A 115343-nucleotide genomic window follows, 5' to 3' on the forward strand; every position below is an offset into this window, starting at 1 on the left:
TTGCGGTGCACAAACATCTCCCCCGGGCCCGTGCCCGTGATGCCCGAAGCCGGCACCCGCGAGTCGGAGCAGCCGATGAACAGGTACCTGGGCTGCTGCCCGTTGGCCAGGCGCTGGAAAAACTGCGGGTCTTCGGCATTCTTACTCGCCACCCACTGGCGATTGTTCGCCAATATCCCTTGAATGCCGGAAGAGTCTGTTTGAGCAGATGCAAGCGAAGCTGCCATAGATAGGGTAAAACCAGAAGGCTAAAAAGTGAAAAGCGCGGAAAGGTAGCGGCCAGGGTCTAATGGCCGCCCACAGAAACGGTCCGGATGAGGGCTATGCCCCGGGCCGGGGCGGCCTGCCGGAATGCCTCGATGGCCTCCAGCACGTCTTGGTCAATAACGTTGGAGCGCGCCATCGAGTAGCACGCGGCTGCCGGCGGGTAGTGGGTCGAGGGTCGTTACGATGCTGGCTTTATTGAGAAACGAGATGTGCTCGGGCAGGGGCAGCAGGTCGGCATCGGGGCCAGCGGTTTCATCGCGCCGCAGGTAAGAGCCCGCTCATGCTCACAGCCGAGCCGCTGAGCACACTCACGAGCAGCCCACCCACGATGCCGGTCTCCATACCCGCGAGCAGTAGCGCGCCTGAGGCTAGCGAAATACCCAGGCACAGCGGCCGCGCTACCAAAAATCCCACGAGCCCCGCCCGGGCGTCTTGGCCAATAGCGCTTAAAGAGGGTGGCGTGGGGGTAGGGTAGGCTGTGGGCAAGCGCATCCAACCGGTCAGACGGCTGGAGGCCATCCGACCGATTTACGTCAGTTCAGCGTTTTTACAACGCACTTAAAAGAAATATTAACTAGCCCATCGCTGGCCATTCGAGCCACACCTCGGTGCCCCGGTCAGGCTCGCTTACCACGCGTACCAAGCCGCCGTGCAAAGCCATAATCTGAGCCGTGAGCGGCAGTCCAATGCCGTGGCCCGGCAGCGCCCGCACCGCCGCGGCCCGGAAAAATGGTACAAACACCTGCTCCAAATCGGCTGGGCTGAGGCCGGGGCCGTAGTCTTGTACTAGCAGGCGCAGCCGGCCTTTGTCAGTGGGCAGCAGGCTAGCCAGTACCGGCCGGGCGGCGCCAGCCGAATATTTGCAGGCATTGTCGAGCACGTTGAGAATGGCAGCCAGCAGCAGAGCCTCGTTGCCCCGCACGGCGGGCGCGGGCTCGTCGCTCAGCTCCACATCGACGCGGCAGGTAGGGTAGCGGCGCAGCAATTGTTCATGAGCCTGTAGCAGCAGCTCATCTACCTGCACCTGCGTCATAGGCACCTGCGAGGGGTCGCCGCTAGCCCGCGCTATTTGCAGCAGGCCATTGGTGAGGCCATTAAGCTGGCGCGCCGCATCGAGGGTGCTTTGCAGCGTGCGGCGGTAGTCGGCGGTGGGGCGCTCGGTGGGCAGCAGCGCTACTTCGAGCTCGCCAATGAGGGCCGTAAGCGGCGTGCGTAGCTCATGCGAGGCATCACGCACAAAGGTGCGCTGGCCCGCAAATGCCGATTCGAGCCGGTCGAGCAGGCGGTTGAAGCGCTGGGCCAGGTGGCCTAGCTCGTCGGCCGGGCCCGTAGCCTGGGTCAGGCGCCGGCTCAGGTCGGTGGCCGTGATGCCATCGACCTCGCCCACCATGCGCCGCAGCGGGTGCAGGGCCTGCCCGGCCAGCAGCCAGCCGCCCACGCTCATCACGGCGGCGGCGGCTACCAGGCCCACTATCAGCACCTGGCGCAGGCCAGCGAGCTGGCTGCGGCCTTCCTCATCGACCGAGGCGGCCACCACCACCAGCGGGCCTAGCCGCACATCCTGGTAAAGCAGGCCCACCGTTTCGTGGTAGTGGGCCTCGGGCTCAAGCACGGCCCGGCCCAGCTGACGTACTTCGGCCAGCCAGGCGGCCGGAATAGGCTGGGTCGGCGGGCGTTGGCCCTCCCGAAACACGAGCTGGCCACTAGGGTCATATACCCGGCCTTCCTCGGCGGGCAGCGTGCGGTAGAGCTGCCGCAGATACAAGCGGTACGAAGCCTGGTGGCTCGAATCGGCCCGGGCCTGGCCGTCGGCGTAGGCGTGGCCCACCACTAGGGCCCGTCTGAAGAGGCTCTGGGTAAATTCTTCCCGCCGCGCCCGCTGCGTCACGAAGTAGATAGCCAGCGCAAACAGCACCAGCGTAATCACCAGAATGGCCCCAAACTGGGCCGCCAGCCGCAGGCGTATAGACATTGACTAACAGATGGTTATTACTCATTGATGCGCAACGCATAGCCCATGCCTACCAGGGTATGGATGAGCTTAGGGTCGAAGCCTTTATCAAGTTTCTTGCGCAAGAAATTGATGTACACATCAATAACGTTCGAGCCGGTATCGAAGCTTAAATCCCAGACGTACTCCAGCAAATCGGCGCGGCTCACTACGTGGCCCTGGCGGCGCAGCAGGTATTCGAGCAGGGCAAATTCGCGGGCCGTGAGCGTGATGGGCTGGCCCGCGCGCTCGACGCGCTTGGTGCTAGGGTCGAGGCTGAGGTCGGCCAGGCGCAGCACGGCGCCCGGGGCCGGCGCCTCGGTGCGGCGGCGCACCAGCGCCCGGATGCGGGCTAGCAACTCGCTGAAAGCAAATGGTTTAACGAGGTAGTCGTCGGCCCCGGCGTCGAGGCCACGAATTTTATCATCCGTTTCGCCCAGCGCCGTCAGCATCAGAATGGGCACGCCCGGGTCGTGGGCGCGCACCTGGCGGCACACCTCCAGCCCGCTGAGGCCGGGCAGCATCTGGTCCAGTATCAGGCAGTCATACTGCGTGCTTTGGGCGCGGCGCAGGCCTAGCAGGCCATCGGCGGCCAGGTCTACGGTGTAGTCCTGCTCCGTAAGGCCCTTGTGCAGGAAGGCGGCCACGGAAGGCTCATCTTCAACAAGAAGAATTTTCATGCCCGCAAAGAAACTGCCGAGCGGCTGAGCAAGGGGCGGGCCATGAATGACTCAGCCGCAACACTACTGGCGCCGCAAAAGCCAGACGTGAGGCTAGCGGACCAGTAAGGGGAGGAGCGGCGCCGGTTTTCAGTGCATGGGTGCCCGGGCGCTATTTTTGAGGATTGTTTCTGCGAAGTCTTATGTATCGTCGGCTTTTTCCTGTTTTGGCCTTGCTGCTGGCTGGCTGCCACAGCACGCCCACCGAGCGGCCCGATACCCTCGTGGACCTGGCTACCGTGCACACCGGCCCGCGCGTGCAGGCCGATGAGCTCGACGGCGCCATTCAGCAACAGCCCGATAATACCAACCTGCTGGCCCGCCGCGCCAGCCTGCGGCTGGCCGCCGGGCAGCCCGTAGCCGCTCTGCACGATGTCGAAGCCGCCCTGCAAGTCGACGACCAGGATGGCGAGCTGTACTTTTTGCAGGCCCGAGCCTTGCGGGCCCTCGGCCGTCTCAAGGAGGCCCTAGCCGCTGCCCGCCGCGCCGCCGATGCGGGTTTCAACTCGCCGGAGCTGCCGCTGCTCGAAGGCGAAACCCACCTCGCCGCCCGCCAGTACGAAGCTGCCCTGGAAAGCCTCGACCGCACCCTGCGCCTCGACCCCGACCAGCCCGCCGCGCTTTTTTACAAAGGGCTAGCCTACGCCGCCACCGCCGATACGGCTCAGGCCTTCGACTACCTGCAGGCCGCCCGTGCCCGCGACCCGCGCCAGCCCGAGATTCTGCACCAGCTGGCCTTTCTGCTCAACGCCTATCGCGTGCCCGAGGAGGCGGCCCACTACGCCCGCCAGGGCCTGCACCTCGACTCGGCCTCGGGGGCCCTCCACTACGACTATGGCCGCCAGCTGGAGCTGCAAGGCCGCCCCGATAGCGCGCTGTACTACTATCGCCGCGCCCTGGCTCTCGATACCACCCAGTATCGGGCCGATTACCGGCTGGCCCTGGCTGCCAGTGCTCACGGCCAGCGGCCGGCTGCGCTTATTCCGCACTTGCAGCGGGCGCTGCGCCGCAACCCGCGCCTGCCTGGCGCCCGTGCCTTGCTGGCGGAGGCCCTCGAAGGCCAGCACCGCCTCCCCGAAGCCCTGCGCCAATACCGCATGCTGGTGCTGGAAAATCCTACTAATCAGCACTGGACCTACAAGGTCTGGAAAACCAACGAGCTGGTGCAGGCCTCGCTGCCCGATAGTCTGCGCACTGGGCCACGGGTATATTACCGGCGGCCGGCCGCCAACCCCGTCAGCCGGCCGCAGCCCGTGGCGCCGTTAGCCCCGCTGCCCATACGCTAGGCCCGCTTGGGGGCCGCAGTTGCCCCGGGCCGTGAGGGTAGCATTGCTCGCGCCCCTTGGTGTAACTTGCGCCTGCTTTGCGCTCACCGCAGGCAGTAGTTTATGCTCCACATTACCCTCCCCGACGGCTCCGTCCGCCAGGTCGAAGCCGGCTCGACGGGCTACGACCTCGCCGCCAGCATCAGTGAAGGCCTGGCCCGCAATGCCTTGGCCGTAAAAGTAAACGGCGAAATCCGCGACCTGCACCGCCCCCTCACTGCGGATGCGACCCTTGAAATCCTCACCTGGAACGATGCCGGCGGCAAGCAGGCCTACTGGCACTCCTCGGCCCACCTCATGGCCGAAGCCCTCGAAGCGCTGTATCCCGGCGTGAAGCTGGCCATTGGCCCGGCCATCGAAAATGGCTTCTACTACGACGTGGACCTGGGCGAAGGCCGCACCATTTCGAGCGACGATTTCCCGGCCATAGAGAAGAAGATGCTCGAACTGGCCAAGAACAAAAGCAAGTTCGAGCGCCGCGAAGTGCCAAAGGCCGAAGCGGTTGCCTACTTCACCGACAAGCAGGACCCCTACAAGCTGGAACTGATTGACGGCCTCGAAGACGGCAACATCACATTCTACACCCAAGGCAATTTTACTGACCTCTGCCGCGGGCCGCACATCCCCGACACTGGCCCTATCAAAGCGGCCAAAATCATGAACGTGGCCGGCGCCTACTGGCGCGGCGATGAGAAAAACAAGCAGCTCACGCGCCTCTACGGCATCACCTTCCCCAAGGCCAAAGACCTCACCGAGTACCTCGAAAAGCTGGAGGAAGCCAAGCGCCGCGACCACCGCAAGCTGGGCAAGGAGCTGGAGCTATTCGCCTTCTCTGAGAAGGTGGGCGCCGGCCTGCCGCTGTGGCTGCCCAAGGGCACCACGCTGCGCGAGCGCTTAGAGCAATTCCTGCGTAAGGCGCAGGTGAAGGCTGGCTATCAGCCAGTTGTGACGCCCCATATTGGTGCCAAGGAGCTGTACGTAACCAGCGGTCACTACGAGAAGTACGGTGCCGACTCGTTTCAGCCTATTAAGACCCCTAACCCCGGCGAGGAGTTCTTCCTCAAGCCAATGAACTGCCCGCACCACTGCGAAATCTACCGCACCAAGCCCCGCAGCTACCGCGACCTGCCGGTGCGCTTGGCCGAGTTCGGCACCGTGTATCGCTACGAGCAGTCGGGCGAGCTGCACGGCCTCACCCGCGTACGCGGCTTCACGCAGGACGATGCGCACATCTTCTGCCGCCCCGACCAGGTGAAGGAGGAGTTTCAGAAAGTGATTGACCTCGTACTCTACGTGTTCAAGGCGCTCGGCTTCACCGACTTCACCGCCCAGATTTCGCTACGCGACCCGGAAAACAAGACGAAATATATCGGCACCGACGAAAACTGGGCCCTGGCCGAAAGCGCCATCCAGGAATCGACGGCTGAGAAGGGGTTAGCCACCGTTACGGAGCTAGGTGAGGCAGCCTTCTACGGCCCCAAGCTCGACTTTATGGTGCGCGACGCGCTAGGCCGCCGTTGGCAGTTAGGCACCATCCAAGTCGACTACAACCTGCCCGAGCGCTTCGACCTCGAATATGTGACGCCCGAGAACACCCGCGCCCGTCCGGTGATGATTCACCGGGCGCCGTTTGGCTCCTTGGAGCGCTTCGTAGCAGTGCTCATCGAGCACACGGCCGGCAATTTCCCGCTCTGGCTCTCGCCCGAGCAGTTTATCGTGCTGCCCATCTCCGATAAGTTTGCCGACTACGCCCACGAAGTCAAAGCCAAGCTCGAAGCTGCTGAGCTACGCGGTACCGTCGATGTGCGCGACGAGCGCATTGGCCGCAAAATCCGCGACGCCGAAATCGCTAAAACCCCTTACCTGCTGATTGTAGGCGAGAAAGAAGCGCAGGATGGCCTAGTGAGCGTGCGCCGCCACGGCGAAGGTGACATCGGGTCTATGCCCATCGACGCTTTTGTGAAAAGCGTTAATAGCCAAATTGCGGAAGCAATGGGCTAGGGGTAATCAGGCTAGCTGATAAATTGAGGAGTAGTCGAACGTATCGGCTACTCCTTTTTTTAGGTATTATTTTGATTTACCGGTAAAAAGTCGGATATTTGCCCCCCGAACGCTCGGCCAATAAGCTAGTCGTTCGCCTTAAAAACTTTCCGCGCCACACTTTAGCAGGAGGACTTTCGCCATAGCTACCCCGAATCGTCGGTACGTGCCCCGCCAACAGGTGGAGGAGCCGTTCAAAATCAACCAGAAAATCACCGCTCGCGAGGTTCGCCTCGTGGGGGATAACGTCGAACAAGGAGTTTACTCCATCGACCAGGCCCGTAAAATGGCCCAGGACCAGAATCTGGACCTGGTGGAGATTTCGCCTACGGCCGTGCCGCCCGTGTGCCGCGTCATCGACTACTCGAAATTCAAGTACGAGCAGAAGAAGAAAACCCGCGAGCTAAAGGCCAAGCAAACCAAGGTTGTCCTTAAGGAAATCCGTTTCGGTCCTAATACCGACGACCACGATTTCGATTTCAAGCTCAAGCACGCGCAGGAGTTTTTGAAAGAAGGCGCCAAAATCAAGGCTTACGTGCACTTCGTGGGCCGTAGCATCGTCTTTAAGGAGCGTGGCGAGATTTTGCTGCTCAAGTTTGCCCAGGCCCTCGAAGAGCTGGCCAAAGTAGAGCAGCTGCCCAAACTTGAAGGCAAGCGTATGTTCCTCTACCTCGCCCCTAAGGCGGCCGTAGTGGCCAAAGCTGCTCCCAAGCCCACTGCTCCAGGCGAAAAAGCACCGAAAGCTCCCAAAGAGGCTAAGCCTACCGAAGAGCCTGCTGCTACCGAATAGCTTCACCCCGTTTGTTGATGGCTGCCGCTGCCGGATGAGTATCCCGTTCAGCGTCAGTACCTAACAATCAATAATCAATCACAACCCATGCCCAAAGTAAAAACCAAGTCGGGTGCCAAAAAGCGTTTCAAGCTGACCGGCACCGGCAAAGTAAAGCGCAAGCACGCCTTCAAGTCGCACATCCTGACCAAGAAGAGCACTAAGCGCAAGCGCGCCCTCACCCACGCTGGCCTCGTTAGCTCGGCCGATATGAACCGGGTGAACCAGATGCTGAATATCTAAACCATCACCAGGCTTCCGGCTGAAGCTTCGGTAAATCATCGAGCGCCGGCTGCCAAAAACAACTTAGGTTATGCCAAGAAGTGTAAACCACGTGGCCTCGCGCCACCGCCGCAAGAAGGTAATGCGCCTTGCCAAAGGCTACTATGGCCGGCGCAAGAATGTGTGGACCGTTGCGAAGAACGCCGTAGAAAAGGGCTTGCTCTATGCCTACCGCGACCGCAAGGTGAAGAAGCGCGAGTTCCGCGCGCTCTGGATTCAGCGTATTAACGCCGGTGCCCGTGAGCACGGTCTGTCTTACTCGCAGTTGATGGGCGGCCTCAAAAAGGCTGGTATCGAACTCAACCGCAAGGTGCTCGCTGACCTCGCCCTGAACCATCCCGCTGCTTTTGCGGGCATCGTTGAGAAAGTGAAGTAATGCGGGCTGGGCTGCTTCGCTAGCCCTGGCCTTTCGACTGACTCTGAAAAGCGCTTGCCCCCGATAGTGGAGGCAAGCGCTTTGTCATTTCCAACCCAACAGTCAGCACGCTTTTGGCCAGTTCCTAACCAGCCGCCAGGTAGGCGGCTGCCGCTAGTACAAAAGCAAAGCGCCGCCCCGAGTAACTCGGAACGGCGCTGGCCGAAAGTAGCGGGGACGAGAGTTGAACTCGTGACCTCAGGGTTATGAATCCTGTGCTCTAACCAACTGAGCTACCCCGCCAGTTGGTGATTTGGGAGTGCAAAGGTACTGAGAAATTCTTTGCTTGCAAGCCTTGATTTAAAAAATACTCGTTTTCCTGCCCGCAGAGCCACTTTTAGTGGGTGGTGACGGGCGCCTTTCTTTCTGCTTATGGCTATGCCCGCCGCTAGCGCCAAGCGTCGCTTCGAGATGGAATACTCGATAAACGCCTCACCCAAAATACTTTTTCCCTACATCGCCTCGGCTTCGGGCCTCTCGCAGTGGTTTTGCGACGACGTACGCCTCGACCCCGACCATCGCCTCAACATGGTGTGGGACAAGCAAAGTCATTTTGCCGAAATAGTGGCCCAGCGGCCTGGCCGAAGCATCCGCTACGTGTTTTTAGACGAGCAGAAGCGCCCGCAGCAGGATGCCAATTACCTCGACTTTACCCTGGAACTGTCGCGCATCACGGATGAGGTATTTTTGCGGGTAACTGACTACTCCGACCATGCCGACACGCAGGAGCAGCAGGAGATTTGGGAAGGCCTCGTGGGCAAGCTGCGCGACCAGGTAGGGGGCTAGCATCCTCTGGCGCTAGCTCGCACTAGAAGCGACCGGCCCGCGTTAGCGTTGAATTCAGGCTGCCCACCTGCGCATATACTCGCCGTTGTGAAAAAACTAGATAAGCTGATTCTGAAGGCCTTTGCAGGGCCGTTCCTACTCACGTTTGCCGTGGTGGAGTTTATTCTGCTCACGCATACGCTGCTGAAATATCTGGACGATATTGTAGGTAAGGACCTTGGTACAGGCGTGCTCTTGCAGCTGCTGTTCTTTTTCAGCATCCTCATCGTGCCCATTTCGCTGCCACTGGCCGTGCTGTTGTCGTCGTTGATGACCTACGGCAACCTTGGCGAGCACCATGAGCTAACGGCTATTAAGGCCTCGGGTATTGCACTCACGCGCATCCTGCGGCCGGTATGGCTGGTGAGCATGGGGCTAGCTATTACGGCCTTCTGGTTTAATGAGCGCATCGTACCCAAAGCCAACCTGAAAGCTTATAGCTTGCTCTGGGATGTGCGCCAAAAAAAGCTGGCTCTTGATATCCGGCCGGGCGTTTTCTATAATGGCATCCCTGGCTATACCATCAAGGTGGATAAGAAGGTAGGGCCGGAGAAAGATATCCTGATGGGCGTCATGATTTATGACCACACCCAAAAGTCGGGCAATGCCACCGTGATGCTCGCCGACTCGGGCCGCATGTTTACGCGCTTTGGCGGGCAGTACCTGGGGTTTGAGCTATTTCGCGGCCATACGTACGTAGAGCAGCCCGACGCCCAGAATCGCTCGGCGGCGTCCTTTATCAGGGAGGGCTTTAAGCGCAACGTGATAACATTCTCGCTAGCCTCCTTTAACCTCGACCGTACTAAGCAGGAATTGTTTCAGCAGAACCGCATGATGCTGAACATTCCGCAGCTGCACCACAGCGTCGATTCTATCCAGCGCATTCTGGCGCGCGAGCGCAAGTTGCTCCCCGCCCGCCTAGGCGGCTATTACACCTACTTGCGCCTTGATACGATGGGCCGGGCCCAAAATCGTAAATTGGCGCACTTGCAGGTATCGCCAGCGCGGCTAACCCCGCTCTCGGCTTCGCAGGTCGAGCAAGCGCTGAGCCGCGCCCATAACGTGCAGTCGTTTGTAACATCCTCTTCGCAGCATCTGTATGAGGTGGCGCGCGACTCGGCCGAGTTTCGCATCGAGGTCTATCGCAAGTACACGCAGTCGGTAGCGGTGCTGCTCATGTTTCTGATTGGGGCACCGCTAGGGGCCATTATCAAGAAGGGTGGGCTAGGGGTGCCAATTCTGGTTTCTATTCTGTTTTTCATCATTTTCTACGTTTTCGATACCATGGGCTCGAAGTATGGGCGTGACTTCGTGCTGCCGGTAGGTGTGGGCATGTGGCTATCGAATAGCATCCTGTTTCCGTTTGGCATCTTCTTTTTATACCAAGCTTACAACGATTCGGGTCTACTGGAAATGGATTTCTGGCGGCGCCTGGCCCAGCGCCTGCCGCGCTTTCCACGCCTGCGGCAGCTAGCCACCCCAATAACCGAATAGGGCTTGGAACCCTGAGAAAAATGGCGTACCTTTGCGCCCGCCCCGAGGTGCGGGGTACGCATTTCTCTTATTTCTCATATCTAAGACGGGTTCTCCCTATCTGCCGATGAAACTCTCGACCGAGGCCAAGCAGGCCATCTTCGAAAAAAACAGCCTTCAGAAAGTTACCACCGACACCGGTTCGGCCGAGTCGCAAATTGCGCTGTTCACGCACCGCATCCAGCACCTCACGGAGCACCTGAAGACCAATAAGAAAGACCACAGCACCCGCCTGGGCTTGCTGAAACTGGTAGGTAAGCGTCGCCGCATGCTGGATTACCTCCAGCACCGCGAAATCAACCGCTACCGTGCGATTATCAAGGAGTTGGGCATCCGCAAGTAAGCCCAACTGCTAAGAGTAGGGAGCCTTCCAGCGAGGGTTCCCTACTCTTTTTTTTGCCCATTGTCTGCTTTGCTTTGGACATGAGACGGTAGCCCCGACGCCCGCGCCGAATGGGTCGGTGCAGGCTGCTACCGCAGCGGAATATCCGCTTTGCTGCTCATGTCTGGTGTCTATTGTCTCTAGTCCAATTCTGTCCAATGCCCGCTCCCCACGCGATTACTAAAACCCTGGCGCTGCCCGACGGCCGCCAGATTTCTATTGAAACCGGCAAGCTGGCCAAATTTACTGACGGTGCTGTTGTAGTGCGCCTCGGCGACACGATGCTGCTAGCCACCGTAGTATCAGCCCCTAGCCAGCGCGAAGGTGTTGACTTTCTGCCGCTCTCAGTTGACTATCAGGAGAAATTCGGCTCGGCCGGTAAAATTCCCGGCTCGTTTCAGCGTCGCGAAGGCCGTTTGAGCGACTATGAAATCCTCATTTGCCGCCTCGTAGACCGCATTCTGCGGCCCATGTTCCCGAAGGACTACCACTACGAGGTGCAGGTAATGATTAACCTCATCTCGGCCGACAAGGAGGTGCAGCCGGATGCGCTGGCCGCCCTGGCTGCCTCGGCAGCGCTGGCTATTTCGGACATTCCGTTTGCCGGCCCGATTTCGGAAGTGCGCGTGGCCCGTATCGATGGCCAATTCCAGATTAACCCCAAAACCAGCGACTTGGCTCGCGCCGACATGGACCTCATTGTGGGTGCCACGGCCGACTCGGTAGCCATGGTGGAAGGTGAAATGCACGAAGTAAGCGAGGAAGAGATGGTTGCGGCCATCGCTTTCGCTCACGAGGCTATTAAGGCTCAAGTGCAGCTTCAGAAGGACCTAGCTGAGGCTGTTGGCCGTACGGCTGACTCGCCTACTCGCGAATATCCGAAGTATGAGGAAAACGACGAACTGAAAAAGCGCGTTCACGAAGCCGTATACCAAGGTGCCTACGACGTGGCCCGCAGCGGCAACACCAGCAAAGCCGGCCGTAAGGAAGGCTTCTCGCAGGTAAAGAAGGCGTTTTTGGAGCAGCTCGTGGCCGAACAGCCCGAGTTGGATATGAAGCAGTTTAGCCGCTATTACAGCTCAGCTGAAAAGAAAGCCATCCGCGACATGATGGTGAAGGAGCGTGTGCGCCTCGACGGCCGCCAGCTTACCGAAATCCGCCCTATCTGGTCGGAAATCAACTATCTGCCCGGCGCCCACGGCTCGGCTATCTTCACCCGTGGCGAAACCCAGAGCCTGACCACGGCCACGCTCGGCACCAAGCTCGATGAGCAAATCATCGACCAGCCGTTGACCAAGGGATTCAGCCGCTTTATGCTGCACTATAACTTCCCCGGTTTCTCGACCGGTGAGGTGAAGCCCAACCGCGGGGCTGGTCGCCGCGAAATCGGCCACGGCAACCTGGCCGCCCGCTCGCTGAAGCGCGTGCTGCCGCCCGAAGACGAGAACCCCTATACCATTCGCATCGTGTCGGACATTCTGGAGTCGAACGGCTCTAGCTCGATGGCTACCGTATGCGCGGGCTCGCTAGCCCTCATGGATGCCGGCGTGAAGGTGCGTGCCGCCGTAGCCGGTATTGCTATGGGCCTCGTGCAAGACAAGGAAACCGGTGAGTACGCCGTGCTTTCGGACATCTTGGGCGATGAGGACCACCTCGGCGATATGGACTTTAAAGTGACGGGCACGGAGAAAGGCATTTGCGCCTGCCAGATGGACATTAAAATCCAGGGCTTGAGCAATGAAATCCTGACTGCCGCGCTGCACCAGGCCCGCGAAGGCCGCCTGCACATCCTGCGTGAGATGGCTAAGACCATCGCTGCGCCAGCTCCCGAGCTGAAAGCGCACACGCCGCGCTCGCACAAGATGCTGATTGACAAGGAGTTTATCGGCGCCGTAATCGGGCCAGGTGGCAAAGTAATTCAGCAGATTCAGAAGGACACCAACGCCACGGTGATTATCGAGGAGAAGGACGAGAAGGGTCACGTAAGCATCTACGCCTCTAACCAGACGGATATGCAGGGCGCTATCGACCGCATCCGGGCTATCGCGGCGCAGCCCGAAGTGGGCGAAACCTACAAAGGCAAAGTGCGCAGCATTCAGCCCTACGGCGCGTTCGTGGAGATTATGCCGGGTAAAGATGGCCTGCTGCACATTTCGGAGGTGACCCATGAGCGCATTGCGTCGCTCGAAGGAGTACTCGAAGTAGGCCAGGAAATCGACGTGAAGCTGGTAGATATCGACAAGAAAACCGGTAAGTACCGCCTCTCGCGCAAAGCACTGCTCGAAAAGCAGGCGTAATTTTTGCGCAACCCTGCACGCAAGCCAGCCGGTGATTTTTAATCCTGTTGGCTGGCTCCCGTGCAGGGTTGCCAAATGGCCGAAAAGAACTTTAGCGCGTATAGCCTTGTTGTTTTCGGTCGTATTAGCAGCACAACTGCTAGCCTATTATCTTCCGAATAACTTCTTTAGAACTACCTAGTTAGCGCCGTTACCGATGAGACAGCTAAAAATCAGCAAGCAGATTACTAACCGCGAAAGCCAGTCGCTGGATAAATATCTCCAGGAGATTGGCAAAGTGGACCTGCTGACGCCCGACGAGGAGGTGACGCTGGCGCAGCGCATCCGCGATGGCGACCAGAAAGCGCTCGAAAAATTGACTAAAGCCAACCTGCGCTTCGTTGTGTCGGTGGCTAAACAATATCAGAACCAAGGCCTTAGCCTGGGCGACCTCATCAATGAGGGCAACCTGGGCCTTATCAAAGCGGCTAAGCGTTTTGACGAAACCCGTGGTTTTAAATTTATCTCCTACGCCGTATGGTGGATTCGCCAGAGCATTCTGCAGGCCCTGGCCGAGCAGAGCCGCATTGTGCGCTTGCCCCTGAATCGGGTAGGCTCGCTGAATAAAATCAGCAAGTCGTTCTCGGAGCTGGAGCAAAAATTTGAGCGCGAGCCCTCGCCTGAAGAAATTGCTGAGGTGCTGGAGCTTACGACCTCGGAAGTAGTTGATACGCTCAAGATTTCGGGCCGCCACGTATCGGTTGACGCACCGTTTGTGCAAGGCGAAGAAAACCGTTTGCTCGACGTGCTCGAAAACGAAGACGAGGAAACCCCTGATTCGGGCCTGATGAACGACTCGCTGCGCAAAGAAGTGCAACGGGCGCTCTCAACCCTGACCAAGCGCGAGGCCGATGTGATTACGCTTTATTTCGGCTTGAATGGCGAAGCTGCCCTCACTTTGGAGGAAATTGGCGAGAAGTTTAACCTGACCCGCGAGCGGGTGCGTCAGATAAAGGAGAAAGCTATTCGCCGCCTGCGTCACACGTCGCGTTCGAAGGCGCTGAAGCCGTATTTGGGCTAATTTTACTTAAATTTGCTGGCTGAAAACCCCGACCGTGAGGTTGGGGTTTTTTGTAGGGTAAGCTTGTGCTTGCTCTACTTCAACTATTCGCTGTTACGAAAAGGTAAGCTTGCGCTTATCCTACACATGGAACACATTCATTGCCTGATTATCGGGTCGGGTCCGGCTGGTTATACGGCTGCTATTTATGCCGCGCGGGCGGGCTTAAAACCGGTAATGTACATGGGCTTACAGCCCGGCGGTCAGTTAACTATCACCAACGATGTAGAAAACTTTCCGGGTTATCCTGATGGGGTAATGGGCCCGGAAATGATGGAAGACCTGAAAAAGCAGGCCGAACGATTTGGCACTGACATCCGGTATGGTATCGCTACGAAAGTAGATTTTTCGGGCCATCCTCATAAAGTGACAGTTGACGAAATAACTGAGCTGACGGCCGACGCCGTCATTATCGCTACCGGCGCTTCGGCCAAGTGGCTAGGGCTCCCTTCGGAGGCGCGTCTCAATGGCTCGGGTGTATCGGCCTGCGCGGTGTGCGACGGCTTTTTCTACCGCGGCAAGGAAGTCGCCATTGTAGGTGCCGGCGACACGGCGGCCGAGGAAGCTAACTATCTCGCCAACCTGTGCTCTAAAGTATATATGCTGGTGCGCAAGGACGCTATGCGCGCTTCCAAGATTATGCAGCAGCGCGTGCTGGCTAACCCCAAGATTGAGGTGCTGTTTGACACGGCTACTGATGAGATTCTGGGCGAGCATGCCGTAGAAGGCGTGCGGGTGAAGAACCTGGTGACGCACGAAACCCGCGAGATTCCCGTTCATGGGTTCTTCGTGGCGATTGGCCACGAGCCGAACTCCAAGATTTTCCAGGATTATCTGCACCACGACGAGCAGGGCTACCTCAAAACCTTGCCTGGCACCGCCAAAACCAACGTGGATGGCGTGTTTGCCTGCGGCGACGTGCAGGACTTTACCTACCGCCAGGCCGTAACGGCCGCTGGCTCGGGCTGCATGGCCGCCCTCGATGCGGAGCGCTACCTGGCTGGCCTGCAGCAGGGCTAGCGAGCCGGTTTGCAGCCAGTGACGCAGGTTCGGCGACCTTGTTTTTGCTAACGTTCGGCAGTGGTTTGTGAAGCAAGCCACTGCCGTCATTTTTGGCTCCGTTGACTTTTCCCAAATTCCTTTTTCGTTTGCCCGCGTTGTGGCTGCTGCTAGCCTGCTGGCTAGGGGTGGGGACGCCCGTGCAGGCACAGCGCCGCAAAAAAACGCCCGCTCCCAAAGCCAAGGCAGGCTCCCCGCGCAACCGTGACTTCTTCCGCATACGCACGCCTAAGATGCGCTATGTGAAGCCGGATACAACCACTATTATCGAAACGGAGGACCTGCCCGACGACCGCTCCGACGCCGCCAAATCAATATTTAATCCGGCCCGTAAGCTCAGCATTGTGAGTGAGGATACAACCACGCTCAATGAGGGCGGGCAGGAGATTGTGGAGATGTCGGACGAGGTGCTTATCGACTCCTCGTGGGTGAAAGTAGCGGGCTACTACGCCATCTGGGACACGCACAACATCAACCCCTATCGGGTAGATGGCCGGCGCATTCGCGACACGCTCACCCTGCATTTAGTAGACCCGGCCCGGCAGCATTTTGCCAAAATGCCGCTCTCCACTACGCCTATCACTTCAGGCTTTACCTTTCGGTGGGGGCGCTGGCACTTTGGCGTAGACCTCGACCTGGATACCGGCGACTCGGTGCGGGCAGCCTTCGACGGGGTTATCCGCATCAGCAAGTGGGACGGTGGCGGCTATGGCAACTACCTGCTGGTGCGCCACTACAACGGTTTGGAAACCCTCTATGGGCACTTAAGCAAGCCGCTGGTGCCAGTGGGCACCTTCGTGAAGGCTGGGCAGGTAATTGGGCTAGGAGGCAGTACGGGGCGCAGCACGGGCTCGCACCTGCACTTTGAAGTGCGCTACGAAGGCAATCCAATAAACCCTACCTACGTGTACGACTTCCCCGACTACAAGCTGCGGGGCGAGACGTTTACGATAACCTCGGCGCTGTTTAATTACTATAGCCGGGCGCTGCACCGGGGCAGCCGGAGCCGGGGCGAGCCTACGGCTGCGCGCCAAGTGGCGACGCATAAAATCCGACAGGGCGATACGCTTTCGGAGATTGCTGACCGCTATGGCGTGCGCGTTAGTACGCTCAAACGTTTGAACCCTAGCCTGCATGGCAAGTTGCAGCCGGGTAAAAAGCTTCGGGTTAAATAATTCTGCACTACTGTGATGAAGCTTGATATTCTGGCCCTAGGGGCCCACCCCGATGATGTAGAGATGTCGTGCTCGGGCACGTTGCTGGCTGCGGTAGCAGCGGGCAAGAAGGTAGGTATCGTTGATTTTACCCGTGGTGAGCTAGGCACGCGCGGCACCCCCGAAACCCGGGCAGCTGAGTCAGAAGCGGCCAGCAAGATTTTGCAGCTCAGCGTGCGCGAAAATCTAGGCTTGCCCGATGGTTTTTTTAAGAACGACCGTGAGCATCAGCTGCCGCTTATTGCGGCCATCCGGCGCTACCAGCCCGAGATTGTGCTCTGCAACGCCATCGCCGACCGCCACCCCGACCACGGCCGCGGCGCGCAGCTCGCTACCGACGCCTGCTTTTTGAGTGGCCTGCGCATGATAGAAACGCTAGGGGAGGATGGCCAGCCGCAGGCGGCCTGGCGCCCCAAGCACGTGTATCACTACATCCAGGACCGCCAGATTCCGGCCGATTTTGTGGTGGATATTACACCTTATTGGCAGGGTAAATGGGCTAGTATCAACGCCTATAGTACGCAGTTTTTCAATAAAAATGCCGACCCTGCGGCCCCGCAGACCTACCTCTCGGGCCAGACGTTTTCGCACTTCATGGAAGCGCGAGCCCGCGAGTTTGGCCATTTGATAGGCGTGGAGTTTGGGGAAGGCTACACCGTGCAACGGCCAATTGGCATCAAGGAATTGGGTGATTTAATTTAGACAAGACTTCTGCAATCAAAAAGGCCGTCATGCTTAGCATGACGGCCTTTTTACTTATATTTTTTCCGTGGCTAGCTCGGCCTGTACGCTCGCCACCGGCACGGGGTCCTGGGCTTGCACGGGCTCGTCGCGCTGCAAGTGGTGGGTAGCCGAGGCGGGCTTGACGGTGAGGGGTACTTTTTCGAGGGCCACATCGCTAGTGTCGAGGCCGAAAAGCTGCTGGTCAGAAATCGCGAAGCGGTTAATGAAAAAGTAGCCGTTTAGGATAATCCTTTCCTTGAGGCTGAGGTCGTTATCGTAGCTCAACACCTTTTCGAGCACTACAAAGCGGAAGTCGCCTGGCATGTGGTAGCGGGCCAGCGAGTCGTAGCGCGAGGTGATGTCAATTTCGCCGCGCTCGCCCATTTGTTCCAGCACCCGGCGAAACAGTAGGTTGAGCCTCGGCTGCACCCGAAATCCCAGCCGGAAGTTGATTTTATACGCCACGCCGGACACCAGCTCCTCCACCGCGTAGCGGGTCGAGTAGGGGTCGGTGGCAATGCTCATATTGATAAACCAGTAGCGGTCGGCACGCTTGGGCTGCTTGCGCAGGATAGAATACAGAATCTCGTTTTCCAGCTCGCCGGCTTTCTTGCTGTGCGTGAGGTACACGAGGTTGCTGGCATACTTGCTCACCGACTCATCCTGGCTCAGCTCCTGCAAGGTGGGCTTGGTGCTCGCCACGGGCAGTAGGCTTAGCAGGCTGTTCTTGATTTCGCGGCCGCGATAGCCCACGTACATCATCGAAATCAAGCCCCACTCAAAAACCAGAATGCCTAATCGGTTGAGGAGCTTGGTGATATTGGCGATAAGAAAGGAGAACTCGACGGTGAGGAACACCAGCATGATGAGGCCCACCACGGGCAGTGCCCAGTGCTTCACGCCGCGCAGGTACTGCATCAGAAGCAGGCTGGTCATGAGCATGGCCACCGTAATGCTGAAGCCGTAGGCGGCCGTCATGGCCTCCGAGGTTTTGAACCACAGCTGCACGCATACGCAGCCAAACCACAGCAGCCAGTTGATGCTGGGCACGTAAATCTGCCCGCGCTGGTCGGTGGGGAACAGCACCCGCACCTTGGGCCAGAAGCGCAGGCTAACGGCCTCGGAGATAAGCGTGTAAGAACCCGAAATGAGCGCCTGCGAAGCAATGATGGTAGCCATTGTAGCTAGCACAATGAGCGGCACGATACCCCACTTGGGGGCAATCATGAAAAACGGGTTCTGGTTAGAGGCTAGCGTGTGGCCTACGTGGCCCATCGTCCAGGCGGCCTGGCCCAGGTAGTTGAGTACCAGCGCACTCTTCACGAAAATCCAGGACGTGCGGATGTTTTTGCGACCGCAGTGGCCGAGGTCCGAGTACAGCGCCTCGGCCCCGGTGGTGCACAGAAAAACGGCCCCTAGCAGCCAAAAACCCTTCGGGTACTCGGTGAGCAGCCGGATGGCGTACATCGGGTTGAGAGCGGCCAGCACGCCGGGGTAGTGCAGAATCTGGGCTAGCCCCAGCGCCGCGATGGCCGAAAACCAGAGCAGCATAATGGGCCCAAATGCCGCGCCCACCACCTTGGTGCCGAACTGCTGAAACGTGAACAACATCGTGATAATGACAATGACGATGAGGACAATGGTCTCCGTATTGAGCGCCGGGTACAGAATTTTCAGGCCCTCGATGGCCGACGAAACCGAGATGGGGGGCGTAATAATACCATCGGCCAGCAGCGTGCCCGCGCCAATAATGGCCGGGAAAAGCAGCCAGTGCCCCCGGCTCTTCACCAGCGAAAAAAGCGAAAAAATGCCGCCTTCGCCGTGGTTATCAGCCTCCAGGGTAAGCAGAATGTATTTGATGGTGGTTTGGAGCGTGAGCGTCCAGAATACGGCCGATACGCCGCCGTACACCAGCAGCTCGCTCACTGGGCGGTCGCCGATGATGGTTTGGAACACGTAAAGTGGCGAGGTGCCAATATCGCCGAAAATGATGCCGAGCGTGACCAGCAGCCCTGCTGCCGACACGCGGCGCAGGTGGATGTTGTCTTCGGTGGCTAGGGCCGGGGAGGAGGACATGGTGTACTGATTAGTGGTTAATTGTCAATGATTAATGCGCTGCTGGGTGGTGCGTGGGGCTAGGCCACGGGCAGCGTGAAGTAGAAAGTGCTGCCCGCGCCCACGGTGCTTTCCACGCCCAGCTCGCCGCCCTGGCTGGTGATGAACTCGCGCGAGATGCTGAGGCCCAGGCCGGTGCCGGGTGCATCGGCGAGGCTATCGGGGCTAGGGGCGGGGCCCTGGGCAAAGCGCTCGAAAATGCGCTGCTGATACTCAGGCGCGATACCGGGGCCGTGGTCTTGCACCTGCACGCGCACGGCGCGCTGGTCTGGCGTAGGGGCGGCGCTCAGCTCAATGTGGCCCTGTTCGGGCGAGTAGCGCACGGCATTCACAAGTAGGTTGAGCAGCACCCAGGCCGTTTTCTCGTGGTCGGCCCGAATGGCGGGCAAGTCGGCGGGCAGCTGGGTATCGAGGGTGAGGTGGCGGGCACGGAGCTGCAATTGCAGCGGCGTAGCGGCGGCGGCTACGAGGTCGGCCACGGCTAGCGGGCGCGGGGCTAGGGCAATGCCCTGGCCTACGTCGAGGCGGGCCACGGTCAGCAATTCGCCCACGAGGCGCAGCAGGCGCTGGGTTTCTTCTTTAATAGTGGCTACTATCTCCTGCTGCTCGGCGTTGAGGTCGCCCACGAGCGGGTTGTGCAAGAGCTTGAGATTGAAGTTGATGCTGGAAAGTGGCGTCTTTAGCTCGTGGGATACAGTGGCCAAGAAGTCCGACTTCGTTTGGTCGAGCTGGCGGAAGGCCGACACGTTGCGCAGGGCTAGCACCGTGCCCACGGCTTCCATCTGGTCGCGCGCCTCGTTGAAGGCCACGGCCTCGTGCACCGACAGCTGGTAGTGCGCCGTGACCTCGTCGGCCCCCACCACTGCCAGCGGTTGCGGGCCGGCCGGGCGCTGGCCTACCGGCAGTAGCGCCGGGGCCAGCAGCTGCGCAAACACCGGATTTTTTTGGGCTAGCTCAGTGGCTGGACGGCTCAGAATTTTACTTTCTGACAGCCCGAGCAGGGTGCAAGCGGCCGGGTTGGCCACGATGATGCGGCGGCTAGGGTCGAGCAGAAACACGGGCTCGTCGAGCGTGTGTACAAGGCCGCTGGTGCGGTTGCGCTCGGTCACCACATCGGCCAGGCTGTGGCTGCGAATGTCCTGCACATGCACCAGCAGCCGATTGAAGGCCGCTGTGACCGAGCCTACCTCGTCGGTGCTCTCGATGGGCACGGTGGCCGCGAAGTTGGTGCGCGTGGCGTGGTCGAGGCTAGCGGCCAGCTTGCGCAAGCCGCCCACGGCCGCCTGCGGTACACTTCCCACCAGCATCAGCCCCACCAGCGCGCTCAGCACGCTGAAGAGTAGTAGATAACTTTTGGCCTGTGCCGCGGCGTGCATGGCCTGGCCGTTTTTGCGGGTGAGGGCCGCCACGTTGAGCGCCACCATGCGGTGCGTGAGGCGGCGCAGTTGCGCCTGCGTAGTGGCTGGTGCGGCGCCAGGGTAGCTAGCCAGCACTAGGGTGAGGCTATCGACGAGCACGCGCTCGCCAGGCTCGGTTACGTTGCTGGCTTCGCGGGCCAGCAGGGTACGCAGGCGGCCCAGTGCGGGTGCGTCGGCGGGGTTAGCGGCTAGCCCATCGAGGGCCTGCAGCATACCCTGGCCCAGCTGCACCGAATAAAAATTCTCCTGGAGCACCGCCCGGTTGGCCCGGTCGAGGCGGCCCAGCGTGGCGTAGGCATAGAAGCCGATGCCGAGCAGCAGCCCCAGCATTGCCAGAAAGCCCAGGGTAATTTTGGTGTGTAAGCGCATGGCGACGGCCGGCGGGCCGCGCTAGTGCGGGGCCGACGTACCAAGGCTAGCGAAAGGTGGGCCTGGCTGAGGAAAGGGAGTATTTATTTTAGGTATCGGATTGATAGTGAGGGCTATTTTTGTAAGAAATTCTTCGGCTTGGTAAGGTGGGCTAGCTACGAGTGGGTCATTTTGACCCGATAGCTAGGGCAAAAAAGCTTGCCTCACTCGTTTGTTCTTGCGAGCACAGCGAAGCCAGGACAAACGAGTATATGCTGCTCACTTCCGACCCAGACCGTATTCCTCAATCTTGCGGTAAAGTGTCTTCACCCCGATGCCGAGGTGGCGGGCGGCCTCCATTTTGTTGCCGCTGGTTTCGCGCAGTACCTGGCCGATGTGGCGGGCCTCCACGGCGCGCAGGCTGCGGTCGCTAGGGTCGGCGGGGGTAGGGGCGGGCAGGTGCTGAAACTCGGGCGGCAGGTCGTCGAGGGTTAAGGGCTGGTTGTCGAAGGCCAGGATGGCGGCACGTTCGAGCACGTTTTTGAGCTCGCGCACATTGCCCGGCCACGGGTAGCGGGCTAGCCGGGCCAGCGCCTCGGGCTCGAAGCCAGGCAGGCGCTTGCGCAGCTTGGCGGCGAATACTTGCAGGAAGTGCCGGGCGAGGGGGGCCACGTCGTCGGGCCGGGCACTGAGGGGCGGCACCGCCAGCTCAAATACCGAGAGGCGGTAATAGAGGTCGGGCCGGAAATGCCCCTCGGCGGCTTCCTGGCGCAGGTTGCGGTTGGTAGCGGCCACGAGGCGCACGTTCACCTTGGTGGGCTTGGTGTCGCCGAGCTTGGTAAACTCCTGGGTTTCGAGCACCCGCAAAAACTTGGCCTGCACGGCCAGGTCCAGCTCGCCGATTTCATCCAGGAACAGCGTGCCGCCGTTCGCCTCCTCCAACAGGCCTTTCTTATTAGCCAGTGCCCCGGTGAAGGCGCCTCTCTTATAGCCAAACAGCTCCGATTCCAATAAATCCTTGGGAAAGGCGCTGCAATTGACGGCCACAAACGGCTTGCCCCGGCGCGGGCTAGCCTGGTGAATAGCCTGCGCAAACAGTTCCTTGCCCGCGCCGGTAGGGCCTTCGAGCAGCACGGTGCTAGCGGTAGGGGCGACGCGCTCGGCTAGGGTCTTGGCTTTGGTAAGGGCCGCCGAGTGCCCAATCATAGCGTCGAAGGTGTACTGCTGGCCTACTTGCTTTTCGAGCTCGGCCACGCGGCGGCGCAGCTGGGCTTTCTCCACGGCGCGGGCTACTACTACCACGAGCTGGTCGTCAGAATCGCCCTTGGTGAGGTAGTCGAAGGCGCCCTGCTTCATGGCCTGCACGCCATCGGGCACGGTGCCGTAGGCGGTGAGCAGGATGATTTCGGCTAGGGGGGCGGCGGCCTGGTAGCGCGGCAGCAGGGCTACGCCGTTGCCATCGGGCAGCTTCACATCGGAGAGAATGACCAAGATATCAGCGGCGTGCTCGGCCAGGGTTTGCATGCCGCGGCGGGCGTCGGGGGCTTGCAGCACCGCGTAGCCTTCCAGCTCCAGCACCCGGGCCAGCACCTGGCGCAGGCGGTTTTCGTCGTCGATAAGCAGGAGCGTAGGCTGGGGCATGGCGCAAAGGTCAGCTGCAGAAAGAACAACTAGGAGGGAGGCATCGAAATCGGCTGGTATGGCGAGCAAAGTGAGCGCCTCCGAACGACCCTAGCGCGCATCGCTCGGGGGCGCTTCGAGCGGCCGGCAGGAGCTTCCCAACAAGTGAAAGGAACGAAAGGGAAATTTTTCCGTTTAGTAAAGAAAATTTTCCCATCTTTGTTGAATGTTGGCCCGCTTGTATTGGGCTAGTCCAGTTCCCTTGCGTATGCTTGCCGCTCCTGCTTATCCGCCCAGCGCCATTCCGGCGGCCCTAGCCAGCCTGGCCACGGTCGTCACCGACTCTTTTGCCCTAGTAATGGAGGCCCGCACCGGCGTGCCGGCCAAGGCCGCTTTTGCCGTAGCTACCCTGCTGCAGCTAAGCGTAGACGAGCTGGCCGACTTGCTGCACACCACTACCAAAACCCTGCGCACCTACCGCGACGCCAACAAGCGCCTGGCCCCGGCCGCCAGCGAGCAAGTGCTGAAATTGCTGGCCCTGGCCCGGCAGGGCGGCGAGGTATTTGGCGATGCAGGGGCCTTTCGGCGCTGGTTGGGCAAGCCGGCCTTTGGCCTCGATAACCAGGCTCCGCTAGCCCTGCTCCAAACGAGTGGCGGCATCGACCTGGTAGCCGAGGAGGTGAGTCGCATTGCCTACGGCGACTTCGCCTAGCCCCGCTCCGCGTGGAAATCTACCGCATTTGCCTGGCCAGGTATGCCGGCGAGCTGGTGGCCTCCGGCAACGCCGGGCGCTGGAATCTGCGGGGGCAGTTCGTGATTTATGCCGCTGGCAGCCGCGCCCTGGCCTGCCTCGAAAACGTAGTGCATCGCAGTGGCGAGGGCTTAAATAGCCTCTTCAAAGTCATTCGTATTACCGTGCCCGACGACCTGGCCGTGGAAGAACTGACCCTGGCCCAGCTGCCGGCCGACTGGCAGCCCACCAGCGCCTACGCCCGCTGCCAGCCGCTGGGCGCCGACTGGTACCGCCGCCAGCAGGCGGCCGTGCTGCGGGTACCCTCGTCCATCATTGCCCACGAGCACAACTACGTGCTGAACACCCGCCACCCCGACTTTGCGAGAATCAGCATTATAGGGTGGGAGAATTTCGCCTTTGACCCCCGCATAAAAGCCCAGGAGCCAGGTTAAAAGTGGGGCTGGTGGGGCTATAGCTGCGCGCTAGCCCCGCAAAAATGCAGTACCTTAGTAGCCTCCCATCGCTTTCCCTTTTCTCGATTATATGGCGCTAGCCCCCACTGCTTATACCCCGACGGCCGAGCCGGTGTCGCACCACGTGCGCGCCCGCCAGCTGCTGCGGGCTCACCCCGAGGTGAAGCGCCTCATGACCCGCAACGCCAACACCGCCCTCATCACGGCGGGCTGCGTGGCGGTGCAGGTACTGGCCACCTACCTGCTGCACGGCCACACCTGGTACTGGTCGCTACTGGCAGCCTATGTGCTAGGGGCTTTCGTGTGCCACACGCTGTTTGTGATAGTGCACGAGGCTACGCATAATCTGGTATTTAAAGGCCAGTGGGCCAATGCCGCCGTAGGTATTGCGGCCAACCTACCAATGGTGATTCCGACGGCCATGAGCTTTCGCAAGTATCATCTTAAGCACCATTCGGCCCTTGGCGACTTCGACCACGATGCCGACCTACCCGACCACTACGAGGCCAAGCTGATTCGGCACTACGCCGTAGGTAAGGCTATCTGGCTATTTTTCTTCCCGGTATTTCAGGTAGTGCGCACCTTCCGCTGCCGCAGCGTGGTGCCGTTTGATAAGTATATCGCCGCCAACTGGATAGCCCAGATTGCCTTCAATGTGGGCATGTACCTGTGGCTAGGCCCAGCGGCCTTTCTGTACCTGTTCTTCAGCTTCTGGTTTTCGGTGAGCCTGCACCCGGTGGGCGCTCGCTGGATTCAGGAGCACTACCTCGTGCTCAGCCCCGACCAGGAAACGACTTCCTACTACGGCCGCCTCAACTCGGTGCACCTCAATATCGGTTACCACAACGAGCACCACGACCTCCCCGGCGTGCCCTGGAACAAATTGCCCGAGCTGCGCAAGCTGGCGCCCGAGTTCTACGAGCCCCTGCTGCACCACACCAGCTACACCAAGGTGCTGCTGCGCTTCCTTTTCGACCAGGAGCTCTCGCTCTATTCGCGCCTGGTGCGCGGCGAGAGCGCCAGCAGCGCCGTACCGATGGCCAGGTAGCCTGCGCATAACTTAGGCACGAAATCCCCAGCTGGCCCGCCGCGCCAGCTGGGGATTTGGCTTTTTATGCCAAGTAGCTACACCTGAGGTTGAGGTAGAAATATAACTTCTTTTTAGACGGTTAACACAATCGTTAATGTATGAGGGGGCCAGCAGACAGAAGCTGCATTTTTTTCAAGGTCTAAAAAATGGCCCCATGCTATCCGAAATCGATTGCAAGGCCATAGTTTGGCCTGCTAAGCTACTTTTTGAAAAGTTTTATTTTTGTTAATTCTCAGAAAAGCCCTTATTATTGTTGCGTTGATTCAACATGCCATCCCGCCGGTCGGCTACCAGCTTACGATACAGACCACGCGGCGGCATTTTTTTTAATCAACTTACACAATCGATTGTGTATTCAGCTTTTCTTTTTAAATTCACTTTCCCACCCAATCCTTCTCACCTATGAGAAAGTCAGTACCTAAGATGCGGCGGCTCGTGCTGCCCGCCGCGCTCAGCTGCCTGCCGCTGCAGCCCTTGCTGGCCCACGCTTCTGCCCCGGCCGAGCTACTGAAAACCACCCCGGCCGCCGGCCCCGTTACCGGCCGCATCGTGGACGAGAAAGGCCAAGGCCTGCCCGGCGTCAACGTGCTGGTGAAGGGCACCAACGTAGGCACCGCCACCAACGCCGACGGCCGCTACACCATCGAGGCCCCGGCCGGCGCTACGCTGATATTCTCTTACATCGGCTATGCCAGCCAGGAGGTAGTGGTGGGCGACCGCACCACTGTCGATGTAGCGCTGGCCCCCGACAGCCGCTCGCTGAGCGACGTAGTGGTGGTCGGCTACCTAGCCGAAGACCGCCAGAATGTGACCAGCGCCGTATCGGCGCTTGACGTGAAGGAAGCGACCAAAACGCCGGTAGCTACGGCCGTGCAGGCTATTCAGGGTCGCGTGGCGGGCGTGCAGATTCAGGGCTCGGGCGGGCCTGGTGATACGCCAGTGATTACGGTGCGCGGGCCGGGTAGCGCAGGTTTTGCCGGCAGCAGCCCGCTTTACGTGATTGATGGGCTCTGGACCGACAATATCCGCGACCTGAACCCCAACGACATTGCCACGCTCAACGTGCTGAAAGATGCCTCCTCGACGGCTATCTACGGCTCACGCGGGGCCAACGGCGTTATTCAGATTACCACCAAGCGCGGCAAGGCGGGCGTGCCCACCATTAGCCTTAATGCCTACACGGGCATCGACCAGCTCTCTAAGCGCTACAACCTGACCAACGCCAGCCAGTGGGCCGACCGCGCCGTGCAGGCCTACGCTAACGCGAAAATCGACCCACTTGCGGCAGGCCAGAATAGCCTGGCTGGTGCCGTGAAGGGACCGGGTGGCGCCTTTAACCCTAATGTAGATACCGACTGGCAGAAGGAGTTTTTTCGCACTGGCCGCACCGAAGACTATAACCTGAGCCTGTCGGGGGGCACAGCCGATGGCAAGTATGCCAGCAACTACCTCGTGTCGGGCGAGTACTTTCACCAGCAGGGCATCGTGCGCGGCCCCGACTTTAAGCGCTACAGCTTGCGCCTGAACTCGGGCCTGACCAAGGGGCGCTTCCGCTTCCAGGAAAATGCCCAGTTCACGCACCTCGGCACGACACTGCTCAACGGGGCGCCATTTATCGACGTGCTGCTGTTCCTGCCCAGCATTCCGGTGTACGACCCGAACAACTCGGGTGGCTTCGGCAAAGGCGATATTATACAGAATACCTTCGCCACTAACCCAGTAGGAGCCCAGACGCTGCTCACCCGCACGCAGTCGGACAACCGCCTAGCCGGCAACTTCACGGTGGATTACTCCATCTTCGATTTTCTGACCTACCGGCTGAACCTGGCTATGGATGGGCACAGTTACAACAATGCCGATGCGCAGCGCGCCGGTATCCTGCGCCAGAATACACCCATCAATACCACGTCGCTGAGCGAGTACCAGGGCTACGACGTGTTTCTGATGGCTGAAAACACGCTGAACTTCAACAAGAGCTTCGGCGACCACCACGTGAACGCGCTGGTGGGCTACTCGGAGCAGGATACCAAGTATCACAACACCTTTGCCCAGGCGCAGGGCTACTCGGCACTGCCACAGTACTACTTTGTGCTCGACGCGGGCACCACGCCGGGCGGGGCCTCGGTAGGGGGCACCGACGGCGAAATCACCCGTCAGTCATTTTTCGGACAAGCCACCTACGACTACAAAAACCGCTACCTGGTGTCGGGCAGCTTCCGGCGCGACGGCTCGTCGCGCTTCGCGCCGCAAAACCGCTGGGGCAACTTTGGCGGGGGTTCGCTAGGCTACCGCCTCAGCGAGGAGGAATTCTTTAAAACTGCACTGCCCCAGATTAATAACCTAAAACTACGGGCTAGCTATGGTCTCATCGGCAACGAAGCACTAGCTGGGAATTATTACGGAGCGTATTTGCCGTATCCAAGCGTAGCGCAGAGCGTGAACTACGTGCTGGGCACCAACCAGGCATTCGTCAACGGGGCCACTCAGATTACGCTTAGCAGCCCCGATATCCGGTGGGAAGAGCGTCGCACGAAGGATGCCGGCCTGGACATCGCCCTGCTTGATAACCGCCTAAGCTTGTCGGCCGACTACTACATCGCCGAAACCCGCTATGCTTTGGCGCCGGTGCAGTTGCCTGTTTACCTGGGCAACTTCGGCGGAGCTGTGTTCCGAAACGCGGGCAATCTCGAAAACCGCGGCTTTGAGCTAGCCCTGGGCTACCATGAAAACCGAAAAGCCTTTACGTATGGGGCTGACCTGACAGTGACCACGCTCCGCAACCGCGTAACGGCCTTGCCTAACGCCGGCCAGCAGATACCGGATGGCTCGGGTCTTACCATCGAAACGGTCGGCCAGCCCCTGGGAGCTTTCTACCTGATTCCAATGGCGGGCATCTTCCAGTCGAAAGACGAGGTGAACGCCTACAAGAGCGCCGATGGCAAAGTCATCCAGCCTTATGCCTCGGCTGGGGACGTGAAATACGCCGATACTAACGGCGACGGAGTTATCGACTCGAAAGACCGGGTATTTGTGGGCTCGCCCTACCCCAAGGTGCAATACGGCCTGAACCTGACGGCTGCTTACAAAGGCTTCGACGTGTCGGTGTTCTGGCAGGGCGTCACGGGCAACCAGATTTTCAACAACGCCAAGTTTGCCCTGGAACGCTATGATGGCCCCAACAACTACGAGGCCGACGTGCAGCCCTGGACGCCCGACAACCACTCGAACAGCGTGCCGCGCCTGCTGCAAGGCGGCAGCACCGACCCCAACCTGGCCCAGTCGGCCGCCCAAAACTCGCTCTACTACACCACGCGCTGGCTCGAAGACGGTGCTTACCTGCGCCTCAAAAACGTGCAGCTAGGGTACACATTTGGCAAAAACCTGCTGGGCTGGGCCCCGGCCATTGGCAGCCTGCGGGTGTACGTGACGGGCCGGAACCTGGTAACCTTCACCAAGTACTCGGGCTTCGACCCCGAAAACACTGGCACCGGCTACTTTGGCCGCGGAATCGACAACAGCGCCTATCCCAACGTGCGCACCCTCACGGCCGGCGTGCAGGCCACCTTCTAAATGATTAATGATTAATGGTTGAGTGCTAATGACCAGCTACAACTGCTGTTATAAAGCACATTAACCATTAATCACTAGCCATTAATCATTGAAAAACTCTACTTTTTATGAAATCCCACAAAATAGCTACCCTGTTGTTGGCCGGTGGCCTGCTAGCCACGGCCACCAGCTGCCAGAAGGACCTGCTGGATAAAACCAACCCAAATACGCTCTCTACGGCTCAGTTCTGGCTCACGGCTGACGATGCCAATAAGGGGGTCATTGCCTGCTACTCGGGCGTGCAACAGTATGCCTGTTACGGCCACTCGTGGCAGTTTATCACGGCTCGCTCCGATGAGTCGTACAGCCAGAGCCCCTTCGTGGAGCTGGCTATTTTCACGCGTTTCATCCAGGCCAATAACAACTTCTTCATTTCTTCCTTCGCCTGGAACGATTACTACCGCACCATCTTCCGCACCAACCAAGCAATTACCCACATCCCGGACATCAACATGGACGGCGCCCTGAAGGCGCGCCTGCTGGCCGAAACGCGTTTTATTCGGGCCTTGATGTACTTCGACCTGGATTCGTTTTTCGGCAATGTGCCGCTGATTGTCACCGAATCGACGGCCGATACCCGTGCCCCGCAGGCCACCCCGGCCCAGGTAGAGGCCCAGGTGATTGCCGACCTGCAAGCCGCCATTCCAGACCTGCCGCTGAGCTACGGCTCGGCCGACAAGGGACGCGTGACCAAGGGCGCCGCCCAGGCCCTGCTGGCCAAGATGTACATGCAGCAGCATAAGTACACCGAGGCTTCGGCGCTGTTTACGACCATCATCAACTCGAACCAGTATTCGCTGGTGCCGAACTACCTCGACAACTTCACCGAAACCAACGAGAACAACAGCGAGTCGCTGTTTGAAGTGCAGTACTCGGGGGCAGTGCTCGACGTGGGCCAGGGCCAGGACAATTCGCGCTCATCAGAAGGCTACGACCGGCCCAACTTCTTTGGACCACCTATCTACTCGTTTGCCGACGTGCAGCCCCGCCAGTGGCTCACGGCGGCCTACACCGACTCGACGGTGGCCTTGGTGCCCGGCACCAAGAAGCACGCCATCGACCCACGCCGTGATATCTCCATCATCAGCGTCCTCAACCCAGACCGTTTCTACGGCAAAACCTTCGCCGAGCTGGGCTACAACCCTAGCCAGCAGTACTGGCGCAAGTACCTGAACGACCGCACCCGTACTACGCCCGAGAACTTCACTTCGGGCATCAACTTCCGGGTTATTCGCTACGCCGATGTGCTGCTGCTACAGGCCGAGGCCCTAAACGAACTGGGCCAAACCGCCCAGGCCGTGCCACTTGTGAACCAGGTGCGCGCCCGCGTAGGGCTAGCCCCCATCTCGGCGGCCAACTACGACCAGGCCAGCCTGCGCCTCTACATGCGCGATGAGCGCGCCCGCGAGCTGGCCGGCGAAGGCCAGCGCTGGTTCGACATCAACCGTTGGGGGCTGCTCGACAACCAGGCCGGCCTGAACTACCTCATCGCCAAAGACCCTGATTTCAACAACTTCGTGCTAGGCAAGTCGAAGCTGCTGCCCATTCCGCAGAACGACATCGACATCGACCCTAATATCAAGCAAAACCCAGGCTACTAGCCTAGTGCACGCCGGCCGCTGCCAGCCCTGCCAGGGGCTAGCAGCGGCCTAATGTGTTTTAGTACTCTTCCTTTCCCACCCGGTATGTTCACATTTTTACTGCTGCGCGCCCGGCGTATCGTCCTGCTCGCGTCGGTGCTGGTGGCCTGGCTAGCCGTGCCGGCCTGGGCGCTGCAAGGCGCGCTCGGCATTCATGACCCCTCCACGATTGTCAAGAGCGGCAATACGTACTGGGTATTTGGTACCGGCGACGGCATTGCCTGCAAGTACTCGACCGACCTCATCAACTGGACTGATGCTAAATCGGTGTATACCAAAACGGCGTATCCGGGCTGGATAAACGGTAAGGTGCCGGGCTTCGCGGGTACGTTCTGGGCGCCCGAGTGCAAGTTCATGAATGGCAAGTACTACCTGTACTACTCGTGCTCCACGTTTGGCTCGCAGGTGTCGACCATCGGGCTCACGACCAACGTGACCCTGGACCCCACCGACCCCAACTATAAGTGGGTAGACCAGGGCGAGGTGATTTCGAGCTCTAATATGAACGGCGGGCCCAATGCCATCGACCCGGCCCTGTTTACCGATGCCAGCAACAACCTCTGGCTCACCTACGGCTCGTACTTCGGCGGCATTCGCATCACGCAGCTCGACGCCGCCACGGGCAAGCCCCTCACTACCAGTACGCAGTATGCCGTGGCCAACGGCGGGGTAGAGGCATCTTACGTAGCCTACAACAACGGCTACTACTACCTGTTCGTGAACCGGGGCTCGTGCTGCCAGGGCGCCGCCAGCACCTACTACATTCAGGTGGGGCGCTCGGCTAGCCCCACCGGGCCCTACCTCGACCAGACTGGACAAGACCTGAACGCCAACGGCGGCACCACGCTGCTGAGCAGCGCCGGCCGCTACATCGGGCCGGGGCACACTGGCATCCTGACGGAAAACGGCGTTACCTACTTCAGCCACCACTACTACGACGGCTACGACAACGGCGCCCCCAAGCTGGGCCTGGCGCAGCTGACCTGGGGCAGCACCGGCTGGCCCACCGTGAGCCGCGACTGGGTGTCCGCCGGCCGCTACGTGGTTAAAAACCAGAACAGCAACTTGGTGTGGGACGCCTGGGGCTGCACCGGCGCGTCGGGCCAGCAGGTGGCGCAGGGCACGCCCTCGGGCCTGGCCTGCCAGCAGTGGGACTTTACGCGCCTGGGCAATGGCTACTATAAAATCACGAATGCCCTCGGGGGGCTAGCCCTAGATGTTATCGGCTGCCTGCCCGACGCGGGCACCAAGCTTCAGCTGTTTGCCTCTAATGGCCTCGCGTGCCAGCAGTACGTCATTGAGCGGGCTAGCAACGGCGACTATATCTTCACCTCGGCCACCGGCAATAATGTGGTAGAAGTGCCCAACTGCTCGACCACGCCCGGCCAGCAGCTGGGCCTGTGGTACTACAATGGCTTTGGCTGCCAGCGCTGGGCCCTTGCGGCGCCCGGCGCGCCGCTGGCCGCCGCGGCCGCCCAGCGGCTGAGCGGCGTCACGATTTATCCGGTGCCGGCTGCGGCGGGCAATTTTACCATCGCGCTCGACCAGGGGGCTGGCGGGCCTACCGTGGTTGAGGTGTTCAACCTGCTGGGGCAGGCCGTGTACCGGCACGAGTTTGGCCCGCAGCAAAGCCGGCTGGCCGTGGCGGCCGGGCTGCCCGCCGGCAGCTACCTGGTGCGCGTGCGCCGCGAGGCAGCGCTGTTTACGCAAAAAGTGAGCGTGTATTAAGCGGCATTCCATTCTTACTCAGGGCCCCGCGCCTTTTGTGCGGGGCTAGGGAAGCGCCAGATTGGCGCCCCTGTTTTAGCAGCATTAGTTATGCAAAACGCGTTCAACACCCTCGACCTTGGGGTGTTCCTCTTCTATATCATCGGCGTTTCGGCCTACGGCTACTACGTGTACCGCAGCAAGCAGAAGGCCCAGATGAGCACAAAAGACTACTTCCTGGCCGAGGGCTCCCTCACGTGGTGGGCCATCGGAGCCAGCATGATAGCCTCCAACATCTCGGCCGAGCAGTTCATTGGCATGAGCGGCAACGGCTTCCAGGTGGGCGTGGCCGTGGCGGCTTACGAGTGGGTGGCGGCCATCGTGCTCATCATCGTGGCGGTGTTCTTCATGCCGATTTACCTGAAGCAGAAGATTTACACCATGCCTCAGTTTCTGGAGCAGCGCTACAACTCGGCGCTGAGCCTGATAATGAGTATTTTCTGGCTATTTCTCTATGTGCTGGTCAATCTTACCTCGATTCTCTACCTTGGGGCGCTGGCCATCAGTAGCCTGGTAGGAGGGGGCGAGGCCTTCCACCTCATTATGGTGGCCCTGGCGGTATTTGCGCTCCTCATTACGCTGGGCGGTATGAAGGTGGTGGGCTACACCGACGTCATTCAGGTGACCGTGCTCATTATTGGGGGCCTAGCCACTACCTATCTGGCTCTCAAGCTGGTAAGTGAGAAGTTTGGCCTGGGCCACGATGCCATCGCGGGCTTCAACGCCATGATGAAGGATGCGGGCAACCACTTCCACATGATATTCCCCAAGCCCACGGCCGCCACGCCCCAGGTCGATATCAACAAGTACCTCATGGTGCCGGGCATCGCCATGTACGCGGCCGGGCAGTGGATAGTAAACCTCAACTACTGGGGTTGTAATCAATACATTACGCAGCGCGCGCTAGGGGCTGACCTCAAGACGGCCCGCACGGGCATCCTGTTTGCGGGTATGCTGAAGCTCATCATGCCCGTGATTGTGATGCTGCCGGGCATCGCGGCCTACGTGCTGCACAAAAACGGCAGCCTCCAGCCGCAGATGTCGCCGGGCGGCGTCTTCAACTCCGACAACGCCTATTCGGCCATCCTCACCTTTTTGCCCAATGGCTTGAAAGGCTTGTCGCTGGCCGCGCTCACGGCGGCCATTGTGGCCTCGCTGGCCGGCAAGGTCAACTCGATTTCGACCATCTTCACCCTCGACATCTACAAGCGCTACCTCAAGCCCGAAAGCGACGAGAAGCAGCTGGTGTGGGTGGGCCGCCTCACGGTGTTTGCCGCCATGGTGCTCGCCATCCTGCTGACCTGGAAGGACTTGCTGGGTATCGGCGGCGAAGGCGGGTTTACCTACATTCAGAAGTACACGGGCTTTATCTCGCCCGGTATTGTGGCGGTGTTCCTGCTAGGGCTCTTCTGGAAGCGCACCACGGCGCCAGCGGCCATCGCGGGCATTTTGTCGGGCTTCATCTTATCGGTGTTCTTCAACAACTACGCGCCCACTGTGCTAGGGCACGAAACCATCCTCTACACCGCCTTCCCCAATGGCAAGGGCGGCTATGAGATTCCTTTCCTCATCTGCATGGGCCTGTCGTTCGCCTTCACCTTTGTGCTGATGGTGGTGATGAGCCTGGCCGGTCCGGCCATCAACCCCAAGGCCATTCCGGTCGAGCCGGGGCAGTTTAAAGTAGCCCCCAGCACGCTGGCGCTCATCGTGATTACGCTGCTGCTCATCATGGCGCTGTACGTCAAATTTTGGTAATTATTCTCTGTTTTTTAGTTGCTTTTATGCGTAGTATTTCCCGTTTTCCGGCCCTGGCCACTGGCCTCACGCTGCTGGGCACCCTAGCGGCCAGCGCGCAGTCGGCGGCCCCGGCCAGCCTCACCGTGCAGGTGAACAAGCCCGGCGCGGCCGTCAATAAGAACATGTATGGCCTGTTTTTCGAGGACATCAACTTCGCGGCCGACGGCGGGCTGTACCCCGAGCTGGTCAAGAACAAGTCGTTTGAAATCAACCCCGGCCTCATTGGCTGGAAGGCGCTAGGGGGTGGTTTTAACCTCGATGCCTACGCCGTGCGCAACGAGCAAGGCATCAGTCAGAACAACACCCATTACCTGCGCCTGACCACTCGCAACGGCGGCACCGGCGAGGCGGGCATCGAGAACGAAGGCTTTCGGGGAATGGGCGTGAAAGCGGGCGAAGGTTATAACCTTTCCTTCTACGCCCGGCGCGGCGCCGGCAGCATTGCCGGCCTCACGGCCGTGCTGGTGGGGGAGAAGGGCGAGGTGCTGGCCCAGGCGCCGATAATGCTCAACGGCGAGGGCTGGCAGAAGTACACGTCCGTGCTCAAGCCCAACGCTACGCACAACAAAGCGCACCTCAAGCTGGTGGTAAATGGCCAGGGCACGGTGGATTTGGACGTGGTGTCGCTCTTCCCGCAAGACACCTGGAACAAGCGCCCCAACGGCCTGCGCACCGACCTGGTGCAGCTGCTCAAAGACATGAAGCCGGGCTTCCTGCGCTTCCCCGGCGGCTGCATCGTGGAGGGCCGCACCCTCTCGGAGCGCTACCAGTGGAAGGAAACCATCGGCGACGTGGCGAGCCGCCAGCCGCTTATCAACCGCTGGAACATGGAGTTCAAGCACCGCTCGACGCCCGATTACTACCAGTCGTTCGGTCTGGGCTTCTTCGAGTATTTCCAGCTGTCGGAAGACATTGGGGCTGAGCCGCTGCCCATCCTCAACGTGGGCATGGCCTGCCAGTTCAACTCGGGCGAGCTAGCCCCCATGGGCACCGCCAGCGCCACCAAAGGTGGCCCCAATGCGCCCACCGCCAACACCGGCGACCCGTCGCTGGATATTTTTATTCAGGACGCCCTCGACCTGGTCGAGTTTGCCAATGGCCCGGCCAGCTCGCCCTGGGGCGCCAAGCGCGTGGCTATGGGCCACCCGGCACCCTTCAACCTCAAGATGATAGGCATCGGCAACGAGCAGTGGGGCCCGCAGTACCTGGAGCGCTACGAGCCCTTTGCCAAGGCGGTAAAGGCCAAGTACCCCACTATTCAAATCGTGAGCAGCGCGGGCCCTAGCCCCGATGGCGAGCTGTTTGACAAAGCCAGCAAGCGCCTCGGCGAGCTCAAGGCTGAGTATGTCGATGAGCATTACTACGCCCTGCCGCAGTGGTTCCGGGAGCACGCCGACCGCTACGACAAGTATGCCCGCACCGGCCCCAAAATCTTCGCCGGCGAGTACGCCGCCCAAAGTGTAGCCATCGGTAGTCCCGAGAATAAAAACACCTGGGACTGCGCCATTTCGGAGGCGGCCTTCATGACCGGCCTGGAGCGTAACGCCGATGTGGTGGGCATGGCCAGCTACGCCCCGCTCTTTGCCAACGTGGACGCCTGGCAATGGACGCCCGACATGATTTGGTTTGATAACCTGAACTCGTACGGCTCGCCGAGCTACTACGTGCAGAAACTATACGCCCTCAACAAGGGCACCAAAGTGCTGCCCGTAACCATGCCCGATGGCGCCAAAAACGGCACCGACAACCTTTTCGCCAGCGCCGTGGCCGACGAGCCGGCCGGCGACGTGGTAGTGAAGCTGGTGAACTACTCCAGCAGCCCGCGCCCCGTCAGCATTAACCTGGCTGGCGCCAAAGGCCTGGCCAAAACCGGCCGCGCCCAGGTAATGGCCAGCGCCGACCTGCAAACCCAGAACAGCCTGGCCGAGCCTAAAAAGCTAGCTCCCCAGGAATCGACTTTCGCTGTGAAAGGCAGCACGCTCAGCTACACGCTAGCCCCCAATTCCTTCACGGTGCTGCGGGTAGCGGGTAAGAAGTAGGAGAGAAGCCTCCGCCCTCGACAAGTTAGACCGTCATGCTTCGGCAAGCGCAGCATGACGGTCTTTTTGGTTTGTCAATTCGAGTATAATCCACTGCCTTTCTGAGCTATGAGCAATTTTACCCATTCTTTGCCCAGGTCACTGCGTGCCTGGGCTAGTCGCTTGCTTTGGCTGGTGCTGACTGTCTTTTCGGGCCACGCGGCGCTAGCCCTGCAAGGCGCCACCGGCGCGCACGACCCCTCCACGATGGTGAAGCGCAACGGCGTGTACCACATCTGGACTACCGGCGACCAGATTTACCACATGACCTCGACCGACCTCATCAACTGGCAGCCCGCCGCTACGGTGTTTGCGGCCGGCACGTGGCCGGGCTGGGTGGGCACTTACGTGCCGGGCTTCAAGGGCAATTTCTGGGCGCCCGAGTGCGTGTTCATGAACGGCCAATACTACCTATACTACTCGTGCTCGCTGGGCGGGCGCGAGTCGGCCATTGGGCTGGCCACCAGCCCCGACCTCACGACCTGGACCGACCAGGGCATGGTGGTCTATTCGGACCAGACTTCGCCCTGGGGCAGCATCGACCCGGCCGTCTTTACCGATGCGCAGGGCAAGGTGTGGATGGCCTTTGGCTCGCACCTGAGCGGCAACTGGCTCGTGCAGCTCGACCCCACCACGGGCAAGCGCCTGGATACCAACATCAAAAACATAGCTGGCGCTAGTCCGTGGTGCGAAAACGAGGCTTCGTACGTGATGCAGCATGGCGGCTACTACTACCTGTTTTATAACAAAGGCATCTGCTGCGCGGGCGTTACGAGCACCTACTACGTGCAGATGGGCCGCTCGGCTAGCCCCACCGGCCCGTTTCTGGACAAGAATGGCGTGGACCTGCTGCAAGGCGGTGGCTCCGATTTTCTGACTGCCAAGGACAACTACATCGGCCCCGGCCAAGTGGGCCTGTTCGTAGAAAATGGCGTTAATTACTTGACCTACCACTACTACGACCGCAGCCACAACGGCGCCCCCACCCTGGCCATCGCCAATCTGAGCTGGGATGCGGCCGGCTGGCCCGTGGCTACCCAGGACTGGCTGCCTGCTGGCACCTACGCCCTCACCAACCAAGGCAGCGGCAAGGCCTGGGCCGCCGGCAATTGCACCACGGCCGCCGGCCAGGCACTGGTGCAAAGCACCGCCACCGGCCAGCCCTGCCAGCAGTGGAAACTCGTGCCCCAGGGCAGCGGCCTATATAAAATCACCAATGTGCTAAGCAACCTCAACGCCGACCAGACTGGTTGCGTCGAAGACGCGGGCACCAAGCTGGGCCTGCAAGCCAGCTCGGCGCTCAACTGCCAGCAGTTTCGCGTAGAGCGGGCCGCCGATGGCACCTATGTGCTAGCCGCTTTTTACGGCAACCGGGTGGTGGAAGTGCCCAATGCCTCGTCGGCCGATGGCCAGCAGCTGGGCCTGTGGGATTACAACGGCTGCACCTGCCAGCACTGGGTTATACAGGCGCCGGGCGTGGTCACGGCCGTGCGCTCGGCCTTGGCTGCCCAGGTGCAGCTATTCCCGAACCCAACGCGGGGCGGCAGCTTCACGGTGCAGCTGCCCGCGGGTACCCGCGCCACCCTCACCGTGGCCGACCTGAATGGCCGGCTGGTGTACCGCCGTGAGCTGACTGGCGGTGGCCCCGGCGAAGTGCCTGCGGGCCTGGGCGCCGGCACCTACGTGGTGCAGGTAGCCACGGCAACCGAGGTAGCCACCCGCAAGCTGGTAGTGCTATAGAAAGAAAGTAGGGGCTATAAACACGTCAGGCTGCGCATCGCGCAGCCTGACGTGTTTAGCAGTATGGCAGTTGGCTGCATCGGCTAGGCCGCTTCTCGCGGTATAGCCGGTAGGAGGGGGCTAGCACAGCGTTTGGTAGCGGCAACGCAGACTGGTCGGCCAGCAGTTGTTTAATCAGTCTTCGTTATTTCGTTATTTAGTTGAGCCGCTTGGGGTGCCGTTGCCGCCCGTGCTGCCGCCTGAGCCCGTGACAGTGCCGCCGCCCGAGCCGCTCATGGTGCCCGTGCTGGAGGTGCCAGCGGCGTTGCTGCTGTTGTTGCTCGCGTTGCCGGCCTCCATCGTGTTGGCCTCCATAGTGTTACTGGAGTCGGCGCTGGTAGTATTGCTGTTGGCTGAAGCGGCTGTATTACCCGTGCCCACAGCAGTGTCTTGCTTACTACTGCACGAGGCGAGTAGTGTGCCGGACAGGGCCAGGCCTAGCAAAGCGAGTCGAAATGATGAGTTGTGCATCGAACTGGGAGCGAATGAAAAAAGAAAAACAGATACAGCCAGTTATACGCCGGCTAGCCTGACAGCAGCGGTGCGAATACTACGTATTTTTCAGATAAAAATACCGATGTCAGCTACGCGCCGTGGCCTCGCCCGCGCTACCTGGCCAAGCTGAGCTGCCCCAATGGCGCCGAGCGCGGGCCGCCGTGCAAAGCAACAAGCTTGGTAAGCGTCCCATCGCAGGCCGCTACGCCTAGCTGATGCTCGGGCCCGCGAAAACTGCTGATTTAGGTAAGCGTTAACGCGTATTTGTGCCCTGCGTATTTTCTGCAACCGGCGGCGAAGCCGGAACTGGCGCTGCCTGTATAAGGTGCTAGCACAAAAGTAGATGCGCTGCGGGCTGCGCCGTGGGCTAAGGCCACTGTGGGCCACGTGCGTGGCTAACGTGCCGGCCGGGGGCGGCGTATGTAAGCCGGCTGCCAATGGGCCGCCACCTTCTTTCCCACCCTTCCTACCTCCTTATGTTCGACAAACTGGAAACCCTCGACGACCTGTTTGAGATGCAGCTCAAAGACTTATACAGTGCTGAAAGCCAGCTGGTAAAAGCCTTGCCCCTGATGGCCGAGAAAGCGAAAGACGGCCGCCTGCGCGCTGGCTTCACCAGGCACCTACACGAAACCAAAAAACAGGTGGAGCGGCTCGAAAAAATCGGTCAGTCGCTGGGTGTTGACCTAGGGGGCCACACCTGCAAAGCCATGGCCGGTCTGATTGCCGAAGGCCAGGAAACGATGTCGGAGCGCGCCACCGACGAGGTGATGGACGCTGCCCTCATTGCGGCAGCCCAGCGCATCGAGCACTACGAGATTTCGGGCTACGGCACGGCCGCTCACTTTGCCGAGCGCCTCGGCAATACCCAGGCCGCCGAGCTGCTGCGCCAAACCCTCGACGAAGAGCAGTTTACCGATACCAAGCTCAACGACCTGGCCAAGAACTATCTAAACCAGAAAGCGATGTAGGGATTGGACTCCCTGTAAGCAATTGGCCGCCTGCTTCCTATCAGAAACCGGCTTCTGCTCGCTGTCCCTTTCCTGCTGTGCTGGCCCTACGGGGCAATAATATTAGTAGCTACGAAAATGCCCGCCCCCAGCGGGCATTTTCAGTTGAGCCCGGTCTGGACCCGCGCGTCCGTTTACCTATGAAACCTGGATTTTCTGCTTCTGCGGCGGCCTTGGTTAAGCAGCGACTAGCCTCGCTGCGGCACCTCGATTTGCGGCAGCATTCCATCGACGAGCTGGTGGCGCGCGTGCGCGAGTTGCTCGAAGGCCAGCCGCTGCGCTGCCTCACCCTGGCCCCCGGCCGGCTGCTCTACCGCGGCATTTTGTGCGAGGCGTTGCCCGAGCGGCTGGCCGATGTCTCTTACCCGCCGGCCGAGGCCGTGCGCCACGACCAGCGGGCTAACCGCGCCGGAATGCCCATGTTTTATTGCAGCGCTACCTGGCATCCACCATTTTTTGAGGCCCACGTGCAGCCCGGCGATGGCATCGTCATCAGCCGCTGGCAAACGCGGCAGCCGCTACGCATTCTCAGCTTTGGCTACGCCGATACCTGTGCCGACGACCCGCACTCGGACCGCGAAAAGGCCCTGCACTATGCCCTAGCCCAGCTGCCGGCCGAAACGCGCGACCTCGCCACGTTCCTCACCAGCACCTTTACCAAGACCGTGGACGACGACAACCGCCACCACTACCGCCTTTCCATTGCTGTGGCTGAGGCCTGCCAGCTGGGCCAGGCGTTTGATGGCCTGCTATACCCGTCGGCGGCTATGGCCTCGCCGGCCCACAACCTGGCCCTGCACCCTAGCTGCCTCGATGCCGGCAAGCTCACGCTTGATTACGTGGAACACCTGCGGGTGCACCACGTCTCACCCGATACCGACGTGCTCGACGTGCGCTCGCTGGATATAGCCCCGAGCGCCGGACCCGACGGGCGCCTGCACTGGCTAGGCCGCCCCGGCAACTGGGTGCTGCGCGAGGGCAGTACCGCTACCGACTGCTGGCTGCAAAACGGCGAGTGGTGGTGCGCCTAGCCAGCGGTGCGCTAGCCTGCCTCTGCGTAGAAACCCCGAGCGAAGGGTGGCGAATTACCGGCAAAAATCCGTCTTTTTTTCGTCGCTGTGCCGCGTTGACTGCCGTTATAAGCTTGTCCGTTATTAGTTGACTTACCATGAATCCCACCCTCACGTATGCCGACGAGGCCGTAGGGGCCGCCCCGGCCGCCCACTCGTTTGCAGTGCGGCGCTCGCAGGAGATGCCCTCGTACTACGAGCTAGCGCTCGAAGATGACCAGGGCGACTTTGCCCACTGGGTTATCCCGCTGCCTCCCCAACAGCTGGCTAAGCGCCCGGTATTGCTGTGGCAGCTGGCCGACTCGCCTATGCTCGCCTCGCTGACCTGCCTCGAAACTGGGGCCCTGCGCCTGGCCTCGACGCTGCCGGGTTGCACCCCCACGCTCCGCTCCGAGCTGGCCGAAGGTGTGCTCCGGCTCCGGTTCGACGGCCGGCTGCTGCGCGGCTATTACCGCTTGCAGTGCCTACCTACGGGCTGCGGGCAGCTTTGGCAACTTACTCCCATTGGCAACCAATGAGCCCTTACGCACTCGTCATTCACGGCGGCGCCGTCACGATGAAGCCCGGCGAGCTAAGCCCCGAAGAAGAAGCCACGCAGCGCGAGGGCCTAACCGAGGCCCTGCAAGCTGGTTGGGAAATCCTGCACCGCGGCGGTTCCGCCCTCGATGCTGTCGAGGCGGTGGTGCGCTGCCTCGAAGACAATGAGCACTTCAACGCTGGCCGCGGCAGTGGCCTTACCCAGCAGGGCGAGGTAAATATGGATGCCGCCATCATGGATGGCCGCACCCTCAAGGCAGGCGCCGTGAGCGCCGTGCCCTACGTGCAGAACCCCATTACCCTGGCCCGCGCCGTGATGGAGGCCAGCCCGCACGTGTGCCTCTCCGAGCTCGGCGCCCTGGAGCTAGCCCTCGAAAAAGGCCTGCCGGTGAAGCCACCCAGCTATTTCATCACCGAGAAGACCCGCCAGCAGTGGCTAGATATTGTGCAGAAAGAAGGCAAAATGGCCATGCATGATACGGTAGGGGCCGTGGCCCTCGACCAGGCCGGCAACGTGGCCGTGGCTACCAGCACCGGCGGCATCGAGGGCCAGCTGAAGGGCCGCGTGGGCGACAGCCCCGTATTGGGCGGCGGCACCTACGCCAGCAACGATTCGTGTGCCGTGTCGTGCACCGGCGATGGAGAAGTAATCATGCGCGGTGCACTAGCCCACGAAGTCTATGCCCTAGTGAAGTACAAAGGCCTGCCGCTGGCCAAAGCCTGCCAAGCCGCCTTGCAGCTGCGCGACGACGAGCTGAAGGGCGATAAAGGCATGATAGCCATTGACCCTCAAGGTAATATTGCCTTAGAATTCAACTCTAACTTTATGCGCCGCGCCTACCGCATAGGCGATGGCGAGCCCGTGGTAGCCATGTGGAAAGATGAGTAGCGATGTTACCGCCGTCCCATAGGGGTCTCGTGAGGTGCCCTACCATAATTTTTTTGAATAAGAGCCGCCGCTGGCAGGCCTGATTTCCCTTGGTGGTGCCGTACAATTGCATATCTAGCCAGCAGCACCTTGGTTTCCATCCTTTTCCTTTATGCCCCATTTATTTCCGACTCCTAAAGGCAAGCTCCTTGCCATCGGCGGCCACGAACAACGCGAAAAAGAGGGCCCCGACAGCGAGCAGTCGCCGGAGTTCATCCTGCAGCGTTTCGTAGACGAGCTGCATAAGAAAGATACCATCGTCGTCATTCCGACCGCTTCGGAAGAGCCCGATGAAGCCGCTCAAGACTACGTAAAAGTATTTACTATCCTAGGTATCAAGCACGTGGAGGTGCTCAACGTGCAAAGCCGCGAGCAAGCCAACAGCGCCGACGCGCTGGAAGTGCTGAACCGGGCCGATGGCGTGATGCTCACGGGCGGCGACCAGCTGCGGCTCACGGCCATCCTGGGCGGCACGCTGCTGCTCGAGCGCCTCACCGAGCGCTACCTGCGCGAGCCCATTGTGGTAGCGGGCACCAGCGCCGGGGCGGCGGCCATGAGCACGCCCATGATTTACCAGGGCCGCAACGACGCGGGCTTCCTGAAAGACGAAATTCATATCACGACCGGCCTGCAACTGCTGCGCGACGTAGCCATCGACACGCACTTTATTGCTAGGGGCCGCATAGTGCGCATGGCCCAAATTATTGCCACCAACCCCGGCTGCCTGGGCCTGGGTCTGGAAGAAGACACGGCCGTGCTCGTGACCAAAGGCAGCGAGCTCGAAGTGATAGGCAACGGCATGGTGGTGCTGCTCGATGGCCACGAGTGCAGCAACAACACCATTTACCAGGTGCAGCCGGGCGAGGTATTTTCCATCCGCGACCTGCGCTTGCACCTCCTGGCCAAAGGGCAGCACTTTTCGTTGCCCGGCTTTGCCTCCAACAAGCCACCACTCGAAAAGCTGGAAAAGCCGGACTAGCCCCTCTGCAATACCCCAAAACACAAACCCCGACGTGGCAGTTGCCGCGTCGGGGTTTGTGTTTTGGTAATGAGGCTAACCTAGGCTAGCGCATGATTTTACCTTGGTTGTCCCAGTGGCTCGATTTCACTTCGAGGCTGCCCGGCTGGCGCTTGATGGTGCGCGTGTAGCGCTCGCCGGCAATGAGGCCGTCGGGCCGGCGCTTGCCAAAAAACAGCAGTACCGGCTCGCCGTGCTCGTTGGTAACGAAGGTGATATCGTAGCCCTTAAACACATCGTTGATAGTGGTTTTGGGCTCGTAGGTTTTGCTTAACTTTTTATCTAGCTCAGGATGTAATGGCATGGGAAAGGGTAGGTTGAGGTAGTAGTTAGTGTGTAAAGACGCGTCTTTACGCCTCTGTCTGCTACGAAGCTGCAGGCAGAAACTAGTCCACCAGCACAGCCGGGGGGCTAGCCGATTGCAGCAGTTGCTCGTCGGTGAGGTAGCGTTGCAGCCCACTCTCGATGCTCGGCAGCAAAATGCCCTGCTGGCTGCGCAGCGCGCTGAAGCCGGGGCGCACAGCCGCCCAGCCAAACGAGGCCGCCGGGCGGGGCACGATGCCCGCCGTATCGAGGCCAGCGGCGCACACGGCCTGGCGGGCCAGCTCGGCCCAGGTGCAGGTGCCGTGGTTGGTGAGGTGCCAGATGCCGCGCTCTTCGTCGAGCAGCAGGTCGAGGGCGGTGTTGACGAGGTCGGGCACGTAGGTGGGCGAGATGAGCAGGTCGTCGGCAGCCGCGAAGGGCTGCCCGGCGCGAGCCGCCGCCAGGGCGTGGTGCACAAAATTGTGCGAGTCCCAGGCCCCGAAGAAGGCGCTGGTGCGCACCACCAAGGCCGATGGCAGGTGGGCTAGCACGGCCTGCTCAGCTTGCAGCTTGCTGTGGCCGTACACGTTGAGGGGTCGGGCGCGGTCGGTTTCGAGGTAGGCCTGGGCCTGCTGCCCATCAAAAACCAGGTCGGACGAAAAGGTGAGCAGTTGGATGCCGTGCGTGGCGCACGCCTGGGCTAGCAGCGCCGGGCCCACCGCGTTTTCGCGGTAGCAGCGGGCGGTGTCGGCCTCCGCATCATCGACGCGCACGTAGCCGGCGGCATTCACCACGGCCCAGGGCTGGTAGCGTTCTAAAGCCTGGGCAATGGCGTCGGCGTCGGCAATGTCGAGCTCGTCGCGGCCAAGGCACACCGCCGCTAGCCCCCTGATGTGGCATACCTTCCGAAAAGCTCGGCCCAGCGTGCCTGTGCGGCCCGTAATGAGCAACGACTGAGCGGTAGGGGCGGTGGGCGCTTGGCTAGCTAGTGAATTCGTTTTTAAGCTCATAGGGAAAGAATTAAGCCGGCGCGAAGAAGCGCGTGGGGCGCTGCCACCAGCCGGGCCCGTGTAGCACCGGGTGGTGATAATGGCCGTGGCGCGCCAGCTGTTGTACCATCTTGCTAAGGGCCGTAGGGCGGGGCTGGCTGCCGCGCACGTCAAAGACCCCACTTTCGTAGGAGGCCCCGTCCTGGGTGAGCAGGTTGTCCCAGTCGTAGGCCCCTAGCAGCGACCACACGGTGAGGCCGCGTATATCTACGCCATTGGTACGCAGGTTGTTGGTAACTTCCCAGGCTTGGTGCAGCCAGCGCATCTGCTCCTCGCGGGTGCAGCCCAGGTGCGACTCCGTAACGGCCAGCGGGCGGCGGTAGCGCGTCCAGGCCTGGCGCAGCACGCCCGCCAGGCCTACCGGCGCGGCATCGGGGGCGCGCACGGCCTCCACATCTACGTAGGCGGGGCGGCCCGACGAGGCAGGCCGGCAGCCCCGGCCGGGGAGGTCGCTCAATCGGTCGTCGAGAAACCGCTCGCTGGTGGCGTAGTAGTTGATACCCAGAATGTCAGGTGGCAGCGGGTCATATTGCAGCGCCAGCAGCTCGGCGGTGCCCAGGCCGTTGCGGCGCAGGTAGGTCCACAGCGGGTGGTGGCGTGTCACGGCCCCACTCAGCAAATCGAAAGTGAGCCAGCGCCGGTGATTCTCAAACGTGGCCTGGCCCGCTAGGGCCGGCGTGGCGTGGGCGTGGCCCAGGTCTTCGGTTTGCACGAGCTGCGCGGCCGGGTTCACGCGCCGAATGGCTTGCATGGCCAGCTTCGTGGCGAGTACTTGATTGTAGAGCAGACGCACAAATACCTCATCGGTGGTGCCGTGCGGATACCACAAGCCATAGAGCCCGCTGAAGCGAGCCGTCGTAAGCGGCTCATTCACGGGGGTATAGTAGCGAACCCAGGGGTAGCGCTCGGCCACCAGGCCGGCGTAGCGGGCCAGCCCCGGGGCAAAGTCGGGGTCGCTGAGGTTGGTGTAGCGGGGGCCGCTGCCGTGGTGTACCAGGCCCACAATGGGCTCGATGCCCAGCGCTTGTAGGCGGGGTAGGCGCTCGTCGGGCCAGTTCCAATCTGGGCGGTCGAGGCTGTCGGGAGCTACGTGCTCCCATAGCACCGGGTAGCGCAGGGTGCGCAGGCCCAGCTCCGCGAAGCGGTCGAGGTCCGACACGCGGTGGCGGTGCCCGCTGCGCGTGAGCTGGTCCGAATAGCTGTCGCCGACCCGCCGGCAGGTGCATTCGACACCGCCCCATAGTTCAACATTGTTCATGAGTCAGGCATTGGTGAAACAAAACCCGCCAGGGCTAGGTGTTGAGCACCTCGCCGCCGTTGGGGTGAATGGCCTGGCCTGTGATGTAGGACGCATCTTCCGAGGCCAGAAACACGTAGGCCGGCGCCACCTCCGAGGGCTGGCCGGGGCGCTTCATGGTAGTGTCTTGGCCAAACTTGGCCACTTTATCGGGCGGGAAGCTGGCCGGGATGAGCGGCGTCCAGATGGGACCGGGCGCCACGGTATTGGCCCTGATTTTCTTCTCGGCCAGCTGCTGCGCAATCGAGCGGATGTAGGCCGTGATGGCGCCCTTGGTGGCCGAATAATCGACCAGCTGCTGATTGCCCCGGTAGGCGTTAATAGACGACGTGGCAATGATGCTGTCGCCCTCGTGCAGGTGCGGCACAGCGGCTTTCACCACCCGCACCAGGGCAAAGAAATTGACCTGGAACGTGTCCTCAAACTGCTCATTGGGCAGCTCGGCCACGTTGGTGCTGGTAAACTGCTCGGCGGCGTTGCTTACCACAACGTTGAGTTGCCCCAGCTCCTTAACCGTTTGCTCGACAATGCGCTCGCAAAAGCGGGCGTCGCGCAGGTCGCCGGGCAGCAGCAGGCAGCGCCCGCCCTCTTGCTGCACCAGGCGCTCGGTCTCGTTGGCATCGGTTTGCTCTTCGGGCAAGTATGAAATGGCCACGGCGGCGCCCTCGCGGGCAAAGTGCACGGCTACGGCCCGGCCAATGCCCGAGTCGCCGCCCGTAATGAGGGCCACCTTGCCTTCGAGCTTGCCGCTGCCGCGGTAGTTGGGCCGAATGTATTCCGGCGCAGGCGTCATTTCGGTTTCGAAGCCCGGCTGGTGGGCTTGCTGCTGCGGGGGCAGCGAGGTAGGGTTGGTTTCCATAAAAGACAGGCAGAAAGAAAAGCCTGTCGGGTTGTACGGCTATTTTTTAGGGGCTAGCGGGGTGGTTTATACGGTTTTTCCAGTCCGTATAAACCACCCCGCTCCGTAGTGCCTAACCTGGCAAAAGGCCACCGACGTAGCCCGGCCGTGCTAGTGCAGCCAGCTTTGGCTCATGGCAGCTTTGATAAGCGCGGCGGTGTTTTTGGTGCCGGTTTTTTCCATGATGTTCTGGCGGTGCGTTTCCACGGTGCGGGGGCTGGTGAAAAGCTTTTCGGCAATCTGGGCGGTGGTCATGCCCTCGGCCACCAGCCGGAGCACTTCGTGCTCGCGGGCCGAGAGGCCGCCGGTGGGCTTGGCGGCGGGCTCGGCGGTGCCGGCCAGCACCTTCTCTAGCATAGCTAGCCCCAGCTCGGAGCACAGAAAGCGGCGGCCGGCCGCCACGGCGCGCACGGCCACCAGTATCTCATCGCGGCCCGTATTCTTGAGCACGTAGCCGCGCGCCCCGGCGGCCAGCACCTGCCCGATGGCGCGCTCATTGTCGGCCATTGACAACACGAGCACCCGCACGTCCGGATACTCGGCCTGTAGCCGCTGGGTGGTGGCTAGCCCGTCGAGCCCCGGCATGTGCAGGTCGAGCAGCACCACGTCGCAGGGCGTAGTGGGCAGCTGAGCCAGCAATTGCTCGCCGTTTTCAGCTTCGCCCACTACTTCTAAGCCCTCTTCGTGCTGGAAGAGCGCACGCAGACCGTGGCGCAGCACGGTGTGGTCATCAACGAGAAACAGGCGTATCATGGGCCGGAAAAGCTTGGAGAGGAATACGGATGCGTACGTAAGCCCCGCCAGTAGGGGCTGAACCAATTTCCAGTTTGCCCCCGAGCAGGGCCACCCGGTCGCGGATGCTGCGCAGGCCCAGGCCGGCGCTTTGGGCCACGCCCGGCGCAAAGCCCGGGCCATTGTCTTCGGCCCGGAGCAGCACCCAGCCGGGCATGGTTTCCAGCTCCAGGCTGGCCTCGGTGGCGCCGCGGGCGTGCTTGGCGATGTTTTGAGCCAACTCCTGCGCCATGCGGTAGAGCGCCATTTGCAGGGATGGGGCTAGCGGCGCGGCGTCGTCATCGAGCAGCACGTGGCTGCGCAGGCGCAGGGGCGGCGTGCTCATTTTGTGGCTGATATCCTGGAGGGCTGCGGCCAGGCCAAACTCTTTCAATGTCATGGGCACCAGCTCGTGCGAGAGGGCGCGGGTTTGGCGAATGGCCTCGCTCAGCAGCTCGTCGGCCTCGCGGCGGGCCGCTGCTAGGGTCGGGGCGGTGCCCAGCAGCGGGGCGTGCAGCCGGTCGAAGCGCAGCTTGGTGGCATACAAAATCTGGCCAATGCCATTGTGCAGGCTCTCGGCCATGCGCTTGCGCTCGGTTTCCTGGGCGGCCTGCACGGCCTCAAACAGCGCCTGCTGCTGCGTAAGGCGCAGGCGCAGGTTGTCGGTTTCGAGGCGCTGCAGCTCGCTGATGTCCAGGTCGACGCCCAGTACCCTTACCGGCTGGCTAGCCTCGTCGCGGAGCACTACGGCCTTGATGCGCAAGGTTTTAACCTGACCATTTATGCGCAGGCGCAGGGTGGCCTCAAAGCTGCCGCTGCCCGTGGTGAGCCAGCTCAGCATCTGCTCGGCCCGGAGGCGGTCTTCTTCTACCACAAACCGGGTGTAGGCAGCGGCCTCCACGGGCTGGCCCACGGGCAGGTCAAAAAGCCGGTACATGCCATCCGACCACCGGATTTGCTGCGTGAGCAGGTCATAGTCCCAGCTGCCCAGCCCCGCCACGGCCTCGGCCTGCTCGAGTAAGTGCAGGTTGCGGGTGCGTTCCTGGTCGGCAATTTTGCGCTCCGTAATGTCGAGGTTGGTAGCTACCAAGCCGTCACCCATCTTCACAAACTGGCACGCAAACCACTTGTTAAAACCTTCGTATTCATAGAAATACTCCATGCTCTGGGGCTCGCCGGTGGCCAGCGCCCGCAGCATCAGGTCGAAGATGCCCACCTGCCGGATGCCGGGATATTCCTGGGCGTAGAGCTTGCCCACCAGGTCGGTGCGCCCAGTTTGGCGCTCCAATTCTTTGTTTACCAGGGCGAGGCGGAAGTCCTGCACCTGCCCGGCATCGTCGCGCACGGCATTGAGCACCGACATCGAGATAAGGCTGGTATCGAGCACCGATTGCAGCAGGTCGCGGCTGGCTTGCAGCTCCTGGGTGCGGCGGGCCACGCGCTGCTCGAGCCGTGTGCTGAGCTTAGCCAGCTGCTGCTGGGCCGCTACCTGCTCGGTCACGTCCCAATGCACACCCCGCAGGCGGGTGCTGTTAGTGGCTGGGTCGGGCGAGCCCTGGCCGCGCTCCTCTATCCAGCGCACCTGCCCATCGCGAGGTCGCACAATGCGGTAGCGGCTGTGGTAGTCCTGGGCCAGTCGCCCGGCCTGCTCAAACAGCGCCTGGTGGCGAGTGCGGTCGTCGGGGTGCAGCAGCTCAAAGACCTCGTCGCTGGTCGAGCTAGTGGTGCCGGGCAGCAGGCCCAGCACTTCCTCCGACATGGGCGACAGGCCGAGGCGGTTGCCCACCGAGGTCCACTCGAAGCTACCCATCTGACCGGCTTGCAGGGCTAGCTGCAAGCGCTCCTCGCTTAGGCGCAGGGCTTCTTCAGCTTGTTTGCGAGCGGTGAGGTCGTAGCTCACTGCCAGCACACCGTCTACCCCGCCGGCCGCATCGCGCAGGGGCACCCCGCGGGTCAGGAAGTGGTGCCCACTCTGCTCATGCTCGTGCACAAATGCCTGGCCGGCCAGCCCGCCCTCGTACATAATCCGATACGTGGGCCACTGCTCGGGCGGAGCCAGGTCGCGCACGTGCCGGTCCTGAAAGGCGGCCGGTGCCAGACCTATTTGGCGCAGGGCCTCGCCCTCGGCCAGCTGGTAGCGCAGGTCGCGGCCCACAATGAACACGGCCGCGCCCGGCAGGTTGGAAATAAGGGCCCGCTGACGCTGCTCGCTGGCGCGCAGGGCCTCTTCGGTGCGGGCGCGCTCTACGGCGGCCCAGGTGCGCTCGGCTACTTCGGTGGCTAGGGCCGCCTCGGCGGCGGTCCACTCGCGGGGCTCCCTATGCGCCAGCACCAGCACGCCCACCGGCTGCTTGTTCTTGATGACTGGAACGTCGAGGTAGGCAATCAGTTGGAGCTGCAGGCAGAGCTGACGCATGCCTTCATCCACAGAGGCATCGTGGCGCACATCGCGCACGCTAAACGCCTGGCCGGCTTGCAGCACCGCTTTCAGCAATATAAAGTCAGTGACTGAGTAGCTGCCGGCCACCGAGGGCAGCCCCTCGGCGGCCGCGTCGCGCCGAATAACGGCCTCGTCGTTTATCAGTTCGCAATAGTAGCAGCGGTCGGTCCCAAAGTACTCGCGGGTCATGTGCGTCACGGCCTCTTGGATGGCCACTGGGTCGGCCAGGGGGCCTAGCGCATCGGCCAGCCGCAGGCGGAAGGTATCGGCTTCGGCGGCGCGGCGCAGCTGCGCCTCCGTCTGCTTGCGGGCGGTGATGTCGTTGAAGAGCACGGCTACCTGGTGGTCGGCCGGCGCCCCCACCCGGAAGGCGTGCACATCGAACCAGCGGCCCAATTGCGGCACATGGTGTTCCACGCGCACGGTGTTACCGGTGCGCGCTACCTGGCCGTAGGTTTCAAACCAGAAGGTATCCAGGTCGGGCATCACCTCGCGCACGTATTTGCCCAGCGTGTCGGCCGGCATGCCCGACTGCTGCGCAAATACAGGGTTCACTTCCAAATACTTAAAATCAACAGCGTGCTCCCCGCTTTCGTCAAACAGGATTTGGAGCAAGCAGAAGCCCTGATTCATGGTGTAAAACAGGGCGTGGTACTTGTCGGTGGCGTGCTGGGTCAGCACATCGCGCAGGCGCAGGGCCTCGGCCTGGCTCTGCCGCAGCTCGGTAATGTCGCGGGCAATGCTGAGCACCGTATCAAGCTCGCCGTTGCGCAGCTCGGGCACGAGGCGCGCATAATAGTAGGCCGTGCCGCGTGGCGTCGGCAACGCATGATAGTGCTCTTGCGGCTGGCCCGTGGCAAACGCCCGCTGCAAGGCCGCCATGTAGGGGCCGGCCACGTCGGCGGGCACGTGCATCTGGTCGAATGTGCGGCCTAGCAGCGCCGACAGCGGCTGGCCGGTTTCGGTGGCAAAAGCGGCGTTGGCGTAGCGCAGGCGCAGGTCGGTGCCCCAGCGGGTCAGCACATCGGGCGTATTCGTGGCCAGGGTTTGGTACTGCTGCTCGCGCCGCTTCTGCGGGGTAATATCCTGCCCATACAGCACCCAGCCCGCCGGGTGAGCGGTAGCGGAAAGGGTAATCCAGCGCGCTTGCTGCGGAAGCCAGACTTCGCGCGGTGCCACCTGGTCGGGTTCGAGCAGCTGTAGTAGCGTTTCACGCACCTCGGGCAGCAGCTCGGCCTGGGCCAGAGGATGGCCCAGCAGCGCGGCAGGCGGCACGCCGCACCAGTGGGCCGCCTGGTGGTTGATGCGCCGCACCACGCCTTGCGCATCCACTACCAGCACACCCCAGGGTAGGGCGTCGAGCAGCTCGTCGGCGGCAAGCAGGGCTCCCAACGAAGCGGCGGCTGGCTGAGCGTTGAGGGCGGTTTCCATGCAGAGGTAAGTCAGGTAAGGGCCGCAAAAGTATGCCTACGCAAGTATCGCGTGAAGGGTGTGGACCGCGCGCGGGGCCTAGCCGTAGCGCGGCAGCCGGTTGGCTACAGCAGAGCCGCTGCGTCGTCGAGCGTGGGCACAATGAACAGCTCGGCGCCCGTGCCGGCCAAGGTGCGCCGCAGCGTGCGCTCTACGGCGGCCGGTACCTGGCACAGCACCAGGCGCGCCCGGCGCCGGTGCAGGCGCTGCTGGCAGGCCCACAGCAGCCAGGCAGCCGTAGCCGACAAGGCATCAAGCAGGCGGCAATCGACCCACACGGCGGGCTTGCCGCTGCGGCAGGCGTGGGCCAGGTGTGCCGCCAGCTCGGTTTCGGCCGTGGCGGCTGCGCTAGAACTCAGTGCTAGCAGGTAGCACGTCGGAAATGCTTCTTGATAAATAATCATAGCGGCAGGCATAAAACGCGCAGAGAAATAATTTCATAAAGTTCGGGACGGCTAACTGCTTTATTGCCCGCATTTTCCCTGAAACTAGCAGGAGAAAATACGGACTTTGCTCGGCAGCCGCGGGGCCCTGGTAGCGCAGGGGCTAGCGCCGGCGGCTAGCGGCGCGGCTCGTAGGTTTGCCCGCTGCGAGGCGGGCGAGGCCAGCCACGCGTGCCCCCGGGCCGTATGGTACCGTTATGAGGGCCTGGTTTGCTCTTTTTCCTGTATGCCTGCTTTCACGCCCACGCCTGCCGCTAGCCTGCCCGCTCATTTTTTGCCGGCCCTGCTGGAGACATCCCTCTCGGGCGTGCTGTATCTGACGCCCCGGCCCGACGCGGCCGGTGAGGTAGTCGATTTTGAGCTCACCTACCTCAACCCCGCTGCCCAGCGCTTGCTGGCCCTGCCCACGCCTCCCGGCGGCCAACTGCGGCAGCAGCTGCCGCAGCTGGCCGCCGGCTTGCTGGCGTTTTACCGGGGCGAGGGGCCGGGCGAGTTTGGGTGGGCTGCCCCGGCCGGGCACTCCCCGGGCCCGGGCCGGCTAGCCGCCCGGCGGGTAGGCGAGGGGCTGCTGGTGAGCCTTAGCGGTCCGCCCAAACCCGACGAGCTGCCCGCCGGGCGGCTGGGCGAGCAGCACCCGCCCGCCTATGCCGAGGTCATTCGGCAGCGGGCCCAGCTTTACCACCTGCTAGAGCAGGCCCTGGCCATAATCTGCATCCTGGATGGCCCCGAGCACGTGTTTGAGTTCGTTAACCCGCCCTGCCAGGCGCTGGTGGGCGGGCGCCCTCTGCTGGGGCGGCCCATTGCCGAGGCCCTGCCCGAGCTGGCTGGCCAGCCCTACTTCGACTTGCTCAACCACGTGTACCGCACGGGCGAAGCCTACTCGGCCACCGAGCGGCTCGGGCAGCTCGACGGCCGGGCAGGGCTGGAAAAGCGCTATTACAACTTCATTTGCCAGGCCCGCCGCAACGCGCGCGGCGAGGTCGATGGCGTGTTTGTATTTGCCTACGATGTAAGCGCGCAGGTGGCGACGCGCCAGCTGGTGGAGCAGCAAAATGCCGAGCTGGAGCGGCGCGTGCACGACCGCACCCAGGCAGCCGAGCAGGCCCAGCGCACCGCCGAAGAGCAGCGACAGCAGCTGAAGCAGCTCTTTATGCAGGCGCCCGCCGCCATTTGCGTGCTAGGGGGGGCAGAACTGATATTTGAGCTGGTGAATCCGCTTTGCCAGCGGGCGTTTCCGGGGCGGGAACTGCTGGGCCGGCCGCTGCTGGAGGCCCTGCCCGAGCTGCGCGCCACCCCGCTGGCCAGCACCCTGGCTAGGGTATATGCCACCGGTGAAGCCTTCCTAGGCCAGGAAGTACCCCTGCGCCTGGCCGGCACCGAGCGCGACCCCTCCGAACCCACCTACTGGGCCCTGACCTTCCAGGCCCGGCGCAACGGAGACGGACGCATCGATGGCCTGCTGGTATTTGCCTATGAGGTAACGGCCCAGGTGAGGGCGCGCCAGGCGCAGCAAGCCGTGCAGGAGCACACCCAGGCCCTGGCCGACGAGCTGCAGCGCACCAACGAGCAGCTGCGCAAGGCCAATGCCGACCTCGACAATTTTGTGCACATGGCCTCGCACGACCTCAAAGCCCCCATCACCAATATTGAGGGCCTGCTGCACAGCCTGCACCAGGAGCTGCGCCTGCCCGCGGCGGAAGCCGACACGGCCATCGTGCTGCGCCTGATGCAGGATTCGGTGCGGCGCTTTCAGCGCACCATTCACTACCTAGCCGACATGAGCAAGTGGCAACAGGCCGCCACCGAGCCCGCCCGGGCCGTGCCGCTGGCCGAGCTGGTAGCGAGCGTGCGCCTCGACATGGCCCCGCTACTGCAGCTGAGCGGGGGCCACATTGAGCTGGCCCCGGACAGTTGCGCCACCATCACGTTTCCCGAAAAGCAGCTGCGCAGCATTGTGTTCAACCTGCTCAGCAACGCGCTCAAGTATCGCTCGCCCGAGCGCCCGCCCCACGTGCGGGTGCGCTGCACCAACGACACCGGCACCGAGGTGGTGCTGGAAGTAAGTGATAATGGCCTGGGGCTCAACCCGGCGCAGCAGGCCCAGATTTTTGGCATGTTTCAGCGCCAGCACGACCACGTAGAGGGCTCGGGCGTGGGGCTTTACCTCGTCAAGAAGGTGATTGATAGTGCTGGCGGTAGGGTAGAAGTAAGCAGCCAGCCCGGGGTGGGCTCCGTTTTTCGCATCGTGCTTCCCCAGTAATAGCCCTTGCGGCTGTGCAACCGTGGCGGCGGGTGGGCGTACTACTCATAAACTAATGGCCGACCTGCCTCTGGTGCTGCTCGTGGATGACGATGAAGCGGCGCGCTACCTCCACCAGCGCCTCCTGCGCCCCTACTTAGCCAACATCGAGCTGGCCGTTGCCGAAAATGGCCAGGAAGCCCTGCACCAGCTGCTGGCCCGCCCCGACGATGCCACCCCGGCCCTGGTGCTGCTCGACCTCAACATGCCTTTCATGGGCGGGTTGGCGTTTTTAGAAGTGTACAGCCACTGGCCGCCCGCCCAGCAGCAGCGCACGGCGGTGGTGGTGCTCTCGTCGTCGGTGATGGCCACCGAGCGCCAGCGTACCCAGGAGCTAGGGGCCGGCTTCGAAGCCAAGCCGCTCACGGCCCCGGTAGTGGGCCGGCTGCTGCTGCAGCACCTGGGCGTGGCGCTGCCCACGGGGTAGCCCGGGCCGGCCTCCTCACTCCCTGCAACCGAGAGCTGCCAATCAGCATCTTTGTGTATTCTTAAGCCTAGCAAGCATGCAATCGCTTACCGCTATTCTGCTGGTCGATGACGACCCATCCACCAATTATCTAAACGAAGCGGCGCTTTATCCGCTGCAGCTGACCACTACCTACCTCACGGCCCACAACGGCCAGGAAGCCCTGGACCTGCTGGCCGCCCAGTCGGCCACGCCCGAAGAGCCGGTGCTAGTGCTGCTCGACATGGCCATGCCCGTGCTCAATGGCATGGGGTTTTTGCAGGCTTTTCAGGCGCTGCCCGCCAGCGTGCGGGCCGCTACCATTATTGTGGTGGTGGCCGTCAGCATGTCGTCGGCCGACCTGGGGCAGCTCGAAAAATATTCCGTGGCCGGCCTGGTCAGCAAGCCGCTGACGCCGGATAAGCTCATGGCCATTCTGCGCCTGCACTTCAGGGCTGTAAAGCAGGGCTAGCGGCCTGCCCGCGAAGCCCGGCGATACCTTGTCGCGCGGGCAGGGCCGGCAAGCCGCTAGCCCTGCTTTAGCGGCGGCCCTTGCGGATGGCCTCGATGGCCCGCACGCGGCCTTCTTTTAAGTCGACCAGGGGCGCCGAGTAGCTGGCGGTGCCGTATTCGGGCACCCATTTTTTGATGTAGGCAAAATCGGGGTCATACTGCTTTTGCTGGCTCACGGGACTATATACCCGAAACCAGGGCGCGGCCACGGCGCCGGTGCCGGCCATCCACTGCCAGTTGCCCACGTTGTTGCTCATGTCATAGTCGAGCAGCTTCTCCGAGAAGTAATGTTCGCCGAGCGTCCAGTCTATAAACAGGTGCTTGACCAGAAAGCCCGCCGCCACGATGCGTGCCCGGTTGTGGATGTAGCCCGTTTGGTTGAGCTGTCGCATTCCGGCATCGACCAGAGGCACGCCGGTGCGGCCCTCGCACCAGGCCTGGTACTCGGCCGGGGCGTGGCGGTAGGGCAGGTGGCGCATCTTGGGGTCGTAGGCCTCGGTGGCGGTGTGGGGAAAATGCCAGAGCAGCATCATAAAGAAATCGCGCCAGATTATCTCATTCAGCAGCTTCTTATTCAGCTCATTGGCCTGCTTCAGCACGGCCCGGATGCTGACCGTGCCAAAGCGCAGGTGCACCGACAGGCGCGTGGTGCCGTGCTCCAGGGCCGGCGTGTCGCGGGTCTGGTCGTAGTGGCGCACCACCTCGGCGGGCGGCAGCCCGGCGGGCCCCGTGTACTGCTCGTGGCGCCCGAAGCCCAGGTCCTTGAGCGTTGGCCGGCCGGCGTCGCCGGGGTGGGGGCTAGCCAGATTTTCCTTTTTGAACAGCCGCGTCGAGGGGTGGGCCTTAAAGTCCTGCTCGGGCTGGAGCCGGGCCTGCCAGGCGTTGGAATACGCCCCAAATACCTTGTGGGGCTTGCCGTTTTTAGTCAGCACCTCGTCCTTGGCAAAAATAACCTGGTCCTTAAAGGTCTGAAAATCTACACCGTGCTGCCCGAGTAGCCGGGCCACGGCCGCGTCGCGCTCGGTGGCGTAGGGCTCGTAGTCCTCGTTGGTGTACACGGCCGCCAGGTCGTAGTCGTGCAGCAGCTGCTTAAACGCGTTCAGCACGGTGTCGTGCCGGGCCAGCAGGCCGCCCCCTGCCTCGCGGGCCTCATGGGCCAGGCGCTCTACCTGGTCGAAGAGGAAGGTGAGGCGGGCATCGTCGGGCGGCAGCTTGTCCAGTATGGTTTTGTCGTAGAGGAAGAACGGCAGCACTGGCTCGTCGCGCTGCAGCGCCGCCGCCAGCCCCGCGTTGTCGTCGAAGCGCAGGTCGCGCCGGTGCCAGAAGATGGTGATTTTCATGTTTTCCCTTACGCAATACACTGCAGCTAGATACCGCCAGGCCCTACGGCCAGGGCCAGCGCACCAAGATTTGGGTGCCGAGCCCGGGGGCCGACTCCATCCGCACCACGCCGCGCAGCACGGCGGCGTAGCGGTGCAGCGTCATCAGGCCTAGGCCCTGGCGCACGGTGGCCGGGTCAAAGCCGCAGCCATTGTCTTCGATGCGCACCACCAGGCCCTCGGGCAGGGCATCGACCTCCACGGTGGCCTCGGTGGCCTGCGCGTGCAGGGCCACGTTGTGCGCCAGGCCCTGCACCAGCCGGTACACGGCTTGCTGCAGCACGGCGGGCACGGCCGGGCCCTCGGCCAGCTCTACGTGGCAGTGCCAGCGCAGGGCGGGGCTAGCCAGCTGCTGGCAAATGGTATCGAGCGCCACTTGTAAGCCAAAGTCGGCCAGCAAGGTGGGGGTAAGCTGGTAGGAGATAGCACGCACCTGCCGCACGGCCTCGGCCAGCAGGTCGGTGGCGCGCTGGCGGGCGGGCTCGGCGGCAGCTGCTCGAGCTGTAGCTTGGTGGCGTACAGCAGCTGCCCTAGCCCGTTGTAGAGGCTTTCGGCAATGCGGCGGCGCTCTTCTTCCTGGCCCTCGAGCACGGCTGCCAGCTGCTGCTGCTGCTGGGCCTGCTTGCGGTCCGTCGAGTTGTAGAAGAGCACGCCCAAGAGCAGCGGCTCGGCCTCATCGAGCGGAAAGGCATATGCCTCAAACCATTCGCCCACCCGCGATGAAAACAGTTCGAAGCGCTCGGGCTGCCGGGTCTGCACCACGCGTTGGTAGCGTATAAACCATTCTTCTTCCATGTGCACCCCTAGCTGGCGCATCGACACGTCGCGGCTAAGCTGCGCGGCCGGCAGGCCGGTGAGGTGTATAAAGGCGGGGTTGACTTCGAGCCAGCGCACGTCGGTGGGGGTGGTGGCCGTAGCCGGCAGCAACTGCGCAATGCCGAAGCCCTGCGTCATGGTTTCAAACAGCTTGCGGTACCGGGTCAGCACTTCGCGCTGGGCGGCGGCGCTCTCCTTACGAGCCGTAATGTCGGTAGCTACTCCAAACCACTCGCGCAGGCTCCCGGCAGCATCAAGCACCGGCACAGCGCGCGAGTACGTCCAGCCCACCGAGCCATCGACCCGCACCACACGGTGCTCGAGGGTAAAGGGCCGGGCCGTAGCCACGGCCGCCTGCACGGCGGCGGCCACCCGCACTTGGTCATCGGGCGGAATGTAGCGCGCCAGCCAGTCGGCGCTAGGGTAGGTGGTATCGGCCAGAAAGGTTTTGCCTTGCAGCGCCAGCACCTGCCGCCCGTCGGGGCTCATGCGGTACACCGTGTCGGCCATGGTCGTAATAAACAGCCGCGCCGTATCCTCGGGGAGCCAGGCGGTGGGCGCGGCGGGTAGCAGCAGCGTTACCAGGTGGCTGCCGGCCGCCCCGGCCGGCAGCACCTGCCAGGCTTCGTGGGGTGGGCCGGCCGCCGGCTCCGCAGGCAGCCATCGGGCCGGCTCGCCAGTGCGGGCTACCTGCGCGGCTACCTGCTGCCACGCCGGCATTGGTCCGCCCAGGCACTGATGCCAGGTGTGCCCCTCTACAAGGGCTAGCCCGGCGTGCTGACGATAGGCCGTATTGGCGGCCAGAAAGCGAAAGTCGACGGCATCTCCCGTGGCATCAAAAAGCACCTGGCCCAGGCAGCAGGGCTGCGGCAGCTGGTACACGAGGGCACGGTAAGGGTCTAGGAGGCCTGATGGCAAGCGGCTGCTCGCTCCAGAAACGAAATGCGTGTCAGCAGCCGATGGAATAGACATACAAGAAGCAGAACGAAGTAACTGCGTCCACTTGAATTTTCTGTGAAAGATACACCGCTAGCCTAAGCAGTAAGAAGCCGATTTTAGCAAGCTGTTCGGCTAGCTAGCGCACGCAGCGCCCATTCTTCCTCCCTAGACGCGGTAGGCCCGCGAGCTGGTTCCGCCGACGGGATGGCCGGCTTGTTTTTTGGCAGGCCGCCCCGCTGCCAGGCTTATCCAGCGATAGGATAATAATAAATTCCTGGGGGAGCGAGCAACAGAAGAGTTTGTTTAATAGATTTGCACAAACGATTGTGTAAAACAAAAGCCTTATTCGTCCTAGCTACTTCGGTTAAGCTTGCTTTCTCCTGAAAAATTCTCTTCTAACGCTGCCACGCTATGCTATTTGCCCCGCCCGGCTAATAGTCCACCTGTGGCCTTGACTGCCAACGCTTTAGCCTGTCAAGCTTGTTTCAGGGCTGCACGTTAAGAATGTCGGAAACCAGGCGGCGGGCAAGAATAGCTGCCTGCACCAGTCGACGGTGGGGCTAGGGGCTGCCGGGCAGCTGGTAGGGACTAGCCGAGGCCAGTATGCCACGATAGGGGCATATTTACGCAAAAAGTGCGTGTATTTTACTCTTTCCCTTTCTTCCCATGCCTACTTCCCTGCGCTTTAGCGTACTTGCTACCGGCTTCAGCGGTGCCCTGCTGCTAGCCGCTTGCTCCTCCAACCCTTCCTCTTCCACTACCCAGGACGCGGCCACCACTACTACGGCTCCGGCCGATTCGGCTGCTACTGGCGCTAGCGCCTCCGCCATGCCTACTTCCGCTTCATTCGGCAAAACTGCCGACGGCCAGGAAATTCAGCTCTTTACGCTCACCAATACCCACGGCCTCAAGGCCAGCATCAGCACCTACGGCGGCACGCTCACCAGCCTGCTCGTGCCCGATAAGACCGGCAGGCTCAGCGACGTCATCCTCGGATTTGACAACGTGAGCGGCTACCTCAGCCCGGAGTTTAAGAAGTCGAATCCCTACTTCGGCGCGCTCATTGGGCGCTACGGCAACCGCATCGCCAAGGGCAAGTTCACCGTCGACGGCAAGCAGTACCAGGTGGGCATCAACAACAACGGCAACTCGCTGCACGGCGGCAACGTGGGTTTCAACCAGAAAATCTGGACCGCCAAGCCCGGCACCACCGCCGCTGGCGAAACGCTCACGCTGACGTACCTGAGCAAAGATGGCGAGGAGGGCTACCCCGGTAATCTGAACGTGACGGTGGTGTACACCCTCACCCACGACAACGCCCTCAAGATTGACTACACGGCCACTACCGACAAGGCTACGCCCGTCAACCTCACCAACCACGCCTACTTCAACCTGGCCCTGGGCCAGAGCAAGGACGTGCTGGCCCACCAGGTAACCATCCCGGCCGACCGCTACACGGTGGTCGATGCCAGCCTCATCCCGACCGGCGAGCTGCGCCCGGTGAAGGGCACGCCCTTCGATTTCACCAGCCCTCACGCCATTGGCGAGCGCATTGCGCAGGTGCCCGGCGGCTACGACCACAACTGGGTGCTTAATCAAGCCACCGGCCAGCACTCGGCGGCCACCGTGTACGAGCCCACCACCGGCCGCACCATGGAGGTAACCACCGACGAGCCCGGCGTGCAGTTCTACACCGGCAATTTCCTCGATGGCACCTTGAAAGGAAAGGGCGGGATTGTTTACGGCAAGCACGCGGGCTTTTGCCTCGAAACCCAGCACTTCCCCGACTCGCCCAACCAGCCCAAGTTTCCGAGCACCATCCTGAAGCCGGGCGAGACCTACCACACCACCACCAGCTACACGTTCGGGGTGCGCAAATAATTCTTTGATGGGGGAGGTGTGGAGAATGTGGCGGTGAGAAAAGCTGAACCCAGTATTCTGGTAGTGAGTCGCTTGGCTACCCAGCTTGCTTGTTCTGCGCTCATCGGCCCTCATTTTCTGCATTCTTCACATTTTCACCTCTTTACATTATTTAGTTACTGCTATGTCTGTTGCTGCTACTGAAACAGCTGATACGCCGGCCTACGTCATCGGCCTCGATTACGGCACCGATTCGGTACGGGCGCTGCTCGTAGATGCGCGCACCGGCGCCGAAATCGCGCAAGCCGTGCACTACTACCCCCGCTGGAAGCAGGGCCAGTACTGTAACCCCGCCAAAAACCAGTTTCGCCAGCATCCCCTCGACCACCTCGAGGGCCTTGAAGCTACCGTGCGTGAAGTGGCCGCCCAAGTGCCCGCCGCGCAAATCCTGGGCCTTGCCATCGACACCACCGGCAGCACGCCGGGCCCGGTGAATGAGCAGGGCCAGCTGCTGGGCCAGCTGCCCGAGTTTGCCGACAATCCCAACGCACTGTTCATCCTCTGGAAAGACCACACGGCCCTGGCCGAAGCCGCCGAAATCAACCACAAAGCGCGCACCTGGGGCGGCGAAGACTACACCAAGTACGAGGGCGGTATCTACTCCTCGGAGTGGTTTTGGGCCAAAATCATGCACACCGTGCGTGAAGACGAGGCCGTGGCCCAGGCCGCCTATTCGTGGATGGAACACTGCGACTGGCTCACGCTGACGCTCACCGGCCAGCCGCTGGCCACTTTCAAGCGCAGCCGCTGCGCCGCCGGCCACAAGGCGCTGTGGCACGCGAGCTGGGGCGGCCTGCCCCCCGAGGAGTTCCTGACGTACCTCGACCCTAAGCTGGCTGGTTTGCGCAATCGATTGTTCGCAGAAACTTACACGGCTGACGAGGTAGCCGGGCATCTTTCCGAAGAGTGGGCCAGCCGCCTGGGCCTGACTACCAACACGGTAATCGCGGTGGGCTCGTTCGACGCCCACGCCGGCGCCGTGGCTGGCGAAATCGAGTCCTATTCGATGGTGAAGGTGATGGGTACCAGCACCTGCGACATTGTGGTGGCTCCCACGGCCGAAGTGGGCGACCACCTGGTAGCCGGCATCTGCGGGCAGGTCGATGGCTCCGTGATTCCGGGCATGCTGGGCTTGGAGGCCGGGCAGTCGGCTTTTGGCGACCTGCTGGCCTGGTTCCGCCAGATGCTGGAGTGGCCGCTAGGGGCCGTGCAGTCGAAAACCCTGACGCCGGAGCAGCAAGCCGCCTTCCGTCAGGAAGTGAGCGACAGCCTCATCGTGCAGCTGTCCAAAGCTGCCGCCGAAGTAAACCCCACCGAAAGCCACGTGCTGGCCCTCGACTGGGTCAACGGCCGCCGCACCCCCGACGCCAACCAGGCTCTGAAAGGCGCCCTAATGAACCTGACCATGGGCACCTCGGCCCCGCAGGTATTCCGGGCCCTGGTCGAGGCCATCTGCTACGGCTCGAAGCAGATTGTGGAGCGCTTCGAGCGCGAAGGCATTCCGATTAAGCAGGTAATTGGCATAGGCGGCGTGGCTAAAAAGTCCGCATTTGTCATGCAGACGCTGGCCGATGTGCTCGACCGGCCCATCAAAATTGCCGTGTCGGAGCAGGCGCCGGCCCTCGGGGCGGCCATGTACGCCGCCGTGGCCGCCGGCCTCTATCCCGACGTGCTGAGCGCCCAAAAGGCGCTGGGCAGCGGCTTTGCCGAAACCTACACCCCTAGCCCCGCGAGCGTGGCCGACTATGCTGCGCGCTACGCGCAGTATCAGGCGCTGGGCAAGTTCGTGGAAAGCGTCACGGCCAGCCACTCGGAAGAGCCGGTAATGGAACCCGAAACCCCCGCCATCACCACCGCCTAAATGAGCCAGTACCAAGACCTAAAGCAAGCCTGCTACGAGGCCAATATGCAGCTGCCGGCCCTCGGGCTGGTGCTCTTCACCTTCGGAAACGCCAGCGTGGTAGACCGTGAAAAGAGCGTGTTCGCCATCAAGCCCAGCGGCGTGCCCTATGCTACGCTGAAGCCGGAAGACATCGTAATTGTAGACTTCGACAACAACATCGTCGAGGGCAGCAAGCGGCCTAGCAGCGACACCAAAACCCACGCGCTGCTCTTCAGGCAGTGGACGGGCATCGGTGGTATCGTGCACACGCACAGCACTTATGCCACGGCATGGGCGCAGGCACAGCTCGATATTCCCATCCTGGGCACCACCCATGCCGACCACCTCACGGCCGATGTGCCCTGCGCGCCGCCCATGAGCGATGAGCTCATCGCGGGTGACTACGAGCATCAGACGGGCTGGCAAATCATCAACGAATTCGAGAAGCGCGGCCTTTCGCCCGCCGAAGTCGAAATGATACTTGTGGGCAACCACGCACCCTTCACTTGGGGCAAAACCGTGGAGAAGGCCGTGTATCACAGCGCCGTGCTGGAAGAAGTGGCCAGGCTAGCCTACCTCAGCTGCACGCTGAAGCCGGGCGTGGCCCGATTGAAGGATGCCTTGATTAAAAAACACTACGAGCGCAAGCACGGCGCTAATTCTTACTACGGGCAATAAGTAGCGCCGACTTTTAGTCCGCGAATGCCTAGCAACCCATCCAACAAGTATTACTCGCGGACTGAAAGTCCGCGCTACATCCATGATTGACATTTCAAATTACGAAGCCTGGTTTATCACCGGCAGCCAGCACCTCTACGGCCCCGAAACCCTGGAGCAGGTAGCACAGCACTCGCAGGAAATCGCCAAAGAGCTTGGCACCAAGCTGCCCATCAACATCGTGTATAAGCCCGTGCTGACGGGCCCGCAGGAGATTTACAAGCTGATGCAGGAGGCCAACAATACGCCGAACTGCGTGGGCCTGATTGCCTGGATGCACACCTTCTCGCCGGCCAAGATGTGGATTAACGGCCTGAAAATCTTGCAGAAGCCGCTAGCCCACCTGCACACGCAGTACAACCGCGACATTCCGTGGGACGCCATTGACATGGACTTCATGAACACCAACCAGTCGGCGCACGGCGACCGCGAGTTTGGGTTCATCGGCTCGCGCATGCGCCTGAACCGCAAAGTGATAGTAGGCCACTGGCAGAGCGCCGACGTGCAGGAGCGCCTCAGCATCTGGAGCCGTGTGGCCTCGGCCTGGGCCGACTGGCAGGGTGCCAAGTTTGTGCGCTTTGGCGACAACATGCGCTACGTGGCCGTGACCGAAGGCGACAAGGTAGAAGCCGAAATTAAGTTTGGCTACGAGGTGAACACCTACGGCATCGGCGACCTGGTAGCCGAGGTAAACGCCGTGACCGACGAGCAGATTGCCGGTCTGGTAGCCACTTACGAGCAGGAGTACGAGCTAGCCGACAACCTGAAGGAAGGCGGCGAGAAGCGCGAAAGCCTGCGCGACGCGGCCCGCATCGAGCTGGGCATGCGTAAGTTCCTGACCGACCGCAACGCCAAGGGCTTTACCGACACCTTCGAGGACCTGCATGGTATGAAGCAGCTGCCCGGCATTGCCACCCAGCGCCTCATGGCCGATGGCTACGGCTTCGGCGGCGAGGGCGACTGGAAGACCTCGGCCCTGGTGCGCGCCATGAAGGTGATGGGCGCCGGCCTGCCCGGCGGCAACTCCTTCATGGAGGACTACACCTACCACTTTGCGCCTGGCAACGAGCAGGTGCTGGGCTCGCACATGCTCGAAATCTGCCCCAGCATCGCCGAGGGCAAGGTGCGCGCCGAGATTCACCCGCTAGGCATTGGGGGCAAGGAAGACCCGGTGCGCTTGGTGTTCAATTGCCCGGCCGGCCCGGCTCTGAATGCAACCATCGTGGATATGGGCAACCGCTTCCGCATGATTGTGAACACGGTAGAAGCCGTAGCCCCCGAGCAAGACCTGCCCAAGCTGCCCGTGGCCCGCGTGCTCTGGAAGGTGCACCCCGACATGAAAACCGGCCTCGCGGCCTGGATTCTGGCCGGCGGCGCCCACCACACCGGCTACAGCCAGAACCTGACCAGCGAGTACCTGGAAGACTTCGCCGAGATGGCGGGCATCGAGTTCCTGGTTATCGACGAAGATACCAAGCTGCGCACCTTCAAGAACGAGCTGCGCTTCAATGAGGTAGCTTTCCGGGGCTAGCCCGAGTAGGTAAAGTATGGCCACCCGGCCTCCGCCGGCCCGAACCTTCTCACTACGGCGCCTGTCATTGAGCAAGAGAAGGTTCGGGCCGGCGGAGGCCGAATTCGCAAGCCCGACGATAAGTCAAGCCGCTGTCTTAAAACCCACCCCGTCATGTTGCCATCCAAGTCATTTCTGCTCGCGCTCGGCTTCGGCGCCAGCCTCGCGGCACACGCTCAGAAATCGGATTATCCGATTCAGGCAGTGCCGTTTACGCAGGTAAAGCTCACGGATAACTTCTGGTTGCCGCGCCTCAAAACCAACACCGATGTGACCATTCCGGCGTCGTTTCAGCGCTGCGAGAGCACCAACCGGGTAAAGAACTTTGAGATGGCGGCGGCCCACCAGGGTAAGTTTGCCACCACGTTTCCTTTTGACGATACCGACATCTACAAGACCATCGAGGGCGCCTCGTACTCGCTCAGCGTGTACCCCGATGCCAAACTCGATGCCTATGTAGATGAGCTGATTAAGAAGGTAGGCGCCGCCCAGGAGCCCGACGGCTACCTCTACACCGCCCGTACCATAGACCCCGCGCACCCGCACAGCTGGGCGGGGCCGACGCGCTGGAGCAAGGAGCGCGAGCTGAGCCACGAGCTCTACAATGCCGGCCACCTCTACGAGGCGGCTGTGGCCCACTACGAGGCCACCGGCAAGAAAACGCTGCTCAACATCGCCCTCAAAAATGCCGACCTCGTGTGCTCGGTTTTCGGGCCAGGCAAGCTCAGCGTGGCGCCCGGCCACGAGATTGTGGAGATGGGGCTAGTGAAGCTGTACCGCGTGACCGGCCAGCCCAAGTACCTCGAAACAGCCAAGTTCTTCCTCTATGCCCGCGGCCAGTACAAGGGCTACGACCCCAAGAGTACCGACGGCTGGAAAAACGGCCAGTACTGGCAGGACGACAAGCCGGTGGTGGACCAGCGCGTGGCCGAGGGCCACGCCGTGCGCGCTGAGTACCTGTACTCGGCCATGGCCGACGTGGCGGCCCTCACCGGCGATAAGCAGCTGCTGGCGGCCGTGGACAGCATCTGGCAGAACATGGTGAGCAAGAAGCTGTACGTGACCGGCGGCACCGGCGCCGTGCCCGCTGGCGAGGCGTTCGGCAAAAACTACGAGCTGCCCAACACCACGGCCTACAACGAAACCTGTGCCTCGGTGGCCGACGTGTACTGGCAGCAGCGCATGTTTCAGCTGCACGGCGACTCGAAGTACGTGGACGTGATGGAGAAAGTGCTCTACAACGGCCTGCTCTCGGGGCTGGGGCTCGATGGCAAGTCGTTCTTCTACAGCAACGCCATGCAGATAAAGAACATCCAGGGCTACCACGACACCGAGCCGGCCCGGGCGGGCTGGTTTGAGTGTTCGTGCTGCCCCACCAACCTGGCCCGGCTTATGCCCGCGCTGCCCGGCTACGTGTATGCCGAGCGCGGCAAGGCGCTGTACGCGAACCTGTTTGTGAGCGGCACTACCAACCTGACCGTCAACAAGCAAAAGGTGCAGCTGACCCAGGAAAACAATTACCCTTGGCAGGGCGACCTCAAGTTCAAGGTGAATCCGGCCAAGGCTGGCGCCGACTTCGACCTGCTGGTGCGCATTCCGGGCTGGGCCCGCAACGAGGCCGTGCCCAGCAGCCTCTACACGTTTGAGCAGCCTAGCAGCCAGCAGGCCACCATCAAGGTCAACGGCCAGCCAGTGACCTACCAGCTGCAAAACGGCTACGCGATACTCAGTCGCAAGTGGCACAAGGGTGACGTGGTGGACGTGAACCTGCCGATGGAAGTGCGCCGCGTGCACGCTAATCCGCTCGTGAAAGACGACCTGGGCAAGGTAGCCCTGCAACGCGGCCCGGTCATGTACTGCGCTGAGTGGGCCGATAACAACGGCAAGACCAGCAACATCCTGGTGCCCCAGAACGCCTCCTTCAGCGCTGGCTACCAGGCCGGTCTGCTCAACGGCGTGGAAACCCTGACGGCTACCGTGCCGGTGGTGACGCTAGGGGCCGAGGGCACCTCGGTCAGCACCACACCGCGCACACTGGTAGCCATTCCATACTACGCCTGGGCCAACCGCGGCAAGGGCGAAATGACGGTATGGTTCCCCGAAAAGCTCACCGACCTCGACCTGCTGAGCCAGCCCGCTGCTAGCGGTGCCACGGCCAGTAAGTAAGTGGTCTGTTTAACGTGAGAGGAACGTCAGGCTGAGCGCAGCCGAAGCATCTTGCTCGGGGTCGTTAGGGTTAGTAACCCTAGCGGTGCGAGCTAGATGCTTCGGCTGCGCTCAGCCTGACGTTCTTTTTGAATTAGAATCAAGCTACTGGCCGACTGTTGCGGCTTAATATCTCTCTTATCAAGTTCTCTTTCCCACCCGTTATGCCCCACGGCTACTCCCGTAAAAGTTGGCTCATCGGCGCTCTGCTAACGCTAGGCCTGACAGCCAGCGGCCAGGCCCCGGTGCCGGCCGCGCCCGTCGCCATCACCGTTGATGTAGCGAAGCCGCTAGGCCCCATGCAACCCCTGTGGGCCTATTTTGGCTACGACGAGCCCAACTACACCTACATGCCCGATGGCCAGAAGCTGCTCACCGAGCTGGCCGCGCTCAGCCCCGTGCCGGTGTATGTGCGGGCCCACAATCTGCTGACCACCGGCGACGGCACGGCGGCCCTGAAGTGGGGCTCGACCAACGCCTATACCGAAGATAAAAGCGGCCGCCCGGTGTACGACTGGAAAATCGTGGACCAGATTTTTGATGCCTACGTGAAGCGTGGCATGAAGCCCATTGCCCAGATTGGCTTCATGCCCGAGGCCTTTTCTACGCATCCGGTACCGTATCGCCACTACTGGAAGCCGGGCGATAATTACAACGACATCTACACGGGCTGGGCCTACCCGCCCAAGGATTACAAAAAATGGGGCGAGCTGGTGTACCAATGGGTAAAGCACAGCGTGGCCCGCTACGGCGCGGCAGAGGTGAAAACCTGGCGCTGGGAGCTGTGGAACGAGCCCAACATCGGCTATTGGAAAGGCACGCCCGAGGAGTATAACGAACTCTACGACTACACCGAGGCGGCCGTGCACCGGGCGCTGCCCGCCGCCATCCTGGGTGGCCCCGAAACCACCGGCCCCGGCTGGGATAAAGCCGCCGCTTACCTGCGCGGCTTTTTGGAGCACTGTGTAAATGGTAAAAACTACGTAACCGGCAAAACCGGCACCCGCCTCGACTACATTTCCTTCCACGCCAAGGGCGCACCCAAACTAGTGGATGGCCACGTGCGCATGAACATGGGCACGCAGTTTGGCGATATCGAGGAGGGTTTTAAAATCGTGTCTTCGTTCCCGACGTTACGCCAGCTGCCCATCATTATCGGCGAAAATGACCCCGAGGGCTGCGCTGCCTGCGGCGTGCAAACCAACCCCGAAAATGCCTACCGCAACGGCACTATGTATTCGAGCTACACGGCCGCGGCCTACGCCCGCCTCTACGAGCTGGCCGCGCAGTACCACGTCAACCTGGAGGGCGCCGTGAGCTGGTCGTTTGAGTTTGAAAACCAGCCGTGGTTTGCCGGCTTCCGCGACCTGGCCACCAACGGGGTCGATAAGCCTGTGCTCAACGTGTTCCGGATGCTGGGCATGATGCGCGGCCCGCGCGTGGCGGTGGCTAGCCCCTCGGCGCTCTCAGTAGCCGACATTCGGGCCCAGGCCCAAAGCCAGCGGCCCGACATCGGCGCCCTGGCTACGGCTGAGGCGCACTCGGCCACGGTGCTGGTCTGGAACTACCACAACGACGCCCTGCCCGCCCCGCCCGCCGAGGTTGAGCTAACTGTGAAAGGGCTAGCCACCCCGCAAGCCCAGGTGCAGCACTACCGCATCGACAATGAGCACAGCAACGCTTACACCGCTTGGCAGGCCCTAGGCTCGCCGCAGCAGGTGAGTGCCGCCCAGCGCGCCACCCTGGAGCAGGCCGGGCAGCTAGCTCAAGTTAACGCGCCCGCCTCGGTCAGCCTCCAAAATGGCCAAACGGTGCTGCACTTTGCGCTGCCACGCCACGGTGTATCGCTGTTACGTCTAACCTGGTAAACGAAGGAAAGGGGGCATACGAAGCGGGGGCGACAGCATGGAGTTATTGTCCATACTGCCGCCCCCGCTTGTAGTAGGTGCGCTGCTAGGCTACCGGCTCGGCCTGCGGCGTGGCCACCGGCACGGGATTGGGCAGCGAGGCCAGCACCCCGATGCCTGTAGCCACCACTGCCACCAGGCCAAAGGCCGTGCGCAGCGAGAATAACTGGGCCAGGAAGCCAATCAGCGGCGGCCCCAGCAAAAAGCCCAGAAAGCCGATAGTAGATACTAAAGCCAGCGCCACGCCCGGCGACACCGACGTGGCCCGCCCTGCCGAGCTATAGGAGAGCGGCACCACCGAGGCAATGCCAAAGCCAATCAGCAAAAAGCCCGCTACTGCCGGTACGAGATACGGAAAGCCTACGGCCAGCAGCAAGCCGCTCACAATGAGTGCACTGCTAAGCTGCAGCATCCGGATGGTGCCGAAGCGGTGCGTGAAGTAGTCGCTCAAAAAGCGGCCTAGCGCCATGGTGCTCATGCAGGCCACGTAGCCCGCCGTGACGAGGGCCGCATCGGGCCGCACCACTTTCTGGAAGTACACCCCGGCCCAGTCAAACATGGCGCCCTCGCTCATCATGCCGCAGAACGCAATAAACCCGATGCGCAGCAGGTAGGGGTCGGGGTGCCGCAGGCTGAGGCCGCCGCTGCCGTCGTCGGTTTTGCGCACATCCTGGCGCAAGGTGTGGGCCTGAGCCCAGCTCGCAATGGCCAGGCACACCACCAGCACCAGCAAAAAGTGGTGCAGCGGCGCCTGGTGCCAGCCGATGAGGGCCGTGCCCAGCGCCCCGCCCAGAAAGCCGGCCAGGCTCCACAGCCCGTGAAAGCTTCCCATGATGGGCTTGGGGTAAAGCTCTTGCAAGCCAATGGCTTGTGTGTTCACCGCGATGTTGAGCATATTGCCCGCAAACCCAAACAGCGCCAGCGCGGGGGCTAGGGTCCAGAAGCTACCGGCCCAGCCCAGCAGCGGCAAAAAGCACGCGTAGAGCACCGAGGCCAGCAGCACCGTGCGCCGGCTGCCCCAGGTAGATACCAGCCACCCGGCCAGCGGCAGCGAGGCCAGCGACCCTAGCGGAATAGCCAGCAGCAGCTGCCCGAGCTGCCCCGAATTCATCCCCAGCTTAGCACTGATATCCGGAATACGCGAGGCCCAGCTGGCAAAGCACAAGCCGGGCAAAAAGAAGAAGGCGCTCACGGCCACCCGGCTCTTCGTAGTTGCATTCATAATCTACATTCAATGGGGCGGTACGCCCGTGCAAAAATACCGATTCCTGCTCCCGCTGCCCGCTAAAACGCCCACCCGAAACCGCCCTGGCACCTGACCAGGGAAATTTTGGGTGGGCGAAAAGCAGCTAAGTAAGTGCAGTGCGCAGCGTGCTACGCCGGCTGCTTGGTGGCATCTACGGCGGCCTGGCGCTTTTTCTCGACCGAGTCAATCAGCTTGCCGAAGGGCTCGATGAATTTCTGCACGCCTTCTTTCTCCAATTGAGCAGTTTGGGCGTCGAGGTCAATGCCCACCTTGGGTAGGTCGCGCAGCACGGCCTGAGCCAGCTCAAGGCCCTGTTCGAGGCGGTCGGCAGGCTTGCCTTTCTCCTTGAAAATATCCATCGTTTCGACCGGAATGGTGTTCACCGTTTTCGGGCCGATGAGGTTTTCAACGTATTTCAGGTCGTCGTATTTCGGGTTTTTGTTGCCCGTGCTGGCCCACAGCAGGCGCTGGGTATGCGCGCCTTTGTCGGCCAGGGCCTGCCAGCGCGGGCCGGCAAAAATCTCTTTATAAAGCTGGTACGCCTGCTTGGCGCTGGCCAGGGCCACTTCGCCCACCAGCGACTGGGCCAGCTGGCCTTTTTCGCCGCCCGCGGCCGCGATTTTTTCCAGCTGCGGGTCAATCAATACATCAATGCGGCTGAGGAAGAAGCTGGCCACCGAGTCGATACGCTCCAGCGACTGGCCGGCCTTTACCCGGTCTTCGAGCCCCGCAATAAATGCTTCGGCCACGGCCTTGTAGCGGTCGAGGCCAAAAATCAGCGTCACGTTCACGTTGATGCCCTCCGAGATGAGCGTGCGGATGGCGGGCAGGCCCTCCAGGGTAGCTGGCACCTTTATCATCACGTTGGGGCGGTTCACGGCCTTCCACAGCTGGCGGCCTTCGGCAATGGTGCCCTCGGTGTCGTGGGCCAGCTTGGGCGATACTTCGAGGCTCACGTAGCCGTCGCTGCTGTTGTCGTGGCTGTCGTAGAGGCCCTTAAACAAGTCGCAGGCAGCTTGCACATCGGCCACGGCCAGGCCCTCGTAAATTTCTTCGGCCGACTTACCCTGCTGGGCCTGCTCCTTAATAGTCTGGTCGTAGTCAGCCGAGCCGCCGATGGCCTTCTCAAAAATGGCAGGGTTGGAGGTAACACCACGCAGGGCGTCGTGGTCGATGCGAGCCTTCAACTCGCCGTTTTGCAGCACTTTGCGGCTGATAAAATCCAACCACAGGCTCTGGTCGAAGCGGCGAATGTCAAGTAAGGGGTTCATGGCAAAGAAACTAGGGTGAAAAGTAGCGGGAAGAATGCGGGCCGGCAAAGGTGCAGCCAGACTGAGGTACTACGTACAAACCAACCGCGCAGGCCGGCTTAGGGTTGTGGGGCTAGGGGCGGGCCGCCACGGTAGGCCACCCGTCGGGGCTCCAGGCCAGGGGCTCGATGCGCAGCTTGGGACGCCCCTGGTCGTGGCCGTCGTAGCCGTGAAATATCAGGTAATCAACCTGGTCGAAGGTGGCTACGGCATTGTGGCCCACGCCGTACCAATTGGCGTCGCCTTGCAGCACGAGCGTACCGCCGCCCTGCTCCAGGGGCACGCCGGCCTGGTCGAGGTAGGGGCCCGTGACGGTGCGGGCGCGGCCTACCATCATTTTATAGGTGCTTTGTGGCCCCCGGCAGCAATAATCGAACGAAGTAAACAAATAGTAATACCCGCCGTGCCGGAATATAAACGGCCCCTCAATGGCGCCGTCGCCGGGCAGCGAGTCGGCAAGGGCGGCGTTGCGCGGGCGGCGGGCCAGCGTGCGCCACTGCGCCGGCTCGGCGGGGCCCGTGAGGTCGGGCCGCAGCTGTACCAGCTTGATGCCATTCCAAAATGAGCCGAAGGCTAGCCAGGGCGTGCCCCGCTCGTCGCGGATGAGGTTGGGGTCGATGGCGTTCCACATATCGCGCCCCGGCACCGACTCAATTACCACGCCGTGGTCAACCCACTTAAAGTCTTTCGATTTAGGGTCCAGGGTTTTATTGGTGGCTAGCCCGATGGCCGAGCGGTTTTTGCCAAACGTCGAGATGGAGTAAAACAGGCTGTACTGCCCGTTGTGGTACGAGATATCGGGGGCCCAGATGTGCCCCTTAAAGCCCGGCACGTCGTGCTGCGCCCAGGCCGGCGGGCTGGCAAACACGGGCTTTTCGGGTGTCCAGGTCTGGCGGTCTTTCGACGACCATACCGTGATGCCGTTGCCGGTGCCAAACAGGTAGTACGTGTTGCCTTGGCGCGTGAGCACCGGGTCGTGGATGGGAATGGCGGGCGGGCTGGGCTGGGCCGCGAGCGGCTGGCCGATAGCCAGCAGCGCTGCGAGTAGCAGATTTCTCATACCAAATAAGCTTACATAATCGATTGTGCAAATTAACAACAAATGCGCTGGCTTTTGGTGAAATGCAGATTAGTTTGCTTACTATTGATACGCGAAAAACTTTGTAAAAAGGTGAATTAGCGCCAACGATGGAAAAGAGGCGAGGAGATTTTAAGAACACAAACGTTTGCGCGCGCTTATTAGTGACCTATAGCTGTGCGCGAAGCTTGCTTCTCAACTGTTCCCTTGGCCATACAGAAGTAAAAGCTTTTTGCAAACTCGTCTAAATTTGTAGCTGGGCCGCTCTTTCGCGTCGGCCGTTTCCGCATGAGTTCCCCTAAAAAAACGATGCCTAGCGCCGCCCCCCCCGCCGTGTCGATGGCCGACTTGGCCCGTGAGCTAGGCGTGTCGATGACGACCATCTCGCGCGCCCTGAGCAACCACCACAGCATTGGGGCCGCCACCAAGCAGCGCGTGCTCAAGCTGGCCAAGAAGCTCAATTACCAGCCCAACCACCTGGCCGCTGCGCTGCGCAAGGGCCAGAGCCGGCTGCTGGGTGTAGTAGTGCCCTACATTGAGGGAAAGTTCTTTCCGTCTGTAATTCAAGGTATTGAGCAGGCCGCTAGCAAGGCGGGCTTTAGTGTCATTGTGTGCCAGTCGCACGAAGATGTGCAGCTTGAGCGCCGCAACGTGGAAACGCTGCTCAACGCCCAGGTGGCGGGCGTACTCGTGTCTTTGGCCCGCAACACCCAGGAGTTTCACCACTTCGATAAGGTGCGCCAGCGCGGGGTGCCGCTCGTGTTTTTCGACCGCATTCCGCCCACCGAGCAAGTGAACTCGGTGGTCCTCAACGACCGCGAGGGCGCTTTTCAGGCCACGCGCCACCTGCTGGAGCAGGGGTGCCGCCGGGTGGCGCACCTGGCCGGCCCGCAGCACCTCAACATCTACCGGCACCGCCGCCAGGGTTACCTCGACGCGCTGGCTGCCTACAGCATCGTGCCCGACGAGGACCTGATTATCACCTCCGACATGACTACCGAGGACGGCGCCGGGGCCACGCGCCAGCTGCTAGCCCTGCCCGAGCCGATTGATGGCATCTTCGCGGCCGGCGACTCGGCCATCCTGGGTGCCCTACAGGTGCTGAAGGCCCAGAGCATCCGGGTGCCGCAAGAGGTGGCCCTAGCCGGCTTCAGCAACGAGGGCTTTACGGCCATCACCGAGCCGCAGCTTACCTCGGTAGACCAGCGCTGTGAGGAGATGGGGCAGGCCGCCGTGCGCCTCTTTCTGGAGCTGGCCGCCGCGCCCGATGCGCCGTTCGTGCAGCGTCAGGTAGTGCTTCAGCCCGAGCTGTTTGTGCGCGAATCGTCGCGCCAGGGCGCGCCATTATCCTAAAATATAGACGGGCCAGCCGAGCGCTAGGGCTGCGGCTGAGCTGGCTTTTGCCCCCTGCGGCGGGCGCTGACCCGAAACAGCCGGCCGTGCTCATTGCTCATGAGTAGGCCGTGGTTATCAAGGTAAAGAACCGCTTCGGCCTGCCCGGTCGTCGGCAGCCGGCGATACAGTTTCGGCTGCTGAAAAAGCCGTGCCCCAGGTGGGCCGGCAAATAGAAACAGTGCGCCGTAGCCTAGCAGCGCCACCTGTCGGCCGTCGGGGCGCAGGGCCGCGCCCGTGACGAGGGTGCGCAGCCGCAGACTGTCGCGCAGCACCGCCACGTGGTGGCCCGGCCGGGCCGGCACCACGTAGTAGCGCGTGCGGTGGGCTAGGCCCCGGTCTTTGGTAAAAAGGTGCAGCGTGTCGTTATAAAACAGCATCGCCTCACAGTCGAAGTGCCGCCCGGCCGCGGGCGGCGGAAACGCCGTCTGGTCGGGGTAGCGAAAGGCGATGGTATCGACCCGCGGTCGGCCCCCGGCCTCTAGCGTGATGCGGTAGATTGCCAGGTTGCGCCGGTCGTTGCGGTTGTTACCAAAGTCGCCTATATAAAAGCGTCCGGCTGGGTCGCGGGTTAGCTCCTCCCAGTCGTGGTTCACTAGGGGGGCTAGCGGCAGCGCCCTGCGCAGGTGCCCAGCCAGGCTAGCCTGGTAGAGCGTGGCCGGGGTGCCGCCGTCGCCGTGCGTCCACACCAGCCCGGCCGAGTCGCCGGGCGCCAGCCCCGAGCTTTCGCGGATGGGAGCGGGCAGGTGGGCTAGCCGCGCCACCCGGTAGTGCCGCAGGCGGGCAAAACGCCCGTGGCCATCATCGGGCGGCCGGCCCGCCAGCAGCGCGTGCAGAAACACAAGCACCGGGAAGAGGTGGTCGCGCACGAGGTAGAGCATGGCCGTTGTTTACAAAGTTCTGATGCAAGTGTGGCGATGCCATAACTCTCGTCAATTACGCTAGCCAATTCATTGCTAGTCTGTAAGTTGAAAAACGCTAAGCTAATACTTCGTAGCTTATAGACTTGCAACGAATTAAGAAGCTTGACATGGGGTCTTCTTCCAATTTACCTAATCCATCAACTTGAACTGGAAAGAAATCAACTACAATGCCTCGCTCATTCTGCATAATCATGGCTTCAAACACCACTGCGCTTTGAATTACTTTGCAATCAGAGTATTGAAAATGAGTAACGTCAATGAAATTAAGCTTTACTTTTTCCCACTCTTCAGTTTTCCAGTTTAAACACTTCAAGTAAACGCTAAGGAGTTTGCCGGATGTATTCGAGCCAATAGGAACGTACTCTATTCTTTCAACTATTGCATCTCCAAACGACCCGTATAAATTTTTGATTTTTGCTATCATATAGCTGCAAACCTTTGAATCTAGTGGGTCAGCGAAAATTGTAATTGAACGGCTTGCTTATAAAAGTAAAAGCATAAGGCCTACCCCACGCCCATCCGGTTCCGGCGCCACGCCGAGGCCGGTGCGCCGGCCGTTTCGCCCGTGGCTACGGGGCTAGCGGGCTTCTTCTCGCTCATGAGCAGGGCCACCAGGGCGGCGGCTACCTGGGCGGTGCCCTCGTCGGGCGTGGTGGGGGCTAGCACGGCGGGGCTGAAGTGGTCGCGTACGAAATTCGTGTCGAAGTTGCCGCTCACGAAGGCAGGGTGCTTGAGCACGAAAGTGCCGAAGGGCAGCGTCGTTTCGATGCCTGTAATCTGGTATTCGGCGATGGCGCGCAGCATGCGGTCGATGGCCTCTTGGCGGGTGGCGCCGGTGGCTACGAGTTTGGCAATCATGGGGTCATAGTAAATCGGAATGTCCATGCCCTGCTCGAAGCCGTCGTCCACGCGCACGCCCGGGCCCTGGGGGCGCACATAGGTGGCTAGCCGGCCGATGTCGGGCAGGAAGTTGTTTTGCGGGTCTTCGGCGTACACGCGCAGCTCCAGGGCGTGGCCCGTGATGCTGAGGTCTTCCTGGCGGAAGGGCAGGGGCTGGCCCTCGGCCACCCGAATTTGCTCCTTCACGAGGTCGAGGCCCGTAATCTGCTCGGTCACGGGGTGCTCCACTTGCAGGCGGGTATTCATTTCGAGGAAATAGAAGCGGTGCTGGTCGTCGAGCAAAAATTCGACGGTACCAGCGCCGGCATACTGGCAGGCCCTGGCCACGTCCACGGCGCAGCGGCCCATCTCGGCGCGCAACTCGGGCGTGAGCACCGACGAAGGCGCTTCCTCAATCACCTTCTGGTGGCGGCGCTGAATGGAGCACTCGCGCTCAAACAGATGCACGATGTTGCCGTGCTCGTCGCCCAAGACCTGAATCTCGATGTGGCGCGGCCCGGTCACGAATTTCTCAATGAACACCGCCCCGTCGCCAAACGCCGACGTAGCCTCGCTCACCGCCAGCTGCATCTGCTCCTCAAACTCCTCTACGGCGTGCACCAGGCGCATACCCTTGCCGCCGCCGCCCGCCGAGGCCTTAATCAGGATGGGAAAACCCACTTCCTGGGCAATCTGCTTGGCCGCTTCCACGTCGGAAATGGCCTCGTCGGTGCCCGGCACCAGCGGGATGTTGTAGGCCTTCACGGCCTGCTTGGCCGAGAGCTTGTCGCCCATCATATTCATGGCCTCGGGGCTCGGGCCCACAAAAATGAGCCCCGCCTCGCGCACGGCGCGGGCAAAGCCGGCATTCTCCGACAAGAAGCCGTAGCCGGGGTGAATGGCATCGACGCCCAGCTCGTGGCAGATTTCAATAATTTTATCGCCCCGCAAATAACTCTGGGCCGAGGCCGGGGGGCCGACGCACACCGCCTCGTCGGCGTAGCGCACGTGGGGCGAGAGGCGGTCGGCCTCCGAATAGATGGCCACCGTGGCGATGCCCATTTCTTTGGCCGAGCGCAGCACGCGCAGGGCAATTTCGCCACGATTGGCAACCAGCAGTTTCGCTATTTTATTCATGCGGGGTGGGAGAGAGGAGGTAGCGCGCAGCAGAAGCTTCGCGCTACCGCGTTTTGCGGGTGCAAAGAAAACCTTAATCCGTTACCTTGGTAGTAAGAAGGCATTGGCCGACCCGTCGTGAGGCCCTAATTATGTACAAAAGCTGAGCGCGGGCTATCTTTGTCGTTTAGCGCTTAGGGCGGCACGGGCCGCTTAGGCCCCTTTTTCCCGCTCTCTCAACTTATTCCCCCTAGTTTTTCAGTGGATATTTTCGAACGCGTTTCGGCCAACCGGGGCCCGCTAGGCTCGCACTCACACTACGCCCACGGCTACTTTACGTTTCCGAAGCTCGAAGGCGAGATTAAGCCCCGCATGCTATTCCGTGGGAAAGAGGTGCTGACCTGGAGCCTAAACAACTACCTGGGCCTGGCCAACCACCCCGAAGTGCGCCAGGCCGATACCGAGGCTACCGCGCAGTACGGCATGGCCTACCCCATGGGGGCCCGCATTATGAGCGGCAACTCGACGCTGCATGAGCAGCTCGAAAACGAGCTGGCCGACTTCGTGCACAAGCCCAGCGCGCTACTGCTCAACTTTGGCTATCAGGGGGTTGTGAGCATTATTGATGCCCTAGTGAGCCGCCACGACGCCATTGTGTACGATGCCGAGTCGCACGCCTGCATCATCGACGGTGTGCGCCTGCACCAAGGCAAGCGCTTCGTGTTTCCGCATAATGACATCGAGAACCTCGAAAAGCAGCTCGAGCGCGCCAAGCGCCTCACCGACGAAACCGGCGGCGGCATCCTGGTTATCACCGAAGGCATGTTTGGCATGTCGGGCAACCTCGGCAAGCTGCGCGAAATTGTAAAACTCAAGGAGAAATTCAACTTCCGCCTGTTCGTGGATGACGCGCACGGCTTCGGTACGCTAGGGCCCACCGGCGCCGGCACGGCCGAGCATTTGGGCGTTACGGAGGGCGTAGACCTAATTTTTTACACCTTCGCCAAGAGCATGGCCAGCATCGGCGCGTTCGTGGCCGGGCCGGAGGCCGTTATTGAATATTTGCGCTACAACATGCGTAGCCAGATTTTCGCCAAATCCTTGCCCATGCCGCTCGTCATCGGCGCTTTGAAGCGCCTGGAGCTCATTCGCAACCACCCCGAATACCGCGAAAACCTCTGGACCATCGTGCGCGCCCTGCAGAGCGGCCTGCGCGAAAAAGGCTTCAACATCGGCACCACCGAGTCGCCGGTGACGCCGGTGTTCCTCAACGGCCAGATTCCCGATGCAACGGCCCTGACCTTCGATTTGCGTGAGAATCACGGTCTTTTCTGTTCTATTGTGGTGTATCCGGTCGTGCCCAAGGGCGTTATTATGCTGCGCCTTATCCCTACGGCCGTGCATACGCTCGAAGATGTGCGCGAAACCATCGCCGCGTTCGAAGCCATTTCGGCTAAGCTCGACAAAGGCCTCTACAGCAAGCAGCCCGCTACTGCCTAATATACTGGCTGCTAGCTCGCTCGCTGCCGCGCGCCGGCTGCCCCTCGGGGCGGCCGGCGCGCTTGTTTTTGCACATTTCCAAGGCGTAGGCCGGATGGTATCTTCATTAAATGAGCATTTTTGAAGAAAAAAGCCCCTTCTGAGGCCAGAAAGGCGGTTTTGAAAAAAACCTGGAAAACTTGCTTGCGTAGAAAGTGCCTGTATATTAGGGCCGCGTAAGCACAATTCCCTTTTTTCTCACCCAATACCCAACCAACTTTCATGGCTAATCCTTTCAACAAGCTCAAGGACCTGATTCACTCGCTGGAAGACGACTTCGAAAAGTCGTACGACAAGCACAATGCTGCTGCCGGCACCCGCGTGCGCAAAGGGATGCAAGAGCTGAAAAACCACGCCCAGGCTATCCGTCTGGAAGTGCAGAACATGAAGAACTCGTCGAAAGACGGTGCCGCCGCTGCTCCGGCTGCCAAAGCTGCTCCAGCTAAAAAGGCTGCTCCGGCCGCTGCCAAGAAAGCTGCTCCAGCCGCTAAGAAGAAGTAGTTTGTCTGAACCACGGATTCGACCGGACTTTGCGGATTAATCGGATTCTGTGCCGGATTTTTTAATACAAAAAGCCCCGCTAGCCTAGCTAGCGGGGCTTTTTTGTGCCTTGGCTTACTAGCTCAGCTCCACGAGGTAGTAGTTCTTCTTGCCACGCTGCACCACCAAATATTTATCCAGCAGCAGTGGCAGCTCGGCTACTGCGGCGTCGGGCGAAGTTGCTTTTTGGCCGTTGAGGCTCAGGCCGTTTGCTTGTACGAGCTTGCGCACCTCGCTGCGCGAAGGAAGAATTTGCTTGTCGGTGGCCTCGCTAAGCAGCACGGCCAGGGTAAGGTCAGCCGCTCCGGTGCGGGGCACGCGCAGGTGTGGCACGCCGGCAAATACGTCGAGCAGGGTGGCCTCATCGAGGGCTGCAAGGTCGCCGCCGCTGAAGAGCACCTGCGACGCCGCCACGGCCGCCTCATAGGCCGCCTCGGAGTGCACCCGGATGGTTACATCCTTGGCCAGGGCCTTTTGCAAGGTTTTCAGGCCGGGGTTTTGGGCGTGCTCGGCTTCGAGGGCTTCAATTTCTGCCTGGCTGAGCAGGGTAAACACGCGGATAAGGCGCGGAGCGTCAGCGTCTTCGGCGCGCAGGAAGAACTGGTAGAACTGGTAGGGTGAGGTCAGCTTAGGGTCGAGCCACACGGTGCCGGTTTCGCTCTTGCCGTACTTGGTGCCGTCGGCCTTGGTGATGAGCTGACCGGTGAGGGCGTAGGCCTTGCCCTGGCCATCGGTGAGGCGGCGGATGAGCTCGGTACCGGTCGTGATGTTGCCCCACTGGTCGCTAGCCCCCATTTGCAGGGTGCAGCCCAGGTTTTTATAAAGGTGAAAGAAGTCGTAGCCCTGCAGCAGCTGGTAGCTGAACTCGGTGTAGCTGATGCCATCGGCGCCGCTGTCCTCGTTGCCGCCGATGCGGCGCTTCACCGAGTCTTTGGCCATCATATAGTTCACCGTGAGATGCTTGCCGACTTCGCGCAGAAACTGCAAAAAGCCAAAGTCCTTGAACCAGTCGTAGTTATTGACGAGCACCGCGCCGGTGGGCGAGTCGTTGAAATCCAGGAATTTCTCGAGTTGGGCCCGGATGCCGGCCTGGTTGGCGCGCAGCGTAGTCTCGTCGAGCAGGTTGCGCTCGGCGCTTTTGCCACTAGGGTCACCAATCATGCCGGTAGCGCCGCCCACCAGCGCCACGGGGCGGTGGCCAGCGCGCTGCAAATGCACGAGCAGCATAATGGTGGCCAGGTTGCCGATGTGCAGCGAGGCGGCCGTGGGGTCGAAGCCGATGTAGCCCGACACGGGCGCGGCGCTAGCCAGGTGCTCGGCGGTGCCAGGCATGGCATCGTGGTACATGCCGCGCCAGCGAAGTTCAGAAAGTAAGTCCAATGGGTAAAGGAGCGAATGGGGGAATGGGGAATGACAAAAGGCCAAGCCCACGTGCAAAGGCCAAAGTTACTAGACGGTTTTACCTTTACTGAAGCGCTGGGTGAATGTCTTTTCATTCACCCATTCACTCATTCAACCATTCACCCCTTGACACAAGACGCCGACGCCATCCTCAAGCAAGTGCAGCAGCGGCAGTTTCAGCCGGTATATTTTCTGCAAGGTGAGGAGCCGTATTTTATTGATACCGTGGCCGACGCGCTCGAAAACGCGGTGCTGCCCGAGAGCGAGCGCAGCTTCAACCAAACGGTGCTCTACGGCAAGGATACCGACGCGGCCGGCATCTTGGGGCAAGCCAAGCGCTTCCCGATGATGAGCGACTACTCGGTGGTTATTGTGAAGGAAGCGCAGGCCGTGGCCGATTTGGAAAGCGAAAAAGCCTGGCCTTTTCTCGAAGCTTACCTCAAGAACCCCCTAGCCAGCACGGTACTGGTGCTCTGCTACAAGCACAAAACCCTCGACTCGCGCAAAAAGCTGGGCAAGCTGCTGGCCACTGCCCCCGGCGTGGCCCTGATGACGAGCAAAAAACTCTACGACAGCCAGATACCGCAGTGGCTAGGGGGCTATGTGCGCAGCCGCAAGCAGCAGATTACGCCCGGCGCCACGGCCCTGCTGGCCGAGTACATTGGCGCCGACCTGGGCCGGCTGGCCAATGAGGTAAACAAGCTGCTGCTCAATGTGAAGCCGGGCCAGGCTATCGACGAAGACCTGGTGCAGCGCATGGTGGGCATCAGCAAGGACTACAACATTTTTGAGTTGCAGCGGGCCCTGGTGCAGCGCGATGTGCTCAAGGCCAACCGTATTCTGACGCACTTTGCCGCCAACCCCAAGGCCAACCCGCTTATCCCCAACCTGACGCTGCTGTTCAATTTCTTTACTAGGCTGCTCATGCTGCACCAAGCCGGCCCCAACCCCTCGGATGCGGATATGCAGAAAATGGGCATCAATAAATTTGCCCAGAAGGAATACCAGCTAGCCCAGCGGCAGTTCAGCCCCGAGCGCACCATCGACCTGATTCACCTCATCCGGCGGGCCGATGCGCAGAGCAAGGGCATCGAGAGCGGCAGCATGGACGAGGGCGAAATATTGCGCGAGCTGGTGTGGCTGATACTGCACCCCGTGCCCGTGGCCGCGGTGGGCTAGCCCAGGAAACACCCGCCGCCCCGCCCGCGTAGAAAGCCGGTATCCACCTTACACCTGATTTCACTCATGAGCGATAACCAACCGAGCGGCACCCTAGGCGGCATGATTTCCAGCCTGTTTGGCCGTAGAACCAACGAAGACGGTACCACTGGCGGCTTCAAGTCGTCGCACAAGCTGCTGAGCGGCGCCCTGCTGGCTGCAGGTGCCGCCTACCTCTACAAGCGCGCCAAAGCCGGCAATCTCAACGTGCCCGGCATCAATACAGGTCGTTAAGACAGAAGCAAGGCTAGCCCCTTGCAAAAAGGCCTCGCTTGGCACGCCAAGCGAGGCCTTTTTGCGTTCGGACCAGAAGCCGCTACATGGTGATATTTATTAAAATGGGCGTAAAATGTGCGGTTATTCTGGCATAGGTTTATTGACTGACAAGGCATTATTGGTTATAACGCGCAGCTTATAATTGCTGCTGTAAGTAAGCTCCACTAAAACGCGCTAGGGAAGACAGGCGTACGCAAGGCATCACTTAGCTAGTTGCTCTTATGAAAAACAATCCCTCTGCTGCCTACTACGACGCTACTACGCAGCCTAAGCGCTCCAAGAATGGCGGCACGCTGGGCAGCCTGCTCAGCAAGGTGCCGGCCACCATCAAAAATGCCAGCACCGCCCAGAAGATAATCGGCGGCAGCTTATTGGCCTTGGGCATCACACTGCTAGCGCGCACCAACAAAAAGGCTGGCGCCAGTGACCAGGCGGCCACCCTCGATGAGCTGCTATACTTTGTAAATGACCGCATTAAGGGCTACGAGCGGGCAGTGAGCGAAAGTGAGGACGCGCAGCTGCGCGGCTACTACAAGCAGTTGGTGAGCCAAAGCCAGCAGTTTGCCACCGACCTCAACACCTACCTGACCCGCGAAGGCGGCGAGCGCGAAACCTCGACCACGCTCAAGGGCAAGCTCTACCGCACCTTTATGGAAGCCCAAGCAGCCGTAACGGGCCACAGCGAAAAGTCGCTGCTCGCCTTCAATATCCACGGCGAGATGTGGGCCCTGAAAGCCTACAAAGAGGCCCTAGCCGACCAAACCCTAACCGGCCCCATGCGCCAAGCCGTAGACCGCCAGTATCAGCTCTCGCAGCAAACCTACGAGCGGCTCAAGAAGCTGGAAGAGAAGCAGGCGGCCTAACTAACACTGTATAAAGCCAATTGCCTGTAGCGAACGACTGATAATCAATCATTCGCTGCAGGCAATTGGCTTTAGGGCTACTGCCCGGCGGCGCGGCGCAGCTCCTCGTCGGCGCCGGCGGCGCGGCGCCGGGCGGCGGCCACCTTATTGTTGCCGAAGCGGTAGGTGAGGGCAGCCGTGACGATGCGCGTATCGAGGCGCGAGTAGTAGGTTTCGGTGAAGTTGTCGTAGGTAGACGTGGCGCGGTTGGGCGTGGTGTAGAAGATGTCGGCCACGTTCAGGCGAAAAGTGCCTTGCTTGTTCCACAGGCTTTTTTGTAAGCCGGCCGCCACCTGGCCGCGGGCCTGAATAACCTGAAAGCCATAGACTTCGCGCGACTCGTAGAAGCCATTGAGCTCAGCCGACCAGCCATGAGGCAGCGTGAAGCTGCTGTTGGCCGTAAGATTGCAGGCTACGCGGCCGCGGTCGAGGGCGGTGCCGTTGAGCTCGCCCACGTAGCGGTTATAGTAAACCAGGGCGTTGGCGTAGAGGGTCCACCACTTGGTGAGGGTAAGCGGGGCGGTGAGCGTGAGCGTGTAGAAATGCCGGGTGCTCAGGTTCACGTTTTGGCTCACCACCAGGCGGCCGCCGTCGGGCGAAGGCTGCACCACGTTCACGATGGGCAGGTCGGAGCGCGAGTAGGCTAGCCCGGTGCTGAACTTCTGGCGGTAGGTATGCGTCAGCTCAAAATTGTAGCTGGTCGAGGCTAGCAGATTGGGGTTGCCGGCGAGGTAGGAGGTGGCATCGGCGTAAGTACGCAGCGGGTTGAGCTGCTGGTAGTTGGGCCGGTCGATGCGCCGGGCCACGGCCAGCGTCAGGGCGTGGCGGTCGTTGAAAGTGCGCTCGGCCAGGGCGCTCGGAAACAATTGTAAATAGTGCTGCTCACGCACGGTAGCCCCGGCTTGCGTAGCCAAAATATTGGTTTGCTCGGCGCGCAGCCCCGCCTGCAGGGTAGCACCGGCCAGCGCGCCGCGCAGGCTGGCGTAGGCCGCGTTCACGTTTTCGTGGTAGCTGAACTGGCTCGATATATCGGGGCGCGGCACAGTCTGCCCGCCCATGGTGCTTGTAAAGGCCACGTCGTTGTCTGATACTACCTGCGTGGCCTTGGCACCCACTTCGAGGCGGCTACGGTGGGGCAGGGGCTGGCTGAAATCGACCTTCGCAGCCCCGATGCTAAGGCGACTGTGCTGGTCGCCGCTGAGCTGGTCGGCCGCCCGGCCCGGGGTATCAAACACCACGTACTGGTCGCTCAGGCGGGTAAGAGCGTAGCGGGCATAGTCGGCGTCGGCGCTGAGCGCGGCGGCGCTGGCCGAGTCGGCAAAGGCGTGGCGCAGGTTGAGGTTGGCGCTGCCGCTGGGCCGGCTCACGTTCCAGTCGGTGCGGGCCCGGAAGCGGTCGGTGGGCTGGCCCAGCTCATCGGTGGTCACGGCCTGGCTGGCGGTGGAGAGGTCATTGGTGCTCGCCAGGCCCGTAATTGAGGCACCCAGGAGCGTGCGTTTCGAGAGGTTGAGGTCGAGGCCAACCCGGGCTGTGTGCGAGCGCAGGTGCGCGAGCTGGTCGTTGCTTTGCACGAGGCCGCCGGCGGGAAGCGTGGCAGTGGCCGCAAACTGGCGGGTCAAATCGAGCCGGGCAAAGTAGCGGCGGTCGGTGTAGGCGTAGGTGCCGTACACGTTCAGGTTCTTCCGGCGGTGGTTGAGGGCTAGCCCGCCCGTAAACTTGGCCTGCTCGCTATAGCCCAGGCTGGCGTTAGCGGTGCCATTAGTGCCCAGGCGCTGGTCTTTTTTGAGATTAATGGCAATGACGCCGGCCCCGCCCTGCGCATCGAAGCTGGCGGGCGGGTTGGTAATCAGCTCGATGCTTTGCAGCTGCTCGGCGGGCAAGGAGCGCAGGTACTCGGCCAGGTCGTTGCCGGTGAGCGGCGTGCGCTTGCCATCAATCACCACCAGCAGCCCCTGACGGCCGCGCAGGCCTAGGTCATTGGTCGCACTCAGGGTCACGCCCGGCGAGCGGGCCAGCACGTCGAGTGTGGTAGCGCCCGATGAGAGCGGGCTATCGGCAACGTTGACCACCGTGCGGTCGGCCCGGCGCTCATACAGCGGCTTGCGGCCCGTCACGGTCACTTCCTTCAGGGCCGTGGCTTGGCTAGGGGCTAGCCGAATGGCCGGGAGCACCAGCCCCGCCGCGGGCACCTCAAACGGGGCACTCCAGTAGCGGCCGTAGCCCACTTGCATTGCCGACACGCGGTAGATTTTGCCGGCTGGGGCATCGAGCCGAAAAGTACCTTGCGCATCGCTGAATTCAGTCCTGACCACCACCGAATCGGCCGCGCGGTGCAGCGTGATGGTGGCAAACTCTACCGCCGCGCCGCCAGGCCCTGCCACGCTGCCGCGCACGGCCGCCGGCGCCTGGGCGTGGCTAGCCAGCGGGGCCGCCAGCCAGCCCATTATCCCTAGTCCTCCTGCTCGATAAAAAACAACACCTAGTCGAACTACTGTAGCGCGTACAAGCATATAACTGCAAAAGAACCAGCGCTAACCTATATCCGAGAAATAATTGGATAATGAGACAAGACAAGCCGCCAGCGAAGTAATCTGGCTTGTGCTAAGCCAGGCGTAAAGATGTGGCATCGCCGCCGAAACTGAGCTATTTCAAACAACAGGAAATGAAATTAAGCGTGTATTAGAACAATGGAAAAATTATTTACTTAACTTAGAATATGGTTGGACAAGCTTAGTGACCTAAAAAAATGCCCTAGCAGCGGCCTTATTTGAGACTGCTGCTAGGGCAATGTTGAATGTAAACCGACTTACTGTGGCCGGCTTTTCAGGCGCACGGCCCGGAACTCAGAGCCGGGCTTCCACTGCGGGAAGGTGGTTTCGGAGGCTAGCCGCTGGCCGATGCGGAAGAGCAGGCGCGCATCCTGGGCCGCGCCGCGCAGGTCCCACTTGGGGTTAAACTGGTCGGAAGGCTGGTGGTAATTGTTGGCCTCGAAATCCTCGCGCTCTTTTTCGGCGAACGCTTTGCCGTGCAGGCGGCTCTCGAAGGCGCCGCTGGCGTAGAGGGCCGGCACGCCCACCTTGGCAAAGCTGAAGTGGTCGGAGCGGTAGAACGAGCCGGTTTCGGGGTGCTGGTAGGGGATAACGTAACGGTTCTGCTCCTTGGCGGCGGTGCGGGCGTAGTCGTCGAGGTCCGACTGCCCGTAGCCGGTGATGGTCACGTCGCGCATCGGCCCGAAGGCCAGCAGCTCATCCATATTAATGTCGGCCACCGTGTTTTTGAGCGGGAAAATGGGGTGCTGGGCGTAATAATCGGACCCTAGCAGGCCCTGCTCTTCGCCCGTCACGGCCAGGAATACGATGCTACGCTGGGGCTTTTCCTTAGCCTGCTTGAAGCCGTTGGCGATAGCCAGCAGGCCGGCGCAGCCGCTGGCATTGTCGAGCGCACCATTGTAAATCGAGTCGCCTTTCACGGCCGGCCCGATGCCCAGGTGGTCCCAGTGCGCCGAGTAGATAATGTACTCCTGGGGCTGGGTGGTGCCGGGCAGCACGGCCACCACGTTTTTGGAGGTTTTGTAGGTGATTTTATTGTGGAGCGTCGTGGTCAGGCTCAGGCCCAGGTCTTTGGCCTTAAAGCCGGGCTTGTTAGCGGCGGCGTAAAGGTCGTCGTACTTCAGGCCGGCCGCCTCAAACATCCGCTTAGCCGCATCCAACGTCATCCAGCCTTCGAGGGCCACTTTGCTGGCGCCGTGGTCGGGGGTGGTAGGGTGTAGCTTGGCACCACCGTTGCTGCTTTGCACCACCGTCCAGGGGTAAGAAGCGGGCTTGGTGTCGTGGATGATGACGAGGCCGGTAGCGCCGTGGCGGGCGGCTTCCTCGTATTTATACATCCAGCGGCCGTAGTACGTCATTTCGCGGCCCTTAAACAGGGTGGTGTCGTTGCCCGCGTTGCCAGGGTCGTTGATGAGCACCACCACCGTTTTGCCCTTCACGTCGAGGCCGGCGTAGTCGTCCCACTTATACTCTGGGGCCGTGACGCCGTAGCCGGCAAAAACCAGCGGCGAGCTCTTGATTTCAACCGTCGGCTTTTCGCGCTCGGTCAAAAACATGAAGTCGGTGCGGTACTTGAGCGTCAGGCTCTTGCCTTTGCCCACAATAGTGGCCGTCGAGTCGGGCTTGCCCGCAATTTCTACTAGCGGCACGGGCTGGAAGTAGCTGCCCTTATTGCCCGGCTGTAGCCCGAGCTTCTTAAACTCGGCGGCCAGGTAATTGGTAGCTTTTTCCTCGCCCGCCGTGAAAGGCCGGCGGCCTTGGAACTCATCGGAGGCCAGCACCTTGATGTGCTGAGCCAGCAGCGCGGGCGTGATGCCATCGTTGGGCGTGGGCACGCTGGCCGTGTCGGTGGGCGCCGCTTCGGTGGGCTTGCCCGTGCCAGCCGTGTCGGAAGAAGTGGACGACTGGCCCTGGCAGCCGGCCAGCAGCAAGCCGGCTACGGCGGAGGCTAGCCAGGGGCGTAGCGTAGAAAAGTGCATGGTGGGATGGAGGGGTTGGGTTTTGGAATGCCTAGCTCCCGTACCGATGAAGCTAGTAGCTGCGAATGTAGGCGTGGAAAGGCGGCCAAATCCTGAGGTTGCCGGTAAAAAGTAGCCGGTTGCTGCTTAGAATTTGCCGGGGTCGCTGGCCCGAAGCCCGGCCAAGCGGGATTGGTAGTGAAGCATTGGGCCCCATGGGGAGTTAGTGCAGGGAGTGGCTTAGCTAACTGCTTGTGCTTGATGCGGGTAAAGCCTGCTTCTAAAGTCTACCCCGCCAAATATTTAAAATAATGTAAAGCAGGCTGTTGAACCGGTGTTAAGTAGTGTCGCTAGCCCGGTCAAAAGTCTGTTGAAAGGGAAAGTTAGCTTTTCGGTGCCTGAAGTGCCCGTCTACTTTTGAGTCAACCTTCACACTTTTCCTCATGTCACCTGCTCCTCTTATTGCCGTTCGCCCCTCCGCCGCTTTTGTTGCTGCCTCCTGGTTTGCCCTGCTCGCGGGCATGGGTGGTTTTCTGGTTGGCCTTTTCAACGCCACCATGGCGCTCAACGAAAAAGGCTACTACTTTACCGTGCTCATGTTCGGTCTGTTCGCGGTTATCTCGCTTCAAAAATCGGTGCGCGACCAGCTGGAAAAAGTGCCCGTTACGGGCCTCTATTACGGCCTGGCCTGGTTTGCCACGCTGCTGGTAATCGCCTTGATGCTTATCGGCCTCTGGAATGCTACCCTCACGCTCAGCGAGAAGGGCTTCTACGGCATGGCCTTTCTGCTGAGTTTGTTTGGCGCCATCGCCGTGCAGAAAAACACGCGCGATGCGCGTCTGCTCTCAGCTACTAATATTATAGTCACTGAAAATGAATAATGCATTCTCAGTGACTATAATATTAGTAGCTGCAAGATGTAAAGTGCCTTAATCAGTTAAGCTGGCAGCAGTATTCGAGTTGCCAGCTTCTAAAAAACGCTGCAACATATTTATCCGCGGTTGCATTTGCGATTGAGCGCTAAATATTTCACGCAAGCGCAATTGGCCGGTCTTAGCAATAGCATGAAGCTCAGTGGGGTGATTGTACAAATAGACAATCTTGTTCACAATCTTTTCTACCTCGTTCGTGATGATAAGAATATTTTCGCCATCATGTAAGTGGGTATTCTGCCCTAATTCATCAGTGCACATCAAGGCTACCCCGCACAAGCCGGCCTCTACGCAGCTACCAGTGGGAAAACCATCAAAGGCGCCTGGCTGGAGCCGAAATGAAACGTTTGGCGAGAGTATAAGGTCCATGCCTGCATAAAATGCCGGGAAGAAATCGGTCTTGCGTGTGCCGTAGAACGTAATATACTTTAGAGCTGAGGTATCAATATCATCGGGTGTAAAATTGCCGACAACATGAAAGCGCACTTGAGGCAGCCGGCTAGCCAACTGGTGGGCTGTTTCAATAAATACATCATATCCTTTGTCAACACCCCGCGGCATATACTTGTGCGCCACAAAACAGATATCAAAGGTTTCCTTCGCGGTCGGAAAATACTGATGCGGATATTTCTCCCCAATGGTTAATTTAGAAATGGGCATTACCACACCATACACCAGGGTAATCTGCGCAGCATCACAGAAATTATTGTCTAATAGATAATCCTGAGTAATACTTTGGCTGACAAGAACCTGGCGAAATAGGGGAGAGGCAAAAACGCGCCTTAATTTGGCGTCGCTTTGTTCGTTGTGTAGTGCGAAGCCTCCACCTGGGTATAAGGTAAAGATAAAAGGTATATTTCTGCTTTCCAGAAACGGTAGCATCGCAAAGGTATTACCGATAAATACTAGGTAAGCCAAGCGAGGATTGAGCGTGCGCACACGGCTAAACTTTAGTACTCTACCCCGCAAATCAGGATTGTTTTGCTCAAACTCTGCTACTACTTTCTCGAGGCGGCGCTGCTCATGGAGCAAAGGAAAGGCACCGCCGGTAGAATAAACTAGCGCATTTGGCCAGTGGCGCAGATAAGTAGAGAACTCTTCAAGCCGAAACGAAGACAAAGGCTGCGGGAAAATGTCATCAATAATTAAAAGGCCAGTTTTCTTTCCAAATCTATGGCTTGCCTTCGCCAATACAAAGTTGGTAACTCTATTATACTTAAGACGACTTATTGTGGTCTTGGCTAATTGACGCGCAGCTTTTAAATAATATTTCGGCATCATGTTGCAAAAAAATCAATACGTTGGACAAAGGTATTCAAGATGGCATTTTCGCCGGCTCGCTATAAGCTGGGCAAAGGTACTTAAGTCAGCCTCTTTGCCGACTTGCTGCACACTTCCTCGGGTGCTAAGTCAATCAACCTGCAGAACATAATGTGCTTGCTAACTAGCCTACCGCCCTGCCTGATTCGCTGGTTACTTCCCCACCGGCCGGCTACCCATCACAAATTCCAGGGTGCCGCCCTGCCGCACCGCGCTCACCGGCAAGAAGGGCCTAGCCAGCAGCTGGCCATTGAGCCTGGCCGATTGCACGTAGACGTTCTTGTCGCTTTGGTTTTTAACCGTCACGGTGAAGGTTTTGCCCTCGCCGACTTGCAGCACGGCGCCGTGCACGGCGGGGCTGCCCAGCGCGTACTCGCCCGAGGCGGGGGCCACGGGGTAGAAGCCCAGGGCCGAGAAGATGTACCAGGCGCTCATCTGGCCGCAGTCGTCGTTGCCGCCAAGGCCATCGGGCCCCTGGTGATACATCTTGTTCAGAATCATGCGAATGCGCGGCTGGGTTTTCCAGGGCTGGTTGGTCCAGTTGTAGAGGTAGGCGGCGTGGTGGGCGGGCTCGTTGCCGTGCACGTAGTTGCCGATAATACCGTCGCGGGTGATGTCCTCGGTTTCGGCGAAGAACTTGTCGGGCAGGGTCATGGTGAAGAGCGAGTCGAGGTGCGGCACGAAGCGGGCGTTGCCGCCCATCTTGGCGATGAGCCCGCTAGGGTCCTGCGGCACGTAGAGGCTGTAGTTCCAGGCATTGCCCTCGATATAGGCCGGGTCGGAGGTCGTCAGCACGTCAAACTTTGGCCGGAACGAGCCGTCGGCCGAGCGCGGGCGCATAAAGCCGATGCGGGCATCGTACACGTTCTGCCAGTTGGCGGCGCGTTGGGCAAACTCTTTTTCAATATCGGTGCGACCCAGCTTCTTAGCTGCCTGCGCAATGCAGTAGTCATCGAAGGCATATTCCAGCGTTTTCGACACAGAAGCGCCGCTCTTGTCCTCGGGCACATAGCCTTTGTCCATATACAGGCCTAGCCCGTCATACCAGCGCTGGCGGGCGGTAGTGATGCAGGCATCGAGGGCGTGGTTTTGGTCGAAGGGCGCATTGCCGAGTACGATGGCATCGCAGAGCACCGGCACCGCGTGGTAGCCTATCATGCACCAGTTTTCGTTGGCATAGTGGCTCCACACGGGCAGTATGTGCTCGGCGCTTTGGTCGAAGTGGGCGAGCATGCTCTGCGCCATATCGGCGTTGCGCCGGGGCTGCACGAGGTTGTAGAGCGGGTGCAGCGCCCGGTAGGTATCCCAGAGTGAGAAGGTAGTATAATTGGTAAAGTCCTTGGCTAGGTGGTTGTTCTGGTCGAGGCCGCGGTATTGGCCATCCACATCCTGGTAAATAGTGGTGCCCGTGAAGGCGTGGTACATAGCCGTGTAGAAATTCTCCTTATCTACCCGTCGCGGCGAGCTGATGGTAATTTTGCTCAGCTCCTGCTGCCACTGGGCCTGGCCTTTTTGCTTGTAGTCAGCGAAGTTCCAGCCCGGCGCCTCGGCGCGCAGGTTGGCTAGGGCCCCGGCGGTGCTCACCGGCGAGAGCGCCAGTTTGAGCTTGACTTGCTGTCCGGCTAGGGTCGGGCCAAAGTCGAAATGCATCCGGAGCTGGTGCGCGGCGAGGTCGGGCCAGTTGTGGTTTTGGTCGAAGCGGCCCCAGAAGCCACGGTAAGCCTGTTTCTGGTCGTAGTTGCGGCTGCCATAGGTTTTGAAGGGCCGCGAAAAGCTCAGCGCGAAATACACCGTGCGGGTCCGGCCCCAGCCGTTGGTTTGGCGGTAGCCGGTCACGAGCGAGTCGTTTTCGACCCGCACGAAGGTCCAGGTATTCTTGCCGGGATAATTGTAAATCCCGGCCATCAAATCGAGAATAATGTGCGACTCGTCGGCCTTCGGAAAGGTATACTGGTGAATACCGACCCTAGTAGTAGCTGTGAGCTCGGCCAGAATATCGTGGTCGGCCAGCCGCACCTTGTAGTAAGCCGGCTCCGCCACCTCCGTGCCGTGCGAGTAGGCTGAGCGGTAGCCCCCGAGCGGCTTCTCGGCGGTGCCCGGGTTGAGCTGCAGCGGCCCGGTAGTGGGCATCACCAGAAAATCGCCGAGGTCGGAGTGGCCCGTACCGCTAAAATGCGTGTGGCTGAAGCCCACGATGGTGGGGTCTTTGTACTGATAGCCGGCGCAATACGAATAAATCTCGGGGTTGTACTTGCCGTTTTGCTCGTAGCTGATGGTATCCGTATCGGGCGAGAGCTGCACCGCCCCGAAGGGTACGGTGGCGCCGGGGTAGGTGTGGCCCATCTTGGCCGTGCCCACCAGCGGATGGGCGTATTGCACGAGGTTTTCGGGACTGGTAGGGGCGGGGTGTTGGGCCAGGGCCGCGCCAGGCAAGAGCAGCGTAGCCAGCAAAAAATGCTTCATGCGGCAAAATAAGCGGTATTTGCCGTTGCGCAGGCTTGCGTCTCCCAAATCAGGTGGGTGGGGTGGCAGTGTGCTTAAGTAGCCGCCTTACAGCTTAATAGAACAGGTGCGTTGCCACTTGTAAGCGGGTAGGAAGCGCCTGCCTGAACGTATGGTCCGGTTGGGGCTCCCCGTAGTCAGCTCAGCTAGCCCATGCTACGCGGTTATTTTACCTCAAGCCGCAGCGTGCGGGTTACCTGCTTGCTGGTGGCACGCAGCAGGTAGAGGCCCGGCGCTAGGCCGGCCAGCCCGATAGTGGCCGTTGGCGCTATGGCTACAAGCCTTCCCTGCGCGTCAAAGATGTGCACGACTACCGGGCCGCTAAGGCCCAGCAGCTGCACCTGGCCGTGGGCGGGGTTGGGAGCCAGCTGCCAGGCCAGGCCGCTAGCCGGTGCGGTGGTGGCCAGCGGGATATTGCCGGCCGCAATGTAGAGTGGCAAAGGATTGGCATTAGGCTGCGCCGACTGCCCCCGGTCGTTCAGGCCCCAGGCCCAGAGCGTACCATCGGAGTTTAGGGCCGCCGAGTGGCTAAACCCGGCTGCTACCTGCTGCCAGCTACCGCCGGCCCCGAGCGGTACGGGGGTGCTTTTCGAGGCCGTAGTGCCATCGCCAAGCTGGCCATAGTAATTATCGCCCCAGGCCCAGAGGGTGCCATCGGTGCGGGTGGCCAGCGAGTGCAGCTGGCCCGCCCCCAGGCTTTGCCAACTGGTGCCCGTGCCCACCTGCTGCGGCGTAGCTTGATTAGTGGTGGAACCCAGGCCCAGCTGGCCGCTCGCATTATTACCCCAGGCCCAGAGGGTGCCATCGGTGCAGGTGGCCAGCGAGTGCAGCTGGCCCGCCCCCAGGCTTTGCCAACTGGTGCCCGTGCCCACCTGCTGCGGCGTATCGCGGGTAATGAGCGTACCTGTGCCAAGCTGGCCGTAGTTGTTGAGACCCCAGGCCCAAAGTGTACCATCTTGGCCGATAGCCAGGGCATGGTAATGGCCCGCGGCTACGGTGCGCCAGGTGGCTGTGCCTACCTGCACCGGCACCGGCTGAACAGTAGCAGCAATACCAAGGCCGAGCTGGCCGTTGGTATTGCTGCCCCAAGCCCAGAGCGTGCCATCCTGCCGAAGAGCCAGCGTGTAGGCCAGGCCCGCACTCACGCGCAGCCAGTTAGTATCGGTGCCGACCTGCGTGGGCACCAGCCGGGCGCTGGAGCCGGTGCCCAACTGGCCGCTGGCGTTGTCGCCCCAGGCCCAGAGCGTGCCATCGGTGCGAATGGCCACCGTGTGCGCGCCGCCAGCGGCCACGCTTTGCCAGTTGGTATCGGTGCCCACCTGCCGCGCGCTGTTTTGGTCGGCTATTGAGCCCAGCCCGAGCTGGCCGTTGGTATTGAGGCCCCAGGCCCAGAGCGTGCCATCTGGCCGAATGGCCAGGGTATGATAATGGCCGGCCGCCACGCTGCGCCAGTTGCTGGGGGGCGCCACCTGCGCGGGGGCTAACTGCTTAGCCTGGCCGTTGCCGAGCTGGCCATACGTGTTAAAGCCCCAGGTCCAGAGCGTGCCATCGGCCCGCAACGCCACCGAGTGGCCATAGCCGGCGCTCACCCGCTGCCAGCTCGTTTCGGTACCTACTTTTTGGGGGCTGAGCTGATTGACAGTACTGCCCAGGCCGAGCTGGCCCCAATAGTTGTAACCCCAGGTCCAGAGCGTGCCATCGGCCCGAATAGCCAGTGAGTGGTAGCCCCCGGCCCCGATATCCAGCCAGCTGGTTTCGGTGCCTACCTGCTGGGGACTGGGCTGATTGGTCGTAGTGCCCAGGCCCAGCTGGCCGTAGGTGTTCTGGCCCCAGGCCCAGAGGGTACCGTCGGTGCGGGCCGCCAGGGTGTGGTAATAGCCGGCGCTCACGCGCTGCCAGGTGGTGGCCGTGCCCACCTGCACCGGCGCGGTTGCGCTGCCGGTGGTGCCCAGGCCGAGCTGGCCCCAATAGTTGTAGCCCCAGGCCCAGAGCGTGCCATCGGCCCGAATAGCCAGCGAGTGGTAAGCGCCCGCCGCCAAGCTTTGCCAGGTAGTGCCCACGCCCACCTGCACCGGTTCTGGTTGGGTATCGGTAGTGCCGTTGCCCACCTCACCGTCGTAGTTAAACCCCCAGGCCCAGAGGGTGCCATCGGTGCGCAGGGCCAGGGTGTGGTAATAGCCGGCGCTCACGCGCTGCCAGTTGCTGGCCGTGCCTATCCGCACCGGGGTCGTTTGAAAAGCGCCTGCTGAGCTGGTGCCGAGCTGCCCATAGTTGTTAAGCCCCCAGGCCCATAAGGTACCATCGGTGCGGATGGCTACCGTATGAAACTGCCCGACTGCTACGCTCTGCCAATTGGTAGCAGTGCCCACCTGCACGGGGGCTGCCTGATACTCCGTACTGCCAATGCCCAGCTGGCCCTGCGCATTAAGCCCCCAGGTCCAGAGCGTGCCATCGGGGTGAATAACAGCCGTATGCTGGCCGGCGGCAAAGCGCTGCGCGTGGGCCATGCCTGCCAGCAACCACAGCGCTAGCAGTATGCTCATGCGAAGCGTAAAATTTTGCATTATTCCTTACTGATATAGCAACATGAATGAGAAGTAGACCAAAGATAAATCAAAAAATATGCCGTAGATAGCCCGACCTTTTACTAAATAAAAATCCGCCTAACCAGCCATGCCTTAGCGCCCCAAATACCCACCCAAATCGGAGATGCTTGCAATGCCCAGCCGCTGCGCCTGCTGCTGCCGCATGAGCAGGCAGTAGGCATTGTTGAACCCAAGCGGTGCCCGCCAGGCCAGCCCATAGCGGCGCCAAAACTCGCCTTTTACATACGTAAACACGGCATCTGGGCGCCCGCCCAGTGCAGCGAGCGTAGCAGCCGATGGCTGTAGTAACACTTGTAAACTAGTGCCGGTGTACTCCGGATACATATCTATCTGGCCGCCACGCAGGGCTTCGAAACAAATGGTGGTGCCGCCCAGACCGGTTTTCGTAGCTACGGCCAGGTCGGTATTGCCCCGAATCAGGGATGCATACATTTCTGTCAGGATGTACTGCTCGGCAAAAATTTTGGACCCTAGCCGCACCACGGCCGCATCGGGCGGTAGGGGCCGGGGCGCTTTCCAGAGGCCGGCCCGGTGCAGCCAGGCCAGCGCCACGGCGCGGGGCTCGCGGTGTAAATAATCGACCTGGTAGTTCAGGTTGGTCATGGCCGAGTCGGAGAGCCGGCCGCTGAGCTGGTCGAGCACCGGGCCGAGCTCGGGGTGGGCGCGCAGCAGGGCGGGGCGCAGCACCGGGGCACAGTAGTAGGGCGGCAGGGCGTGGCGGTCGTCGCGCAGCACGCGCAGGCCGTAGGCCCGGATGCGCCCGTCGGTCGAGTAGCCGTCGATAACATCGACCCTAGCGGCGCGGGCAGCCTCGTAGACCAGCGCCGGGGCTAGCACTACATTAGGCAAATGCGTGAGACCATAGGTGTGGGTGAGGCCCGGCAGGCAGTCGGCCCGCCCGATAAACTCGGGGCTGAAGCCCGCCCGCAGCCGGCCCGCCGCTTGCGGCAGCCAGTAGCCGGCCGCCAGTAAGGGCAGGGCCAGCAGCAGGCCACTGCCTACCGCCCGCAGGTGCCGGGCCGATAGTTTTTCCAAGGCGCCTAGCCCCGCATCGAAGGCCAGGGCCAGCCCGGCGGCTGGAATGGCACCGGCCAGTATCATCACCGGGTTGTTCAATGCAATGCCGCCGAAGATGAACTCACCCAGGCCGCCCGCCGCCACGTAGGCCGCCAGGGTGGCCACGCCCACATTGATGACCGTAGCCGTGCGAATGCCCGCCATGAGCACCGGCAGGGCTAGCGGCAGCTCTACGCGCCTCAAAATTTGCCCATCGGTAAAGCCCAGCCCGCGGGCAGCCTCCACCACAGCCGGCGGCACGCCCTGGATGCCCGCCACGGTATTACGAATAATGGGCAGCAGCGAATACAAGAGCAAGGCTAGGATGGCCGGCGTCGCTCCAATGCCCAGCAGCGGAATCAGGAACCCTAGCAGGGCAATGCTTGGCACAGTTTGCAGCACGCCCGCTGCCCCGAGTACCGCCGGCGCCCAGCGCGGCCGCCGCGTGAGCCACAGCCCTGTCGGCACGCCCACCGCCACCCCTAGCAGCAGGGCCGCCGCCGTGAGGGCCACGTGCTGCAGCGTTTGCTGGCCTAGCTTGCCGGCCTGCTCGTGCCAAAAGGTAAAAAGCTCGTGCATAGATGAGTATACAAGTGTGAAGTAAGGGCGCCATCAACGAAGCAGGTTGGAATGACAGTCGCCCGCTCGTCAATCGGTCAGCCTGTTGTAAGCCATCTGACCGGTTGATGAGTGGGCGGCTTAGCAACCCGCTTTTGCGCGGTTGCTGCCAAGCCGGTCAGCCCGTTGCCGCAACCAGCCTGGCGTTGGCTTCTGGCTTTTAACCTGCCCAGCTAGCTCAGCCGCTGCTGAAACAGGTCCAGAAACTGGCCCACGTGGTAGCCATCGGCCAGGGCGTGGTGCACGTTTACGGCCACCGCCATGCGCTGGCTGGCCCCGGCCGCGAATACCTGGCCGAAGGAGATTTTGGGGCAGCTGTCGGGGTGGCGAAAGCTACGGGCGTGGGTCAGGCCCGTAAACTTTACCCACGGAATGGCCGAGCAGTGCAGCACGTCGGGCCGGCCGGTGCGTTCGGTCAGGTTGAGGCCGCCCACGGCCTGCACGGCCGCGATTTCGGCCTGCGCGCCGGCCACGAAGTCGGCCAGGTTAGCCTGCTGCTCGATAAATGAAAAGCCGAACGTGTGGTCGGGCCGCCCGATGGTGGCCGAGGCGTGCACCCGGTCGTAGGCGTACACCTGCCCTTGCTCGATGCGGTGGCGAAACTCGGGCACCGCATTGGCCGCCTGCACGGCGTGGTAGAGGTAGTACAGAAAAAAAGGCACCCCCAGCCGCCGGGCCTCGTCGCGGGCCGGGGTGCAGTCAATTTCCGAAACCAGTCCAAAAAACGGTTCTTCAAACTGCGTAAAAAACTCGAAATGCTCGCGGCGGGCCCAGGTGGCCAGGTCAATCAAATGGCGCATGGGCGGCAAGTTCGGTACTTTTAGGGCGTGGGGCCGCGCGGCGGCCACCCGTTTTTACCCTAGCCCATGCTCCAGCGCCCGCCCCAGCTCCTTGCCTTCGACGCCGACGATACGCTGTGGCCCAACCAGCCGCACTTCGACCACGTGGAGCGCGAAATGTGTGCCATCCTGGCCCACTGCGGCGATGCGGCGAGCATTGGGGGGCGTCTCTACGAGGTGCAGCGCCGCAACATGCACCTTTATGGCTACGGGGCCAAGTCGTTGATGCTGACCATGACGGAAACCGCCATCCAGCTCACCGACGGCGCCGTGACGGGCCGCGAAATTCAGCAGCTGCTCGACCTGGGCAAGCGCCTGCTCGACTTTCCCATCGAGCCCCTGCCCGGCGTGGTAGAAGTGCTCGGCGAGCTCAAGCGGCGCGGCGAGCGCCTGATGGTGCTCACCAAGGGCGACTTGTTTGACCAGGAAAGCAAGCTGGCGCGCTCGGGCTTAGGCGATTTTTTTGACCACGTCGAGATTGTGAGTGAGAAAGATGCGGCCACCTACCAGCGCGTGCTGGCCCGCCACGGCGTAGACCCCGCCGCGTTTCTGATGATTGGCAACTCGCTCAAATCCGACATTCTGCCCGTGTTAGCCGTGGGCGGGCAGGCCATCTACGTGCCCTACCACACCACTTGGGTGCACGAAGAAGTGCCCGCCGAGCGGCTGGTGGGCCTAGATTTTATCAGCGTCGAGACGCTGACCGACGTGCTGACTTATTTATAGAAGATTCGCGCTGCTGCCCGGCTAGCCAAGCGCTTGACCAAAAGCCGCCAGCAGCGGCCCTAGCATCACCGTGGTGCCATTCACGCGTAGCCCTGCCGCGCTGGTTTCGCTCAGCAAGGCCACGGCCTCGTGCACGCTAGCCGTGGGGGGCAGGGTGGGCGCATCGGCCGGGGCTAGCCCCTCCGTAGGTAAGTAAGGCAGCACCTCGGCCAGCGTGGTCACGCGCATTTCGAGGGCCAGACGCTCGGCCTGGAAGAAGCTGCGCACGAAGCCATTAGCCGGCTGGCGCAGCAGCTCGCGGGGCGGCCCCAGCTGCTGAATCCTGCCATTATTGAGCAGCATGATGCGGTCGGCTAGCTCGAAGGCTTCCTGCACGTCGTGGGTCACGAGCACCACCGTTTTGCGGCGCAGCTCGTCGAGCTCCCGAAAATCGCGGTGCACGGCGGCCCTGGTTATGGGGTCGAGGGCGCCGAAGGGCTCGTCGAGCAGCACCACGGGCGGGTCGGCGGCCAGGGCCCGGGCCAGCCCCACGCGCTGGGCCTGCCCGCCCGATAGCTGGGCCGGCAGCAAGTTCGCGAAGCGGGCAGCCGGCAAGTGCACGCGCTCGAGCAGCTCGGTGGTGCGGGCGGCCGCTTGGGCCGCGGGGAGGCCTAGCAGGCCCGGTACCACGCCGATATTCTGGGCCACGGTGTAGTGCGGCAGCAGGCCCACCTGCTGAATGACGTAGCCGATGCCGCGCCGCAGCACCTCGGGCGCCTGCCGGCGCACATCGTGGCCATTGAGCTCGATGGTGCCACCATCGGGCTCGATGAGGCGGTTGAGGGTTTTGAGCAGCGTGGTTTTGCCGCAGCCGCTGGGCCCCAGCAGCACCAGCGTTTCGCCAGCGGCTACTTCAAAGGAAATGTCATCGACCACTACCTGCGCCCCAAAGCGCTTGGTAAGGTGCGACACGCGAATGACGGGCAAGCTGGGCACAGACACTTTCTACCGAATGATAGAGCAAGGTACGCCCACCACCGCGGCCCCTAGCTGGCCACCGGGCGGCGCAGCAGCTCTTGCAGCACCCAGGCATTGCCGTCGGGGTCGCTGAAGGCAGCATATTTTACGCCGCCCATATCCTGCACCGGGCCCACGGCCACGCCCCGGTCCGCCAGCTCGGCCCGTGCCTGACCGATGTCGGCCACCACCAGGTGCAGGCCCCGCAGCGAGCCAGCCGGCATGGCCAGGCCCGCTAGCCCCTGTGCCAGCACGATTGAGCAGCCCGAGCCCGGCGGCGTGAGCTGCACTACGCGCACGGCGCCGCCGGGCCGCACGTCGTGGTCGAGCCGAAAGCCGACCTGCTCCTGATAAAACTGCTTGGCGCGGTCGAGGTCGGCTACCGGCACGGGAATGAGTTCGAGCTTGAAATCCATGCGGCAAAGAAAACGCTGGCGCGTACTCCCGGCGGGTGCGCGCCTAGCCCCGGCCTGGCGCAGCTGCTGCTGGCTGCCTGGCAAACCCCGGCCACGTACCAAATCAGCTCCACTTTACGTTGCCTTCACCAGGGGTTAGGCCCGATAATGACCCTAGCCCGCGTTTTCTCGCTACTTTTGACCGTTCGCGGCCGAGGCCCCGTTTGGCCCCGCCCGCCCCACCGAACCGCTGCTCTCCTCATGAAGCTACCCCCCCGGCTTACGCTGGCCGCCGCCCTGCTGGGCGCCGCCGCGGCCGAGCCCCAGCTAGCCCACGCCCAGCTTACCCAGGCCTTCGCCGCCGACGAGCGCTACTACCAGGAAGGCCTCGACCTGTTTGATAAAAAGCAGTACGGCGCTGCTCAGCAGGCCTTTCAGCAGTATATGCAGCGCGGTGCCACCGCCGCCGGCGAGCAGAGCGGCCCCGCCGCCATCACGGGCCGGCAAGAGCGCCTGGCCGATGCCGAGTACTACTACGCCGTGAGCGGCCTCTACCTGCTGCACCCCGACGCCGAAGGCCTCATCCTCGATTTTGCCCGCCTGCACCCGGCCCACCCGCGCGCGGCGGTAGCGTATTTTGAACTGGCTAAGTTTTACTACGACCAGCAGAACTACGCCCAGGCCAGCACCTACTTTCAGAAAGTAGCCCCCGGCAATCTGAGCGCCAGCCAGCGGGCCGAGTCCGATTTTAAGCTGGGCTACAGCCACTTTCAGCTCAAGGAATACGACCAGGCGCGCATCTTGTTTGACCGCAACAAGCAGGAAAGCAGCCAGTATCGCTACGCCAGCTCGTACTACGCCGGCTACCTGGCCTTCCGGGCCGGCGACTATGCCGGGGCGCGCAAAGACCTGCTCGTGGCCGCCGAAAACGACGCCTATCGCAGCGTGGTGCCGGCCATCATGACCCAGATTTACTACCGCGAGGGCAACTACGACGGCCTCATCGGCTACGCCACCAAGGCCCTGCAGCAAACGCCGCCGCCCACCAGCGCCGACGAGATTCAGCTGCTCGTGGGCGATGCCTTCTACCAGAAGCAGGACTACAAGCAGGCTGGCCAGTACTTCGACCAGTATGCGGCAGCACATAAGGGCAAAATCGACCCTGGCCTGCAATACAAAATCGGCTTTGCCAACTACAAGGAGGGCGACTATCCGCACGCCATCGCCAACCTCAAGAACGTGGCCGCTCGCCGCGACTCGCTCGGGCAGAATGCGGCCTACCACCTCGGCCTGAGCTACTTGCAGGCCGGGCAGAAAACGGCCGCGCTGGCCGCCTTCGACGCCGCCCGCCAGAGCACGCTGCAAAAGAATTTGTCGGAAAATGCCACCCTCAAGTACGCCCAGGTGCAGTACGAGCTGGGCAATCTGCCCGAGGTAATCGCTGCGCTGCGCGACTTCCGCAAGAAGTACCCGCGCTCGAAAAACCAGCCCGTGGTAGACCAGCTGCTCAGTGACGGCTTCCTGTCGAGCACCGACTACGCCGAGGCCCTGAGCTACCTCGAAGGGCTAGGGGAGGACCGCGGCGACAAGCTCAACGGCACGTACCAGCGCATTGCCTATTCGCAGGCTGCCACGCTCTACAACGATGGCAAGTACGGCGAGGCGCTGCCCTTGCTCGACAAGAGCCTGAAGTACCCGCAGGACGATGCCCTGCGCGCCGCCGCCCAGGTGCTACGCGGCGAAATCTACTCGGTAGGCCAGCAGTACCCCGACGCCATCACGGCCTACGCCGCTGCCGCCCGCTCGGCCCGCCAGGGCGGCGTAAGCGACGACGAAACTCAGTACGTGCAGCTGGCCCGCTACGGGCTGGGGTATGCCTACTACAACACCAAGCAGTACGACAAGGCCCGGCCCCAATTTCAGGCGTTCTTGAATGACCCGGCGGCCAAGCCCACCGACCCCAACTACTACGACGCTACCCTGCGCCTGGCCGACACCTACTACATAGCTAAAAACTACCAGCAGGCGCTCGATTTGTACGATAAGGTCATCCAGGCCAATGCCCAGGACAAGGACTATGCCTACTACCAGAAGGGCCTGACCCTGGGTTTGCTCGGCCGCAAAGACGAAGCTAGCCAGACCCTGGCTTCCCTGCTCAAGAGCAACCCCGACTCGCGCTACGCCGAGCAGGCCGTGTTTCAGCAGGCCCAGCTCGACTTCCAGGCCGGCGACTACGGCCCGGCGGCCGAGGGCTTCACGCGCCTCATTCAGAACCGGCCCACGTCGAGCCTCCTGCCCGATGCCTACCAGCGCCGGGGCGTGGCCTACGCCAACCTGGAGCAGCAGGACAAGGCCGTGGCCGACTTCCAGAAGGTGCTGACCGACTACCCGCGCAGCGCCGCCGCCCAGCAGGCCCTCTACAGCTTGCAGGAAAGTCTGACGGCCCTCGGTCGCACCGAGGAGTTTGACCAGGCTTTGGCCAATTTTAAGGCCCAGAATCCCAACAGCAAGGCCACGGAGAGCGTCGAGTTTGAGGCCGCCAAGTCGCTGTACCTGGCCGAGAAGTACAGCCAGGCGCTGCCGCGCGTGCAGGCCTACCTCAAGCAGTACCCCGACAATGCGCTAGCCCCCGACGCCCGCTTTATCCTGGCCGACTCGTACCTGCGCACCGGCGACAAAACCCAGGCACTGCCGCTGCTCAAAGCAGTGGTGGCCGAGAACAAGAGCGAGTTTGTGAACCGCGCCGTGGGCCGCGTGGCCGACCTCGAGCTCGACAACAAGAATTACCCCGAGGCCATCAAGTACTACGACCGTCTGCGCACCGCCTCCAGCAACCGCCGCGAGGTAGCTACCGCCACGCTCGGCCTGCTGCGCGCCTACTACGACGGCGGCGACTATGCCAAGGCCCGCGCCACCGCCACCGATTTGCAGGGGCTAGCCGGCGCCACCGCCAACGCCACCAACACCGCGCTGCTCTACCAGGGCAAGGCCGATTTCAAGCTCGGCAACCTCGACCAGGCGGCTACTGAGCTGGCCGCCACCGTGGCCGCTGCCCCCAGCGATGCCACCGGGGCCGAGGCCCAGTACACCCTGGCCGAAGTGCTCTTTAAGCAGAAGAAGTACGATGAGGCCATTACCGAAGCCTTCAAGGTCAATTCCAACTACAGTGCCTACGAGCTGTGGCAGGGCCGCGCCTTTTTGCTGCTGGCTGATGTGTACACCGCCCAGCGCGACATCTTCCAGGCGCGCGCCACGCTGAACTCGGTTATCGACAACAAATTCCCGGTGGCCGAGGTAATCGAGGGCGCCCGCCAGCGCCTCAAGGCCCTGCCCGCCAGCGACGACGCGCCCGCCCCGGCTGCCGAGGAGCCGGCTAAACCGACGCCTGGCAAGACGGCTCCCGCCAAGGCTAGCCCCGCTGCGCCGGCCAAGACGCCGGCCTCGACCAAGCCGGCCCCTGCCAAAACGCCGCCGCGTAAGCCCGGCACCCGGCCCTAAATCGGTTAGCAGCTTGCTGGTATAAATTCTGTGTTAATGAAACGTTTACAGGTGATAAAATCAAGCTTTACTGCCGCTGCCGGGCGGCCGCTGCTGCTGGCTGCCGGCCTGAGCGGCACGGTGGTATTTGGAGCCCATGCGCAGGGCCAGCCCGGCAAGGGCAAGGCGCGCGGCACCATTCAGGATGCTGAGATTGAGATAGTGAAGGACCGGGTAAACACCCTACCCGAGGCCACGCGCAACTTCGAGAAAATCCGGCTAGCCCCGCCGCCCAAGCCTACGCGCCAGGTCACGTATACCTACCCCGATTTCCGACTGCCCGCTACCCGCCTCAACCCCTCGGTGCAGGTGCTCACCGTGGCGCAGGAAGAGCTGGAGCCCCTCACCGGCAACTACGTGAAGCTAGGCCTGGGCAACTACGGCTCGGTCTACGGCCGCGCCCACCTGCACTCGACCCGCAACGAGCAATACAGCTACGGTCTCGACGTGCGCCACAACAGCTCGAAAAACGGTCCCGTCGATGGCCAGAACTCGGGCGTTAGCCTTACCAGCGCTACGGCCACCGGCGAGTACTACCTGGGCCGCGCTGCCGTGGGCGCTGCTCTCGACTTTGCCCGCGATACCTACCACTTCTACGGCTACGACCGCAGCAAGCTCACCACCGAGCCCAACCCGGACGATATCAAGCAGACCTTCACCCGCTTCGGCGCCCGCGCCTATGCCCGCAACCGCGCTACCGATGCGGCCTTGCAGTACGAGGTGGGGCTAGGGTACAAGTACTTCGGCGACCACTACGGCGTAAGCGAGAACAACCTGCTGCTCAACGCCAAGGCCGGCTATGCGCTCAGCGAAACCAGCCGCATCACCCTCGATGCGCAGGGCTCGTTTATCTCCGAAAAACAGCCCCTAGGGCTCGTGGGCCAGTCCGGCGACTTGAGCCGCACCCGCAACTTCTTCCAAGCCACTCCGGCCTACGAGCTGACCGGTAAAACCGGCCTCAGTCTCACGCTGGGGGCCACGCTAGGCTACAGCAGCGACGCCCTTTACGGCGTGGGCAAAGGCATGATTAACCCCGCCGTGCGCGTGGGCTACGCCGTGGTGCCCGAGAAATTTCAGCTTTACGCCGGCCTGGGCGGGGCCATCCAGCGCGTCACGCGCTACGACCTGAGCCAGGAAAACCCCTGGCTAGCCCCCGGCCAAACCCTGGCCGACACCCACGCCGGCCCCACGGTGTACGGCGGCTTTACCTCGACCCCGGTGAGTGGGCTGGAACTGGCGGCCCGCGCCACCTTCGGGCGCTCGCGCAATTTGTACTTCTACCGCAACTCGCTGGCCGACAGCAGCAAGTTTGACCTCGTGTACGACAGCACCACCATCAACGTGGTGAACGTGCACGCCGAGGCCCTCTACAGCGCCAGCGAGAAGGTACGGGTCGGCTTCAAGGCCGACTATAACCACTACGGTGTCAAGTCATTGGCGCAGGCTTATGGCCGCCCGGCCTTCCTGGGCACGCTGTATGGCACCTATAATGCCTCGGACAAGCTGCTGCTAGGGGTCAATTTTTACTACTACTCGGCTAATTATGGCGTAGGCTACGTGCCCGGCGTTACGCTGCCAGTACCCGCCCCGCGCACCGCCGTCGACCGCCAGACCAATTCGGTTATCGACCTGAGCCTGCGGGCCGATTACCGCATCACGCCAAAGTTCAGCATCTTTGCCCTGGGGAATAACCTCACTAACCGACACTACCAGCGCTACCTCAACTACCAAAGCCAGGGTATCAACGTGATAGGTGGGGTAACCTATTCATTTTAAGCGCCTAGTCGACTAAGTTGCACAAAAAAAGTGAGTCTCGGCCAGGTAATTGGCTTTTTCCTGCCCTAACTTTAGCCGCCTAACCTATTCCCCGCCCGCTCGCCCAAGCCTTTACCGATGAATTTAGCCGACCACCTACGCCCTTTGCTCCGCGACCACGACTGCGTGATTATTCCGGATTTTGGGGGCCTAGTGGCCGAGTACACGCCGGCCCGGGTGCAGCCCGGCGGCCGCCACGTACTGAGCCCGCCCACCCGGCAAGTAGCCTTCAACCAGGCCCTTACCCGCAACGATGGTCTGCTCGTGGATGTGCTGCGCCAGCACCTGGGGCTGCCCGCCGCTGAGGCCCGCGAGGCCCTGCGCCAGGCCGTAGCTACCCTGCACCGCGACCTGCAAACCCAGCAGCACACCGAGCTGCCGGGCATTGGCGTATTTCGGCAGCTGGTGGGCCGCGGCTTGCAGTTTGAATACACCGGCACTGATAACCTACTCACCGCGGCCTTTGGCCTGCCCGAGCTCACGGTGCACCCCGTGTCGGTGACCGATGCCCGCCTGGCCCGCGAGCAACAGGCCCAGCTGGTGCCGCGCCTGCGCGCCGCCGGCCGCGGGGTGCGTCTGCGGCGCGCCGTGCCCGGCGCTGCTATTGGCCTGCTGGCGGGCCTGGCAGTGGCAGGTCTATATCTGTTGAACCTGCACCCCACGGTGCTGCCCACCGCCTGGCAAAGCCACCTGCCCCGCTGGGAGCAGGCCGCTGGCCCGGCCGCGCCGCAACAAGCCGCGCTGGCCCAGCCCAGCTTCTCGGCGCCGGAGGCCCCCGCCAACCAGCCAGCTGAAGTAGCGGCAGCGTCTGTCAGCCCGATAGCCGAGCCGACTGTTGAGCCAGCTGCGGTAGAAAAGAAAGCAGCGCCTGCCGCGCTAAAGGCGGCCCCCGCCGTAGCGGCCAGGCTTGCACCGTCGCAGCAGGCCCCGGGCCAAACCGACCCGGTTGAGGCATTGTTGGCCCGACACCCCGCACAGAGCCCCGTGCGCCCGCGCGGCAAAGCCCGTAAGGTGCCTGCCGCCGCCGCCATTGCCCTGGCCGACGAGAGCAACATCGCCAAGCCCGTGCCCCTGGCCATGCGCAAAGCTGGCACGGCGCCGGCCTTGCTAACGACGTCTTACGCCGCAGCAATGACCGCACCGCGCCCGCCGGCTCCCACGGCCGCGCCGGCTACCAGCCCAACCGTAGCCAATAAGCCAGTAGTCAGCAAGCCGGTAGCTGCGAAAGTAGCAGTCGTTAAGCCGGTGGTATCCAAGCCGCTGGCAACCAAGGCAATGGCCGCTCCTAAGCCGCTGGCTGCCGCAGCCCCCGCTACTGCATTAACGACTACTGCCGGCACGGGCAGCGCAATTAAAAGCCGCACTGGCCGTTATTACCTGGTAGTGGCTGCCTACGGCTCGATGGCCCACGCCGAGCAGGGCCGCCGCAACCTGCTGCACGCCGGGCACGCCAATGCCAAGATTATCCTGCCGTATCCGGGCACGCGCCACTACCGGCTGTCAGCCGCCGATTATGCCGACCGTCCGACGGCACAGATGGCGGCTAATCAGTTGCGCCGCAATCCGCGCATTGACAAAGGGTTGTCTGTATTTCCTTACTAAACTTTATCCGCTGGCCTGCTCCGGCGGGGCTAGCGCTCCCTCGTTTTCCGCTCACCTTTCTCCGCTGAATGTCCGTTCTTCTGCTGCAAGCTGGCGCTGCCGTTACGTCGGTAGCCACTGATACCGCCGCTGCCCATGCCAACGCGATGGCCAATGCCGCGCCCGGCCTTTCACTTATCGACCTGATTCTGAAAGGTGGCTGGATAATGCTTCCCATTTTCCTGCTACTCATCGTGTCAATTTATATCATCGCCGAGCGCTACCTCACCATTCGCAGTGCCGGGGGCAACCCCGAGTCGTTTATGAGCGGCATTCGGGCGCTCATGGTGAAGGGCGACTTGCAGGGCGCCAAGCTCTACTGCGCCCAAAACCCCTCGCCGCTGGCCCGCATGGTGGAGAAAGGCCTGCGCCGCATTGGCCTACCCATCACTGAAATTGAAGCGAGCGTAGAGAACGTAGGAAAGATAGAAATTGCCCGCCTCGAAAAGAATATCAGTATTCTGGGCATCATCGCTGGTATTGCGCCCATGCTGGGCTTTGTAGGTACGATTATCGGCGTTATCAAAATATTTTACGCCATCAGCAGCAGCGGCGAGTTTGGCATCACCCAGATTGCGGGCGGCCTCTACACCAAGATGGTGACTTCGGCGGCCGGCCTCATCGTGGGCATCATTGCCCACATCGGCTACCACTGGCTCAGCATATTGGTCGAGCGTATGGTCTTCCGCATGGAAAACTCGGCCATCGAGTTTATGGATATCCTTCAGGATAATTAATTTTTGAGGTGTTAGGTGTTAGCTATTAGCTGTTAGCCCTTTAAAAGGTGCGCAGTAAAAGAGCTGGCAGCTAGCAGCCAAAAGCTAATAGCTCAAAAATGAATCTCTCCCGCCGCCGTCACGCTTCTTCGCACGTCGAAACCAGCTCGATGAACGACATCATGTTCTTCCTGATGCTGTTCTTCCTGATTGTGTCCACGATGGTGAACCCCAACGTTATTAAGCTTCTACTGCCCAATGCTAAGAGCAGCAAGCAGGTAATGAAGCAGCCCATCACGGTGAGTATCAATGCTGCCGGCGAGTACTTCGTGAATAAAAAGCCCGTGACGGCTACTACCCTCGAGCCCGAGCTGCAAGCCCTGCTCGTGCCCGGCCAGCCTGCCGAGGCCCAGCCCAGCGTGGTGTTGCGCGTCGATGCCGGCCTGAATGTACAAAAGCTTGTCGATGTGCTCGAAATAGGCAACCGCCTGAAGCTGAAGATGGTGATGGCCACCCAGGCCCAGCAGGCAGCCGGAAAATAATTCTGAATGATGAGTTATAAAATATGAATTGCTTCTCCCGGTTCAGCGATTAGTAGTTTCTGCACCTAATTCATAACTCATAATTTATAATTCAATAGACATGGCCCTCGACTATCCCGAAGAGCACCGGCGCGAAGCCCTCGGCATTACGGCGGCCGTGGTGCTGGTGCTAGCCCTTCTCTGTTTCTTTCTCAAGTTTAATGGTCCTAACCCGCCGCTTGAGCTGCTGGGTGGCGATGGCGTGGAATTAAACTACGGCCTCGACGAGGCCGGCTCGGGCGACATTCAGACGATGGCCACTGCTAACGCCTCGCAAAACAAGGAAGACTCGCGCCCGCCCGCCGCGCAGCCCAACCCCACACCGCAGCCCGCCCAGCCCCGCGTGGAGGCCAGCGCCCCGGCACAGCCTGCGGCCCAGGAAAAAGTAATTACCAGCGAGGCTGAAGACGCTGGCGCCACTGCCCCGCCCGTGGAGAAAGCCGCGCCCAAGCCAGCGCCCGAGGTGGTGCGCGAAACGCCTAAGCCCCGCGAGCAGCCGCGCACGCTCTACACGCCCAAGGGCAGCGCCAGCGGCACGGCCGGTGGCAACGGCGTGAACGGCACCAGCAGCGCGCCCACCGGCAATAGCAACGGCGACCACCCCGGCACCGTGGGCGACCAGGGCGACCCTAGGGGCTCCTTGAACGCCAAGGCCCTGTACGGCGAGCCGGGCAGCGGGGGCAGCGGCTCGCGCCCCGGCAGTGGTGGCGGGGGCGGCCTCGAAATGAGCGGCTGGCGCTTCGACAGCCAGCCCGTAGTGGAAGCCCTGGACGACACCCCGGGCGTGATTCGCTTCAAGATTAAAATATCCGATGATGGCGAGGTAGAATCCGTAACGAAAGTATCGGGTAACGTGTCGCCGGCTCAGGAAAAGCTTTGCCGTGATAAACTGCTCGACGCCAACTTCGTGAAAACAAACGCAGGCGCGGGCGGAGCTACGGGTTTTTATACGTTCCGCTTCACCGTTAAGTAGGGGACTGTTAAGCATAGAAAAAAGAACGTCATGCTGAGCTTGCCGAAGCATCTCTGCCGCATCGTTGGGTTAGTACCCTAGCGGCGCGGCAGAGATGCTTCGGCAAGCTCAGCATGACGTTCTTGTTTTGTCTGTCCATCATTAAGAATCGATTATTATGAACTACCCTGAAACCCTGGCCTGGCTCTACGCACAACTCCCGATGTACCAACGCGTAGGGGCAGCGGGCTTCAAGAAAGGCTTGGGCAATACACTGGCCCTGGCCGAAGCGCTGGGCCACCCCGAAGCGAAGTTTCGGAGTGTGCACGTGGCGGGCACCAACGGCAAGGGGTCAAGCTCGCACATGCTGGCGGCCGTGCTGCAAAGCGCGGGCTATAAGGTGGGCCTCTATACCTCGCCGCACCTGCGTGAGTTTACCGAGCGCATTCGGGTGAATGGCCAGGAGCTGGCCCCTAAATACCTGGTGCAGTGGGTGGCCCGGCACCAGGGCTTGTTTGCTCAGGTGCTGCCTTCGTTTTTTGAGATGTGCGTGGCATTAGCCTTCGATTACTTCGCCGCCGAGCAAGTGGATGTAGCAGTGGTAGAAGTGGGGCTGGGGGGCCGCCTTGACTCGACCAATATCATCACGCCGCTCGTGTCGCTCATCACCAATATCAGCTACGACCACCAGGCCATGCTGGGCGACACGCTGCCCGAAATTGCGGGCGAGAAAGCCGGTATCATCAAGCTCGGCCGGCCCGTGGTTGTCAGCCAGACCCAGCCCGAGGTGGCGGCCGTGTTCGCAGCCAAAGCCCAGCAGGAGGCTAGCTCCTTGCTGTTTGCCGATACGCGCTACGCGGCCCAACTGGCCGGGCCGGCCCCCACCGGGGCCGAGGCCGTGCAACTACTTGAGGTGACGCGCGACGGCCAGCCCTACCTCGACGGCCTTGCGCTAGGCCTGCTTGGCGACTATCAGCGCCTGAATCTGCCCGGCGTGCTGGCCACGCTCGATGAGCTACGCGCCCAGGGCTTCGCTATTCCGGAAGAAGCCGTGCGGCGGGGCCTGCGCGACGTGACGCGCCTTACCGGCCTGCGCGGGCGCTGGAGCATTATCGGGCAGCACCCGCTGGTAGTGGCCGATACGGGCCACAACGAGGGCGGCCTGCGCCTGGTGCTGGCCCAGCTGGCCAGGGTGCCGCACCGGCAGCTACACCTGGTTATCGGGGCCGTCAACGACAAGGACGTGACTAAAGTGCTGGCCCTGCTGCCGCGCGCGGCCACGTACTACTTCTGCCAGGCTGATATTCCGCGGGCCCTGCCGGCCGAGGAGCTGGCGGCCCTGGCCACGGCCCAGGGCCTTAGCGGGCGGGCCTACGGGCCGGTGGCGGCGGCCGTGGCGGCGGCGCGCGCCGCCGCTAGCCCCGATGACGTGGTCTTTATCGGCGGCAGCACCTTCGTGGTGGCCGAAGTGGCCGAGCTGTATGAGCAAGCGGGCTAGCCGGTATGTTTGCGGCCGGTTATTGCCTGCCTTCTTCGCATGAGCTACCTGCGCCGCCCCTATGCCCAGCTTACCCGGCACCGCTACAAGCTGCTGATGGCCAGCCTGCTGGTGCTGGTGCTCGGCTCGGGATTCACGTCGGCCGCAGCCGACCCGCTCGTGTTTGTCGCGCTGCTGCTGCAAAACATGGCCGTGGGCGTGCTGGTGTTTGCCGAAGAGCGGCCCTGGCTGCTGCTGGTGTGCCTGCTGGTGGTGCTGGGTCTGGAAGGGGCCGCCCAGCTGCGGGGCTGGCCATCGGTGCGCTCCTACACGGGCCTGACATACAGCGTGTTCTGCTTTGCTGTTACGCTGCGCATATTTCGTAAAGTGCTGAGCGCGGGGCGCGTATCGGCCGAGCTGCTGGCGGCTACCATGTGCGGCTTCGTGCTGCTGGGTATGGTGGGCACGTTCCTGTTTATTCTCATCGAAGTGTTGCAGCCCGGGGCCTTTGCCAATGTCCCGCCCGAGCCGAGTACGGTACAGGCACTCAACTACTTCAGTTTTATAACCCTGCTCACGGTGGGCTACGGCGACATCGTGCCCCTGACCAACGTGGCCCGTAAAGCTACCGTGCTGCTGGGGCTGCTAGGCCACTTCTACGACCTGTTCGTGGTCAGCGTCATCGTGGGTAAGTATGTGGGTGGGGTAGTAGAAGGCGTGGAGGAGGACCGGGTTACCGAACCCAAGAAGTAGGTCCGGGCCGTAGTTTTGCAGCCCTTTCGCTCAAAATAATCGCTCGCCGTGCCCCGCATCAAACTTCAGCGCTTCGCCGACAACGCCACCCGCCCCGACATCGTGGAGCCGGGCAAACCCAGCTTTGGCCGCCTGGCCGGTCACTGGCGGGGCGATTTCTTTCATAATGACCACCCGTTGGTGCTCGAAGTGGGCTGCGGCAAGGGCGAATACACCGTGGGCCTGGCGCAGCTACATCCCGAGCAAAATTTTCTGGGTCTCGACATCAAGGGCGAGCGCATCTGGCGGGGCAGCACTCGTGCCGAGGCGCTGGGGCTGAAAAATGTGGGTTTTGTGCGCCTGCTGGCCCATCAGCTCAGCGAGCACTTTGCCCCCGGCGAGCTGAGCGAAATCTGGATAACCTTTCCCGACCCGCGCCCCCGCGACCGCGACATCAAGCGCCGCCTCACCTCGCCTCGCTTCCTCACCCAGTACCAGAGCCTGCTAGCCCCCGGCGGCGTGGCCCAGCTCAAAACCGATAGCGAGGGCCTGTTTGAGTACACCATGGAAGTGCTGGCCAGCCGGCCCGGCGCCCGTATCGAGGTGGCAACCCGCGACCTCTACGCCGAAACCGACCCGGCGTTTGCGGCTGCCCAGGCCATCCAGACGCACTTTGAGGGCAAGTACCGCGCCGTGGGCGTGCCCATCAAATACGTGCGGTTTTCGCTGGGCTAGGGTAGCAAAAGGAGGCAAGGTCGTGCTGCCTAGGCTGGCGCGGCGGAACTTCGTATGCGCCGCGTAATTGGGCGGCTAGCCCTGGGCAGCTAGTTGCCGCAAGCGTAGGTGCTGGAGCAGGATGATGGTTTTGCCATCCTGGATTTCGCCGGTCGCCACCAGGTGCAGGGCCTGGGCAAGCGGTAGCTCCAGTACCTCGATTTCTTCTTCCTCCACGCCGCCCCCGGCCTGCCGCTCGGTGGCCGCCGAATACTCGGCCAGGTAGAAAAACAGCCGCTCCGTGACTGAGCCGGGGCTCATGTAGGCTTCCAGCACCCGCTCGACGGCCGCTAGCTGGTAGCCGGTTTCTTCCTCCACCTCGCGCCGAATGGCGTCGTCGGGGTGCTCGTCGTCGAGCAGGCCGGCGCAGGCTTCAATCAGCAGGCCCGTGGGGTTACCGTTGACGTAGGTGGGCAGCCGAAACTGCCGGGTCAGCACCACCTGGTCGGTGGCGGGGTTGTGCAGCAGCACGGTGGCACCGTTGCCGCGGTCGTAGGCCTCGCGCGACTGCGTTTCCCACGTGCCATTTTTTCGCTGAAAATCATACGTGACTTTGCGCAGCGTGTACTAGTTGTTGGACAGGGTGATTTGTTCGCGTAGGCGAATTCGCTCGTTCGTGCCAGGGGATGTGTTCATTTACGTTCGTTTCTGTTTATTTGTGCTTGTTTAAGCCAATATACACGGCCGCTATGAATTTCGAGCTTCGTAAACAGCACCTGCTAGCCCGCCTCGAACAGCAGGGCAGCGTAGAAGTCGCCGCCCTGGCCGGCGAGTTAGGCACCACGCCCATCACCATCCGGCGCGATTTAACCCAGCTTGCGGCCAGCGGCCTGGTGGTGCGCACGCACGGCGGGGCCGTGCTGCCGCGCGTGGCCAAAGACCCCGTGGCCTTCGCCCGCAAGACCACGGTCAACCAAGCGCAGAAGGAGCACATTTGCCGGCTAGCCGCCGCGCAGATTGCGGCCGGCGATACTATTTTCATTGACTGCGGCAGCACTACGTTTCCGCTGTGCCCGCTCATTCGCCACCTCCGCATTCGGGTGGTTACCAACTCGCTGCCGGTACTATTCGAGTTGGTGGGCTCTGCGGTGCAGGTAGTCATTGCCGGGGGCGAAGTAGACGCCGAGCGGCAGGCCGTGCACGGCGCCGTGGCCCTCGAGCACCTGCGGCGCTACCGGGTCGATAAGGCGTTTCTGGGCGTCGATGGCCTGTCGCTGCAACGGGGGCTGAGCGCCAACAGCGAGCAAGAGGCGAGTATCAGCCTGGCCGTGGCCGCAGGGGCTAGCCACGTGTACCTGCTCTGCGATGCCAGCAAGCTGGAGCAAGAGAAGTACTTGCAGTTTGCGCCCCTGTCGCTGGTGGGCACGCTGGTTACCGACCCAGCGGCGCCGGCCGAACTGCTGGGTCGCTACCGCGAAGCCGGCCTGCGGGTGCTGGCCTAGCTTTGGCTCAACAAACTACAGGCGGCTGCGTCTAGTATTAAGCCTCTTCGAGCGCCTCAAACACGGCCTCGAGCTCGGTGAAGTCGCGCAGGCCGGGCTTTATCTCGTCGCCGCCAGCCAGGATAAGGCCAGCTGGGTGCACGGCCTCGGCCAACTGCCGGGCCTCGGCGCCCGTGGCCGGACCCACTAGCCACAAAGGCGCCAGGCGCGCCAGGCTCGACCAGTAGGCCTGCTCGACAGCATCGCCGGGCGGCATCATAGTGAAGAAAGCGAAGCCCTGCGGGAAAGCGGCTGTGAGGTCGGCAATGGCGGCTGTGTAGTAGTGCTGGTCGGTGATGAGGACGGGTGGCACCTCAATAAGTGCGGGCACGGCTAGCCCCTGCGGCAAACTCGTGCGGGTGTTATCCAGGCGCAGCAGCACGCCCGTGAGGCCGCATTCTTCAACCAGACGGTTGATTTCGGGGCCAGCCACGTGGCCAAACTCGCCGATAATATCGACCCCAGCCACCCAGCTGGCCAGCTCGCGGGCGGTGCCGGCGTCTACGGCGCCGGGCAGGTTGGCATCGAGCGTGAAAATGAGGCCCTGGGCGCCCATGCCCGCGCAGTAGCGGGCGTCGGAGAGGTTGTTGATGCCGCGCACGAGCACGGGAAGAGCTAAAGACATTTCTTCGAAGAGCAAGGAGTAGTAAACAGTGCGCAGCGCGGCACCGGGCTGCAAAGGTCGCTCTGGCCGCTGTTCACTGCGCACTATTCCCTGGTCGCTATCTTTGTAGTGGCGCCAGCCGGAACGTTCACTCCCTGGGTGGCTAGCCCTCTTAATGACCCCAACCCCAACTAAGGGCCGCGTACTCGTGGCCATGAGTGGCGGCATCGACTCGTCGGTGGCCGCCGTGCTGCTGCACGAAGCCGGCTACGAAGTAGTCGGCATGACGATGAAAACCTGGGACTACGCCAGCGCCGGCGGCTCGAAAAAAGAAACCGGCTGCTGCTCCCTCGACTCCATCAACGATGCCCGCGACATAGCTGTGCGCCTGGGCTTTCCGCACTACATCATCGACATTCGGGAGGAGTTCGGCGATTTTGTCATCGACAATTTCACCGAAGAATACCTGGCCGGCCGAACGCCCAACCCCTGCGTGCTCTGCAACACCCACATCAAGTGGGATGCGCTGCTGCGCCGTGCCGACCAGCTAGGGTGCGAATTCATCGCCACCGGCCACTACGCCCAAATCCGGCAGGATGAGGCTAGCGGCCGCTTTGTGGTGAGCAAAGGCCTCGACGAAAATAAGGACCAGAGCTACGCCCTGTGGGGCGTGACGCAGCAAAGCCTGAGCCGCACGCTCTTCCCGCTAGGGGCCATGCGCAAGTCGGAAATCTACGACGAGGCCCGGCGCCGCGGCTTCACGGCCCTGGTCAACAAGCCCGAGAGCTACGAAATCTGCTTTATTCCCGACAACGACTACCGGGGCTTTTTGCGCCGCCGCGTGCCGGGGCTGGAGGCGCGCGTGGCCGGCGGCCGCTTTGTGGACAAGGACGGCCGCGACCTGGGGCCGCACGAGGGCTACCCGTTTTACACCATCGGGCAGCGCAAGGGGCTGGGCATTGCGCTGGGCTTCCCGGCCTACGTCACGGCCATCCGGCCCGAAACCAACGAAGTCGTTTTAGGAAACTACGACGAGCTGGCCAGCACCCGCACCACCGTGCACAAGCTCAACATGGGCAAGCTGGCCAGCCTCGAAGGGCGAGGCCTGGTGCCGGCCGCAGTGAAGGTGCGCTACCATCACCCCGGCTCGCCCGCTTTTCTAGAACAGGTTGGCGACACCATCAACATCTATTTCCCCGAGCCGGTGCACGCCATCACGCCCGGCCAGGCGGCCGTGTTCTACGACGGCGACGACGTGCTGGGCGGCGGTTGGATAACGCGCCACGTGATAGGTGAGGCGCCGGTGCCGGCCACCGACGCCGTAGCGGTAGCCTAGCCAACCCACTGCTACACTATCACCCTACAGCCTGCGTTATGGCTGAGCAGTAGTACCTTGCCGGCCGCTTACGGCGGCGGCCGGCAAGGTATTTTTATGGACATATTTTCTAGGATGAATCTGCGTTTTCGCTTGTTATTAGCACTGAAAACTACCCGGTGGGCGGGGCTGCTAGCCCTGCCGCTGCTGGCCGGCTGCCGCCATGCCTCGGTGGTTCCCAATCCGGTGGTCGATTATTTTCCGGTGGCGGTGGGCACCTACCGCACCTACGCCGTGACGGACTCGGTGTGGGCGAATGCCCGGCCCACGGCTACGACCTACCAGCTGCGCGAGCGCGTAACCGAGCAGTTTACCGATGCGGCCGGCCAGCCGGCCTACCGGCTGGTGCGCTCCCGGCGGGCGGATGCCAGCGCCGGCTGGGTCGACGACAGTGTAGTGGTGGTGCAGCCGTCGGCCCGCGCCGTGCTGCTTACCCAAAACAATGTGCGCACCGTGGAGCTGATTTACCCGGCGCGGGCCGGGCGGGGCTGGAACGCCAACGCCCTGAATGGCTCGCCCGATACCATCGTCAGCCGCACGCGCTTCTATACGGATAAAGTAGGCACGCCTTTCACTACGCCCGCTGCGGGCGGCCAGGCGGCCAAAACGTATGACAACACAGTGATGACCAAGTCGACGCTGGACGGGGGAGTTGAGAATATCAATGCGCTAAGTCAGATGGGCTTGCACCAGGTATATGCCGATGGGGTGGGCCGGGTGCTGCGGCGGCGCTTCAGCTACGCCACCTTCACCGCGAACCCCGACGGCTCGACCAACCTCACGCCCGGGGTGGTGCAGCGGGGCGCCGCCCGCTACGAAGTGCTCATCGACGCGGGCACAATTTAGCCCGTAAGAAAAGTTGAACACGTTGTTTGCCGGCCGGCTCGCTATCCAGCGAGCCGGCCGGTTGGCGTTTGGCCAGGGCGAGCACTGGGCTAACCGCTTACTTTAGCAGCCCTATTCTGCCTTTATGAAAAACCTCCTCGGGCCGGCCGCCCTGTTGCTGGCCACGCTGCTCGGCGCCACCCCGGCCAGCCAAGCCCAAACTACGGCCCCGGTGCGCCGCTACTTCGTGTATTTCAACGACAAAGCCGGTACGCCCTACACCGTGAGCCAGCCGCAGGCGTTTCTGTCGGCCCGGGCGCTGGCCCGGCGCAGCCGCCAGGGCATTGCGGTGCGCGCCCGCGACCTGCCCGTGAGCCCCGCCTACCTGAGCCAGGTGCGCGCCGTGAGCGGCAGCCCACAGCTACTGTTTACCTCGCGCTGGCTCAATGGCGCGGCGCTGGCCTGCGACTCGGCCACCCTGGCTAGGGTGCAGCAGCTGCCCGGCGTGCGCCGGGCCCAGCTGCTGAGCCGGGTGCCGCCCCTGGCCCCGGCCCCGGCCCCGGCCGTGACGCCCACCCCCACGCCGCCCGCGCCTGCTAGCCCCCGCGCCACCTACGGCCCGGCCTATGCCCAAAACCAGCTCATCGGGGCGGTGGCCATGCATAATGCCGGCTACCGCGGCGAAGGGATGCAGATTGCCGTCTTCGACGCCGGCTTTCCGGGCGCCAA

At 61.7% G+C, this 115343-nt stretch carries 91 protein-coding genes, 1 tRNA gene and 2 pseudogenes (1 of these 94 running past the window's edge); 57 read left to right on the top strand and 37 right to left on the bottom strand.

The features are described 5' to 3' along the window. From J4D99_RS04590 to J4D99_RS04605, 4 genes are all read right to left on the bottom strand, one after another. On the bottom strand, positions 1-227 hold a 227-nt coding region (locus tag J4D99_RS04590; protein ID WP_304607915.1), incomplete at its 3' end, for a carbonic anhydrase. Between the two features lie 292 nt (positions 228-519). Next, the gene (locus J4D99_RS04595) at positions 520-759 is read right to left on the bottom strand and encodes a hypothetical protein (RefSeq protein ID WP_370551400.1); all 240 of its coding nucleotides are present in this window, start codon (positions 757-759) and stop codon (positions 520-522) included. An 82-nt stretch (positions 760-841) separates the two neighbouring features. Further along, a complete protein-coding gene (locus J4D99_RS04600) occupies positions 842-2239 on the bottom strand; it encodes a HAMP domain-containing sensor histidine kinase (RefSeq protein WP_208130546.1) in 1398 nt (465 codons plus the stop codon). A gap of 17 nt (positions 2240-2256) precedes the next feature. Next, positions 2257-2937, bottom strand: a complete 681-nt coding sequence (locus J4D99_RS04605; protein ID WP_208130547.1) for a response regulator transcription factor — start codon at positions 2935-2937, stop codon at positions 2257-2259. 206 nt (positions 2938-3143) lie between these two features. On the opposite strand from J4D99_RS04605, the gene J4D99_RS04610 reads away from it, so the two are divergent. The 5 genes and pseudogenes from J4D99_RS04610 (at position 3144) to rplT (ending at position 7828) form a co-directional block, all read left to right on the top strand. Further along, positions 3144-4262 (top strand): tetratricopeptide repeat protein, encoded by a 1119-nt coding sequence (locus tag J4D99_RS04610; protein WP_208130548.1) that lies wholly within the window; start codon positions 3144-3146, stop codon positions 4260-4262. A 102-nt stretch (positions 4263-4364) separates the two neighbouring features. Continuing rightward, positions 4365-6302 carry a threonine--tRNA ligase gene (thrS, locus tag J4D99_RS04615; RefSeq protein ID WP_208130549.1) on the top strand — a complete coding sequence of 646 codons (1938 nt, stop codon included), beginning with the start codon at positions 4365-4367 and terminating at the stop codon, positions 6300-6302. Positions 6303-6483: 181 nt separating this feature from the next. Next, positions 6484-7041, top strand: a pseudogene (infC, locus tag J4D99_RS04620) (translation initiation factor IF-3); the annotation flags it as partial. A gap of 177 nt (positions 7042-7218) precedes the next feature. Next, positions 7219-7413: a 50S ribosomal protein L35 gene (gene rpmI, locus J4D99_RS04625; protein ID WP_208130550.1), complete on the top strand. Its 195-nt coding sequence runs from the start codon at positions 7219-7221 to the stop codon at positions 7411-7413. Positions 7414-7483: 70 nt separating this feature from the next. Next, a complete protein-coding gene (rplT, locus tag J4D99_RS04630; protein ID WP_068333791.1) occupies positions 7484-7828 on the top strand; it encodes a 50S ribosomal protein L20 in 345 nt (114 codons plus the stop codon). Positions 7829-8036: 208 nt separating this feature from the next. Here the strand turns inward: rplT and J4D99_RS04635 are convergent. Then, positions 8037-8110, bottom strand: a tRNA-Met gene (locus J4D99_RS04635). A gap of 129 nt (positions 8111-8239) precedes the next feature. On the opposite strand from J4D99_RS04635, the gene J4D99_RS04640 reads away from it, so the two are divergent. From J4D99_RS04640 to bshB1, 8 genes are all read left to right on the top strand, one after another. After that, a complete protein-coding gene (locus tag J4D99_RS04640) occupies positions 8240-8653 on the top strand; it encodes an START-like domain-containing protein (protein WP_236018530.1) in 414 nt (137 codons plus the stop codon). An 87-nt stretch (positions 8654-8740) separates the two neighbouring features. Further along, complete coding sequence (locus J4D99_RS04645) at positions 8741-10186, top strand: LptF/LptG family permease (protein WP_208130551.1); 1446 nt, start codon at positions 8741-8743, stop codon at positions 10184-10186. A gap of 106 nt (positions 10187-10292) precedes the next feature. Continuing rightward, the gene (rpsO, locus tag J4D99_RS04650; protein ID WP_173112759.1) at positions 10293-10568 is read left to right on the top strand and encodes a 30S ribosomal protein S15; all 276 of its coding nucleotides are present in this window, start codon (positions 10293-10295) and stop codon (positions 10566-10568) included. A 197-nt stretch (positions 10569-10765) separates the two neighbouring features. Beyond that, on the top strand, positions 10766-12904 hold the full coding sequence (pnp, locus tag J4D99_RS04655) for a polyribonucleotide nucleotidyltransferase (protein WP_208130552.1): 2139 nt from the start codon (positions 10766-10768) through the stop codon (positions 12902-12904). 196 nt (positions 12905-13100) lie between these two features. Beyond that, complete coding sequence (locus J4D99_RS04660; RefSeq protein WP_144842942.1) at positions 13101-13964, top strand: sigma-70 family RNA polymerase sigma factor; 864 nt, start codon at positions 13101-13103, stop codon at positions 13962-13964. A gap of 126 nt (positions 13965-14090) precedes the next feature. Next, positions 14091-15023 (top strand): thioredoxin-disulfide reductase, encoded by a 933-nt coding sequence (gene trxB / locus J4D99_RS04665; protein WP_208130553.1) that lies wholly within the window; start codon positions 14091-14093, stop codon positions 15021-15023. 101 nt (positions 15024-15124) lie between these two features. Further along, positions 15125-16237 carry a M23 family metallopeptidase gene (locus J4D99_RS04670; RefSeq protein ID WP_236018531.1) on the top strand — a complete coding sequence of 371 codons (1113 nt, stop codon included), beginning with the start codon at positions 15125-15127 and terminating at the stop codon, positions 16235-16237. A 15-nt stretch (positions 16238-16252) separates the two neighbouring features. After that, positions 16253-16978 carry a bacillithiol biosynthesis deacetylase BshB1 gene (gene bshB1, locus J4D99_RS04675; protein ID WP_208130554.1) on the top strand — a complete coding sequence of 242 codons (726 nt, stop codon included), beginning with the start codon at positions 16253-16255 and terminating at the stop codon, positions 16976-16978. Positions 16979-17032: 54 nt separating this feature from the next. Here bshB1 and J4D99_RS04680 read toward each other — a convergent pair whose 3' ends face one another. The 3 genes from J4D99_RS04680 to J4D99_RS04690 form a co-directional block, all read right to left on the bottom strand. After that, positions 17033-19075 (bottom strand): KUP/HAK/KT family potassium transporter, encoded by a 2043-nt coding sequence (locus tag J4D99_RS04680; RefSeq protein ID WP_208130555.1) that lies wholly within the window; start codon positions 19073-19075, stop codon positions 17033-17035. 59 nt (positions 19076-19134) lie between these two features. Beyond that, a complete protein-coding gene (locus tag J4D99_RS04685; protein ID WP_208130556.1) occupies positions 19135-20901 on the bottom strand; it encodes a HAMP domain-containing sensor histidine kinase in 1767 nt (588 codons plus the stop codon). 258 nt (positions 20902-21159) lie between these two features. Beyond that, a complete protein-coding gene (locus tag J4D99_RS04690) occupies positions 21160-22521 on the bottom strand; it encodes a sigma-54-dependent transcriptional regulator (RefSeq protein WP_208130557.1) in 1362 nt (453 codons plus the stop codon). 247 nt (positions 22522-22768) lie between these two features. Here J4D99_RS04690 and J4D99_RS04695 point away from each other — a divergent pair, with 247 nt between their 5' ends. The 9 genes from J4D99_RS04695 to J4D99_RS04735 all read left to right on the top strand — a co-directional run bounded on the left by J4D99_RS04695 (position 22769) and on the right by J4D99_RS04735 (position 37427). After that, entirely contained in the window at positions 22769-23212 is a 444-nt protein-coding gene (locus J4D99_RS04695) for an Xre family toxin-antitoxin system antitoxin (protein WP_208130558.1), read from the top strand. Between the two features lie 11 nt (positions 23213-23223). Further along, a complete protein-coding gene (locus tag J4D99_RS04700; protein ID WP_208130559.1) occupies positions 23224-23685 on the top strand; it encodes a type II RES/Xre toxin-antitoxin system toxin in 462 nt (153 codons plus the stop codon). Between the two features lie 91 nt (positions 23686-23776). Further along, positions 23777-24754: a fatty acid desaturase gene (locus J4D99_RS04705; protein WP_208130560.1), complete on the top strand. Its 978-nt coding sequence runs from the start codon at positions 23777-23779 to the stop codon at positions 24752-24754. Positions 24755-25198: 444 nt separating this feature from the next. Beyond that, on the top strand, positions 25199-28366 hold the full coding sequence (locus J4D99_RS04710) for a SusC/RagA family TonB-linked outer membrane protein (RefSeq protein WP_208130561.1): 3168 nt from the start codon (positions 25199-25201) through the stop codon (positions 28364-28366). A 107-nt stretch (positions 28367-28473) separates the two neighbouring features. Further along, a complete protein-coding gene (locus J4D99_RS04715; RefSeq protein ID WP_208130562.1) occupies positions 28474-30006 on the top strand; it encodes a RagB/SusD family nutrient uptake outer membrane protein in 1533 nt (510 codons plus the stop codon). 84 nt (positions 30007-30090) lie between these two features. Then, positions 30091-31773 carry a family 43 glycosylhydrolase gene (locus tag J4D99_RS04720; protein WP_208130563.1) on the top strand — a complete coding sequence of 561 codons (1683 nt, stop codon included), beginning with the start codon at positions 30091-30093 and terminating at the stop codon, positions 31771-31773. A 90-nt stretch (positions 31774-31863) separates the two neighbouring features. After that, positions 31864-33567 (top strand): sodium:solute symporter family transporter, encoded by a 1704-nt coding sequence (locus J4D99_RS04725; protein ID WP_208130564.1) that lies wholly within the window; start codon positions 31864-31866, stop codon positions 33565-33567. 26 nt (positions 33568-33593) lie between these two features. Further along, a complete protein-coding gene (locus J4D99_RS04730) occupies positions 33594-35648 on the top strand; it encodes an alpha-L-arabinofuranosidase family protein (protein ID WP_208130565.1) in 2055 nt (684 codons plus the stop codon). A gap of 174 nt (positions 35649-35822) precedes the next feature. Beyond that, entirely contained in the window at positions 35823-37427 is a 1605-nt protein-coding gene (locus J4D99_RS04735; RefSeq protein ID WP_208130566.1) for a family 43 glycosylhydrolase, read from the top strand. 192 nt (positions 37428-37619) lie between these two features. Here J4D99_RS04735 and J4D99_RS04740 read toward each other — a convergent pair whose 3' ends face one another. Beyond that, a complete protein-coding gene (locus J4D99_RS04740; RefSeq protein ID WP_208130567.1) occupies positions 37620-37937 on the bottom strand; it encodes a hypothetical protein in 318 nt (105 codons plus the stop codon). Positions 37938-38437: 500 nt separating this feature from the next. On the opposite strand from J4D99_RS04740, the gene J4D99_RS04745 reads away from it, so the two are divergent. From J4D99_RS04745 to J4D99_RS04765, 5 genes are all read left to right on the top strand, one after another. After that, positions 38438-38932, top strand: a complete 495-nt coding sequence (locus J4D99_RS04745) for a YciE/YciF ferroxidase family protein (protein ID WP_208130568.1) — start codon at positions 38438-38440, stop codon at positions 38930-38932. A 179-nt stretch (positions 38933-39111) separates the two neighbouring features. Then, complete coding sequence (locus tag J4D99_RS04750; protein ID WP_208130569.1) at positions 39112-40002, top strand: RES domain-containing protein; 891 nt, start codon at positions 39112-39114, stop codon at positions 40000-40002. Between the two features lie 137 nt (positions 40003-40139). Then, positions 40140-40559: a hypothetical protein gene (locus J4D99_RS04755; protein ID WP_208130570.1), complete on the top strand. Its 420-nt coding sequence runs from the start codon at positions 40140-40142 to the stop codon at positions 40557-40559. After that, a complete protein-coding gene (locus J4D99_RS04760; protein ID WP_208130571.1) occupies positions 40556-41467 on the top strand; it encodes an isoaspartyl peptidase/L-asparaginase family protein in 912 nt (303 codons plus the stop codon). The genes J4D99_RS04755 and J4D99_RS04760 overlap by 4 nt, the downstream gene beginning before the upstream one ends. Positions 41468-41618: 151 nt before the next feature. Beyond that, complete coding sequence (locus J4D99_RS04765; protein WP_208130572.1) at positions 41619-42485, top strand: cyanophycinase; 867 nt, start codon at positions 41619-41621, stop codon at positions 42483-42485. An 85-nt stretch (positions 42486-42570) separates the two neighbouring features. Here the strand turns inward: J4D99_RS04765 and J4D99_RS04770 are convergent, their stop codons facing one another. The 7 genes from J4D99_RS04770 to J4D99_RS04800 form a co-directional block, all read right to left on the bottom strand. Continuing rightward, a complete protein-coding gene (locus J4D99_RS04770) occupies positions 42571-42828 on the bottom strand; it encodes a hypothetical protein (RefSeq protein WP_208130573.1) in 258 nt (85 codons plus the stop codon). Between the two features lie 82 nt (positions 42829-42910). Beyond that, positions 42911-43837, bottom strand: coding sequence for an SDR family oxidoreductase (locus J4D99_RS04775; RefSeq protein WP_208130574.1), 927 nt, complete (start codon positions 43835-43837; stop codon positions 42911-42913). A gap of 10 nt (positions 43838-43847) precedes the next feature. Further along, a complete protein-coding gene (locus J4D99_RS04780) occupies positions 43848-45134 on the bottom strand; it encodes a family 1 glycosylhydrolase (protein WP_208130575.1) in 1287 nt (428 codons plus the stop codon). 34 nt (positions 45135-45168) lie between these two features. After that, the gene (locus tag J4D99_RS04785; protein WP_208130576.1) at positions 45169-46032 is read right to left on the bottom strand and encodes an SDR family oxidoreductase; all 864 of its coding nucleotides are present in this window, start codon (positions 46030-46032) and stop codon (positions 45169-45171) included. Between the two features lie 150 nt (positions 46033-46182). Further along, entirely contained in the window at positions 46183-46824 is a 642-nt protein-coding gene (locus tag J4D99_RS04790; protein ID WP_208130577.1) for a response regulator, read from the bottom strand. Further along, positions 46802-50713 (bottom strand): PAS domain-containing protein, encoded by a 3912-nt coding sequence (locus J4D99_RS04795; RefSeq protein ID WP_208130578.1) that lies wholly within the window; start codon positions 50711-50713, stop codon positions 46802-46804. Before J4D99_RS04795 ends, J4D99_RS04790 begins: the two co-directional genes overlap by 23 nt. Before the next feature lie 104 nt (positions 50714-50817). Continuing rightward, positions 50818-51168, bottom strand: a complete 351-nt coding sequence (locus J4D99_RS04800; RefSeq protein ID WP_208130579.1) for an STAS domain-containing protein — start codon at positions 51166-51168, stop codon at positions 50818-50820. 253 nt (positions 51169-51421) lie between these two features. Here J4D99_RS04800 and J4D99_RS04805 point away from each other — a divergent pair, with 253 nt between their 5' ends. The 3 genes from J4D99_RS04805 (at position 51422) to J4D99_RS04815 (ending at position 54411) form a co-directional block, all read left to right on the top strand. After that, on the top strand, positions 51422-53455 hold the full coding sequence (locus J4D99_RS04805; protein ID WP_208130580.1) for a sensor histidine kinase: 2034 nt from the start codon (positions 51422-51424) through the stop codon (positions 53453-53455). Between the two features lie 55 nt (positions 53456-53510). Then, positions 53511-53921, top strand: a complete 411-nt coding sequence (locus J4D99_RS04810) for a response regulator (protein ID WP_208130581.1) — start codon at positions 53511-53513, stop codon at positions 53919-53921. A 76-nt stretch (positions 53922-53997) separates the two neighbouring features. After that, positions 53998-54411, top strand: coding sequence for a response regulator (locus J4D99_RS04815; protein ID WP_208130582.1), 414 nt, complete (start codon positions 53998-54000; stop codon positions 54409-54411). Between the two features lie 67 nt (positions 54412-54478). Here J4D99_RS04815 and J4D99_RS04820 read toward each other — a convergent pair whose 3' ends face one another. Genes J4D99_RS04820 through J4D99_RS04830 form a run of 3 tightly spaced genes read right to left on the bottom strand, consistent with a single transcriptional unit; the run spans position 54479 to position 57565 of the window. Further along, positions 54479-55792: a cryptochrome/photolyase family protein gene (locus tag J4D99_RS04820; RefSeq protein ID WP_208130583.1), complete on the bottom strand. Its 1314-nt coding sequence runs from the start codon at positions 55790-55792 to the stop codon at positions 54479-54481. Between the two features lie 43 nt (positions 55793-55835). Next, positions 55836-56207, bottom strand: coding sequence for a sensor histidine kinase (locus J4D99_RS04825; RefSeq protein ID WP_208130584.1), 372 nt, complete (start codon positions 56205-56207; stop codon positions 55836-55838). Continuing rightward, entirely contained in the window at positions 56144-57565 is a 1422-nt protein-coding gene (locus J4D99_RS04830) for a PAS domain-containing protein (protein ID WP_208130585.1), read from the bottom strand. Before J4D99_RS04830 ends, J4D99_RS04825 begins: the two co-directional genes overlap by 64 nt. A 687-nt stretch (positions 57566-58252) precedes the next feature. Between J4D99_RS04830 and J4D99_RS04835 the strand changes: the two genes are divergently transcribed. The 6 genes from J4D99_RS04835 to J4D99_RS04860 all read left to right on the top strand — a co-directional run bounded on the left by J4D99_RS04835 (position 58253) and on the right by J4D99_RS04860 (position 67748). After that, the gene (locus J4D99_RS04835; protein ID WP_208130586.1) at positions 58253-59467 is read left to right on the top strand and encodes an aldose epimerase family protein; all 1215 of its coding nucleotides are present in this window, start codon (positions 58253-58255) and stop codon (positions 59465-59467) included. Between the two features lie 163 nt (positions 59468-59630). Continuing rightward, complete coding sequence (locus J4D99_RS04840) at positions 59631-61367, top strand: ribulokinase (protein ID WP_208130587.1); 1737 nt, start codon at positions 59631-59633, stop codon at positions 61365-61367. Then, the gene (locus J4D99_RS04845) at positions 61368-62066 is read left to right on the top strand and encodes an L-ribulose-5-phosphate 4-epimerase (RefSeq protein WP_208130588.1); all 699 of its coding nucleotides are present in this window, start codon (positions 61368-61370) and stop codon (positions 62064-62066) included. Positions 62067-62148: 82 nt separating this feature from the next. Beyond that, on the top strand, positions 62149-63636 hold the full coding sequence (gene araA, locus J4D99_RS04850) for an L-arabinose isomerase (protein ID WP_208130589.1): 1488 nt from the start codon (positions 62149-62151) through the stop codon (positions 63634-63636). A gap of 153 nt (positions 63637-63789) precedes the next feature. Then, positions 63790-65841 (top strand): glycoside hydrolase family 127 protein, encoded by a 2052-nt coding sequence (locus J4D99_RS04855; protein ID WP_208130590.1) that lies wholly within the window; start codon positions 63790-63792, stop codon positions 65839-65841. Between the two features lie 203 nt (positions 65842-66044). Further along, on the top strand, positions 66045-67748 hold the full coding sequence (locus tag J4D99_RS04860; protein WP_208130591.1) for a GH39 family glycosyl hydrolase: 1704 nt from the start codon (positions 66045-66047) through the stop codon (positions 67746-67748). Positions 67749-67833: 85 nt separating this feature from the next. On the opposite strand, the gene J4D99_RS04865 is transcribed toward J4D99_RS04860, so the two are convergent. From J4D99_RS04865 to J4D99_RS04875, 3 genes are all read right to left on the bottom strand, one after another. Continuing rightward, positions 67834-69009 (bottom strand): MFS transporter, encoded by a 1176-nt coding sequence (locus J4D99_RS04865; RefSeq protein WP_208130592.1) that lies wholly within the window; start codon positions 69007-69009, stop codon positions 67834-67836. 152 nt (positions 69010-69161) lie between these two features. Next, positions 69162-70304, bottom strand: a complete 1143-nt coding sequence (tal, locus tag J4D99_RS04870) for a transaldolase (RefSeq protein ID WP_208130593.1) — start codon at positions 70302-70304, stop codon at positions 69162-69164. 112 nt (positions 70305-70416) lie between these two features. Beyond that, complete coding sequence (locus J4D99_RS04875) at positions 70417-71403, bottom strand: arabinan endo-1,5-alpha-L-arabinosidase (RefSeq protein ID WP_208130594.1); 987 nt, start codon at positions 71401-71403, stop codon at positions 70417-70419. A gap of 306 nt (positions 71404-71709) precedes the next feature. On the opposite strand from J4D99_RS04875, the gene J4D99_RS04880 reads away from it, so the two are divergent. Further along, a complete protein-coding gene (locus J4D99_RS04880) occupies positions 71710-72774 on the top strand; it encodes a LacI family DNA-binding transcriptional regulator (protein WP_208130595.1) in 1065 nt (354 codons plus the stop codon). A gap of 23 nt (positions 72775-72797) precedes the next feature. On the opposite strand, the gene J4D99_RS04885 is transcribed toward J4D99_RS04880, so the two are convergent. The 3 genes from J4D99_RS04885 to accC form a co-directional block, all read right to left on the bottom strand. Then, positions 72798-73694, bottom strand: coding sequence for a hypothetical protein (locus J4D99_RS04885; protein WP_208130596.1), 897 nt, complete (start codon positions 73692-73694; stop codon positions 72798-72800). A 97-nt stretch (positions 73695-73791) separates the two neighbouring features. Further along, positions 73792-74160, bottom strand: a complete 369-nt coding sequence (locus J4D99_RS04890) for a hypothetical protein (RefSeq protein WP_208130597.1) — start codon at positions 74158-74160, stop codon at positions 73792-73794. Positions 74161-74240: 80 nt separating this feature from the next. Then, positions 74241-75752: an acetyl-CoA carboxylase biotin carboxylase subunit gene (gene accC / locus J4D99_RS04895; RefSeq protein WP_208130598.1), complete on the bottom strand. Its 1512-nt coding sequence runs from the start codon at positions 75750-75752 to the stop codon at positions 74241-74243. 240 nt (positions 75753-75992) lie between these two features. Here accC and J4D99_RS04900 point away from each other — a divergent pair, with 240 nt between their 5' ends. Beyond that, complete coding sequence (locus J4D99_RS04900; protein WP_208130599.1) at positions 75993-77231, top strand: aminotransferase class I/II-fold pyridoxal phosphate-dependent enzyme; 1239 nt, start codon at positions 75993-75995, stop codon at positions 77229-77231. A 261-nt stretch (positions 77232-77492) separates the two neighbouring features. Continuing rightward, positions 77493-77669: pseudogene (locus J4D99_RS22150) on the top strand (BF3379 family histone-like protein); the annotation flags it as partial. Positions 77670-77888: 219 nt separating this feature from the next. Here J4D99_RS22150 and tyrS read toward each other — a convergent pair. Then, positions 77889-79190 carry a tyrosine--tRNA ligase gene (gene tyrS / locus J4D99_RS04910; protein WP_208130601.1) on the bottom strand — a complete coding sequence of 434 codons (1302 nt, stop codon included), beginning with the start codon at positions 79188-79190 and terminating at the stop codon, positions 77889-77891. Between the two features lie 147 nt (positions 79191-79337). On the opposite strand from tyrS, the gene holA reads away from it, so the two are divergent. From holA to J4D99_RS04925, 3 genes are all read left to right on the top strand, one after another. Next, on the top strand, positions 79338-80390 hold the full coding sequence (holA, locus tag J4D99_RS04915) for a DNA polymerase III subunit delta (RefSeq protein ID WP_236018532.1): 1053 nt from the start codon (positions 79338-79340) through the stop codon (positions 80388-80390). A gap of 66 nt (positions 80391-80456) precedes the next feature. Next, entirely contained in the window at positions 80457-80663 is a 207-nt protein-coding gene (locus J4D99_RS04920; protein ID WP_208130603.1) for a hypothetical protein, read from the top strand. 263 nt (positions 80664-80926) lie between these two features. Then, complete coding sequence (locus tag J4D99_RS04925; RefSeq protein ID WP_208130604.1) at positions 80927-81568, top strand: PA2169 family four-helix-bundle protein; 642 nt, start codon at positions 80927-80929, stop codon at positions 81566-81568. 77 nt (positions 81569-81645) lie between these two features. Here J4D99_RS04925 and J4D99_RS04930 read toward each other — a convergent pair whose 3' ends face one another. Both J4D99_RS04930 and J4D99_RS04935 read right to left on the bottom strand, forming a co-directional pair. After that, the gene (locus tag J4D99_RS04930) at positions 81646-84117 is read right to left on the bottom strand and encodes an outer membrane beta-barrel protein (protein WP_208130605.1); all 2472 of its coding nucleotides are present in this window, start codon (positions 84115-84117) and stop codon (positions 81646-81648) included. Between the two features lie 296 nt (positions 84118-84413). After that, the gene (locus tag J4D99_RS04935; protein WP_208130606.1) at positions 84414-86135 is read right to left on the bottom strand and encodes a M28 family metallopeptidase; all 1722 of its coding nucleotides are present in this window, start codon (positions 86133-86135) and stop codon (positions 84414-84416) included. 422 nt (positions 86136-86557) lie between these two features. Between J4D99_RS04935 and yiaA the strand changes: the two genes are divergently transcribed. After that, a complete protein-coding gene (gene yiaA, locus J4D99_RS04940) occupies positions 86558-86995 on the top strand; it encodes an inner membrane protein YiaA (protein ID WP_213019505.1) in 438 nt (145 codons plus the stop codon). Between the two features lie 48 nt (positions 86996-87043). On the opposite strand, the gene J4D99_RS04945 is transcribed toward yiaA, so the two are convergent. The 5 genes from J4D99_RS04945 to J4D99_RS04965 all read right to left on the bottom strand — a co-directional run bounded on the left by J4D99_RS04945 (position 87044) and on the right by J4D99_RS04965 (position 95948). After that, entirely contained in the window at positions 87044-88327 is a 1284-nt protein-coding gene (locus J4D99_RS04945; RefSeq protein ID WP_208130607.1) for a glycosyltransferase family 4 protein, read from the bottom strand. Between the two features lie 192 nt (positions 88328-88519). Continuing rightward, positions 88520-90829, bottom strand: a complete 2310-nt coding sequence (locus tag J4D99_RS04950) for a GH92 family glycosyl hydrolase (protein WP_208130608.1) — start codon at positions 90827-90829, stop codon at positions 88520-88522. A 203-nt stretch (positions 90830-91032) separates the two neighbouring features. Beyond that, positions 91033-93411: an RCC1 domain-containing protein gene (locus tag J4D99_RS04955; RefSeq protein WP_208130609.1), complete on the bottom strand. Its 2379-nt coding sequence runs from the start codon at positions 93409-93411 to the stop codon at positions 91033-91035. A gap of 135 nt (positions 93412-93546) precedes the next feature. Beyond that, the gene (locus J4D99_RS04960) at positions 93547-95109 is read right to left on the bottom strand and encodes an ABC transporter permease/substrate-binding protein (RefSeq protein WP_208130610.1); all 1563 of its coding nucleotides are present in this window, start codon (positions 95107-95109) and stop codon (positions 93547-93549) included. Positions 95110-95321: 212 nt separating this feature from the next. Then, positions 95322-95948 carry a chloramphenicol acetyltransferase gene (locus tag J4D99_RS04965; protein ID WP_208130611.1) on the bottom strand — a complete coding sequence of 209 codons (627 nt, stop codon included), beginning with the start codon at positions 95946-95948 and terminating at the stop codon, positions 95322-95324. A 66-nt stretch (positions 95949-96014) separates the two neighbouring features. Between J4D99_RS04965 and J4D99_RS04970 the strand changes: the two genes are divergently transcribed. Then, a complete protein-coding gene (locus tag J4D99_RS04970) occupies positions 96015-96713 on the top strand; it encodes an HAD family hydrolase (RefSeq protein ID WP_208130612.1) in 699 nt (232 codons plus the stop codon). 21 nt (positions 96714-96734) lie between these two features. On the opposite strand, the gene J4D99_RS04975 is transcribed toward J4D99_RS04970, so the two are convergent. Both J4D99_RS04975 and J4D99_RS04980 read right to left on the bottom strand, forming a co-directional pair. Further along, positions 96735-97694, bottom strand: a complete 960-nt coding sequence (locus tag J4D99_RS04975) for an ABC transporter ATP-binding protein (protein ID WP_345229209.1) — start codon at positions 97692-97694, stop codon at positions 96735-96737. A gap of 44 nt (positions 97695-97738) precedes the next feature. Next, positions 97739-98125, bottom strand: a complete 387-nt coding sequence (locus J4D99_RS04980; RefSeq protein ID WP_208130613.1) for a VOC family protein — start codon at positions 98123-98125, stop codon at positions 97739-97741. Between the two features lie 240 nt (positions 98126-98365). Between J4D99_RS04980 and J4D99_RS04985 the strand changes: the two genes are divergently transcribed. The 9 genes from J4D99_RS04985 to trmB all read left to right on the top strand — a co-directional run bounded on the left by J4D99_RS04985 (position 98366) and on the right by trmB (position 110290). Further along, the gene (locus J4D99_RS04985) at positions 98366-101602 is read left to right on the top strand and encodes a tetratricopeptide repeat protein (RefSeq protein ID WP_208130614.1); all 3237 of its coding nucleotides are present in this window, start codon (positions 98366-98368) and stop codon (positions 101600-101602) included. A 36-nt stretch (positions 101603-101638) separates the two neighbouring features. After that, positions 101639-103417: a porin family protein gene (locus J4D99_RS04990; RefSeq protein ID WP_208130615.1), complete on the top strand. Its 1779-nt coding sequence runs from the start codon at positions 101639-101641 to the stop codon at positions 103415-103417. A gap of 117 nt (positions 103418-103534) precedes the next feature. Continuing rightward, positions 103535-105058 (top strand): HU domain-containing protein, encoded by a 1524-nt coding sequence (locus tag J4D99_RS22075; RefSeq protein WP_208130616.1) that lies wholly within the window; start codon positions 103535-103537, stop codon positions 105056-105058. A 68-nt stretch (positions 105059-105126) separates the two neighbouring features. Further along, positions 105127-105834, top strand: coding sequence for a MotA/TolQ/ExbB proton channel family protein (locus J4D99_RS05000; protein WP_208130617.1), 708 nt, complete (start codon positions 105127-105129; stop codon positions 105832-105834). A gap of 98 nt (positions 105835-105932) precedes the next feature. Then, positions 105933-106355, top strand: coding sequence for an ExbD/TolR family protein (locus tag J4D99_RS05005; RefSeq protein WP_208130618.1), 423 nt, complete (start codon positions 105933-105935; stop codon positions 106353-106355). A gap of 100 nt (positions 106356-106455) precedes the next feature. Continuing rightward, complete coding sequence (locus J4D99_RS05010) at positions 106456-107367, top strand: hypothetical protein (RefSeq protein ID WP_208130619.1); 912 nt, start codon at positions 106456-106458, stop codon at positions 107365-107367. A gap of 157 nt (positions 107368-107524) precedes the next feature. After that, a complete protein-coding gene (locus tag J4D99_RS05015; RefSeq protein WP_208130620.1) occupies positions 107525-108844 on the top strand; it encodes a bifunctional folylpolyglutamate synthase/dihydrofolate synthase in 1320 nt (439 codons plus the stop codon). A gap of 39 nt (positions 108845-108883) precedes the next feature. After that, complete coding sequence (locus J4D99_RS05020; protein ID WP_208130621.1) at positions 108884-109576, top strand: potassium channel family protein; 693 nt, start codon at positions 108884-108886, stop codon at positions 109574-109576. A 48-nt stretch (positions 109577-109624) separates the two neighbouring features. Next, complete coding sequence (gene trmB, locus J4D99_RS05025) at positions 109625-110290, top strand: tRNA (guanosine(46)-N7)-methyltransferase TrmB (protein WP_208130622.1); 666 nt, start codon at positions 109625-109627, stop codon at positions 110288-110290. A 75-nt stretch (positions 110291-110365) separates the two neighbouring features. Here the strand turns inward: trmB and J4D99_RS05030 are convergent, their stop codons facing one another. Beyond that, entirely contained in the window at positions 110366-110890 is a 525-nt protein-coding gene (locus J4D99_RS05030) for an NUDIX domain-containing protein (RefSeq protein WP_236018545.1), read from the bottom strand. Positions 110891-111018: 128 nt separating this feature from the next. Here J4D99_RS05030 and J4D99_RS05035 point away from each other — a divergent pair, with 128 nt between their 5' ends. After that, a complete protein-coding gene (locus J4D99_RS05035) occupies positions 111019-111771 on the top strand; it encodes a DeoR/GlpR family DNA-binding transcription regulator (protein WP_208130623.1) in 753 nt (250 codons plus the stop codon). 37 nt (positions 111772-111808) lie between these two features. On the opposite strand, the gene J4D99_RS05040 is transcribed toward J4D99_RS05035, so the two are convergent. Beyond that, entirely contained in the window at positions 111809-112435 is a 627-nt protein-coding gene (locus tag J4D99_RS05040) for a beta/alpha barrel domain-containing protein (protein ID WP_208130624.1), read from the bottom strand. Positions 112436-112589: 154 nt separating this feature from the next. Between J4D99_RS05040 and mnmA the strand changes: the two genes are divergently transcribed. From mnmA to J4D99_RS05055, 3 genes are all read left to right on the top strand, one after another. Next, positions 112590-113750: a tRNA 2-thiouridine(34) synthase MnmA gene (gene mnmA / locus J4D99_RS05045; protein ID WP_208130625.1), complete on the top strand. Its 1161-nt coding sequence runs from the start codon at positions 112590-112592 to the stop codon at positions 113748-113750. A gap of 114 nt (positions 113751-113864) precedes the next feature. Continuing rightward, the gene (locus J4D99_RS05050; protein ID WP_208130626.1) at positions 113865-114635 is read left to right on the top strand and encodes a hypothetical protein; all 771 of its coding nucleotides are present in this window, start codon (positions 113865-113867) and stop codon (positions 114633-114635) included. A gap of 124 nt (positions 114636-114759) precedes the next feature. Beyond that, positions 114760-115343, top strand: partial view of a S8 family serine peptidase gene (locus J4D99_RS05055; protein ID WP_208130627.1) — the beginning only. Its footprint extends 1111 nt past the window's final position; the window shows 584 of its 1695 coding nt (coding positions 1-584); the start codon lies at positions 114760-114762; its stop codon lies off the right edge, out of view.

Source organism: Hymenobacter sp. BT559, from assembly GCF_017571525.1.
GTDB lineage: Bacteria > Bacteroidota > Bacteroidia > Cytophagales > Hymenobacteraceae > Hymenobacter > Hymenobacter ginsengisoli.

What these genes read in the sequence shown, in the direction of transcription:
- J4D99_RS04595 (WP_370551400.1), bottom strand. Translation starts at nt 759, where the DNA reads ATGCGCTTGCCCACAGCCTACCCTACCCCCACGCCACCCTCTTTAAGC.
- J4D99_RS04600 (WP_208130546.1), bottom strand. Translation starts at nt 2,239, where the DNA reads ATGTCTATACGCCTGCGGCTGGCGGCCCAGTTTGGGGCCATTCTGGTG.
- J4D99_RS04605 (WP_208130547.1), bottom strand. Translation starts at nt 2,937, where the DNA reads ATGAAAATTCTTCTTGTTGAAGATGAGCCTTCCGTGGCCGCCTTCCTG.
- thrS (WP_208130549.1), top strand. Translation starts at nt 4,365, where the DNA reads ATGCTCCACATTACCCTCCCCGACGGCTCCGTCCGCCAGGTCGAAGCC.
- rpmI (WP_208130550.1), top strand. Translation starts at nt 7,219, where the DNA reads ATGCCCAAAGTAAAAACCAAGTCGGGTGCCAAAAAGCGTTTCAAGCTG.
- rplT (WP_068333791.1), top strand. Translation starts at nt 7,484, where the DNA reads ATGCCAAGAAGTGTAAACCACGTGGCCTCGCGCCACCGCCGCAAGAAG.
- J4D99_RS04640 (WP_236018530.1), top strand. Translation starts at nt 8,240, where the DNA reads ATGGCTATGCCCGCCGCTAGCGCCAAGCGTCGCTTCGAGATGGAATAC.
- rpsO (WP_173112759.1), top strand. Translation starts at nt 10,293, where the DNA reads ATGAAACTCTCGACCGAGGCCAAGCAGGCCATCTTCGAAAAAAACAGC.
- pnp (WP_208130552.1), top strand. Translation starts at nt 10,766, where the DNA reads ATGCCCGCTCCCCACGCGATTACTAAAACCCTGGCGCTGCCCGACGGC.
- J4D99_RS04660 (WP_144842942.1), top strand. Translation starts at nt 13,101, where the DNA reads ATGAGACAGCTAAAAATCAGCAAGCAGATTACTAACCGCGAAAGCCAG.
- trxB (WP_208130553.1), top strand. Translation starts at nt 14,091, where the DNA reads ATGGAACACATTCATTGCCTGATTATCGGGTCGGGTCCGGCTGGTTAT.
- bshB1 (WP_208130554.1), top strand. Translation starts at nt 16,253, where the DNA reads ATGAAGCTTGATATTCTGGCCCTAGGGGCCCACCCCGATGATGTAGAG.
- J4D99_RS04680 (WP_208130555.1), bottom strand. Translation starts at nt 19,075, where the DNA reads ATGTCCTCCTCCCCGGCCCTAGCCACCGAAGACAACATCCACCTGCGC.
- J4D99_RS04685 (WP_208130556.1), bottom strand. Translation starts at nt 20,901, where the DNA reads ATGCGCTTACACACCAAAATTACCCTGGGCTTTCTGGCAATGCTGGGG.
- J4D99_RS04690 (WP_208130557.1), bottom strand. Translation starts at nt 22,521, where the DNA reads ATGCCCCAGCCTACGCTCCTGCTTATCGACGACGAAAACCGCCTGCGC.
- J4D99_RS04695 (WP_208130558.1), top strand. Translation starts at nt 22,769, where the DNA reads ATGCTTGCCGCTCCTGCTTATCCGCCCAGCGCCATTCCGGCGGCCCTA.
- J4D99_RS04705 (WP_208130560.1), top strand. Translation starts at nt 23,777, where the DNA reads ATGGCGCTAGCCCCCACTGCTTATACCCCGACGGCCGAGCCGGTGTCG.
- J4D99_RS04710 (WP_208130561.1), top strand. Translation starts at nt 25,199, where the DNA reads ATGAGAAAGTCAGTACCTAAGATGCGGCGGCTCGTGCTGCCCGCCGCG.
- J4D99_RS04715 (WP_208130562.1), top strand. Translation starts at nt 28,474, where the DNA reads ATGAAATCCCACAAAATAGCTACCCTGTTGTTGGCCGGTGGCCTGCTA.
- J4D99_RS04720 (WP_208130563.1), top strand. Translation starts at nt 30,091, where the DNA reads ATGTTCACATTTTTACTGCTGCGCGCCCGGCGTATCGTCCTGCTCGCG.
- J4D99_RS04725 (WP_208130564.1), top strand. Translation starts at nt 31,864, where the DNA reads ATGCAAAACGCGTTCAACACCCTCGACCTTGGGGTGTTCCTCTTCTAT.
- J4D99_RS04730 (WP_208130565.1), top strand. Translation starts at nt 33,594, where the DNA reads ATGCGTAGTATTTCCCGTTTTCCGGCCCTGGCCACTGGCCTCACGCTG.
- J4D99_RS04740 (WP_208130567.1), bottom strand. Translation starts at nt 37,937, where the DNA reads ATGCACAACTCATCATTTCGACTCGCTTTGCTAGGCCTGGCCCTGTCC.
- J4D99_RS04745 (WP_208130568.1), top strand. Translation starts at nt 38,438, where the DNA reads ATGTTCGACAAACTGGAAACCCTCGACGACCTGTTTGAGATGCAGCTC.
- J4D99_RS04750 (WP_208130569.1), top strand. Translation starts at nt 39,112, where the DNA reads ATGAAACCTGGATTTTCTGCTTCTGCGGCGGCCTTGGTTAAGCAGCGA.
- J4D99_RS04755 (WP_208130570.1), top strand. Translation starts at nt 40,140, where the DNA reads ATGAATCCCACCCTCACGTATGCCGACGAGGCCGTAGGGGCCGCCCCG.
- J4D99_RS04760 (WP_208130571.1), top strand. Translation starts at nt 40,556, where the DNA reads ATGAGCCCTTACGCACTCGTCATTCACGGCGGCGCCGTCACGATGAAG.
- J4D99_RS04765 (WP_208130572.1), top strand. Translation starts at nt 41,619, where the DNA reads ATGCCCCATTTATTTCCGACTCCTAAAGGCAAGCTCCTTGCCATCGGC.
- J4D99_RS04770 (WP_208130573.1), bottom strand. Translation starts at nt 42,828, where the DNA reads ATGCCATTACATCCTGAGCTAGATAAAAAGTTAAGCAAAACCTACGAG.
- J4D99_RS04775 (WP_208130574.1), bottom strand. Translation starts at nt 43,837, where the DNA reads ATGAGCTTAAAAACGAATTCACTAGCTAGCCAAGCGCCCACCGCCCCT.
- J4D99_RS04780 (WP_208130575.1), bottom strand. Translation starts at nt 45,134, where the DNA reads ATGAACAATGTTGAACTATGGGGCGGTGTCGAATGCACCTGCCGGCGG.
- J4D99_RS04785 (WP_208130576.1), bottom strand. Translation starts at nt 46,032, where the DNA reads ATGGAAACCAACCCTACCTCGCTGCCCCCGCAGCAGCAAGCCCACCAG.
- J4D99_RS04790 (WP_208130577.1), bottom strand. Translation starts at nt 46,824, where the DNA reads ATGATACGCCTGTTTCTCGTTGATGACCACACCGTGCTGCGCCACGGT.
- J4D99_RS04795 (WP_208130578.1), bottom strand. Translation starts at nt 50,713, where the DNA reads ATGGAAACCGCCCTCAACGCTCAGCCAGCCGCCGCTTCGTTGGGAGCC.
- J4D99_RS04800 (WP_208130579.1), bottom strand. Translation starts at nt 51,168, where the DNA reads ATGCCTGCCGCTATGATTATTTATCAAGAAGCATTTCCGACGTGCTAC.
- J4D99_RS04805 (WP_208130580.1), top strand. Translation starts at nt 51,422, where the DNA reads ATGCCTGCTTTCACGCCCACGCCTGCCGCTAGCCTGCCCGCTCATTTT.
- J4D99_RS04810 (WP_208130581.1), top strand. Translation starts at nt 53,511, where the DNA reads ATGGCCGACCTGCCTCTGGTGCTGCTCGTGGATGACGATGAAGCGGCG.
- J4D99_RS04815 (WP_208130582.1), top strand. Translation starts at nt 53,998, where the DNA reads ATGCAATCGCTTACCGCTATTCTGCTGGTCGATGACGACCCATCCACC.
- J4D99_RS04820 (WP_208130583.1), bottom strand. Translation starts at nt 55,792, where the DNA reads ATGAAAATCACCATCTTCTGGCACCGGCGCGACCTGCGCTTCGACGAC.
- J4D99_RS04835 (WP_208130586.1), top strand. Translation starts at nt 58,253, where the DNA reads ATGCCTACTTCCCTGCGCTTTAGCGTACTTGCTACCGGCTTCAGCGGT.
- J4D99_RS04840 (WP_208130587.1), top strand. Translation starts at nt 59,631, where the DNA reads ATGTCTGTTGCTGCTACTGAAACAGCTGATACGCCGGCCTACGTCATC.
- J4D99_RS04845 (WP_208130588.1), top strand. Translation starts at nt 61,368, where the DNA reads ATGAGCCAGTACCAAGACCTAAAGCAAGCCTGCTACGAGGCCAATATG.
- araA (WP_208130589.1), top strand. Translation starts at nt 62,149, where the DNA reads ATGATTGACATTTCAAATTACGAAGCCTGGTTTATCACCGGCAGCCAG.
- J4D99_RS04855 (WP_208130590.1), top strand. Translation starts at nt 63,790, where the DNA reads ATGTTGCCATCCAAGTCATTTCTGCTCGCGCTCGGCTTCGGCGCCAGC.
- J4D99_RS04860 (WP_208130591.1), top strand. Translation starts at nt 66,045, where the DNA reads ATGCCCCACGGCTACTCCCGTAAAAGTTGGCTCATCGGCGCTCTGCTA.
- J4D99_RS04865 (WP_208130592.1), bottom strand. Translation starts at nt 69,009, where the DNA reads ATGAATGCAACTACGAAGAGCCGGGTGGCCGTGAGCGCCTTCTTCTTT.
- tal (WP_208130593.1), bottom strand. Translation starts at nt 70,304, where the DNA reads ATGAACCCCTTACTTGACATTCGCCGCTTCGACCAGAGCCTGTGGTTG.
- J4D99_RS04875 (WP_208130594.1), bottom strand. Translation starts at nt 71,403, where the DNA reads ATGAGAAATCTGCTACTCGCAGCGCTGCTGGCTATCGGCCAGCCGCTC.
- J4D99_RS04880 (WP_208130595.1), top strand. Translation starts at nt 71,710, where the DNA reads ATGAGTTCCCCTAAAAAAACGATGCCTAGCGCCGCCCCCCCCGCCGTG.
- J4D99_RS04885 (WP_208130596.1), bottom strand. Translation starts at nt 73,694, where the DNA reads ATGCTCTACCTCGTGCGCGACCACCTCTTCCCGGTGCTTGTGTTTCTG.
- J4D99_RS04890 (WP_208130597.1), bottom strand. Translation starts at nt 74,160, where the DNA reads ATGATAGCAAAAATCAAAAATTTATACGGGTCGTTTGGAGATGCAATA.
- accC (WP_208130598.1), bottom strand. Translation starts at nt 75,752, where the DNA reads ATGAATAAAATAGCGAAACTGCTGGTTGCCAATCGTGGCGAAATTGCC.
- J4D99_RS04920 (WP_208130603.1), top strand. Translation starts at nt 80,457, where the DNA reads ATGAGCGATAACCAACCGAGCGGCACCCTAGGCGGCATGATTTCCAGC.
- J4D99_RS04925 (WP_208130604.1), top strand. Translation starts at nt 80,927, where the DNA reads ATGAAAAACAATCCCTCTGCTGCCTACTACGACGCTACTACGCAGCCT.
- J4D99_RS04930 (WP_208130605.1), bottom strand. Translation starts at nt 84,117, where the DNA reads ATGCTTGTACGCGCTACAGTAGTTCGACTAGGTGTTGTTTTTTATCGA.
- J4D99_RS04935 (WP_208130606.1), bottom strand. Translation starts at nt 86,135, where the DNA reads ATGCACTTTTCTACGCTACGCCCCTGGCTAGCCTCCGCCGTAGCCGGC.
- yiaA (WP_213019505.1), top strand. Translation starts at nt 86,558, where the DNA reads ATGTCACCTGCTCCTCTTATTGCCGTTCGCCCCTCCGCCGCTTTTGTT.
- J4D99_RS04945 (WP_208130607.1), bottom strand. Translation starts at nt 88,327, where the DNA reads ATGATGCCGAAATATTATTTAAAAGCTGCGCGTCAATTAGCCAAGACC.
- J4D99_RS04950 (WP_208130608.1), bottom strand. Translation starts at nt 90,829, where the DNA reads ATGAAGCATTTTTTGCTGGCTACGCTGCTCTTGCCTGGCGCGGCCCTG.
- J4D99_RS04955 (WP_208130609.1), bottom strand. Translation starts at nt 93,411, where the DNA reads ATGAGCATACTGCTAGCGCTGTGGTTGCTGGCAGGCATGGCCCACGCG.
- J4D99_RS04960 (WP_208130610.1), bottom strand. Translation starts at nt 95,109, where the DNA reads ATGCACGAGCTTTTTACCTTTTGGCACGAGCAGGCCGGCAAGCTAGGC.
- J4D99_RS04965 (WP_208130611.1), bottom strand. Translation starts at nt 95,948, where the DNA reads ATGCGCCATTTGATTGACCTGGCCACCTGGGCCCGCCGCGAGCATTTC.
- J4D99_RS04970 (WP_208130612.1), top strand. Translation starts at nt 96,015, where the DNA reads ATGCTCCAGCGCCCGCCCCAGCTCCTTGCCTTCGACGCCGACGATACG.
- J4D99_RS04980 (WP_208130613.1), bottom strand. Translation starts at nt 98,125, where the DNA reads ATGGATTTCAAGCTCGAACTCATTCCCGTGCCGGTAGCCGACCTCGAC.
- J4D99_RS04985 (WP_208130614.1), top strand. Translation starts at nt 98,366, where the DNA reads ATGAAGCTACCCCCCCGGCTTACGCTGGCCGCCGCCCTGCTGGGCGCC.
- J4D99_RS04990 (WP_208130615.1), top strand. Translation starts at nt 101,639, where the DNA reads ATGAAACGTTTACAGGTGATAAAATCAAGCTTTACTGCCGCTGCCGGG.
- J4D99_RS22075 (WP_208130616.1), top strand. Translation starts at nt 103,535, where the DNA reads ATGAATTTAGCCGACCACCTACGCCCTTTGCTCCGCGACCACGACTGC.
- J4D99_RS05000 (WP_208130617.1), top strand. Translation starts at nt 105,127, where the DNA reads ATGTCCGTTCTTCTGCTGCAAGCTGGCGCTGCCGTTACGTCGGTAGCC.
- J4D99_RS05005 (WP_208130618.1), top strand. Translation starts at nt 105,933, where the DNA reads ATGAATCTCTCCCGCCGCCGTCACGCTTCTTCGCACGTCGAAACCAGC.
- J4D99_RS05010 (WP_208130619.1), top strand. Translation starts at nt 106,456, where the DNA reads ATGGCCCTCGACTATCCCGAAGAGCACCGGCGCGAAGCCCTCGGCATT.
- J4D99_RS05015 (WP_208130620.1), top strand. Translation starts at nt 107,525, where the DNA reads ATGAACTACCCTGAAACCCTGGCCTGGCTCTACGCACAACTCCCGATG.
- J4D99_RS05020 (WP_208130621.1), top strand. Translation starts at nt 108,884, where the DNA reads ATGAGCTACCTGCGCCGCCCCTATGCCCAGCTTACCCGGCACCGCTAC.
- J4D99_RS05035 (WP_208130623.1), top strand. Translation starts at nt 111,019, where the DNA reads ATGAATTTCGAGCTTCGTAAACAGCACCTGCTAGCCCGCCTCGAACAG.
- J4D99_RS05040 (WP_208130624.1), bottom strand. Translation starts at nt 112,435, where the DNA reads ATGTCTTTAGCTCTTCCCGTGCTCGTGCGCGGCATCAACAACCTCTCC.
- mnmA (WP_208130625.1), top strand. Translation starts at nt 112,590, where the DNA reads ATGACCCCAACCCCAACTAAGGGCCGCGTACTCGTGGCCATGAGTGGC.
- J4D99_RS05050 (WP_208130626.1), top strand. Translation starts at nt 113,865, where the DNA reads ATGAATCTGCGTTTTCGCTTGTTATTAGCACTGAAAACTACCCGGTGG.